This window comes from Pelagibacterium limicola (assembly GCF_015694405.1).
Classification (GTDB): Bacteria; Pseudomonadota; Alphaproteobacteria; order Rhizobiales; family Devosiaceae; genus Pelagibacterium; species Pelagibacterium limicola.
Genome location: NZ_JADQDB010000005.1, coordinates 1 through 115,343 on the forward strand (window position 1 = coordinate 1; position 115,343 = coordinate 115,343).

The following is a 115,343-nucleotide window of genomic DNA, read 5'->3' on the forward strand; positions in this document are numbered from 1 at the left end:
GAATGGGAACGCTTCTACAACTTCGCAAGGCCTCACGGCGCGTTCAACGGAAAAACCCCTTACGAGGTGCTGCGCGAAAAACTATAATCTCAAAAGAAGATGTCCCGAAAGCACCTGCAGCTTACACGGCAGGGGAAGAAAGTTGGACGCGGCTGTTGCGCCATAGGCGATCGAGGCGTCAGCCGCCCTTCGGCCAGATCAGGCCATTTGAAGAGGCCGTGTGGAGCGGTCTTGGCACGGCCAGACAACGGAGAACATGGCGGCCATCTCTCCCACCGGCAAACCGTTGCGGCACGCTCACCGGCTTCATGCACTCTCGCTAGGCCCACTGCTGCATCGTGGCCATCGCAGCCTTCGGGACGAACGCCATGTACAGGGTAGTGCATGCCGCCGAGATACAGCCTTGCCACGCAAACACTCGGACCGGGCAGCGCTTCCCGTGCCGCCGCGTTCGATCGGCGCGGCATACGCCATCGCAGTCGCGTGGGACGATGTGAAGCGGTCGCTACTGTTGGTCAGGTCCTTCAAGCAGCGATGACGAAGACCGGGGTCGCGCGGGACGCCGGTCGGACCGTCTGGTGCCATCCCCCAAACCCGCATGAACGCGGTTATGCCCACGGCGACCTTGCCGGTGACTGCGATCCGCCATGCCGGTCGACGGGATGCCTCACGACAAAACGGAAGCAGCCATTGTCGATTTTCGATGTAGCGGATCGCCGCGGCAGTCAGCTACTGGTTATGAGACCCTATTTCTGCTGATCTTACGACATGATTCCAGCCACCCGATTCCACACACGCACTTCGGTCCGCGACGATTTGAAGAACCTCGGCGTTCAGGCCGGCGACATGGTCATGGTCCACGCGGCTGTCAGCCAGCTTGGACGACTGCTCTATGGTCCGGACGCGCTTATCGGCGCTCTTCTTGACGCGGTTGGATCGGCGGGCACGATCCTGGCCTACACGGATTGGGACGGCGCTTACGACGAGCTGCTGGACGAAGGCGGACGGGTCCTGGCCGAATGGCGCGTCCACATTCCGGCGTTCGATCCTGCCAGCTCCCGCGCCAACCGCGACAACGGCGTCCTCCCCGAATTTATTCGCACGACGCCGGGCGCGCGACGCAGCGGCAACCCAGGCGCCTCGGTGGCGGCGATTGGCGCCCGGGCCGAGTGGCTAGTGGCTGATCATCCGCTCGATTACGGCTATGGTGAAGGCTCTCCATTCGCAAAGCTTGTGGAGGTCGGAGGCAAGGTTCTGATGGTCGGCGCCCCGCTCGACACGATGACACTTCTTCATCATGCTGAGCATTTGGCTCAGATTCCGAACAAGCGCCTGCGCCGCTATGAGGTGCCGTTTTCGGTATCCGGGGGCGTGGAATGGCGGTTCATCAATGAGTTTGATACGTCGGACCCGATCGTGCCTACCCTTGACGAGGACTACTTCGGCGTGATTGTGCAGGAGTTCCTGGCGAGTGGGCGAGGCAAGGAGGGCCAGGTTGGCGAAGCACGGTCGGTGCTCGTCGATGCTGCCCCGGTCTGCGCGTTCGCTACCGTCTGGTTGGAACGTCATGTCGGAGGCACGGGCGTTGAACCGGAATATGAGACCTCACCCTAAAGGCGACCTGTCATGGACATCACCTCTCTGCTCATCTTCGCCGGTGCGTTGCTCGTCGCCGCCGGATCGCCGGGTCCCTCGGTAGCCGCTCTAGTGGCCCGCGTGATCTCGAAGGGTTTTCGCGACGTGTTTCCGTTCCTGCTCGCCATGTGGATCGGCGAAGGCATCTGGCTGTCGCTGGCGGTGTTTGGACTGGCGGTCGTGGCGCAGACTTTTCACCTCGCCTTCGTCGTCGTGAAGTGGCTGGGTGTTGTCTATCTGCTCTATCTGGCCTGGAAGATGTGGTTCGCGCCGGTGAAGCTACGCGACGGCGAGATACCGCGTGAGGATTCGCCGATAAAGCTCTTCATTGCGGGCATGGCCGTCACGCTTGGCAACCCGAAGATCATGATGTTCTACATGGCGCTTCTGCCGACAATCGTTGACCTCGCGGCAGTTACGGTCGTCGGCTGGCTGGAACTGACGCTTACAATGGCGATCGTGCTCATCGGGATCGACATCGCCTGGGTGTTTGCAGCCGCGCAGGCACGTAAGTTCCTGAAGAGCGAACGGGCCATGCGCGCCGCTAACCGTATCAGTGCCGGTATGATGGGCGGTGCGGCGGCCGCCATCGCCGCGCGGACTTGAGCTAGTCAGGTTCCTCGCGCAACAGCCGGATATTCGCCCTTCGGCCGCGTATCAAACGAGGCGGCGACCCGTAAGAAAGCGGTGATGCCGACCGCGATAGCGCCGATAATGGAAAATATGACCTGCCATGCATCGGAAGGCATGACGTGCTTCACGATCCCATAGGTCGCATAGAAGCCGGCGATCGCCGCTGGAGCGACGAAAGCGGCGGCCACAATCAACTTGAGCCACATCTGCCTGGCGAAGGTTATCAGCAGACGTCCGGCAGCCAGCGTGATGGCAGCGGCGAAGGCGCCAACCAGAATGGCGCCGGGAATGCCAGCACCGGTGCCGTGCGCCCAGACGCCCACGGTCACACCGACGAATGCCGGCACCGCGAAGACGGCCAACGTGAAAAGCAACCAGCAAAGCAAGCCGATCGCCGCGAGGGACGCAAGCATAGCGAGGACGATCATGGCGGTGGTCTCCGTTCGGACAAGGTCTGACGGTCGCGCCTTCCACCACCACCGCGGCGCGCTGAAAATGTAGCGTATAACGAGCCGCGTCGGGAGCGGAAATCTGGGGCCATCTCCGTTCGGCCCGAGCGGCTCGCTGTTCTCAGGAGGCGAAGGGGTCGATCTCGCGGATGATCGCGGCGCTGTCGCCATCATACTCGCTGGCAAGCATCACCGAGAGGGTGCCGTCTCCGGCTTGAAGGATGATAATGGTCGTCATCAGCGTGGTGGCGAGGCTGAAGGCGAAGGCGTGAGCGTCGTTGAGGGACATCGATCCGGCTCCTGTTCCGAGCGGAGGATCATCCCCCGCTGACAGGCGCCCGATGTGTCGGACTGAACGCTGCGATCACCGCGCAGGCTGAGCCGCAGCGGCGGCATGCTCGCATAGCCGACCCTTTACGGGTTGATGGCGTCAAGCGATCAGTCGGACCAAGGATCAGCGCAGACAGGCGGGGTGGTGCTCCTGTGCCGGAGCTGGAGCGGGATGCCGAAGCGTCGAAGGGGCTTGTTGCGACCCCGTCACCGACGTTCAGCAGCAATTCCAGTCGGACGAGAAGCGGGTGTTCAACCGGAGGACGACGCGGACGCTGGATGGACCTACAGCTGCCGGCGGTCGTTCACTCGCACCACCTCCAGGGCTAGGCGGTCCCGAACATCACATGGCGGCCATCTGGATCAATGACGGTGACCACGACATCGTCAACGGCACTCGGTGCGATTCCGAGCTGATCGAGATGCGCGAGGAACGCTTTCTGTTCCGTAATCTGGAAGTACAGGTGCGTGAGGTTAGATTCTCGCAGCGCGGGATGCGTATACGATGCAAAGGCCTGTGCGTCGTGGATCGACAATTGCACGCCATCGAGATCAAGGCGCCAATAGACATAAGTCTCAGGTGTTCCGACGGCATCGATCGGGAGCGCGGCGACTTGCTGGTAGAATTTTGCTGCCTTTTCGGGGTTCTCGCTCGTTAGAAAGACCCCCCGCAACTTGGTTTCCATTTGTTCCTCCTACAATGTTGCAACGAAGCGATGCTAATCGGCATCGATTGGGATATAAACGGCAAGCCACTCATTGAACTCGATCTGGCGACCGTGTGATGGGCGGCGCTCAAGCGCCGCCAAACCTCCAGACCGGGATGCCGAGCTTCCTGGCCTTGTCAGCAAGGTTGTCATTGATGCCCGTGCCCGGGAAGTGCATCACGCCCCTCGGCACAATCTCGAGCATCTGGTCGTTGCGCTTAAAGGGCGCGGCTCGGCCGTGCTTCGTCCAGTCGGGTGCGAAGCCGATCTGCGGAACGTTGCGGTTCCTCGCCCAAAGTGAGGCGATCTTCTCGGCGCCCTTCGGCGACTTGCCGTGAACCAGCACCATGTCGGGGTGCTTCGCATGCGCCAGGTCGAGCTTAGCCCAGATCAACTGGTGGTCGTTGAAGTCGAGCCCGCCGGTGACGACGATCTTCGGGCCGGGAGGCAGCAGCACTTGCTGTTCCGCGCGTTTCTTCGCCATCAGGAAATCGCGGCTGTCGATCATCGCCGAGGTGAGATTGCGGTGGTTGACCTTTGATCCGCTGCGCGGGAGCCAAGGCTTGCCGACGTGGCGCTCGTAGTGTTCGGCAGCCTGGTCGCGCATCAGCTCGAAGGCGTTCTGGCGCTCGATCAGCGTTATGCCCTCAGCGATCAGGCGCTCGAGTTCGACCGACTTCACCTCGCTGCCGTCCTGTTCCCGTTGCGAGCGCTTCTGTGCCTGCTCGTTGTCGTCCAGCTGGCGAGCAATCCGCTCGGTCGCGCGCTGGAAGACGTTGGCCATCGACCAGAGGAGATCGTCGAGGTCGGGTTCGAGGCGCGTGTCCTCCAGCGTAACGATCAGCGCGTCGAAGATGTCTGCGACGGCGCCCGCTACCGCGTTGCCATCCGGGAGGAGTCGCTGGTCGGGTTCGTCGGCGAAGGGCCGGTAGCCGTGGAGTTGGAGTTCATTGAGCACATGGTCGGTGGGTGAGGATTCGTGGTGCGGTTCGTCGTCGTGCTCGCGCATGGGGGGCTCCGTCGATTGGACCGCGACCATCGCGGCCTTCATGGCGACGAATCCCACAGGCCGGTCGGCCGGGCACCCGGAGCACAGCGCAGGGCCTGATGGCTAAGGCCGGCTATTTTGCCTCGCGATGGAAAGTGGCCTTCAGGCCGCGCCGGAAAATAGTCGGCCGCCGCCATTGCCGGCTGGCCGGCTTGTGGGCCGATCGCCCTCTCGAAGGCCGAGGCGCGGTCCTCCCAGACGGAATGACGCATCCCGAGGGGCACGATGGCGCCCGCCGCCACGTTCCTCGTGCCGGCTAGGCCGCCAGCGTCATGAAGCGTTGGACGTCCTGCGGCCCGATCTGCATCCGGGTTCGGCTGCGCAGAGCTTCAAGGCCGAGGGTGCGCAGATCCTCGTTGAAGTCGCCCAGTTGAGGCGAGATGACGATCGCCTCTATCCCGGCTTCGTTTGCCCGTGCGACCAGACTGTCCCGTGCGACATCGCCGGCCGGATCGTCGTCGCGCAGGATGTAGAGCCGGCGCAGCGTGTCCGGGAACAGGACGGCAGCGAGATGCGCTGCCGAGAGCGCCGCCATCATCGGCATGTCGGGCAAGACCTGGCGGACCGACAAGACGGTCTCGATGCCTTCGCCGGCCGCCATGACCTCGCCGCCGATGCTGAAGCGGACCGCATTTCCGAGAAGGTCGCCCATTGCCCGACGCGGCGTGTCGAGTGGCGCCTTGTCTCGTCGTCCCGGATCGAGCCAGGTTCGATGCGCTCCGGTGATTCTGCCGTCGACGCCGGTGACCGCGGCGATCATGGCCGGCCAGGTCTCGGTCGGCGAATGCTCGTCCGGCCGATAGTAGCAGCGCGGGTGGAAACGCAGATTTCCGGTTCCGCGCAAATCCGTAATCCCGCGTTTGCGGAGATACGATTCTACGAGCGTGCCCGTGATCGGCCGCGCCATGGCGAACAGGCGGCGGGCGGCCTCGGGTGAGCCATGCGGCGCCGGGGCCTCACGCATAGCGGTCGGTCTCGGCTCGGGTGGCGGCATGCTGAGGAAGGATCGGGCCTCGTCGGCAACGTCCTTGAAGTCGGCGAGACCACAGCTTTGCCGGATGACGTCGAGCAGATCGCCGTGCTCTCCGGTGGCGGCGTCGGTCCACTTGCCAGCAGACCCTTTCGGCGAGTCCTTGAGCCGGACAAACATCGAGCGGCCCGACGTGTTACGCACGTCCCCTACAAGCCAGTAGCTTCCGTGGCGGCGACCGTTCGACAGATAGTGGCGGCAAACCGCCTCGGCTCGGTCGGCGAGGCGGCGTGAGAGGCTGTGCGGCGAGTCCGCCATGATGTGCTCCTCAAAAAAGAAGGCCCGCCGTTGCCGGCGGGCCCAGTCATACAAGTCGTTGACGTTCACTCGGCCGCGATCGCGTGGGGTGCGTCGTCGGCAGGGTCATTCTCCTCCGTCGGCTCCTCATCGGCCATGGCCGTTTCGCCGCCGTCGCCCGCCGTTTCTTCGCCGGTTGGCTCGGCCTCGGCACCATCAGCGTCGAGCGTCTCATTCAACGCTGGCCCGGGCGTGTGCAGCGGTTCGGGAAGCCAGCCGCTACCAACCAGCAGGCGCTCGGCTTCGGTCGCCATGTCGCCCTTCTTGAGATGGGCGATGCGGTCGGCGGCATCCTGACCCTTCGCCTCCGCAACGGCATGGAGGATGCGCGCTTTGGTGACGCGGCCGAGGAAGGCATCCACGGTTGGCGTCCAACCCGCGGCGGCCATGTCGAGGCCGACCGCTCCGGCCAGACGATCCGCATGAGCGAGCGCGCGGGGCCGCCTGTTCCACGGTTCGTGCACGGCGTTCACCGAGAGGCCGACGACGTGAGCGAACAGATCCGCCTGGCTCTGCCCATCGAGGCGCTGGAGAGCATCCCACAGGTCAGCGGAATCCTTGGGCAGGCGCTTGCCCCAGCGCTCGTGCCGGGCGGTGATCGCCAATGCGGACGCGCTGTCGTTCAGCCCCGGCGCCTGCGCGCTGAAGCCCACGCTCTTGAGATCAAGCTCGAGGCAGCTGTCCGAGCCATAGTGATAGAAGACCTTAAGCGTCAGAGCGTGAAGCGCTGCAACGAACGCGACATCGGGTCGCTCGCCAAGCGCCTTACGCAGGCCCAGGGTACGATGCGCGGTCAGCTCCGTCAGGAGGCGGTCCGAGATCGGCCCCAGGCCATCGTCCTCATCCGGATCGGCCGGAGCCTCGGACGCGGCGCTCGTCTCGCCGCCGTCCATATCATCGTTCGCTGCATGGACCGGCTCCTCGGATCCGTCGGCCGAGGCGGCGTCCGGGACGACGGGCTCCTCGTCCTCCGGGCGGACATGCCCTCGCTCCACGCGGAGCCGGCCGTCATGTCCGATGCTGACGAAAGCACCCGCGCGTGCGATCTCGGCCGGATCGAAGGTCAGCGGCCTCGCCTCGAAAGCTTCGAGCGCGGTTTCGAGCTCGCCGAAGCGCTCATCGATTGCCTCCGGCAGTTCGTCGGCGTCGGCGTATTCCTCGGTCAGGCGGTCAAACTCCGCCTGCAAGGCTTTGCGGGCCTCCTCCTCCTCGACCGAGAGCGGCGCGGGTTCACCGCGGAGCTGGCGAAGTCCGAAAGTATGGCCATAGGCGAAATCGGGGGCGACCTCGATCCACTTCCAGCCTTCGGCGGCGATCGCCTGCGATTCCTCGCGCAGCTTCTCGGCGACCATCATGTCGACGAGCGCGACGTCCTGCAGCCAGCCCCCGTCGTCGCCCTGGAAAAGGTCACGCAGGATCGTGCCGCCTGCCTCGACATAGGCGTCGATGCCGATGAACTGCGCCCGCTTGTCGGAGGCGCGCACGGCGCCCTCGGTGAGCATGCGCCGGATGACATAGGGCTGCTTGTCGTAGGACTGCTGCAGCCGCTCGAACACCTGCTCCTGCCGCTCGTGATCGCCCGAGACGGTGAAGGCCATCAACTGGTCAAGCGTCATGCCGTCCTCGGCATAGAGATCGAGCAGCTTGGGAGAGACCGAGGCGAGCTTCAGCCGCTGCTTGACGACATTGACCGAGACGAAGAAGGCGGCCGCGATCTCCTCCTCGGACTGGCCTTTCTCCTTGAGCGCAAGGAAGGCGCGGAACTGGTCGAGCGGATGGAGCGGCGCGCGCTGGACGTTCTCTGCGAGCGAGTCCTCCTCGGCGATGCCGCCCTCGCGCACGACGCAAGGCACGGGCGCGGTCTTCGCCAGCCGCTTCTGCTTAACCAGCAGTTCCAGCGCGCGGTAGCGACGTCCGCCCGCCGGAATCTCGAACATACCGGTCTCAGCGCCGGCTTCGTCCACGACAGGCCGGACGCTGAGGCCCTGGAGCAGGCCCCGACAGGCAATGTCCTCGGCGAGTTCCTCGATCGAGACGCCGGCCTTCACGCGCCGGACATTCGACTGGCTGAGAACGAGCCTGTTGAAGGGAATGTCGCGCGAGGGCGACAGGGTGATCTTCTTCGCAGCAGTAGCCATGACGATGTACTCCGCGACGGGCCGCCGAAAGCCTCTCTCTCGGCCTCCAACCCGTCACGAAGCGCAGCGCCGCCCTCTCACTCTGGGGGACGGCGCCGCAGAACCGATGATCAGGAAAAGCGTAAGGTCGCCGAGCCGGAGAGCCGTGAATCCGGTTCTCCGGCTTTCCGGAGTTCAGGCGACCGCCCATTCGACGGGAGCTTCGGTACCTTCTCCGGGATGGTGCTCCGGCAGGAAGCCGAGCAGATAGTCGGCGGCCTTGCTCGCCTGCGAGGCCGCGCGGACGATCGCGCGATTGTCATCCCGCAGGAGCTGGAGCCAGGAAGCGATATAGTCGGCGTGCCGCACCGTCGGCACGATGCCGAGCGAGGCGCAGCAGAAGGCGGCGTTCATCTCCGCAACCAGTTCCTCGAAGGCGTATTTCTTGGAGCCGAAGGAACCGGTGAGGTCGCGATCGAGGCGCGATCTATGCCCGGTCGCATGCCCGAGCTCGTGCAGCGCCGTGCGATGCCAGTTGATGGGCTCGAAATAGGCCTGCGGCGGCGGGACCTGCACGTAGTCCTGCCCCGGCGCATAGAAGGCGTGATTGCCGCCGATGCGAAAGTCGATGCCGGTCGACTCGATCAGCGCTTCGACCCTGGGCTCAATCAGGTCTGGCGGCGGTGGTGGCGCTGTCGCCGTAATGCTCTCCGGCAGGTTTTCGCACTGCGCGGTATTGAATACGGTGAAGCGTTTGAGGAACGGAATCGCCTAGGCTTCCTCGCCAACCTCGCGAGCGCGCCTCTTCTCCTCGTCGGGAATGAACCTGTCGGCGTAAACGACGGTCGTGCCGCGCTCGCCTTTGCGGACGTTGCCACCGAGGGAAAGGGCCTGGCGGAAGGTTAGCCAGCTCTGGCCGGGAAAGCCATGCTCGATGACGGCGCCCCAGAGGATTAGGACGTTGATCCCGGAATATTGGCGCCCTGTCGCCGCGTTCCCGGGCATCGCGAGCGGCGCCTTCGCCCCGGCGGTCCCCCATGGCTGGACCCAGGGGACGGAGCCCCTCTCGAGCTCGGAGATGATCCTGTTCGTGATTTCGTCATAGAGGCCGGCCCTCTCGGAGCCATGCCGGACGCGTGCGCCTTTCGTGGCCATCGCGGTTCTCCGCGACGGGCGCCGAAGGCCTCTCCTCCAGCTCTCAACCCGTCACGGCAAGCCGGGTCCGCACTCTCACTCTTTAGGGGCGTTGCGGGGTGTCCCCGCAGAAGGGGTCGGCCGAGACATATAGCTCGGCCGCAGGGGAAGGCCTTCCCCACTCTGGTTCATTTTGCGATTACGGCTCTGCAATAGCCGATCTGCAGACTGCCGATTTCCAGCTGTCAAGTGTCGCGCCTGCAGCGTGCGGGGGCGGCGCCAATCGGCGGTCGCTTCCGATATAAAGGCATATTGGGGACACAGGCTGGCCAGCGCCACATTTCATGTCCGAAGTATGCGACTTATTTCGGACGTGGGTCAGGCGACTTCGACTATCTGAACCCCGGCACCGAGAAGTAGCTGATACAGCGTTGCGATGGCCTGCCGAGCGCCTCGGCGGGCGCAATAGGTGAAAAGTACGCGCTGCTTGGCCCGAGTGAAGGCCACGAAGAACCCTGCGGTCGCTTCGACCTGATCCTCAACGAAGCTGCGGCGCCACGCATCATCATCGAGGCCAACGAAGATGACAGTGTGGTATTCTAAGCCCTTGCTCTTGTGGATCGTCATCAGCGGAACTGCGTGGACGCCTTCATAGGCGTCGAGTGCGGCGGACCAGTCGGCGGCACCCGCGGCAGAAGCAGTCAGGTGAAGCACGGCGGCTTCTAGGATCTTGCCAAGCCAATTGCCTTGGGCATAGGCGGGATGAGCGGCGAGCAGGCGGTCGCGGCCAATAAATCGCACCGCCTCGCGGACCACAGCAACCGTTTGGGCCCGATCGGTAGTGGGTGCTGGATGACGCTTAGCGAGGCCTAACGCAAATTCGTCGAGCTCGCGGGCGAAACGCCCCTGCGCGCTTGCGTCATCGGGACCAATTCCCCGAAGCACGGATAGTGCTTCCTGGCATTCTGACCAGTAGCGTCCGGCGCGTGGGCTCGTGGCCAGGCGAAGTAGGCCGATGATAAGCCGTGACGCCTCATCTGGCAAAAGGTCTTGTAGCGCGACAGCGCCGATCATGCTCGCCTCGTTGCGGAGCGAGAGCCCGGCAGCTTGAAAGGCTGGTTCTAGCACTGCAGCATAGCGGTCAGCACGCTGACGGATGAGCAGGACAAAATCGCGCGGACTGAGCTCGAATGCCTTCATATCTGCCGCAATGAAGGCTGCGAGCCGCGCGGCTTCGACTTGGGGCGTCGAGAAATCCCAGATCGCGCAACTCGCGCCGTCAATCGTGGGTTTAGCCTTCGACACCGGCTCGGCCGCCATGGGATCGAGCGCTTGGGCGAGGACGTGCTGGATGCGGACGAGTTCGGGGGAGGAGCGATAATTGTTGAAAAGTGGCGTGCGGACTGCGCCGAAGTCGGCGTCGAACGCAGCGAACGGATCGTCCATCGCCATCGCCCAGCGCATGATCTGCTGCTTGTTGTCGCCGACCGCCGTGATGACGGTCCCGCTCCCGAGAAAGATGGTCTTGACGAGATCGTACTGGACTTGGGTGGTGTCCTGAAACTCGTCCATGAACAGATGCGAGTAGGTCAGGCGCAGCGCTTGGCGAGCCATCGGGTTCAATCGAAGGAGGAGTTCGACAAGCCGTCCGATCATCGGGAAGGAGAGCCGAGTCTTGGCTCCCTCGTGAAGCGAGGACTGCCAGAAGCGATCAGCGGCCCATTGCGCGGGTGCGGGCCGCCACCCCTCGACCGGGAGCGGGTGCCCGACGAGATGGTGTCGCTCGAAAGCCTTGACGCCGATCGCCTGAATGTCAGCCATGGTGCCGATTTCAGGTGGCGGCGCGCCGACTTGTTGGTGCAGGAAGCCCCGGAACAGGTCGTCGTTGGTCCACATGATTTCGTAGTCAGGGCGCGGCCGCCAGCGTTCGGGTAGGACTTGGCCAAATCGGTCGAGTAGCCCCTTGGCGAAGGCGTCGAAGGTCATCGAATCAAAACGTGCAGCATGGCTGCGATGGCAGCGCTGGCGCACGCGCGTCGCGAGATTGGTTGCGGCGTCACGCTTGTAGCTGATTGCTAGTATGCGCTGCGGCGCGGGGGTCGCGCCGGTCTGGAGGAGGAAGGCGGCGCGCTGGGCGAGCAGCTCGGTCTTGCCCGCTCCGGGGCCGGCAATCACCGAGCGATGGTCATCGGACTTTGCGACGATCAGGGCATTGGCTTCGAGCGCCTCAACCCCCATCGGTGTCCAGTCATCAGGGCGGATGCGGCGCGCGAGCACTGCCATGGTCAATCGCGCCTCAGGCTTTTCGCGATGTGGGCGAGCAACTCGGCTAATACTGGCGGCATGTCGGCCTTGAGAGCGCCATTCTTGATGTGGGTTAGCGCGGCAAGGTGCGTCGCCGGCTTGCTGTGCGTGAGGAAGTGGTAGCGGTAATCGGGGAAGAGAGGCGGATGGTCTTTATAGGGACCGGTGTAAAGAGTCAGGCCGGGGCCTTTGGCCCCCAGAACGGCCTTGGCCGCGTCATCGGGTTCCATACGCGGGCCGCCGCCGGCGGGGATCGTCGCTTCATAGGCAGCCGGGAATGCTGCAAGCATCGCGAGGTCCAGATCTAGCGGTTCGGAGAAGTAGACCCCGTATTTCTTCAGGCAGTTGATCCAGCCGCGGAGAATCTTGCGGTCTTCCTCATCCTGCCAGGTGTGCATCTTGGCGAAGTCGGCGTCGGACAGGACACCCTTGTCGAGCTTGAGCAGTTCCTGCTTTGGCGCGCCGAACTCGACGAGATTCTCGATAGCCGTTTTGATGCGGCCGAACCCCCCTCCTGCCCGGCCTAGATCGAGGTCGATTAGGGTGGCGTAGGGGATTTCAAGCTGAGCGAGCAGCCGCCAAAAGTGCTGCACATGGCGCCCGCCAAGCGGAACAATCGCGACAAAGGCCGGATCGATCAAGAGATCGAGCGCCTCGGCCAGGCGCGGCAGCACCACACGTTCGGAGTCGCCTTCGACCAGAAGAACGAAGCGCGCGAAATAGAGCTCGGGGAATGCGAGCATCCCGCCGCGGACGAACTTCGCCTCCTCACCGATGCCCTTCGGCAACTTGATCTTCTTGATCGTAGAGATACGCGTGGTGGGATTGCTGCGGCAATAGCGCACCTCGCGCGGCTCGACCCGGCTGAGTACCGCGGGCGAGTGGCTTGTCACGAGCGCCTGGGCGCCTCCATCTTCGGTTAGCGATCGAACCTGATTCAAGATGCGCGCGAGGAAATACGGCGACAGGTGATTTTCCGGCTCTTCCAGAGCGAAGATCGACAGGGCCGGGATTCGCAGCTGATCTTTGTGAAAGCCTTCGACTTTGCCGGTGACCACCTGGCGTTCCATGTCGAATACGGCGGCGGCAAGTGCGAAATAGAAGAGCGACTGCTGGCCGTCACTGAGACCGTCGAGTCCCCGCTCTTGCCCGTCGGGTCCCTGCTCAAAGATGACCGCAATCCTGCTGACTACTTCCTCGAAGCGGCGGCCAACCAAGCTGAGGCGGGGCTTAGTGTCGACAACCTCGTCATGGAGGGACGACCAGCGTGCCTGGAGCGCCTTGCCGATCGCCGCAATCGCCCTCTCGCCCTCGAAGGCTTCGGTCAACGCCTCCGCTGCCTCGTCGACGCTGTCGCGAGCATTGTCGGACCATTCAATTGCGCGCAGAAGGCGAGCGGCAAGCGCGCCGGTTGTCGCGCGCACCTGCGCGCTCGCGTCTCGGCTCGCCGGCGTATAATAGAGCTGGATGAGCCCGCGGTCCGCGGGCGGCACCGGGTGCTTTTTGGCGTCCGCCGGCGAGTCGTCGAGCGTATCAACCCAATAAAGGTCTTGGGACACTTCGCCTTCGACCGTGCTGTCGTCTTCCCAGCGCGCCTCCAGCCGCATGCGGCACACCGGCGGCTTGTCTTCGCGGGCGATGAGCATGTGCCGAAAGGATGGTGCGACGGTCTCAGGCGTGGCGGTTCCATCGGCCAGTTCGGGTAGCGCGATCAGCACGTCGATGACCAGATCCTTCGCCAAGCGGTCATCTGGATCAGCGTCCGCAGCCAAATGAAAATCGGAGCGATGGATCGTGCGCTCGGCGCGGCTAACGCCAAAGACCTTGGAGAGCGCCTTGAGTAGAGCTGTCTTGCCGGCCGCGTTGGAGCCGACGATGGCGGTGACCTCGGGGCTGAAGGGAACCTTGAGCGGGTCGGGACCGAAGCAGCGGAAGCCGGAGATGGTGACGCTTTCGAGACGCAAGTAGTGGACTTTCGATTAGCGGTGATCAGGTGGCTGGGAGCGGATCGGTGCCTTCGCTGAGGATGGCGAGATAGCGGCGATACCCAAAGACGCGGCCGCGGCGCCGGCCAGTCACTTCATCGACGATGCCGAGGCGCTGCAAGTCAGTGAGAGCGGCGTTCACCGTAGGTGCCGACAGCCCGGTCCGCTCGACGAGCTGATTGCTGGTTACGTAGGGGTTTTGCTGCATCAGGTCGTGTATGCGTAGAGCCGAGCCGGCGCGCTCGCTCTCGGCGGTGATGCGTTCGCGATCTTGCTTGAATAGATTTACGATACGGGTCGCGGCGTCGAAGGCCTGGTTGGCGGTCTCCGCGACTCCATCGAGGAAAAATTCCAGCCAGGCCTCCCAAGAACCATGCTCGCGGACTTCCTGGAGGAGCCGGTAGTAGTCTGCGCGGCGCGTTTTCAGATAGAGGCTGAGGTAGAGTAGCGGCTTGCGCAGCACGCCATGGACGCAAAGGTAAAGAGTTACCAGCAGTCGCCCGATGCGTCCGTTACCGTCAAGAAACGGGTGAATCGTCTCGAACTGGACGTGAAGGAGCCCCGCCTTGATGAGCGCCGGCAGCCTTGAGTGGTCCTCGTGCATGAAGGCTTCCAGAGCACCGAGGCTCGCGTCGAGCTCAGTGACAGGTGGCGGGACGAATAGGGCGTTTCCCGGTCGGCTGCCGCCGATCCAGTTCTGAGAGCGCCGGAATTCCCCTGGGTGCTTGGTACCGCCGCGCCCACTCTGCAGGAGCCGGGCGTGCATCTCCCGGATGAGGCGGAGCGATAGCGGCAGCTCGTTGAGGCGTTCGAGCCCGAACATCATCGCGTCGACGTAGTTCGAGACCTCGCGGATGTCGTCGATCGGCTCACCGGCCTGAGCCTCGGTTTCGAAACGGAGGAGATCGGAGAGAGTCGATTGGGTGCCCTCGATCTGGGACGAGAGGACCGCCTCCTTGCGAACGTACATGTAGAGGAACAGCTCCTGGCGGGGCAGGAGCATGGTGATGCCGTCGAGGCGTCCCAACGCGCGCTCGGCGACGCTTAGGCGGTCGAGCAGCGAGAGAACATCGATTGGTGGAACGGGCGGGAGCGGGGGCGGCACAAAGGCGCGGACGATCTCGCCCGCGACGGGAGTCTCGATAAAGCGGCCAAGACGGCTATCGTTGGTTGAAGTGTCAGCCATGTCATTATCATGGCCGAAATGAGCTATTTAAGCAAACGCCTCTTGGCTTAAATAGCTAGATTGCTAAGGTAAGTGGCCTTAAATAAGGAGGCTGCTGAGTGTCCGGCTATACACAAAGGGTTCGGGACAGCATTCTGCCGCGCTCGGTCGCCGGCACCCTCCCGGCTGCCTTTGCGGAGTGGACGTTCACCGAGAATACGATCGACCATGAAGCGACGATCGAGATCTGCGAACTCTGCGGCCAGCAAGATCTTCGATATCATTTCGAGATTGCGAACCGTTACACAAAAGCGACGCTATGGGTAGGATCCCACTGCATTCTCCAGTTCGGCGTCGCGGTACTCGAAGATGGCCGGCAGCTGTCATCGGATGAGGCCAGGCGCCGGCTTGCGAAGCTGACGCAGCAGATGCAACTCCAGGGCTGCGTCAAGGCCTTGGAGCGCCTCGCTGCCGCCGAGGCCAACCCCATCCTGACCGGCGCGCTCGACTACTACCGACGCAACAAGAAGCTCACGCCGAAATATGCTGCGGTCGTGTTCTGGAAACTCCAGAGCTTCGGCATTGATCATCATCCCTCCTTCTTCCAGGTCGAGTTGCGGCGCGCGCAACACATTGAGGACCTGCGTCAGATGCCCACCGGCCGGGTGCATCGGTTCTGGGGCGCGCTCAGCCCGGCTCAGCGCCGCAAAGCTATTGAGCTTGGTCATCGCCCCCCAGCTCGCAGGAGCACGGCATGATCAATCTCCACGAACGATTGTCGGAGTTTTCCTATGGCTATGGCGTCACGCGCGAGATGGAGCGTCGGCTCGCCACTGCCGGTGTTCGCGCGACACCGTTCCTGCCGAGTCTGCTGCATGAAGCGAGTTTGGGCTTTGATGTCGCCTTCTCTGGCCCTGGCCAGGTCGTCATGTTGCAATTCAAGTTGGGGCAGCAGTTGTCGCGGTTTCGGCGTCTCAGCCCGGCCGAGAGCATCCCGGTACTGCAGAAGCCATTCTGGCGCTACCACGTCGATCTTGATGAACACCAGTTCCAGCGTCTGGAGGAGTTTGAGCAAGAGGGCGCGGACGTGTTCTATGTTGCGCCACGCTTCTCCAACTGGGCCGGTTACGAGAGGGCATTCCACGCGAGCGAAGTCCTGCGACGATCGTTGTTGCTTCGGCCTTCGCAGATTCGGCTAGGGGCGGCTGGCGCGCCGGGCGAGCATCGCATTGTCTATGATAGGGTGAGCCGATACGTCTGTTCCGACCCTCGTGCCATTGACGAGGTGCGGCCGGAAGACGCGGTCGAAAAGACGGCCGCAAGAGCACGCGAGCCCGGTCCACCTCTTGCAGCTCAACTGGAGAGGCTTGTTACGCGAGAGAGAACCCGCGATCTACCGCGGTTGTCGCGACCTCGTCAGCGCGATCTTCGGTCACGGGCTCGCACCCCTGCGGATGCCACGGCGGCTGAGATCGGGCTGGAGGCTTGGCTACAAGGAGCACAGGTCCTGTTCGTCACGCCCGTTGACTGATTTCTTGATACTGCCGTCTTCGACAAAACTGTTGGCGCGGCTCATCAGCAGACGACTGAAAGTTGGAAAGGTGCCGCTCTATCCAAAGAGCGGTTCCCCGAGGGCGAAGGTAAAGGCTTACTCAGCAGAGTTACGGACACCGAATTTGCTCGAGTGAGGATGCCGCGCATGCTATGTTCTCACGACGATATCGCCCTCTGTCGACGACCGGACCAGTTCATATGTATTTGAAATCGATCCTCGACGTAGAAGCTCCTCCGCCTGGAGTTGAGGTTGATGCACGGTGCGTACCAACAGGATCGTCACCAGAACAGTTAACGGTAGCTGGGCTGTTCGCGGGAATTGGCGGACTTGAGCAAGGATTTCATAATGAGGGCCATCGCAGCGTACTGCTCTGCGATGCTGATCCGCGCGCCCGCGACGTGCTCGCGCTACGCTTTCCGAGAGCCGCATTGTCGGAGGATGTTCGGGCGTTGAAAGCGCTGCCGGCTTGCGACGTCCTCACCGCAGGATTCCCCTGCCAAGATCTGAGCCAGGTCGGGCGTCGAAAGGGCATCTCGGGACCGAACTCCGGTCTCATCGACGTTGTACTCGACCTTCTCGCCAAGGCGAGACCCGGGCCGACCTGGCTCGTCCTTGAAAACGTTCCTTTCATGCTGAGCCTTGATGGTGGCCGCGCGATCGATCGGATCGTCACCTCACTTGAGGAGATGGGGTTCGCCTGGGCCTATCGGACTGTCGATGCGCGGGCGTTCGGGCTCCCGCAACGTCGCCGTCGCGTTGTAATCCTGGCATCACGAGCAAAGGATCCTCGCCCCGCGCTGCTCGGCGTCGATGCCGCTGCGCCGAAGCCGACAAAGCGCGGGGTCCACGCTTGCGGCTTCTATTGGACGGAAGGCAATACCGGCCTTGGGTGGGCGATCGATGCGACGCCACCCCTTAAAGGCGGATCGGCGCTGCACATTCCCTCGCCACCCGCAATCTGGTTTCCCCAACGGCGACTTATCGGTGTGCCGTCGATCGAGGATGCCGAGCGCTTGCAAGGATTCGAGGCCGGCTGGACGCACATCCCGGGCGAAGATGTCCGCCAGACTCGCCAACGTTGGCGGCTGGTCGGCAACGCGGTCAGCGTACCATTCGCTAGCTGGATCGCCCGGCGGCTGACGGCCGACGCGGACTATGACGGCGACGGTGATCCGGATATCGTCGCAGGAGCCCGATGGCCGAGCGCCGCCTGGGGCATGGATGGCCGCAGAGGCCTTGCCTCGGTGTCGGAATGGCCCGAGGTGGCTGTGCAACAGCATCTGGCGACATTCCTTACGCGTAGCGTGATGCCATTGTCCCGCAAGGCGACCGCCGGGTTCCTTTCCCGCCTTGAGCAGAGCACGTTGCGATACGAGGAGGCTTTTCGCCTCGATTTGCGGCACCATATCGAGATGCATGACGCGGCCGACACGCCCTGATCCGATCGCCGCTACGACCACCAAACGAATGGCGGCAACGACGGGACGCGATAATCCGCGTGAACGGGCGCTGCGATCCGCGCTGCACTGTCGTGGCCTGCGGTTCAGGCTGCATCGACGGCTGCTGACCAATTCGCGGCGAACGGTCGATATCGTCTTCCCGCGCGCCCGGCTCGCCGTCTTCCTCGACGGCTGCTTTTGGCATGGATGCCCGTCGCACGGCACTTGGCCCAAGAACAACGCCGAGTGGTGGCGGGAGAAGATCGAGACCAATGTCGCGCGCGATCGCGACACGGATCGTCGTCTGGAGGCGCTGGGCTGGACGGTGATGCGTATCTGGGAACACGAGCCGATCGAGGACGCCGCCGATCGGCTCGGGCATTGGCTGCGCCGCATTCAAACCGAGAACACTCGCGCCTGATCCTTGAGCGAGGTCCAGATGCGGCGGTGCGCTTCGAAACCGGACCATGTGCCGTCCTCCGCGCCGGCGGCGACCGTGTCGCAGCCATGGACGTAATCGGCGATAACACCGCGAACCGCCTCGCGTGCGACGACCACGCAGCCGATCTGATGGCGGGACAGCGACACGCACCACCGGCCTGCTTCGAGATCGAAGGCGACCGGTCGCTCCGGGAGCGAGAGCGGGTGACGAACAACCGAGATCGGCAGCTGGAGGCCCTGCCATCGTTCGACCGTGTCGACGCGCAGCCCGCCGCGCCCGCGCTGCCGCAGGCGATCGGCGATGGCACCGCCCGACACGACGTGGGGATCGATGCAGCCGACGTCGTCCTCGCGCAGCGCGCGCTCCCCGATCCATTCGCCCTGCCGGACCAGCACGCGATCGGCGACGTGCGCAATGAGCTCGGCCAACTCGAGATCGGCCTCCTGATGGGCGGGCGCACGGCCTGGTAAGGTCAGGGCTACGAGACTCCGCCCCGCAGCGATCGCATCGAGCGCATCGTCGATGCCGCGCTCGAGCCCGGAGACGGCGAAGCGCAACCGACGCTTGTTGGGGTCGACGACCGAGTCGAACGGCAGGTCGGGATAGAAAGATGCCTGAACGAGGGCAGCGGTGTCCGGTAGCAAGCGGCGCGTCACGGGAAGCCCGAACACGGGCGTGCCGGGGAAGCGATCCAAGACATAGGCAGGGGCCGACCAGTGGATCTTGTGCGGCGCGGCCTCAAGGTTGGTCGTGTCGGCCGAGGTAACCGGATCGAGCTGCCCTGGATCGCCGACCATCAGCACGCGAGTGGCGAGGCTCGCGATCGGCATGAAGTCGGAAGCGGCCAATTGATAGGCTTCGTCCACGATCATCAGGTCGAATGTCCCGATCGGGAGCTGGTGCAGATAGGCGGCAAGGAGGTGGGCGTTGGTGACGATCACGCCTGGGCCGATGTTCAGGCCGGGCGCCCATCCGCTCGACGCCGTGATGCGGCCGATGAGGTCGACCGGCAGGACTCGATGCTTGGCATGAGCGAGTTCGGTGCGCGGAAAGCGATAGTCCAGCAAGCGGCGCGCCACGTCATAGAGCTGCGATACGCCTGGGGTGACGATGACCACGCGCATGGCGGGACGCGCCACAGCAACCGCCGTGGCGCACTCGACGAGGAAGGTTTTGCCGGCACCGGGCGGCGACTTCACGATGGTGAGCGGCGCGGTGCCGAAGAGAGCATGATCGATCGCGGCATCGAGCACGCGGTCCGCGTCGTCTTGGCGCTGCCGAATGGCCGTGGTCATGGTCATCGCCTCGCTGCGCGCGCAATCGCGAGCGCCGATTGGCCGGTCGAGGGGCGGGGTGGAATCGCAGGGGCCGCATCTCCGTAGAAGATCCAAGGCTGCCGATTCCTCGTCTCCTTCAGAGCCTTGTGATTCACGAAGGCATAGGCGTCGCGCAGCAGTTCGACGCGCGCGCCCACGGTGAGCACTCCGGTCTGGCGGACGCCTTCGGTGATCTCTATCGAGATGCGCGTGCCGCCGGCGGCGGTCGCGCCGAGCGCCCTCACGACGCCTTTCACCCCGCAGCCAACGATCTTGATCTTGTCGTCGAGCCGGAAGCGGATGACGTTCTGGTCCGACTCCACGTCGATGTCGCAGGGCTTGAAGTTGCGGCGGGGTTGGCTGACGTTCGTGACCGTGCCAATCACGACACCGCCCGCTCGTATGGCCTGTTCGCGCAGTGCCGGGTCATTCTCTAGGGCCGCGAGCTCCGCTTTGTCACGGCCGGCCTCGAGCGTGCCCAGCTCGGCGGCGAGCCGATGGGGCGCGCGGGCCGGGTAGAAACCGTTCTGCAGGTCGTATTCGACGCGCTTGGCCGAATCCTCGACCAGGCTGCCGAGGCCCGTCGCCGGCAATCCCAGGGCCAGGAAGGCGCCGCGCCCTTCGACCAACAGGTGCCATTCCCGAACAATCCAATGCCGCAATGTATCGGCGATCTGCGCTTGCAGCGCGTGCCGGCGTGCGCCTGCCGCGTTCTTGGCCTCCTTGCGCAGACGATCGATCCGGTCATCGATGGGTTGGTCCGGCGTGTTCGGGAGAATGCCCGACGCGGGCAGTCGGATGCGTTCGCGCGATTCGGTCAGGGGATCAGTCACGGTGGCATCGAACCAAGCCAGGATGGCGTCGAGGTGGCCCGCCTCGATCGGGGCCATGCCCGTGACGCAATGGTCCTGCAGCAGGGCCGCCGCATCGGCAACGAGCTGCTGGCCCGGGACCATCGCTTCGCGCGCTATGATTCGACAGGTCTCGCCCATGCGCCGGATCTCATCGGGCGCATTCTCGTTGCGCCAATAACGATGGCCGAGCACGTCGAGCGCTTCGAGCGTGACGCCATGGGGAATCCAGACGCGCATCGCACTGGCGGTCGCAAGCGCCCGATCGACCGTCGCGTTGAGGAAATCGGCGAACGGGCACAGATCCCCCACGTCGCGGCCGATCGGGTCGAGCCGCACGACGATTTGAGGATCGCGATCCAAGGTGCCGAACGCGATCGCCTGAATGTGCTCCTCGGTGACGATCTTGATCGTGGCAATGCCGATGGTGATCGCCGGATCGGGCGAGAGGCCACTCGACGTGCGCGTCGCGAGTGCGCGGCCGGTATACCGGGCGACCACGCGATTGATGGTATCCTCGAACGCGTTCATGCCGCTCTCCCCACTTCATGCTGGTCAGCGAGGGTCCGAAGCCGTTCGGCGACGATCCGTTCGTGCTCATCGGCCGGCGCTACAGCGCCCGTCAGGAGGCCGATGACCCGATCCATCGCTATGTCACCGAGCACCTCGCCGGCGACATCACCCATGTCGGCGGCGCGCCCTGCCACGCGTTCGCGGCACCATTGCGCCATGACGCAGCTGGCCAGGCACGCATCCTGGAAATTGGGTTCGAGATCGGTGGCCACGGTATAAGGCGCCGCGCCGGCGCGCAGCATGTTGATACGTTCGCGATGACGCAGGAACGCCGCGATACCGATGCGAATGGCCTCGACCGCCCCGCCGAGATCCTCGATGCGCGGTGCATGGGGGCGCAGGCCGTTGGGCCGGGAGAAAATCAGCAAGCCCTTTGGGGCGACCAACATCGCTGGGTCGAGGCGATGATATTCGTGGCGAAGCGCCAGAACCTGCGCCCCGAGCTGGAGGCGGACGCGCGCAAGATCTCCCCGGGGGACCTCATTTTCGCGAACGATGAACGATTTGAGATCGCCGGGCAGATAACAGCCCAGTTCCACCGACCAGACCAGCAGATCGGGCGCGATGAAGAAATAAGGCCGCGGGCCCGGGCTAGTCGGAATGAGCAGCTGCGGCTGGACGATGATGTGCGGTGCGGTCCCGCCACGGATGCTGTCGGTGAGGATCGCGCGCGTGATATTGAGCCGTGCGATCCTCGCATCGTCCTTGCTGCCGGGGTGGTCGTCGGTGAGATTGCGCACCCGGACGTCGTCGGGATCGAGCCCGATAAGCGGGCTCAGCGTCTCGCGCAGCAGGCGAGCATCGCCGGCATACGCGTTGCTCTCGAACTGAGCGCCGCGGCGCTTGGATGATTGGCGTTCACCGAACTCGCGATCGTAGCGCTCGCCCACGACCTGCTCGTAGAAGCGCTTCTCCGAGCCCTCCTGCATGACCATGGCCCCGAGGATCTCGCATGTCGGGTTGCCAGCGAGACGGACTAGGGCGGTGCTGCCCTTAACGCTCATCGGCGCTCACCCAGCCCGGCTTCGAGCCCGGCAGCGACACCAGCGGCGCCCGGGCTCCGAACAGAAGATCGCGTTCGGACAGGCGCGTGGCGAGCGTCTCGGCCGCTTCGATGCGGGTCCTCTCGTCCTCAGCACGATGGCGCCCGATCAGTTCCGCGATCGCCTTCAGCCATTCGTCATAGGGGAACATGCCGCGCTGCACTTGCAGGCCGGCGTCGCGCGCCTGGTCGGCCGCGACATAGTTCAAAGTCTCCGGGTTGGCGGCGACCAGCTCCTTGCGGTGCGCGGCACGCGCCAGGCGGATTGTCCAGGCTGCGCCCTCGAGAAAGAGCAGCCGCCCAGACATCGGCCCGATGATGCGGTTCTGGAGCGGCCAGTCCGACCGCGCCCAGAAGCGCTTCACCGCCTGCCCCTGATCATGGGTCAGGCAATGGCAGAGATAGACTGGCTTGGCCCGGGACGAGTCGAAGGACTTGGCCTCATCGTTGGAGAGCGTTCCGAAGCGGGTCGAAGGGATCGTGCGGTCCTGGAGTGGGCGCAGCACGTTCGCGATCAGAAGCGAGTTGAGCGGCACCATGGCATCGCCCAGCAAGTCGAGGACGATCTCGCGGAGCGGCCGCCCGCCATCCGGCGTCCGCGGCCGGCTGCGTCGTTCGAGACGGGCACGATGCTCGCGCACCTCAAGGAGGCGGCGTTCGAGTTCAGCTTCCTCTGCGCGGAGACGGTCGAGATCGGTCGTATGTGCGTTCATGAGTCGTATCCTATAGAACTCTATCGGACTTGTCTATAGGAAACTATCGGGAAACTCCATCAGGGAATGTAGACCGCACTGCGGTGGTGGTGGAAATAGGCTCTGCTCTCGTCCCGGAGTGGCCGTGGTGGCGGTCTCTGGACGGTGTGCATCCCGAGCTTGACCGCGTCCGTCTCCTGTAATTGGGAGGAAAAGAGCGCTCGACCATCGTCTTCGAACCCGATCAGCCCCCGATCGAACAGGAAATCGGCGTGCGGCGCGAGCATCAGGCCATTGAACCCATCGAGACGTTCCGCGGCCGTGCCGCAAGCGCGCCATGGCTTGATATGGCTCGCGATCAGCAGATTGGGCTTGTCGATCCCCGTGATCCGGCAAATGGGCTCGACGTCGAGGACACGTTTGCGGAAGAGGCCCTGACCGCGCCGTGCACGGGTCAGCTGCTCGCGGACCGTTCGATCGATGGACGTGTCCTCAAGAATGCTTCGCTCGACGAGATCGTCCAGCGTCGTCGCGAAATCGGAGATCGTCTTGGCCGGCGCCACGAGGAGATCGGCACGAGGCAACCTCGCGGCCTCAAGGACGAGATCGACGAGGGCGCGGTCGACCTCCGCCAGATAAGCCTTTTGATTGCCGTTCCCGGTCGTGGGTTGGATCGGCGAGTGCGTAGCGGGTAGGAGTGGCGCCAGCCGTGCGAGCATATCTTTGGGCCGGACGGCCAGGGCGGCGTCGAGCCACTCGACTGGGAGTAGCCATCCGACGGCATTCCAATAGGCACCGATCGAACCGAACTCCTCGGGCTTGGGAGCGCTGATCGCGAAGTCGGCGACGATCCCAATCCGACCCACTCTACCCTCGGCATAGGAGAGAACCAGATCGCCGGGTGCGGCAAGACGCATGTTGTCATAGAATCTGCTGCGGGCGCCGTTGGCCTCGGTCACGGGAGACCAGAGATAGCCGCCGGCGATTTCCTGGCGCATCGTCTGCGCATGATTGACCCACCAATATCGCACAAAGCGATGATGATCTCATCGATCCGGATTTTACAAGCCGAGAGGAGAGAGCGTCAGCGCCAACAACGAGTTAATCTCATCAGGCGTAGCCACTGCGGTGGTGCGCGAGAGACGGGGACAGCCCGGCGGTTTTGGCGCACCCGACAGGATTCGAACCTGTGGCCTTCGCCTTCGGAGGGCGACGCTCTATCCAGCTGAGCTACGGGTGCTTATCGGTCGCAACTGCTTACGCAGTGCTTACGTGAACTTTTTGCGAGTTAAAAGCCAAGAACGAGGACCTCGCAAATCCTTGTTCTCACTGTCTATTTTCGTCTCCTTCCTTGCCCAAACCGACTTGACCTCTGCCTTCGGAGGGCAGCGCTCTATCCAGCTGAGCTACGGGTGCTTCGGGCGGTGGGCCGCACGCGAACTGGCCGGAACCTACTTTAAGGTCGAACGAAGCGCAACCACTAGATTGGGCCGGGAGACAGCAGCGTCGACAGCGTTCCGGACATGAAAGGCAAGCGTATTCAAAAAGGAACGGGGGCGTGGAAATCGACGCTTTCACCGGTCGCTGGGTGGATGAAGCCGAGATGGGCGGCGTGCAGGTTCAAGCGGTCGGCGGCGGCAAGGGCTTCGCCCGTTGCGTAAAATTCGTCGCCAATGATCGGATGGCCGATTTCCCGCATGTGCACTCTCAGCTGGTGGGTACGCCCGGTGAGCGGGGTAAGCTGCACACGCGTCACCTGACTTTCACGGGCAACGACCTGCCAGCGGGTCTGGGCGGGTCGTCCGCGTGCGTGATCCACCTGTTGGCGGGGCTTGTTTTCCCAATCGGTCGCAAGCGGAAGATCGACGAATCCTTCCTCGTCGGCAGGCGAGCCCCATATGCGGGCGAAATAGGTCTTTCGCGTCACGCGTTTTTCGAACTGGATACCGAGCCGTCCGTGAGTCCACTTGTCCTTGGCCATCACCACGACGCCGGACGTATCCTTGTCGAGCCGATGCACCGTGCCAACCCCGGGCCAGCGATCGAGCACACGGGACTGGAGGCTGTCGTTAAGGGTGGGATCCTTGCCCGGGACGCTCAGCAATCCCGAGGGCTTGTCAAAGACGAGGATGTGGTCGTCCTCATGGATCAACGACAGCCAAGGCTCCCGGGGCGGATCATAAACGAATGTCTTGGGCATTGGGTTGAGCATAGGGCGCAAATAGATCATTTTTCCCGCAAAGGGAAATTGCCCTTATATTGCCGCGAATTTGCCACACCTGTTCCCATTATGGGCGGAGATGTGATAGCTGCATCTGATACTGTTGCCTTTTGACGCTGCTGGGAGATGAACGAGGGATGCCGGCAAGAAAGCTGCTCGCGCTTGTTGTTGCTTTTCTCATCGGCTGTTCGGTCGTGCCCGCCAAAGCGGACGAACGCGCCTATATCGAACTGCTCATCCAGTATTATGCCCAACATTATGAGGTGCCGGTCGAGCTCGTGAGGCGCGTGGTCAACCGGGAATCGACGTTCAATCCCCGCGCCCGTAATGGGCCATATTGGGGCTTGATGCAGATTTTGCCGGCCACGGCCCGTACGATGGGCTTTACGGGCAAGCCGGAAGACCTGCTCGATCCGGAAACCAATCTTATCTATGGGGTAAAATACCTGCGCGGCGCCTATCTCGTTGCCGAAGGCAACCATGATCGGGCGGTTCAGCATTATGCGCGCGGCTACTATTATGCGGCGCGCGACAAGGGACTTCTCGAGCTTACCGGTCTGAGGCCGGGCCCTTCTTCACCCGCCGCGCCCCCGCCGCCGGCGCAAACCGCCATAGTGCCGACCCCGCCGGTCCCTCCCGAACGCATACCGCAATTCGAGCCGCCCGTCGTTGCGGCGGTGCTTCCTTCCCCCGCTGTCGAGCCCCCAGCGGCCAGCGCTGCTGCCGCGGAGGCGCCGATGGTCGTTGCGCTCGGTTTCCTGCCGCCGTCGCGGCCGATCGGATTGATCGAAGAGGCCGCGTCGAGCCCCGCCCTGGCCGCGATCGAGGCTGCCGACGCAACCGCGCCTCAACCTGCGCGGCCAGATCCCCATGATTCCCTCAACGCTTCGATCCTCATGGCTTCCGCCTATATGGCCAGCAATCCCGATCTTGGTCTCAGGCCCTCGGTCGACATCTTCGAAGGTACGTTCCTGATGCTCGAGGCCATTGGTGGCGTGCAGCCGGGCGAGGTGTTGCGCTGATGCATCGCCACACCTCATTTGGCCTTCTCCGGGTATTGAGTTAACTGCCCATGTGCTAGGCTTTTGCCTCAATTGCGAGCCGGTATCCCCTTGGCGCGCAAATCGACGGAATGGATTGAATTGATCGCGTACCAGCCGTGAAGCCATTTTTTGCCCATAAAGTTGCGGCGCTTGCCCTTCTCGCCGGTTTCCTTGCGCAGCCGGCGCTCGGGTTCGAATTGTTCGGCATACGCTTTTTCGGAGGCGATGAAGGTGCCGATGCGGAGGCCGTCATCGCCGACCCGCGCACCTATGTCCTGAGTTTTGAAACGGGAGCGGATGCCGAACTGGACTCTGCCCTGCGCGCCGCGTCGAGCCTCTGGGCCGATCAGGAGCGTCCCGCCTCGGGCGTGCCCGGTCTTTTGGCCAAGGCAAGGGGCGACTATGCCCGGCTCACCGCCGCGCTTTACAACCATGGATATTATGGCGGCGCTATCTCCATCCTTGTCGACGGACGCGAGGCCAGCGCCATCCCGCCCGATGCGCGAATTGGCGAACCTGCGACGATCTCGGTAAGGATCAATCCCGGGCGCCAGTTCATCTTTGGCCGGCTGGAGACCGCCAATCGCGCGCCGCTCGCCACCGACCCGGACGATTTTGTCGACGTGCCCGAAGAGCAAGGTTTTGCCCCCGGCCAGATCGCCAGGGCAACCGCCATTGCCCGTGCCGAACAATTGCTGGTTCAGGCTTGGCGGCAGCAGGGCTATCCCATGGCTGAGATCGGCGCGCGCAATGTGGTTGCCGATCATGCAACGGGCACTGTCGACGTCCGCATCAGCGTGGCCCCCGGGGGATATGCAACGATCGGACCCGTTTCGGTGCAGGGCACCGAAAACATGAACCCCGATTTCGTGGTGCGCCAGACCGGTCTGGTGCCGGGCGCCGAATACGACCCGGACGACATCGCCCTGGCGCGCGAGCGGTTGTCGCGGCTCGACGTTTTTCGTTCGTTGCGGATCGAAGCGGCCAGCGCCATCAACCCCGATACCTCCCTGCCCTTTACCGTGATCGTCCAGGAGCAACCCCTGCGCCGCTTCGGTGTCGGTGCGACGCTCTCCACCATCGATGGCCTTGGCGTTGAGGGGTTCTGGCTGCACCGAAACCTTTTCGGCGAGGCCGAACGCCTCAGGCTCGACGCAAGGATCGCGGGAATCGGCTGGCCGGTTGATACGGCAGAGTTCGACTATGCCTTTGGGGGGACGTTCACAAAGCCCGGCATCCTGACGCCCGACACGGACTTCATCGGGACGATGGCCGCTCAACGCCTTGTCCTGCCTCTCTATACCGAAACCTCCGTCAGTGGACGGATCGGGCTCAACCACCTTTTTACCGATACGATCAGCGCCGAGGGCGGATTGCAGGTCAAGCACTCGTTGTTCGAGGACGATCTGACCTTCGGGAACCGCAACTTTACAATGGTTGGCGCCTATGGCGCGGCCACGTTCGACAACCGCGACTCCCAGCTCGATCCAACCGGCGGCTTTTATCTCGCGGGGACGCTCGACCCGGTTTACGAGTTCGAATATCAAAACGCCATTATCCGCGCGACGGCCGAGGCGCGCACCTATCTGGCGTTTGGGCCGGAGTCCAATTTCGTCTTGGCGGGACGTGTCCGCGCCGGAGCGCTGGGCGGGCCCTCGCTTGCGGAAATCCCACCCGACATGCTGTTCTTTGCTGGCGGCGGGGGGTCGGTGCGCGGCTACGGCTTCCGGTCCATTGGTGTGGATGACGGCATGGGCGGCGTCACCGGAGGCCGCTACCTTCTCGAAGCATCGATCGAGGGGCGAGTACGGTTCAACGAGGAATGGGGGGCGGTCGGGTTTGTCGATGGCGGCTATGTCGCCGCGGATACCTTCCCTGGCCTCGATCAGCTCAGGCTGGGTGCAGGCGTCGGCGTCCGGTATTATACCGTACTCGGCCCGCTCCGGCTCGATGTCGCCATACCGCTCAACAAGCGGCCCGGCGATCCCGATTACGCGCTTTACGTTGGCATAGGACAGGCGTTTTGAAACAGCTCGCTGCCCTTTGCTGCGCTGGCACCCTGATGCTGGCCCCCACGCCGGCCTTGACGCAAGTGACCGGCGAGACGCTTATGGAAACGCTTGCGCGTGCGGCAGCCCTCGATGAGGAGGAGCAGCGCTCGGGGCTTGTCTCTTTTGTCGAGAACCAGATTTCGACGCCCGACCGCCAGATCAGGCTGACCAATATCGAGGGTGCGCTGTCCTCGGACGCTTCCATCGGGCAGATCACCATCTCGGATACCGAAGGGATCTGGCTCATCGTCGAGAATGCGGCGATCAGCTGGAATCAGGGTGCGCTCCTGTTCGGGCGGCTCGAAATCCGCTCGCTTTCCGCCGACTCCATCACCTATGTGCGCAATCCGGTTGTTACCGAAGAGCCGGGGCTCCCCACCCCCGAAGCGGGTGGATTTGCCGTGCCGGAGTTTCCGGTGGCCGTCATTCTCGAAAGCCTTTCAGTACCGCAGGTGATATTCGGAGAGCAGGTTTTCGGGCTGGGGTCGGAAATCTCCATCGCGGGGTCGATGACACTGGTGGATGGGGCAATCGATGCCGACCTCGACATCGTGCGTCTTGACGGGCCTGGGGGCACGCTGAACCTCGATCTCAACTATTCGAACGAGACGCGCGAGATTGATCTTACCCTCGAACTGGTCGAACCCGAAAACGGTATCGTCGCCAATCTGCTCAATATCGAGGGCAGGCCCGAGATCGCCCTCGGGATCTCGGGCTCGGGCAGCATCGACAACCTCAACGTAGCCCTTTCGCTCGACGCCGATAGTCGGCGGATTCTCACAGGATCGGGCTTTTTGAACCAGGGCGCGGAGGGTCTCCGCGTTCAGGCCGATCTCCAGGGGCCGATTGCCGATATCCTGCCCGCGGCCTATCGCGACTTTTTCGGAGAGCGCTCGGCACTTTCATTCGATGCCCTGTTGAGGGACGAAGGCGGGCTCCAACTTTCCCAGCTAAGCCTTTCGGGCGGGCAGCTTTCCCTGCTTGCCAGCGGCGAAACCACCCGGGACTGGTTCCTGCGGCGTCTCGATGTGACCGGCGAGATAGGGGCTGCTGACGGAACCGCGGTCATTCTTCCCGTGCCCGGCGCTTCCACGCGCATCGACCGGGCGCGGTTCGAGGTGGACTACGGAGAGAACGGTACGACCGACTGGACCGGGACGTTGCAGGTGCTTGGCCTGACAACACCCGATTTCGCGGCACAGCATTTCTCGCTTAACGCCGAAGGGGTTGCTGCAAATCTCGATGATGCCGGATCGCGCCGCGTCACGTTCAATATAGACGGGCTGGCAGAGGGCATCACCGCGCGTTCAGAGGAGATCGCCGAGGTTCTAGGACCGCGCCTCGGCTTCGGTGCGGCGGGGCTTTGGCAGGCTGGCGACCCGATAACGCTTGCGCAGTTGCGGTTGACCGGCCGGGCCTTGCTGCTCGAGATGGCAGGGATTATCGACGACGGGGTGTTCGAAGGCGACATCGCACTCAACGCCGAGTCTCTCTCGCCTTTTTCCGGGTTGGCCGGGCGTGATCTCTCCGGAGCCATTTCCCTAAACGCGACCGGCTCCATTTCTCCGACCATCGGCGGTTTCGACCTGGTGCTGGATGGCACGGCGACGGACCTTTCCCTTGACGATCCGATTGCCGATGCGCTGATCGCTGGTCAGGCGCAGATTTCGGGCAGGGTCGCGCGGACGGAAGCGGGCATAGAGGCGCAAGGGTTTTCGCTCGTGACGCCAGAAGTGTCTGTCACGGCCGATGGCACCTTCGCCAGCCTTGCCGCCGATTTCCGGTTCGAGGCCGTTCTTGATGACCTGGCAAGCCTCGCGCCTGATGCCAGGGGTCGGTTGAGCGTTAGCGGTACTGCACGGGGCGAAGATGGGCTTCTCGATCTCGAGCTCGTGGCCACGGTACCGGAAGGCTCGCTAGCGGGCCGGACGTTGCGCGACGGGCGGCTGGGCTTTGAAGGGACCAGTGTCGATGGCCGACTGGCCGGACGTCTTAGTGGAACGGCCTTCCTCGATGGATTCCGCGTGAGCCTCGCCTCCGGCATCGACTCCAACGCCGAGCGGCTGATCGTTTCCGATCTCGTTTTCACCGCACCCGGTGCCGAGATTGCCGGGGATCTCACACGGCTCGCTTCCGGCCTGCTTGAGGGCCGCTTGCAACTCGATGCAACCAATATCGAAACGGCCGCCGCGCTGGCCACCGTCCGGGCACAGGGCGCGGCTCAGGCCGATATCCGACTGACGCATAATGAAGGTGTCCAGTCTGCAGTCGCCAGCGCCCAACTCGAGAACTTCGTTTTTGACGACATCTCGGTGCGGTCGGGACAGCTCCAGGCGACAATCCTAGATCTCTTCGGTGTGCCCACGATCGAAGGCAATCTGGAGGCTCAGGACGCCTCTGTGGCGGAGATCGATATCGAATCCATTCAGCTCACTGCCGATGCTGTCGGGCGGAACACGCAGTTTTCCGGTACCGCGCGACTGGCGGGCAATACCGATGTTGCGCTGGCCGGTTCCCTCGCGCCGGTTGACGATGGATATCGTGTCGCTCTCGACACGTTTTCCATCTCGCAGGCCCAGCTCTCCGCACGTCTCGCCGCTCCGACCGAGCTTGTCGTTTCAGGCGATGTGGTACAGTTTTCCGGCGTCGACTTGGCGGTAGGGTCGGGACGCATAGTGGCAACGGGCAGTGCAGGTCAGGCTCTCGACATAGCGCTGACGATTTCCGCCTTGCCGCTCGACATCGCCAACACCATAGCGCCTGAACTGGGACTGTCGGGGACGCTCGATGGGACCGCACAGATATCGGGGACGCCGAGCGATCCGCGCGCGACCTTCAGCCTTGCCGGAAGCGGGCTGCGCGCCGCCGCAATCGCCGATTTCGGTATCGCGCCATTGAGCCTTTCGGCGGAAGGCAGTTTCGCCAACAATCAGGTCACGCTTTCTGCCGCCCGCGTGACGGGTGCGCAAGGATTGGGCGCCACGTTGCAGGGGAACATTCCGCTCGATGGCAACGGGCTCGATGTCGCCCTCAATGGATCGATCCCACTTTCCCTGCTCAACCCCTTCGTTGCCGAGACCGGTGCACAGGCCATCGGGACGGCCAATCTCGACGCCCGCATAACCGGCAGCCTGGATGCCCCGCAATTTGCCGGTTCGCTGTCAATTGCCGGTGCGGAATATATCGATCCTGGGCTCGCCCTGAGGCTTCAGAACATTGCGGTAAATGCTTCGCTTTCGGCCAATGCCATCACCATCAATTCCGCTTCCGCCCAGCTCGCCACCGGTGGCGCGGTTTCCGCAACGGGAACGGTTGGACTGGATGCGAACTTCACGTCCAATGTCCAGATATCGCTCGATAATGCGCGTTATGCCGACGGGAATCTCGTTGTCGCGACGCTCAACGGCAATCTCAACTTTTCGGGGCCGCTCATCAATGGAGGCCTGCTTTCGGGCAATGTCGCGGTGGCGCGCGCCGATATCACCATTCCCGAAGGGATGCGCCCCGACAGCCCGCTCATTGCCGTCGACCACCGCAACGCACCACCTCACGTGTTGCAGACGCTTGCACGCGCTCGGGTCGACGAGCGCGCCGTGGGCGGCGTGGCCGCGCCAGTTCCCCTGGCCCTCGACGTCACGATTTCTGCACCAAATCAGGTATTCCTGCGCGGGCGCGGACTCGATGCCGAAGTCGGCGGCCAGGTGAGGGTGACGGGCAACGTCAATGCCATCGAGCCGGTGGGCGGATTCGAGCTGATCAGGGGCCGGCTGACGATCCTGGGCCAGCGTATCGATTTCGAAAGCGGCATGGTTACACTCATGGGGGACCTCGACCCCTTCATCGATCTGGTTGCGCGCACCGAAGGCGAAGGGATCACGGTATTTGTCACCGTCTCGGGCCGTGCTTCCGCGCCTGAGATTTCCTTTACCTCCCAGCCGATGCTGCCCGAGGACGAGGTTCTGGCGCGGCTTCTCTTCAATCGCAGCGTAGGCCAACTCACCCCGCTACAACTGGCAAGACTGGCTGCCACAGCCGCAGAGCTTGCAGGTGTCGGCGGCAACACATCTCTGCTTGACGGCTTGCGTCAGGCGGCGGGTCTCGACGATCTCGACATCATTACCGACGCCGAAGGTCAGGCAGGGATACGCGCGGGCCGCTATCTCGACGACAATATCTATCTCGGCGTCGAGACGGGTGCAGGGGGTCAGAGCCGTGTGACGATCGACCTCGATATCACCGATTCTCTTCGCGCGCGCGGAGCCACGGGCACGGATGGAGACTCCTCGATCGGCATCTTCTACGAGCAGGATTACTGACGCGACGGGAACAATTCGTTTCCGACGAACTTACTCTCCCAGGTCATCAACCGCCGCGCACTGCCTTGGAAACAGGGGCATCTCGGCCAATAAAGGGAGTTAATTCCTCATGTTCCGTGGACTTTTGCTCTGGATGATCGGAATTCCGATCCCCATCATCATTCTGCTCTGGATCTTCTTCTTCTGATCGCCTGCGATCAAAGCTTCAGGAGCTTGCGCGCATTGTCCTTGAGGATAAGCGGGCGTACTTCATCCTTGATCTCGATATTGGCAAAATCGGCAAGCCAGCGGTCCGGCGTGATCGCTGGCCAGTCCGACCCGAACAGCATCTTGTGCTTCAAAATCGAATTGGCGTAGCGCACGAGGATGGGCGGGAAGTATTTCGGGGACCAGCCGGACATGTCGATATAGATGTTGGGTTTGTGGGTCGCCACGGACAACGCCTCGTCCTGCCAGGGGAAAGACGGGTGGGCGAGAATGATGGGCATGTCCGGAAAGTCGACGGCGACATCGTCGAGATACATGGGGTTTGAATATTTGAGCTTCATACCCATGCCGCCATGCATGCCCGCACCGACCCCGGTCTGCCCGGTGTGGAACAGGGCAATCGCCCCTTCTTCGGCGATTGCCTCGTAAAGCACGTAAGCCGAACGGTCGTTGGGGTAAAAGCCCTGCATGGTAGGGTGGAACTTGAAGCCCTTTACACCAAACTCACGCACCAGCCGCCGCGCCTCACGTGCCCCGAGCCTGCCCTTGGCTGGATCGATGGACGCGAAAGGGATCATGATGTCGGCGTTCCGCGCCGCGATCTCTGCGACTTCCTCGTTCTTGTAACGGCGGAAGCCGGTCTCGCGCTCGGCATCGACCGGAAAAATCACACAGCCGATCTTGCGTTCGCGGTAGTAATCGGCGGTCTGCTGCACGGACGGCAACATACCCTCCGCGCCACCCGGATTTTTGAAATACTTTGCCATGCCGGCCTGGAAGACGTCGTAGCCATCGTCACGCGTTCCGCAGCAGGGCTCCTCGGCATGGGTATGGATGTCGATGGCAATGAGGTCATCGATGTTCATTGCAGAATCTCCCGGGTTTATGGGCGCCGTCAGGCGAGTCCCAGAAACTTGCGCAGAAGCGCGTTCAATTGCTCAACTTCCATCGCGGTGAGCGGGTTGCCGATCCGACTTTCGAAATCGAAGAACCACGCCTCGGCAGTCCTGATCTGCTTTTCAGCATCCACCGACAGCGTCAATTCCACAGCGCGGCGATCGTCTTCGGGAATGCGACGCGTGACCAGACCACGATCCTCCAGCGATCGTACGAGCTTGGTCATATGCGCACGCTTGATCATCAACTGTTGGCCCAGCGCGCTCTGGCGAATGCCGGGATTGTGCAGGATAACCCATAGCACGGTGAACTCGCCGGGCTTGAACTGTCCGGCTCCGCTTTCCTCGAAGAACCGCGCCTGGGTCTTGAGTTGGGCGAGGCGCAGCAGAAAACCGAGCGCGCTGTCGAGCCGCCCCAGATCAACCGCTGCGTGCGGACGGGTTCCCATCGGTGCAATGGCGCCTTATGCCGAACCAGGCGCCTTGAGGCGCGCAGCACGTTTTTCCAGGAACGCATTGAGGCGTTCTTCGGCCTCCGGGCTCGTAGCGGTGAACGAGGCGATAAAGGATTCCACGAACAGTCCGTCCTCCTTGGCCATGTCCTGGATGCGCGGCAGGGCGTTTATGACCGCATAATTAGAGATCTCGGCATTGCTGGCGGCGGCTTCAGCAAGCGCGTGAGCTTTGCTCAGCGCACTTCCTTTTTCGACGACATATTGCACGACGTTCCAACGTTCGCCTTCCTCGGCCGAGGCCACGCGTCCGGTGAGCATCATGTCGGTCATGCGCGCAACGCCCACCAGCCGGGCAACGCGCACCGAACCACCACCGCCCACGAAGATACCGCGCTGGCCTTCGGGCAGCGCGAAGAATGCGGTCTTGTCGGCGACACGGATATGGGTGGATGCGGCAAGCTCCAGACCGCCGCCGACGACGGCGCCGTGCAGAGCGGAAATCCAGGGTATGGTGCCGTGCTCGATGTTTGAGAACACCGCGTGCCAGCGCCGCGAACCATGGACGCCCTCGATGGGGGATTTCTTGACATGCTCGGCAAGGTCGAGCCCGGCGCAGAAATGATCGCCATGGCCGAAGAGCACGGCAGCCTTGGCTTCCGCCTGTGCCCGCGCGACCACGACGGCAATTTCCTCGACGAACCGGTCGCTGATCGCATTGCGCTTCTGGGGCCGGTTCAGTCCGATATGTGCAACGTTTCCCTTGAGTTCGTAGGTGACGAATTCGGCCGCGTTATCGCCCGCCATATCGTGGTTCTCCTCACCGATAGTTTTTGATCGTTTACATGTAGATTGTTTCCTTGTAAACGAAATTCGGGATTATGTGGTGGAGGAACTCGTGACCCAGAAGCCGATGCGCGATGTGAAACTCTGGTCTCCTTTGGTGCTCTGGGAGAACCGTGCCAATGGCGAAATCATCGTTTGGCGCGAGGACCCGCTCGGTCCTTATCCCGCAAAGCTCAACGAGCGTTTTGTCCACTGGGCCAATGCGGCGCCGGAGCGGGTCTGGATTGCAGATCGCCGTGATACTGGCCCCTGGCGGGAAGTGACCTATGCCGAAGGGCTCGCCAAGGTGCGCGCCATCGGCCAGTTCCTGCTCAGTCTTGGCCTGTCGCCGGAACGGCCGCTGGTCATCCTTTCGGAAAACTCGATCGAACATGCCTTGATGGCGCTCGGCGCCCAACATGTGGGTATTCCATCTGCTGCCCTTGCTCCGGCCTATTCAACGGTCTCGACGGACTTTTCCAAGCTTCGCGATATCGCGGGGCAGATTACCCCCGGCTTGGTCTTTGCAGATGATGGCAATGCATTCCGCAACGCGGTTGATTCCGGCTTTGGTGCCGAGGTCCCCTTCGCGGTGCTCGACAACGCGCCCTCCGGCCGCGCCAATACGTTCCGCTTCGCCGATATCGTCGCGACCGAACCGACCGAAGACGTAGACAAGGCATTTGCAACGGTCGGGCCAGATACGGTCGCCAAATTCCTCTTTACCTCTGGCACCACGGGCTCGCCCAAGGCGGTAATCCAGACCCAGCGCATGCTATGCGCCAACCAGGAAATGGTGGCCGATTGCTACGCCTATTTTCGTGACGAACCCCCCGTCCTTGTCGACTGGTCGCCCTGGAACCATACGGCGAGCGGCAACAAGGTGTTCAACATCGCCATCTATAATGGGGGCTCCTATTATATCGACCGGGGCAAGCCCACCCCAGCACTGATCGGCCGGACGCTGGCCGCGCTGCGGGAAATCTCGCCCACCTGGTATTTCAATGTTCCCGCGGGCTACGAGATGCTCGTCAATGCCATGCGCGAGGACGACACGCTGCGCGAGACGTTCTTTAAAAACCTCAAGATGATGATATATGCAGGGGCTGGCATGGCCCAGCACACATGGGATGCGCTCAACGAACTGGCGGTCGAGACGACAGGCGGACGCGTTCCGATGGGTACGGGGCTCGGCTCGACGGAAACCGGTCCCTTTGCCCTTTTCTGCACCGAGCCTCAAGAACAGGCGGGCAATGTCGGCATCCCGGCGCAAGGGGTGACGCTCAAGCTCGTACCGGCCGATGGGAAATACGAGTTGCGGCTCAAGGGCCCCAATATCACCCCCGGCTACTGGCGTAACGAGAAACTGACGACGGAAGCCTTCGATGAGGAAGGCTTTTACCGGATCGGGGATGCCGTCAAATTCGCCGTTCCGGGCGATCCTTCCAAGGGCTTTTATTTCGATGGCCGCACGGCCGAGAACTTCAAGCTCCAGACCGGAACCTGGGTTGCCGTAGGCGACCTCCGCGCAAAGCTCGTCAACCAGTTCGGCGGGCTTATCCGCGATGCAGTCATTACCGGCGAAAATCAGGCCGAACTCGGCGCTCTCGTCGTGCCCGTTCTCCCGGCACTCAAAGCGCTCGTTCCCGATGGCGGCAACCTTTCGGAGGCCGAGATTTTTGACCACGTGAACGTCCGGGCAGCGTTGGCGGAAAAACTCGCCGCACACCAGGCACAGGCGACCGGCTCGGCCTCGCGCATCAAGCGCCTGATGATCCTTGCCGATCCGCTGCGTTTCGAAAAAGGCGAGGTTACCGACAAGGGCTCGATCAACCAGCGCGCCGTGTTGCGGCATCGCGGCGATCTGGTCGATGCACTTTATGGCGGCGATCCCCGCGTCATCACCGCACTGAAAAAGTGGTGAAACCCATGAAGATCGAAGGCTCGAGCGCATTGGTGACCGGCGGCGGATCGGGGCTTGGCGAAGCCACCGCGACACTACTCGCCGAACGCGGCGCGATCGTTCACGTCTTTGACCGTAACGCCGAAGCGGCCCAGAGGGTCGCCGCAGAAATTGGTGGGGTTGCCGTTTCCGGCGACGTGACCAGCGAAGCCGATGCGGCGGCGGCGCTCGATAGGGCGAACGAGGCAGGCGACGGCTTGCGCATCCTCGTCAATTGCGCCGGGATCGGGACGGCAGGACGCATTCTCGGGCGCGAGGGCCCGATGCCCCTTTCGACGTTCGAAATGGTGATCCGTGTCAATCTCATCGGCACGTTCAACATGATGCGGCTGGCCGCCGAGCGCATGGCGGCGCTTCCCGAACGGGAGGACAAGGCGCGCGGGGTGATTGTCAACACCGCGTCGGTCGCCGCCTTCGAGGGGCAGATCGGACAGGCCGCCTATTCAGCCTCCAAGGGCGGCATCGTTTCCATGGCCCTGCCGGCGGCGCGTGAATTCTCGCGCTCTGGAATCCGCGTCAACACCATCGCACCCGGCATCTTCTTTACCCCCCTTCTGCATACCTTGCCCCAGGAGGCGCAGGAGAGCCTAGCCGCGGCCATCCCCTACCCTTCACGGCTGGGCGATCCGGCTGAATTTGCCGACGCTGTGCGGTTTGCCATCGAGAACCGGTATCTCAATGGCGAGGTGATCCGGCTCGATGGCGCCATTCGTATGCAGCCCAAATAGCCGATGTCCTATAAAGACCAAGTCGCGCGCACGCTCGTTATCCTCGCCCGCACACCCGGCTGGCAGACGCTCAAATCGCTCAGCCCCGATTGCGACGATGAAACGGTGCAGGCGATCCTCGAGGCGGCAGCCGACTTTGCCGAAGGTGTGCTGGCGCCCCTCGATCCCGTCGGCGACAAGATCGGCGCGCACTATGCCGATGGGCGGGTGTCGCTTCCCGAGGGTTTTGCCGAAGCTTTCAAACAGTTCGCAGAATCGGGCTGGCTCGGTATGGATGTTATCGGGACATACGGGGGACAAGCCCTGCCCCTGACGGTACAAGCCGCGGCTTTCCCGCTCTTTGACCGCGCCTGCACTTCGCTGATGATGGCGGCAACCTCAACGCGCGCCGCTGCGCATCTTCTCTCCGAAGCGGCCGACCCGGCAACAGCGTCTGAATGGGTTCCCAACCTCGTTTCAGGACAGTGGGCGGCCAACATCTGCATTTCCGAACCCGACGCCGGTTCGGATGTCGGGCGGTTGCGCACGCGGGCTGAGGCGCGCGGGGACGAATGGATCGTTAACGGCAACAAGATCTGGATTTCGTTCGGCGATCACGATCTTGCCGAGCGCATCGGCCATTGCGTTCTCGCCCGCACTAACGAAAAACCGGGGACGCGCGGGATAAGCCTGTTCCTTGTGCCCAATATGATCGATGGCGCATCCAACGGAGTCGTCATCGAGCGGATCGAGGAAAAGCTCGGGCTGCACGCCTCGCCCACCTGCGCGATGCGGTTCGAGGAGGCGAAGGCGGTCCTTCTCGGCGAAGAAGGGCGCGGGTTGCCGGAGCTTTTCGCCATGATCGAGTTGATGCGGCTGGCGACCGGCTGCCAGGGGCTCGGGCTGGCCTCCGCTGCCGCAGATATCGCCGAAGCCTATGCTGCCGAGCGCCGACAGGGCGGCGCGCCGGACCAGCCGCCGGTTACCATTGACCAGCACCCGGATGTCAGGCGCCAACTTGATGAAATCCGCGCGAGCACCGAAATCCTGCGCGCGGCTGTACTCGAACTTGCCACGGCTATGGATATCGCACGGATTACGGGTGATGCAGCGTTGGCGGATTACACCGGCTGGATGCTGCCGCTCATCAAGAATTTTGGCGCAGAGGCAGGATTTGACGTACCCAACCGCGCGATACAGATTCTGGGTGGCGCGGGATATACGCAGGAATGGCCACTCGAGCGGCATCTGCGCGATGCGCGCGTGTTTTCAATCTACGAAGGCACTACGGGGATGCAGGCGCTCGACTTCCTGACCCGGCGCCTCTGGCGCGATGAGGGCAAGGGCCTGAGTGTGTTTATGGACCGCGCGCGCCAGGAAGCCGGAGAGTCGCCAGCCCTCCTTGCCCTGCTCGATGAGTTCGAGGCCCTGGGTACGCATATGCGCGCAATGCAAGCCGACACCGACGCCGCACTTTACCGTGCCGATGCCTATATGCGCGCTGCGTGGATGGCGGTGTCGGCAGCGCTCGCCTACCGCATTGGCGACACCGACGCCCTACCCCGGCTTTCGGCGCGCTTTGCCTATCACGCTGCCTGCTGCGCCTGAACCATCGCCCAGTCCCTGGGTTTCGGCATCGTATTCTCCCTTTTACTCCCCATCTCGTGCACGGGCCGTGACTCGACCGGCGCTCGCGAAGACGTGGGCACGGCGTGCGCGACCGTTTTTTGGCGCTTGACGCCGTGCGTCAGAGATAGTTTATTTTTGAACAATTCAGAAATGAACTAATAAGCCGGCATACCGGCCTGACGAGGGAGGAACGCACAGCCGATGGCTGGAGCACGCAAGCCTGCGGCACTTGAGGAACCCGGCCTGGAACAGGTCGGCCTTGGCGCGCTCGAACACTCGGCCGGCCTGATGCTGCGCATTGCCCAGCTCACCGCCTTCGAGCGCTTCTTTGCCTTGTTCGGGGAAAGCGAGATCAAGATCTCGGAGTTCACCGTCCTCATGGCTGTGGCCGAAAACCCCGGCATCCGCCAGGGCGTGCTCGCCGATGTGCTCAAGATCAAGTGGTCCAACATGACCAAGCTCGTGCGCACGCTTGAAGAACGTGGCCTAGTGGCGCGTCATGTGCCGCGCCATGACCGGCGTTCGGTCGTGCTGAGTCCCACCGACGAGGGCCGCCGCCAGATCGAAAAGTCGGGCGAGAAGATGTACCGGCTGGACCGCGAGGCGCTCTCGATGCTTACCGATGCCGAGCACGACCAACTCATCGCCCTTACCCGCAAGATCGCCGGCTGGCCGCCGATCAGCGAGCGTTGAGAGGTCACGATGATCAATTTCGACGACATCGTCGCCATCGATATTCATACCCACGCCGAGGAGCCGTGCGGAACCCATGCCGATGATGGTTATGACGATTTACAGGAGGCGATGGCCGACTATTTCCACTCGCCATTCAGGCACCCGCCCACCATACCCGAGACGGCAGCCTATTATCGCGAGCGCAAGATCGCGGCGGTGATCTTCCCCGTCGATGCCGAACGCGAGACCGGCTATCGGCGATATGCCAACGAGGAAATGGCGGAACTCGCTGCCGACCATTCCGATATCCTTATCCCTTTTGCCTCCATCGATCCGGCCAAGGGCAAGCTCGGCGCGCGCGAAGCACGGCGGCTGGTCGAGGATTTCGGTATCAGAGGGTTCAAGTTCCACCCCACCTATCAGGGCTTTTATCCCAATGACCGCGCGGCCTACGGGCTTTACGAGGTCATAGAGGAAGCCGGTGTGCCCGCCCTGTTCCACACCGGACAGACGGGGGTGGGCGCCGGAATGCATGGTGGGAACGGGATGCGACTCAAATATTCCAACCCGATGTATCTCGATGATGTGGCGGTGGATTTCCCAGATCTCAAGATCATCTTGGCCCATCCTTCCTTCCCATGGCAGGAGGAGGCGCTGGCCGTCGCGACCCACAAGCCCAACATCTATATCGACCTCTCCGGGTGGTCGCCGAAATACTTTCCGCCAATTCTCGTCCGCTACGCCAACAGCCTGCTCAAGGAGCGCGTGCTGTTCGGCTCGGACTGGCCCGCGATCATGCCCGACCGCTGGCTCGCCGATTTCGAAAAGCTAGACATCAAGCCTGAGGTCCGTTCGCTGATCCTCAAGGAAAACGCGATGAGGCTTCTCGGATCCTAACCAGAAGACCGCGGCAAGCGGCGATGGTTTCAATGTATCAGAAGCGGCCTGGATGGTCCAGGCCGCGGGAGGATGGAAATGAACACGTTTACCAAGCTTTTGGCCGCGGCCTCACTGGTCGCGCTCACCGTGGGCGCAGCCGAAGCGCGTACGCTGCGCCTCGCTTCCGGCGCACCCCCGGTGCACCCTGCAACGAGCCCGCTTTACGAGTCCTTTGCGGTGTTTCTGCCCGAGGAGACCAACGGCGAGCTTACGGGCGTGATGATCGGCCCCGAAGTCGTCTCGATCGGCGCGGTCAAAGACGCGCTGCAATCCTCGCTGGCCGAAGTTGGCAACCTTCTGCCGCTCTTTGTGCCTGCCGACATTCCCAACACCGCCTTGACGGGGGATCTGGCGTTTCTGGCCACGACACCCCACGCGATGGGCGCGGCGATGACCGAATATGTCGTCACCTGCGATGAGTGCCAGGCCGAATTCAAGGAGATGGGCGGGGTGTTCGTTGGCGCCGGTTCGTCGGATGTCTACGTGATCATCACCACCAAGCCGGTCAATTCTCTGGCCGACCTGCAGGGCCTGCGTCTGCGTTCAGGCGGCGCGCCCTATGCCCGCTGGGCCGAAACGCTCGGCGCTGCCCCGGCGCAGGTGCCGGTCAGCGACCAGTTCGAGGCCATGTCGCAAGGCGTGCTCGACGGCACGATGGCGTCGATTTCCGACCTCATTTCCTATCGGCTGGTTGACGTTGCCAAATATGTCATCGACGTGCCGCTCGGCACTTACCACACGACCTCGAACTTCACCGTGGCGAGCAACGTCTGGGCAGAACTGACGCCCGATCAGCGAGCCGGTTTTGCCCGCGCCGCCAACCGGGCCAGTGCACTCTTTACAGAGAACTGGGGTTATGAGCGGCCAGGCCAGGCGCGGCAGGTCGCGCTCGACAACGGGCTCGAGATCATCCCCGGACCGCAGGACATCATCGATGCGACCGAAGCGTTCCGTGCCGATGACATCGCGTCAGCGGTGCAAGTAGCCGAAACCCAGCTCGGGGTCAGCGATGCGGCGGCAAAGATCGCCCGCTTCCAGGAACTCGTCGACAAGTGGACGACCATTGTCGATGAGCTCGATGGCGATGTCGAAGCCATCACGGCCCGCGTCCAGGAAGAGATCTGGGACAAGGTGGACTGGAACACTTACGGTCTCTGAGCTAGCCGTCAGGCAGGGGGCCGGATAACGTCCGGCCCCCGCCGGTTCTTGCATGGGAGCGGCCATTTGCGACAAAGACTCGACAAGTTCATCTCGGCGATCGCCAGCGGCCTTGCATTGGTCGGCGCCGTGGCGATGATCGCCATGCTGCTGCACGTGACGGCCTATGTCGTTTCGCGGCACGTCCTGTCGCGACCGATTCCGGCGACCATCGAGATCGTTTCGAATTATTACATGCTCGGCCTCGCCTTCCTGCCCATCGCCTGGGCGGAGCGGCGCGGGGACATGATCCGCGTCGAAATCTTCGCCCACCTCTTTACCGGGCCGCTCGGCCGCATCAACCACGTCTTCGTGTCGTTGGTGACCTGCGCCGCCTATATCGCCCTCACCTACACCACATGGCTTGTGGCGATGCGCCATTTCGCGACCAAAAGCTTTGTCATTTCGCTTTCGATCGCGGTGCCGACTTGGCCGGCCTATTTCGTGCTGCCTGTTGGTTTTGCGCTTGCCGCGCTTGTCGCGCTTTATGGCGCCCTTTCTCCCCCGCTCGAAGGAAAGCCTGAATGAACCTGACCGTGGGTCTCGTTGGGCTCGGCGCCCTTTTTTTGCTGCTGGTGCTGCGGGTCCCCGTCGCCATTGCGATGATCGTCGTTTCGTTCGCGGGCGTCTGGTTCATGTTCGGCCTCCAGCCGGCCATCGGCATCATTGCCAATACACCGCATGAATTCATTGCGAGCTGGACGCTCTCTGCCGTCCCGATGTTCCTCTTGATGGGCTTTGTCGCCTATCATGGCGGGCTTACGACAGGCCTTTTCGATGCGGCAAAGATCGGGTTGCGCAAGGTGCCCGGCGGGCTTGGGGTCGCAGCGATTGTCGCCTGTTCGGGGTTTGCTTCGGTTTCGGGCTCATCGCTTGCCACAGCGGCTTCGCTGGGCCGCATTGCCATCCCCGAGATGGTCAAGGCCGGATACCGTCCAAGCTTCGCCACGGGTGCGCTTGCGGCCGGCGGCACCATCGGCGCGCTCATCCCGCCTTCGATCCTGATGATCATTTACGGCGTCTTTGCCGAAACCTCGGTGACGCGCGTCTTTGTGGCGGGGATATCGGTGGGGCTGCTGACGGCGCTGAGCTACATCATCGTGATCCTGCTGATCGCGACGTTCCGCAAGGACATCGTTCCCAGCCAGCCCATCGGTGTCGAGACACTCAAGGGGAGAGATGTTTTCCGCTCGGTCTGGCCATTGCTCGCCCTCATTGGTCTCGTGTTCGGTGGACTCTTTTCGGGCCAGTTCACGGCCACCGAAGCGGGAGCCATCGGAGCGGCGGGAGCCATCGTACTGGTCGCGATCACGGGAAAGCTTTCCTGGACCGTGTTCAGGCAGTCGGTCCTTGAAACGCTTTCGACCTGCGCTTCGCTGTTCATCATCGGGGTCGGCGCCGTGATGCTGACGCGATTCCTCGGTCTTTCGGGGGTCGCCGGGCTGATCAGCAGCGCGGTTGCAGGGTTCGAGCTCGGTTATTTCGAGCTCATGCTGATCATCGTTCTCATCTATCTGGTCCTCGGCATGTTCATGGAGCCGTTCGGCGCCATGCTGGTCACCCTTCCCGTCCTGCTGCCGGTGCTCAATGCACAGAATATCGACCTCATCTTCTTCGGCGTGTTTCTGGTCAAGCTGCTCGAGATCGGCATGATCACACCGCCGCTGGGCATGAACGTCTTCGTCATCAGGAACGTGGCGGGCAAATATGCGTCGCTTACAGACGTCTTCAAGGGCGTTACCATGTTCCTCGTTGCCGATCTGGTGCTTATTGCCATCTTGATCCTGTTCCCCGGCATCGCGCTCTTCCTGCCGAACCTGATGCGCTAGCGACCCTGTGCGGCGGTTCGCACCGCCGCCATCAGCGCGCCAGTCGAAAGATCGAATTCCGCGCCGGCCCGCGTGGTAATGCCGACGGCGCCGTGGCTGGCCGCCATATCCAGGGGAAGCGCTGCAAGATCGCCGCGTTCGAGATCGCCCGCGACGACCGATCGCGAGATGAACCAGACGGCATCGGTCAGGAGCGTATAGGCGCGCCCGAAAGAATTGGAGACCGTCTCGATTTCCTGGGGCAGCCGCCCCAGCCCCGATGCCACAAGCAGGGCCTCGACGGTTGGGCGGATGATCGCACCGCGCGGCGGCATAAGGGCGGGGAAACCACCGATCAGGCGCAGGTCGGGCTGGGAGGCCGACAGAAGGGGGTGGCCGGGTCGCACGACAAGTTGGAGCGTCTCGGAATAGAGATGCTCGAATACGAGCCCCGCCATGACGCCGGGATCGGGCATGCGTCCGACGACGAAATCGATGGCGCCGATGCGCAACAGGGCCAGCAGATGCGGACTCGGACCGCTTTCGATATGGACACGGCAGGCGAGCGGACCGGCCGAAAACGCCGCCACCGCCTGGGGGACGACCTCGACTTCAACGGTCGGCAATGCGCCGAGCCGGACGATAGCTTGGGTTCCCCGCGCAGGGCCGACAGCATCGATCCCCTGCCGCAGGGCGGAAATTGCAGCATTGGCATGGCGCAGGAACGTCTCGCCGAAACCGGTGAGCACGAGCTTGCGGCGCGCGCGGTCGAACAGCGCCACGCCAAGGATATCCTCAAGCTCGGCGAGCGATTTGGATATGGCCGGCTGGGTCAATCCAAGCGTCGCGGCGGCAGGAGCGACGCCATCCTGCCGGACGGTTTCGACGAAGGCAGCAAGATGGCGGAGCTTGATGCGCGGATCGATGATGGGCGACGACATCGGATGCCCCTGTTACATTCTATCTAGTTATGTTTCGGCGACCATTTATCATTTTACGCGGCAATCGTGCCAGTGATAAACACTCCCCAAGTTATATTTGATTGGGATACTGGACCATGAGCAAGGTGATGCCGCTCGACCAGGCGGTGCGCGAGAACCTCAGGAACGGCGATACCGTCGCCTTCGAGGGTTTTACCCATCTCATACCCCATGCGGCAGGCCACGAGGTCATCCGGCAGGGTTTCAGGGACTTGACGCTGATCCGCATGACGCCCGACATCATCTACGACCAGATGATCGGCATGGGGATCGCAAAAAAGGTCGTCTTCTCGTATGCGGGCAATCCAGGCGTCGGCCTGTTGCGCCGGATGCGCGACGCCATCGAAAACGGCCATCCGCGCACGATCGAAACGGTCGAGCATTCCCACGCGGCGATGGCCAATGCGTACGAAGCCGGAGCGTCCGGCCTGCCCTGCGCCGTGTTCCGGGGCTACAAAGGCGCGGACTTGCCCAAGGTCAACCCGGAAATCAAATCGATCACCTGCCCCTTCACCGGGGAGGAGCTTGCCGCCATTCCCGCGCACCGGCCCGACGTCACCTTCATCCACGCCCAGAAGGCCAACGAGAAGGGCGACGTGCTGATCGAGGGCATTGTGGGGGTGCAGAAGGAGGCTGCGCTGGCGGCCAAGAAGGTCGTCGTGACGGTCGAGGAGATTGTGCCAGACTTCAAGGGATTGCATCCGAACCTCACCATCCTTCCGCACTGGACGGTGACGGCCATCAGCGTCGTCAAGGGCGGCGCGCATCCCTCCTATACCCATGGCTATTATGCGCGCGATAACGCCGCCTATCTCGAATGGGACAAGATTTCCGCCGACCGGGAGCTGTTCACCCAATGGATGGAAACCAATGTTCTCAAAGCGACGCCCGAGGTGTTCGCCGAACGGATCAAGGGGCTTTGAGCGATGAGCGATTTCACACCCAATGAAATGATGACCATTGCCGCTTCGCGTGCGTTGACCTCGAAGGACGTGTGCTTTGTCGGCATCGGCGCTCCCTCGGCGGCCTGCAATGTGGCGCGCCTGACCCACGCGCCCGACATCACGCTGATCTATGAATCGGGCACCATCGGCACCGCACCCGACGTGCTGCCGCTTTCTATTGGCGATGGCGAGCTTTGCGAGACCGCCGTTTCAACCGTCGCGGTCCCCGAGATGTTCCGCTACTGGCTGCAGGGCGGGCGCATTTCCATCGGCTTTCTGGGCGCTGCCCAGATCGACAAATTCGGCAATATCAACACCACCGTCATCGGTGATTACCACAAGCCCAAGGTCCGCCTGCCGGGCGGTGGCGGCGCGCCGGAGATCGCGACGTCATGCGGCGAAATCTACATCACATTGAAGCAGGCGACCCGCTCGATGGTGGAAAAGATCGATTTCTTCACCTCGTTCGGCCATGGCGAGGGCGGCGATCATCGCAAGCGCCTCGGCATCACAACCAAAGGCCCGACGCTCTTGATCACCGATCTGGCGATCTGGAAGCCCGATCCTGTGACGAAAGAGTTCACAGTGGTTTCGCTCCATCCCGGCGTCACGCGCGAACAGGTTCAGGAGACATGCGGCTGGACGGTGAAATTCGCCGACGATCTCGAGGAAACGCCTGCACCGACCGAACTCGAACTCAAGACCCTGCGTGATCTTCAGGAACGCACCAAGCGCGCCCATGAGGGCGGAAAGGCAGCCTAGGATGACCGAGGCCTATATCTGCGATTACATCCGCACGCCTATCGGACGGTTTGGCGGCGCGCTGTCTGCGGTGCGCCCCGACGATCTGGGGGCAATCGTCTTGAGGGCGCTCGTGGAGCGCAACCGCTCGGTCGATTTCGAGGCGGTCGAGGATGTCATCTTCGGCAATGCCAATCAGGCGGGCGAGGACAACCGCAACGTGGCGCGCATGAGCCTGCTGCTTGCGGAATTTCCCGTTTCGGTGACCGGCACGACGATCAACCGGCTATGCGGGTCGGGGCTTGACGCGGTGCTCACCGCTGCCCGTGCCATCAAGGCGGGCGAGGCCGACCTTATGATCGCCGGCGGCACGGAATCGATGAGCCGGGCGCCCTTCGTCATGCCCAAGGCCGAAACCGCATTTTCGCGCAATGCCGAGATCTATGACACCACAATCGGCTGGCGCTTCGTCAACCCGATGATGAAAAAGCTCCATGGCGTCGATTCCATGCCCGAGACGGGCGAGAATGTCGCCGAGGACTATCACGTTTCTCGCGAAGATCAGGACGCCTTTGCCGTGAGGAGCCAGGGCAAGGCCGCGGCTGCGCAAGCGAGCGGGCGGTTTGCAAAGGAAATCGTCGCAGTCACCATCCCGCAGCGCAAGGGCGATCCGGTTGTGGTGGACAAGGACGAACACCCGCGCGCCACGACAATCGAGACACTGGCCAAGCTGCCGACGCCCTTCAAAAAGGAAGGCGGCACGGTGACGGCGGGCAATGCATCCGGCGTAAATGATGGCGCGGCTGCGCTCATCATCGCATCGGAAGCGGCGGTCAAGAAATACGGCCTCACCCCGCTCGCCCGCATCACGGGCGGCGCAACCGCTGGCGTGCCCCCGCGCGTCATGGGTATAGGCCCGCTGCCTGCGTCCGAGAAGCTAGCGGCGCGGCTCGGCATCAAGCCCAGCGATTTCGATCTTGTCGAACTCAACGAAGCCTTTGCGAGCCAGGGGATTGCCGTGCTGCGCGGGCTGGGGATCGCCGAGGACGCCGATTTCGTCAATCCCAATGGCGGCGCGATTGCGCTCGGACATCCCTTGGGGATGTCAGGCGCGCGTATCGCGGGCACGGCGGCGCTCGAAATGTCGCTGACGGGCAAGAAGCGCGCACTGGTCACCATGTGCATCGGCGTGGGCCAAGGGATCGCGGCGGCGCTGGAGGCGGTTTAGAATCGGCACAGCGTTCGCCCCCGCTATGGGGTTTGATGGGTGCGGTCCCCCGGCGACTCGGAGAGCGCTGTCGAGCGCGCTTCCGGGATTATCTGCCCGTTTCCCCAAGGGCATGCAGGCTTGCCAGAAGGCGCTTTGTGTCCGTTGGCTTGCCGAAGTTTTCCGACGCGGACAGCGCATCGTCCCCGCGGATGAAATCCTCATCAGCGCTGGTCAATACAAAGGGTATGCCCATGACATGCAACAAGCGGGCAACCGGGCTCACGCGCTCACCATACAGATTGACGTCGAGAATGGCGGCATCCGGTGACTGGGTTTTCAGGATTTCGAGAGCTTCCGACACCTTGCGGGCAGGGCCGATGACGCGATGACCGGCCTCCTGCAGGGTGCGTTTAAGATCAAAGCCGATCAGAAAATCGTCCTCTACGACGAGCAGGGTCAATTTCTTCTCGTCGTGAGGGCTCTCAGTCATTCTAGATTCCTGTCCAACGGGATTCTGATGCGCACGTTCACGCCGCTCTTGTCGTAGGCAATGTCGACTTCGCCATCCAGTGCGCCGGTGACACTATGGTTGATCAGTCCGGTCCCGAATCCTTCATGGTCCGGTTGATCGACCTCGGGCCCGTTTTCTTCAGTCCAAACCACCGACAGCACTTGCCGTTCCCCCTCATGCTCGACCTCCCAACTCAGGTTAATGCTTCCATCGGGAACCGACAGTGCGCCATATTTGACCGCATTGGTGGCCAGTTCATTTAGGCTCATGCCAAGTGGCTGCACCTGGGAATTGGCGAGTGGCGGATTTGCGCCCGGACGAAGGGCGATGCGGTCGGTATATGACTGCAATGTCTGTCGGACGAGCGTTTCAAAGTCCACACCATCCGCCTCGGCCATCGCAAGTTCTTGCGTGACTGCCAGACAATCCAGGCGTTCAAGAAAAGACTTGCGATACTGGAGGGCAGTTTCGCCTTCCGTTCGTGTCTGGTGTGCCAGTGCACGCACGACCGCCAACAGGTTTTTCATCCGATGTCTGGATTCATTGAGCAGAATATCCTTGGCCGCGCTGTCGATGCGTCGTTTCGTGATATCCGTGAAGACGATGAGAATTTGCTGACTGTTGCCGTCCGGGTGAGCGAGCTTGCGGGCGGTGATTAAAAAGGTGCGTTCGCCGATGTCGGGGAAGGCATGCGAAATCTCGTAGTCCACGATTGCCGCCGCGCGTGGAATGACGCTCGAAAGAAGCTGACGCAGGTCCGGAATGTCCCACTGGCCATTCCCGAGTTCAAAGAGAGCATGCCCCACAGTGTCGTCGCGCGAAGTCTTGAAGGCGCGCAAAAAAGCGGGGTTGGCCGTTACCACGCACATGCCTTGATCCAACACCAGCAACGGCACATCGAGTGTATCCAGCACACCCTGCGCCTGAACATGCCCGCTACGGAGCAGACGATAAAGGTCTTCAAGCGTCATGACTGGCGCCCCATTGATTGGTCCTTACTGCACACACATAGAAATTCCGCTTTTTATACAATAGATGGGCCCTATCTGGGTTGCAAAATTGACTTCGCGTTGCTGCAAAAAAAGGGACTTTGGTGCGTGCTGCTTGGGAAGAGGGGAACGCCGTTTAGCGCTTGCCCCAGGCGGGCAAGCTAATTCCATCCGGACTTGTATATCCCCCGGTGTGGGCGCGGGAGTGATTGTATTTCTATCCCCGCCCCATCAATCACCCCCATACTGCCCTCACGAACCCGCGCTGATGGACGCAAGCGCTACGAACGTTTGGGCGGGTTTGGTTCGGGTTCCATGCGGGTCGCCGCAGGGAAGGTCCAAAGCGGACAGATGGCCGGATGTGGATAACATGTGAGGGGTGCGGGCTAGAATAAACGGCCCCGCGTGACTCTCCCACGTCGCACCGGGGAAACCCGGAGGGGCAGCGGGAACATTGGAAACGATGCGCTCCCAACAATCCCCAGCCCGGGACGCCGCCATAAGCCCAAAATCCCGGATGCCTGGGGCGATGATCGCTTCATACTAAACAATATCAGTGCGGAGCGTTCATCGCCCCAAGCCGTCTTGAAATGTCTGGAACCACAGCGGGCATCGCGTGTGGCGTATCGGTGCGCGATTGCAGCGCGGATTTTGCCGAAATCCCGAAGCGTCTAGATTGCCAGTTCCTCGGCCACCGCGCGCACGGTCTGGCGGATGATGTCGAAAGCGGCGTTCCCGGCCGTATCTTCCCGAGTCGTGAGCCCAACAGCGCCGCGCGTTTCCGAGGTATCTACCGGCAGATAACGCAAGCGCCCTTCAGCCGCATCGCGCGCGACGACGCCCTCAGAGATCACCCAGACGGCATCGGTTTCCGCAACGAAGGCGCGGCCGAAGGCGTCAGAGACCGTCTCGATGGTTCGGGGCAACTCGGCCATGCCGTGCGCCAGAAGGTAGCGATCGACAAAGGGGCGGATTACCGATCCCGCAGTCGGCATCAGCACCGGAAAGGCACGGATGCGAGCGAAGTCGAAATTGGCGTCGTGCAAAAGCGGATGGCTGGCGCGCACGACGAACCGGACCTGTTCGGAATAAAGATATTCAAACGCCAGCCCCACCATCTGCTCGGGCGAGGCGAGGCGGCCGATCACGAGGTCGAGCGTGCCGGCCCGCAACTGATCGAGCAGAACGTGGTTTTCGCCCGTTACAATCCGGACCGGATCGTTGGTATCCTCTGCCAGAAACTGGCGCATCACCGCCGGCATGATACGGGCCGAAACCGTAGGCAGGGCGCCGATGCGGATCAGGGTGCCTGTATTCACCCGCGAAAGACTGTCGATCCCCTGCTGCACGGCGGCGACAGAGGCGCCCGCGTGCTTCAGGAATACCTCGCCATAGCGCGTGATCCGCACACCGCGACCTTCCTTTTCAAGGAGCTTTTTCTCAAGGATTTCTTCGAGTTCACGGATCGTCTTGGTGACGGCCGGCTGGGTCACGCCGAGGATATCGGCGGCGCGGCCCACCGATTTCTGGCGCGTGACCTCTATGAAGGTCCTGAGATGACGAAACCGGACGCGTGCTTGCGGCATTGCGTGAAACCTATAACCTAGAGGATATCCATACCGGCAAAAAATTCATTTTACAAAACCAAAGCTGCAATCCAGTGTATACATGGGAGGCTATCCATGCAGAGCGCGCAGATCGGCGACATTGCGATCCACTACCGCTACAGGCCGGGCCCTGCGGGCGCACCGGTGATCGTGTTCATCAATTCGCTCGGCACCGATTTCCGCATCTGGGACGATGTTGTCGCCGGGATCGAGAGCCGCTTCGGCACGCTCAATTACGACAAGCGCGGGCACGGACTTTCCGGCATCGGGAAGACACCCTATTCCATCGTCGACCACGCGGTCGATCTCGCCGGGCTGATGGATCATCTCGGGGTCTCGAATGCCATTATCTGCGGGCTGTCGGTCGGCGGGCTGATCGCGCAGGAGCTTTATTTCACGCGGCCCGATCTGGTTGGCGGGCTTCTGATTTCCGGGTCGGCGGCCAAGATCGGGGAGGCCGATTTCTGGCGCCAGCGCATCGCGCTGATTGCCGAAAAGGGCCTCGCTGCGACGACCGACGGGATCATGGAACGCTGGTTTTCCGCGAAATTCCGTCGCCCCGACAACGCAGCCTATCTTTTGGCGCGTGCGATGTTCGAACGCCAGCCGGTCGAAGGTTATCTTGCGACGTGCGAAGCCATCGCCGCGTTCGACCGCCGCGCGGACACCGAAAAAATCGCCGTTCCGGCCAAGGTGATCGTCGGCTCGGAAGATGGTGCGACACCGCCTGACGTGGTCCGGAGTTTTGCCGCCGCCATTCCGGGCGCCGATTTTGAACTCATCGAAGGCGCGGGTCATATTCCATGCGTCGAGGCCCCTGCCCCGGTCATGGAAGCGATTGCCGCGCTGGCCGGACGCATCCCGACAAGGAGAATACATTGAGCGAAAAGAACAAGCCTTCGGCGCGCTACGAACAGGGCATGGCGACCCGGCGCGAGGTGCTGGGGGACGATTACGTCAATGCCCGCGTTTCCGGGACGAACACATTCAACGAACCCTTCCAGCACCTCATCACTGAGGCGGCGTGGGGACATGTCTGGTCTCGGGAGAACTGGAGCAAGCGCGAACGCTCGATGGTGACCATCGCGCTGCTTGCCGCGCTTGGGCACTACGACGAGATGGTCATGCACATCAAGGCGACGCCGAACACCGGCGCGACTGAAGACGATATCCGCGAGGCACTGCTGCATGTGGCGATCTATGCCGGCGTGCCTGCCGCCAACCACGCCATCAAGCTGGCGTCGGAGGCTCTCAAATCCATGAAGGAGGCATAAGATGAGCGCCACACTACCCAACCGTGTCGAGGAGGCGCCGGGCTTTGTTGCACGCGACCGCGCCCAGCATCCTGCGGCGTTCACGCCGGGCTACAAGTCGACTTTCCTTCGCGCCCCCAAGCAGGCTCTCCTGAGCTTCGATGCAACGCTTTCCGAGCGGACCGGCCCGGCCTTCGGGCACAACATGCTGGGCGAGCTGGATAACGACCTGATCGTCAATTACGCCAAGCCCGGCGAGCAGGCCCTGGGGCCGCGCATCGTCGTTCACGGGCACATCATCGACGAGAACGCCCGCCCGGTCCCCAATGTACTGGTAGAGTTCTGGCAGGCCAACGCGTCGGGGCGCTACCGCCACAAGAAGGAAGGCTATCAGGCGCCGCTGGACCCAAATTTCGGCGGGTTCGGACGCACCATCACCGACGAGAATGGCTACTACTGGTTCCGCACCATCCAGCCCGGGCCCTATCCATGGCCCAACGGCGTCAACGACTGGCGGCCGGCCCATATCCACTTCTCGATCTTCGGCACCGGCTTTGCGCAACGGCTGATCTCGCAGATGTATTTCGAGGGCGACCCGATGGTCCAAATCTGCCCTATCGTCAACACGATCAGCGATCCTGACGCCATAGACCGGCTGGTGGCGCGGCTCGACATGAACAATACGATCCCGATGGACCTGCGTGCTTACCGTTTCGATATGGTTCTGCGTGGACGCCGTTCGACATTCTTCGAGAACAAGAAGGAGGGCAACTGATGGCCATGCTCCCGAGCTATCTTGCCGAACTCAAGGAAACCCCTTCGCAAACCGCAGGGCCTTACGTGCATATCGGGATGACGCCCAACTGGAGCGGGATCACCGGGGTCTACCCCGAGGACCCCGGGCTCGAGGTCATCAAGGACGGCGTCAAGGGTGAGCGGATCACGGTCAATGTCCGGGTCATCGATGGCGGGAACAACCCGGTCGCCGATTGCGTGGTCGAGATCTGGCAGGCCGATGCGAACGGGATTTACAACAGCCCGGCCGAGCATCGCGGCAAGGCCGACCCCAATTTCATCGGGTGGGGCCGCTTTCCCGCCGACGAGGATGGGCGGTTGAGCTTTGAAACGATCAAGCCCGGAGCGGTCCCCGGCCCCAAGGGCGCGATGATGGCGCCGCACATCAGCATGTGGATCGTTGCACGCGGCATCAATGTCGGCCTCTTGACGCGGATGTATTTCTCCGATGAAGCGGATGCCAACGCAAAGGACGGGGTGCTGGCCAAGGCCCGTATGTCCGGACGAGACAAGACAATGATCGGCAAGCGCGAGGGGGATACGGTCACCTTCGACATCTATCTTCAAGGCGAAAACGAAACCGCGTTCCTGGATGTTTAACGGCGCCACCGACGTTCGGGCGCCCATCGCTTTCCGGCCAGTTCGGTAATCCCGAATTGGCCGGATTGTCTCTTCAAAGCATCGCGTCAATTTCACGCCGGTGGGCATGGAGCTTGAGGAACACGGCGTAATCGCGATCGTAGTGCGCCTTGCGGGAAAGGTCGGGCTGACGCGGCGTGGACGTGTGCTGCATGGCAGCGCAGGCCTGAGGGAGTTCGGCATAGAGCCCGGCCGCCGTCGCCGCGACCATTGCGGTGCCGAGCAACATGGCGTCAGCGCCGGTCAACTCGCGCGCAACGCAGCCCGTGGCATCGGCGTAAAGCTCCATGAGAAGCGGGTTGCGCGTATGGCCCCCGGCGACGTGCAGCGTATCTATGGCGTAACCGCGCCGGTTCAGCGTTTCAAGAATCTGGCGCACGCCGAGCGCGATGGAAACGGCGGTACGCCAGTAGAGCCGGCAAAGGCCGTCGAACGACGCATCCAGGCTCAGTCCAGAGATGACGCCCAACGCCAGCGGATCGGCGAAGGGGGAGCGGTTACCGTGGAAGTCGGGCAGAACATGCAGGCGCGGGGCGATGTCCGGGCCGTCCTGCTTGCGCAATTCCATGACGCGGCCAATGATCCGGGCGTGGGTTTCCGGACCGGGGATCATGCCTTGCGCATTGATGCGGATGATATGGTCGAGCGCGGCGCCCGAAGCCGATTGTCCACCCTCGTTGAGCCATACGCCGGGTAGTACGGCCCCATAATAGGGGCCCCAGAGTCCGGCGGCCGGCCGCGGTTCGGCGGAGAGCGCCGTCACGGCGCTTGAGGTACCGGCGATGAGGCCGAGATGGCGGTGGATATTGGATGCGTCCTGCGCGGCGGCGCCGAGAACGCCGAGCGCCCCGGCATGGGCATCGACCATGCCCATGCCCACGACACACCCCGTGGTCAGCCCGAGCGCTGCTGCAGCGTCGGGTGTCAGCGGACCGACGCGCGCTCCGATGGGCGTGGCGTAAGCGGGCAGGCCCGCTTTTTCCACCATATCTTCGAGTCCGACCCGGGCAAGGAAATCGCGCTGCCAGCCGTCCTTCTCGTGTGCAAGGAACGTCCATTTGCTGGTCAATGTCGATTGCGAGCGCGCGAGCGACCCCGTCGCCTTCCACACAAGGAAATCGGAGAGATCGAAGATATGGCCCGCCGCTTCCCAGGTCTGTGGCATGTTCCGCTTGAGCCACATGAGCTTGGGGATTTCCATTTCCGGCGAAATCGCACCGCCTGAGAAGGCGAGGACGCGATGGCCGGTGCCGTTGACCTCCTCGGCTTCCTCCTGCGCACGGTGATCGAGCCATACCACCGTGTCCCACTTGGCGTCGCAACCGGGGGACACGGCGAGCGGTTGACCCGCACGACCCCGCACGACGAGCGAGCAGGTGCCATCGAATGCCAGCCCCACAATCTGTGCCGGACCGACGTCGGCCATTTCGACCGCCGCCCGGACGGCTTTGCAGACCGCCTGCCAGATGTCTTCGGACTGATGCTCGGCGAAATCGGCACCGCGTCGCTGGATTTCAATTGGCTGTTCGGCGCGGGAAAGCATTTCGCCCGCCATATCGGACACGCCGGCGCGGGCGCTGCTCGTTCCCACATCGACAGCCACTACGTACATTTCCCTTTGCCACCTCCCAAGGACACCAGACTGGTTTAGTCCATTTCCGGTGATGACCGAAAGATATTACGCCGGTAGCCGATTTTCGATGTAGGCAACGAGTGTTTCCCGCGCGCCGATCTCCCAGACGGTCCGCAGCGCGCTAGAGAACGCCTCGACATAGCGGGAATCGTCCGCCGCTGTCCCGAAAATATCGCGCATTTCGAGGAAGATGACCGGGTTCGATTTGGCCGCGAGGGCGGCGGTTTGCAGGCGGTCCCATGCGGGGTCGTTGGGCGCGATCGGTGCACCGGAATCGGTAGTTCCTGCGCAGTATCGGCACCAGAAGGCGGAGACGAGCGCGAGTCCGGTCACCGAGGCTCCAACCGCCACCCTGTCAACCACCGAGGGGAGGATGAACTTGGGCTGGCGGTTGGAACCATCAAGGCACAGGCGCCGGATCGTGTCGCGGATGCGCGGATTGGCAAAACGGGAGGCCGTCTGGTCCGCATAGGCGGCAAGATCGGTGCCGGGAACCGGAGGAACGACGGGGATTATCTCTTCGGTCGTCAGTTTCGCCAGATAGCGCCCGATCAGCGGTTCGGCCATCGCCTCGTGGACGAATTCGATATCCATGAGCGCAGAGGGATAGGCAATCGCCGCGTGCCCGCCATTGAGGATACGGATCTTCATCAACTCCCAGGGCGAAACGTCGTCGACAAAGGTCACACCCACCTTTTCCAGCGCGGGACGTCCCGCCGGGAAATGGTCCTCGAGCACCCATTGGCGGAAGGTTTCGCAAAAGACCGGCCACTTGTCGGCAATGCCGAATTCGTTTTCGACGAGTTCCCGCTCGCGCTGGGACGTCGCGGGGGTGATGCGGTCCACCATGCCGTTGGGAAAGGCGACGCTTCGGTATACCCAATTCGCAAATTCTGGATTGTAGAGCCGCGCCAGACCCATCAAAGCGTTCCTGGTCACCCTGCCGTTATGGGGAATGTTGTCGCAGCTCATCACGGTGAATGGCGGGATTCCCGAGGCACGACGTTTTTGAAGTCCGGCAAGGATCAACCCAAATACGGTTCGCGGATCGTCGGGCGCAGCGGCATCGGCGACGATATCGGCGTGCGCGGAATTGAACTTGCCGTCCGCGTCCAGATAGTAGCCACCTTCGGTTATGGTCATGGAAACGATGCGGATTTTCGGATCCGCCAAAGTGGCGATTACGCGCGCCCGATCAGCGGGCGAGACGAAATCGACCATGGGTGCGGCGATGCGAGCCGAAGTGCCCGACGCCTCCTGCTCGACAATAACGGACATGAAATCCTGCGCAGCCAGTATCTCGCGGATTTCCTCGTCTGCTTGGCGCACGCCCGCGCCAACGATTGCCCACTCGTGCCCTTCGCCGAGATTGAACAGATCATCGAGATAGATCGCCTGGTGCGCGCGGTGGAAGTTTCCGACGCCAAAATGCACGATCCCCGGCGTCAGTGCCGAACGGTCATAGCGCGGGCAGGCGATGCGCGCCGGCAGATTACCAAGTGTTGTGGCAGATAATCTGGTGCTCATCGCGTCCGATACCCTAACGACTCATCCGGCAATCGCATGACCCTGCGCGTCGAACCGGTAGACTCGCCCGTCCATCGGTGTCAGGTGCACGGTCTCGCCGCTGCGGACTGGAATTTCCCCCGACGTTCGTACCGTAAGCTGGTCTCCGCTTTCGGATTTGACATACAGGAAGGTGTCGGAACCCAGATGCTCGGCGACGCCCACGACGCCCTTCCACGAGCCAGCCTCCTGGGAGACCGTAAAGTGTTCGGGGCGGACGCCGATGGCGTGGGCTCCAAATCGCGCCGCTTCCGCGCCTTCGATGAAGTTCATCTTGGGCGAGCCGATGAACCCCGCGACGAAGCGGTTTGCCGGCTTGGAATAGAGTTCGAGGGGCGTGCCGTATTGCTCGATGCGGCCAGCGTTCAGTACGACGATCTTGTCGGCCATGGTCATGGCTTCCACCTGATCGTGCGTAACGTAGATCATCGTGGTGCCGAGTTTCTTGTGAAGTTCGGAAATCTCGAGCCGCATCGCAACGCGCAAGGCAGCATCGAGGTTCGATAGCGGTTCATCAAAGAGGAATGCCTTGGGCTGGCGCACGATGGCCCGGCCGATGGCGACGCGCTGGCGTTGGCCGCCGGAAAGCTGGCGGGGCTTGCGATCGAGATAATCGGTGAGATTGAGGATGGCGGCGGCGTTGCCGACGGCCTCGTCGATCTTTTCCTTGCTCGCCCCTTCCATCTTCAGGGGGAAGGCGATGTTGCCGCGCACGCTCATATGCGGATAAAGCGCATAGGACTGGAAGACCATCGACAGTTTTCGCTGAGCCGGGTGGGCGTTGGTCACGTCCGCTCCGTCGATCATAATCTTGCCGCCCGATACATCTTCGAGGCCGGCGATCAGGCGCAGAAGCGTGGATTTTCCGCAGCCCGAGGGGCCAACGAAGACGACAAATTCGCCGTCCCTGATATCGAGGCTGATATCGGGAATTATGGTGACGGCGCCGAAGCTCTTGGTCACGTGATCGAGCGTTATCGAACCCATTTTATGCCCCTCTATTTAACGGCGCCGAATGTCAGGCCGCGGACGAGCTGCTTCTGGCTGAACCAGCCCATGATGAGAATGGGCGCGATGGCCAGCGTCGACGCCGCGGAAAGCTTGGCCCAGAAGAGTCCTTCGGGCGAGGAATAGGAGGCTATGAACGCGGTCAGTGGTGCGGCGCGCGTCGTCGTCAAGTTAAGCGTCCAGAAGGCTTCGTTCCAGGCGAGGATGATGTTGAGCAGGAGCGTCGATGCGATCCCCGGTATGGCCATCGGGGTCAGCACATGAACAATTTCCTGCCGCAAACCGGCCCCGTCCATGCGCGCCGCCTCGAGGATATCGACCGGGATTTCCTTGAAGTAGGTGTAGAGCATCCAGACGATGATCGGCAGGTTGATCATGGTCAGCACCGCGATCAGCCCGATATGGGTGTCGAGCAGGCGCAGGTCGCGGAAGATCAGGTAGATCGGGACGAGGACACCGACGGCGGGAAGCATCTTGGTCGAGAGCATCCACATCAGCACGTCCTTGGTGCGCTTGGTCGGCGAAAACGCCATCGCCCAAGCCGCCGGAATGGCGATGAGGAGCCCAATAATGGTCGATCCGACCGCGGTAATCACCGAATTGGAGAAGTGCCGGAAATAGTTGGAGCGCTCCTGCACCGTCACATAGTTTTCCAGCGTCCACTCGAAGAACACGAACTTGGGCGGAATCTGGATCGCCGTCCCCTCGGTCTTGAAGCTGGTCAGGAACGTCCAGAGGATGGGAAAAAAGATCAGGAAAGCGACGAGCCAGGCGATTGCCGAGATGGCGATTTTGCGGCGGGTCGAGATTGCGCGGGCCATCTTGCTACGCCTCCAGATTCTTGCCCACGATGCGGAGCAGGAAGATTGCAACGATATTGGCGAGGATGACGGCAACGATACCGCCGGCGGACGCCAGTCCCACATCGAACTGAAGCAGGGACTGCATGTAGATGAGGAAGGTCAGGTTCGTCGTCGCGACGCCCGGTCCACCATTGGTGGTCACGAGAATTTCCGCAAAGATCGAGAGCAGGAAGATGGTCTGAATCAGGATGACGACGGTGATCGCACGGGCCAGGTGAGGCAGGATAATATAGAAGAACAACGGAAACGGTCCGGCCCCGTCCATCCCGGCAGCCTCCTTTTGTTCCTCGTCGAGCGACTGCAACGCGGTGAGGATGATGAGGGTCGCGAAAGGCAGCCACTGCCAGGCGACGATGACGATGATCGAGAACATCGGGGCCTGGGCGAACCAGTCGATGGGCTGGACAACAAAAACGCGCGCGATCCACGAAAAGAGCCCATTGACCGGGTGCATGAGCATGTTCTTCCAGACCAGCGCAGAGACGGTTGGCATCACGAAGAAAGGCGCAATGACCAGAAGTCTCACGATCCCCTGCCCGAAAATCGGCTGATCGAGCAGAAGCGCGAGCAGCGTTCCGCCGATTATTGTGATCGTCAGGACACCGCCGACGAGGATCAGCGTATTGGCAAGCGCCGACCAGAAATTGGGGTGGGACAGGAAATAACGGTAATTGTCGAAGCCGGTGAAGAACTCCTGACCGGGCATCAGCAGGTTGTAGCGTTGGAATGAGAACCACAGAGTCAGCGATAGGGGGATCAACATCCAGCCAAGGAGAAGCACAACCGCCGGCGCCATCATCAGGCGTGCCGCTGTCTGAGTCTGTGCCGTAGCCATCGCCCTTCCTCCGATTTTTGCCTCGCCCTATGTGCTTTTGAACGCGCTGCTCCATCTCACCAGGTCCTCCGCATCAAGAGGTCGGAGGATGGGGATTCGACGGCAGCCGAACCTTATGCAGTCAAGGGGTCCCGATCGACCGGCACGGAAAGTCCGTGCCGGTCACGCCCCGGGAGGTGGCGCTTAGCGGTAGTAGCCCCCGCGCTCCATTTCGGAGCGGGTTTGCTGCTGGGCGGTTTCGAGCGCCTGATCGACGCTGATCTGCCCGGCGAGCGCGGCCGAGAAGGTCTGGCCCACGGCGGTACCGATGCCTTGAAACTCGGGGATGGCCACGAATTGAACGCCCACATAGGGCACGGGATCGACAGCGGGGTTGGTCGGATCGGTCGCCTCGATGGATCCGAGTGTCATTTCGGCAAATGGAGCGGCCGAAAGATATTCGGGGTTCTCATAGAGCGAGAGGCGGGTCCCCGGAGGCACGTTGGCCCAGCCTTCCTCGGCGGCGACCAGTGCGAGGTATTCCTTGGAGGTTGCCCAGCCGACGAACTTTTCGGCCGCTTCGGCCTGTTGGGTACCGGCGGGAATGGCCAGCGACCATGCCCAGAGCCAGTTGCCGCGCTTACCCAGGCCGTTGTCGGGCGCCAGGGCGAACCCAACGCTGTCGGCGACCTGGCTCTCGGCCGGGTTGGTGACAAAGGACGCTGCGACCGTGGCATCGATCCACATGGCGCACTTGCCAGTCTGGAAGAGCGCGAGGTTTTCGTTGAACCCGTTGGAGGACGCGCCCGGAGGGCCGGCTTCGTTCATCAGGTCGACGTAGAATTGAAGCGTGTTCTTCCATTCCTCGCTGTCGAACTGAGGCTCCCAGTTCTCGTCAAACCAGCGGGCGCCGAATGAGTTGGCCGTCGCGGTGAGGAACGCCATGTTCTCACCCCATCCGGCCTTGCCGCGCAGGCAGATGCCGTAAATCTCGTTATCCTTGTCGGTGATGGTGCGGGCGGCATCGGCGATAAAGTCCCAGGTCGGGGCCTCGGGCATGTCGATCCCGGCGGCTTCAAACAGATCGGTACGGTACATCACCATCGAGCTTTCGCCGTAGAACGGGGCGGCATAGAGATTACCGTCGACCGTCAGTCCGCCCCGAATGGCCGGCAGCAGGTCATCCACGTCATAGGCAGGGTCGGACACCAGCCCGTCGAGCGCCACAAGCCAATCCTGCGCACCCCAGATGGGCACTTCATAGGTGCCGATGGTCATGACGTCATACTGGCCGCCCCGGGTCGCGATGTCGGTGGTCACGCGCTGGCGCAACACATTTTCTTCGAGCGTCACCCATTCGAGCGAGATACCGGGATTGGCGTCGATGAAATGGTGGGCCAACCGCTGCATGCGGATCATGTCGCCATTATTGACGGTCGCGATGGTCAGCGATTGCGCCTGCGCACCTGCCGCAAGGGCAAAAAGCGAGCACGACCCGATAGCAATCGAGCGTAGTCTCATGATTAATCCTCCCTCATGCTCGAGATTGAGCATTTGCTATTCGCATGGGCAATTACTCATATTGTAGCGCAGAGAGTCAAGTAACAATTGGGCGAATGACGTCAAACGCCAAGGCCACCGGCGGCGAGGCCAATGAAAGATGGGAGATCTGCGGGAAAACCCGGCGATCAGGCGAGCAGCGCCTGCGCGGTTTCTTCGTCGGTAATGAGCCCGTTGACGAGGCGGCGGCGCACTGCGGCGCGAATCGCATCCACCTTGTTGGCGCCTTTGGCGGCCGCGACCACGAGCGAAGTCTCCCGGCTTGGGAAAGGCGGGGAGGCGACACGGTCGTTGATCATACCCTGGATCAACACCCCGTCGGCATTGAAGGTCCAGCCCAGCATCTCGCCGACAGCCCCGGCCTTCTGAGCGAGCTTCAATTCATCCTGGGTAATGAACCCATCCATATAGAGAGGCGCCTTTGGGCCAAGATCGCCAATACCGACAAAACTCACGCTGGCCTGGGCGGCAAGCGCGAGCGTTCTCTCGATGCCAACCTGCTGATGGAGCAATTCACGCTCGGAGGCGCTGGAGGCGAGGACGGGCATGGGCATGGGGAAGCTTGGCGCGCTCACCTTGTCGGCGATCGAGAAAATGACGTTATAGAACGCGGCCGAACCGTCCGGCGCAATGTTCCCCGTCAGCGAAACAATCTTGTGTTGCGGGCAGTCGATCGGGCTCATCGCTTCCACCGCCGCCTTGAGCGTGCGCCCCGTCCCGACCCCGATGATGCGGGGCTCGGGCGCGGAAAGCAGGCGTTCGAGTTCAGCGGCGACCGCATCGGCAACGCCAAGCGTCGTATCGGGATTTCCGGGATCGGAGGGCACGACCTCGACAAGGTCGAGCGCAAAGCGGGACCGCAGTTCGCTGGCCAGTGCGAGGCAGCTGGCAATCGGATGGTCGAGCCGCACCTTGATAAGCTTTTCGCTCATCGCGAGCGAGACCAGCCGCTGGGCGGTCTGTCGGGAAACACCGAGCTTTGCCGCGATCTCGTCCTGGGTGTTACCGGCAACATAGTAGAGCCAGCCCGCCCTCGCGGCGTCATCGTGCTTATTTCGTGTCCCGTCCTGTCGCACTGGACGCTTCCCTTCTGGCCTGAACTATACCGTCTTACTAAGCCAGGTCCGGTTTTGCCAGAGAAACTCCATGCATTGTTTTACTCATTGGCCGGGCAAATACTCATCGCTTGGCTTCGGGAATAAGGGCAAGGAGGTCCTCATAGAGCTTGCGGGGAATACTCACGTGACCGGCGGCCAGCGTGCGTGCGCGGGCCTCGTGGCGCCGCTGCCCGGGCAGGCGCGCGCCCTGTCCGGCGGTCGCATCGAGCAGCGCTTCGGCGCGTGCGAGATGGGACGCGGAGTCGCCGCCGGTAAAGCGTGCCGGGTCGATGGCGATCAGCAATTGGCCATGCAGGGGCGCAGCCTCGGCGCCTTCGTCGTATTGCATCGATTCAAGGCTGGTGAGGTCGCCGATCAGCGGTCCGGCGAGCAATTCGATCATCAGGGAAAGCGCCGATCCCTTGTGCCCCCCGAAGGGCAGCATCGCTCCGTCCAGCACGGCGAGCGGATCTGTGGTGGGGTTCCCCCTTGCATCGATCCCCGTACCCGGCGGCAGAGGCTTGCCCTCGCGCCTATGCAGTTCGATATCGCCTCGGGCCATGGCACTGGTTGCAAAGTCGAACGCAAAGGGAGGCCCATCCTTGCGCGGCCAGGCAAATGCAAAAGGATTGGTGCCAAGGATCGGCGTGGTGCCTCCTGCGGGAGCAACCCAGGCATGGCTCGGGTTCATCGCCAGCCCGACCAGCCCATGTTCCGCCAGCCGCTCCACTTCAGGCCACAGGGCGGAAAAATGAAAACAGTTCTGGATGGCGAGCGCGGCAATCCCGCTGGCCCGCGCCTTTTCGACAAGCAACGGCAATCCGGCGTCCAATGCCAGTAGCGAGAAGCCGCGTTTGGCATCGACGCGGACAACACCTGGCGCGTGGTCGAAAACTTCGGGCGTGGCGTCAGTCACGACCATGCCCGCCCGCAGCGTCCTGACGCACATGATGAGCCGGTAGAGCCCGTGAGACTGGCACTCGTCACGTTGGCAGTCGCGCATGACGGCGGCATTGGCGCGGGCGTGAGGCTCGGACAATCCATTGGCTGTCATGACCCTCACTGCAAAATCAAAGACCTGGTCGAGGGTGAGCGAAGCCGTATCGGTCATGGCACCTACAATCCCCAGGTATCGCCGACCCGGTAGCCGCCCGGCCAGGGATCGGACGGATCGAGCATAAGTTGCTTTATTTCTGTGACCCAGCCGCGGCCTGCGATCGAGGGAACGATTGCTGGGGTTCCGGCGAGATCGGTCACCGATTCTACGCGGCAATCAAAGCGGCTTCCGATGATGGAAATGCCAGCAAACGGCTCTCCTACCGCCAGTTCGCCACGTGCGTGGAGTACCGCCATGCGGGCTGAACATCCCGTCCCCGTCGGTGAGCGATCGAGCTTGCCCGGTTCGATCGCGACCGTGTTGCGGCCAGTCTTGACGCCATCGATCACCTCCACAGGCGCGGTGAACTGACAAAAGGAAATATGTTTCCAGTCGGGATTGGTCGGGTGGGAAAAGCCGATCTGTTCTGACGCGGCCCTGGTCAGTTTCATCCCGGTCGCCGCGAGGTCGCGGGCTTCGTCCGGGGTCAGTGAAAAGCCGAGGCTCCCGGCATCGACCAGCACAAAGCTGTCGCCGCCATAGGCCGTGTCAACAATGACGGTTCCCAAACCCTCGACTTCCAGTGGCAGCCCAAGTTTTGCAGTAAAACTCGGATGGTTGGTAACGCGGATGGAAATGGCCTTGCCATCCCTGCAGGTGGCGACGACGTCGATCAATCCACCGGGCGCTTCGAGCGTAAAGCGGGTTTCGGGTTCCGTCATCGGTATGATGCCGGTGTCGAGCAGGACCGTCGAAACGCAGATCGAATTGGACCCAGACATCGGCGGGGTGTGGACCGGCTCCATGATGATCCAACCCATTGCGGCGCGTGGGTCCTTGGGTGGCACCAGCAGATTGACGTGGCGGAAGACGCCACCGCGCGGCTCGTTAAGGACGAAGTTGCGCAAGCGGTTGTCCTGTGCGATCCATCTCGATTGCTCCCAGATAGTCTCGCCCGGCGGCGGCGCGACGCCACCGACGATCACGTCCCCCACCTCGCCCTCGGCGTGGCAACCGACGACATGGATGATCTTTGAGGATCGCATCTAGACCACCAGCACCGGATCGCCCAGGGCCTCCATGATCGGAACGACGCCCAGGCCCGGTGCGTCCGAGGCCTTCATTTTCCCGTCCACACGCCTCGGCGCGCCACTTGCGATATCCTTGGTTCCATAAGAATTGAAATCGGTCGCCGAGAAGGTGAACTCCTCAGGCGTCGACTGCGCCAGATGCGCGATTGTGGCGGTTACAATGTCGCCGCCCCACGTATCCTCGATGGTCATGGGGATGCCTGCGGCAATGCAGGTGTCGCGGATCAAATTCGCCTTGGTCAGTCCGCCGACCTTCGAAATTTTCAGATTGATGACATCCATGGCGCCATCGGCAAGCCCCCGCTGGAGCGTGCCCAAACCGTCGATGACTTCATCGAGGACGAAGGGAAGCGACGTGCGCCGGCGGGTGACGAGGCATTCTTCATATGTCGGGCAGGGCTGCTCGATATAGACGTCGACATCGCGCACCGCATTCACGACGCGTGCGGCTTCGTGCATGGTCCAGCCGGTATTGGCGTCGGCCACGAGGATGTCGCCCGGCCGCATTTCCTTTGCGCAGAGACGAATGCGCTCGATATCGCTGTCAGCGTCGGCGCCGACCTTCAATTGGAACTTGGTGTAGCCCTCGTCTCGATAGCCCGCCACGTTCGCTGCCATGGCCTTTGGTTCGATCTGCGAGATGGCGCGGTAGAGCTTGACCTCCTCCTGCGCCTTGCCGCCCAGAAGCTGGTAAACTGGAAGGCCGGTCGACTTGCCCAGAATATCCCAGCACGCGACATCGATCGCGGCCTTGATATAGGGATGGCCGCGAAGCACGGCGTCCATGTGGCGGTTGATGACGTTCACATCGCGCGGATCGAGCCCGATGACTTTCGGCGCGATTTCGGCCAGTCCCGACCGGACGCCCAGCGCATAAGATGGAAGATAGGCAGAACCGAGCGGACAGCATTCGCCATAGCCGGTGATCCTGGCATCGGTCTCGACTTCAACCACGGTTGCATCGAACACCTCGACATAGTTGCCGTTCGACCAGCTGTAGCGGCCCTCCTTGAGGGGGAGATCGACCTGATAGGCCTTGATGCCGGTGATCTTCACTAAAGCCTCCTCCTATTTGACGATGAACCCGTGTTTGAACGGATCACGATCGTCGATGAAAATGGTGTTGAGCCCGGTCACCCGCGCCCAGCCGGCGATGGAGGGGATGATGGCGGGCTTGCCGCCGACGCTCACTTCGTCCTCTACGTGCCCCTTGAACATCGAGCCGATGATGGATTCGTGAATGAACTCATCGCCCTTGCCGAGCCTGCCCTTGGCGGCCCATTGCGCCATGCGCGCCGAAGTGCCTGTGCCACAGGGCGAACGGTCGATGGCCTTGTCGCCGTAAAAGACTGCATTGCGCGCGGTTGCCTGACGTTGTGTGGGCGCCCCGGTCCAGAGGATGTGCGAAAGCCCTTTGATGTCAGGCTTTTCAGGATGGACGAATTCATGTTTCTCATTGAGCGCGCGGCGCAGTTCGGGGCTCCAACGCAGAATATCGCCGGCGCTGACATCGGCCATATCGCGGAAGGCGGGCTGTGGATCGACAATGGCGTAGAAATTCCCGCCATAGGCGACATCGACAGTCACCTCCCCCAGTCCTTGGACATGCGCGGTCAAACCCTCTGAGTGAAGAAAAGCGGGAACATTGGTCAGCCGCACCTCCTCAACATATTCGCCTTCCTGCCGGTACTCGGCAACGACCAGCCCGGCGGGCGTATCGAGCCGCACCACACCCGGCGTTTTCGGCGTCACCAAGCCGTGCTCGATCATGAAGGTCACGGTGCCGATGGTGCCATGCCCACACATGGGCAGGCAGCCGGAGGTTTCGATAAAGAGGATCGCGATGTCGCAATCCTCGCGCGTCGGAGGATAAAGGATCGAGCCCGACATCATGTCGTGCCCGCGCGGCTCGAACATAAGTCCGAGCCTTATCCAGTCGAACTCGGCCAGGAAATGAGCGCGCTTTTCCATCATCGTCGCGCCCTCGAGGCGCGGTCCGCCACCCGCGACGAGCCTGACCGGATTGCCGCAGGTGTGACCATCGATACAGAAAAAGGAATGACGCGCCATCTTATGAGAACCGTTGCGAACGATAAGGGTTGAGGTCGATTGCCGGTGCATCACCCAGGATAAGGTCGCGAACCACGCGGGCGGTCGCTGCCGATTGGGTGAGCCCGAGATGCCCGTGGCCGAAAGCATAGACCACGCGATTGGCGCGGGGCGAACGACCGATCACGGGCAGGCTGTCGGGGAGCGATGGACGGAAACCCATCCATTGTTTCCCGTCCGTTGTCTTGAGACCGGGGAGGATGCGCCTGGTCTTTTCGACCATGATTTCCGCACGCCGGAAATCGGGCGCGCGTTCGAGACCCGCCAGCTCCACCGCGCCGCCTATGCGCAGACCCGTATCGAGCGGCGTGATGACGAAACCATCGCCCGGGATAACCAACTGGCGCTTGAGGTCGAATGCATCCTTGGGGAAGGTCGTGTTGTACCCGCGCTCGGTTTCGAGCGGGATAGTGTCGCCCAGCCTTTGGGCGAGCCGGTGCGACCAGGCGCCAGAAGCGATAACCGCCTCGAAAGCGGTGACCTCGGTTCCATCGGCAAGCGCCAGCCTGACGCCCTCGTCATCCTGCTCGATGCCGCTGACTTCGGCGATCCGCAGATAGGCGCCGCGCTCGATTGCCGCCTGCCCGATCCCCGTCGTTATATCGAGGGGGTCGGAAACGGTCAGCCATTGTGGGACGAAGGTTGCGTGGGTGAACGATGCGCCGAGACCCGGCTGCAATTCTGCCAGTTGCTCGCCGGCCACGTGCGCGAACTCTATTCCATGCGCCTGCCGCGCTTCCCACATAGGCAGCGATGCTTTCCACGCGCGTTCCCCCTCATAGAGATAAAGCGCGCCCTCGCGCCGCAGCAGCGGGGCGACGCCGGCGGCAAGAAAGAGACTTTCAGTTTCAGCGCGTGCGAGGTCCATCAGCGCGGTCTGCGCCCTGGTGCTTTCCGCGATCCGATCGGGAAGCGAGGCGCGGAAGAAGCGGATGAGCCAGGGCAGTATCTGCGGCACATAGCTAGGGGGGAGGGAAAGCGGGCCCAGGGGATCGAACAGCCATCTGGGGGCTTTGAGCATAATGCCGGGCGAGGCCAGCGGCTCGATATCGGCAAAGGCAAGTGCCCCCGCGTTACCGGCGCTGGTTTCAGCCGCCATGCCCTTGCGGTCGACGATCAGGACAGTCCTGCCCGCCTCGGTAAGCCGGAAAGCAATGGAGAGGCCGATAATACCGGCTCCGACGACGCAGACATCGTATTGGGGTTGCCCCACTTTGTGACTCCGAAACACGCAAATCAGGGCGGGAACAATGTCCCGCCCTCGTGGCGGCAATCAGGCTGCCAACCTGGAAAGATCGGGCAATTCGGGCCGCGCGGCGAGCGCAGACTTGATCGTTTGTTCGACCTCACTGCGCAGGGCACCCGAAAGCGGCGTGCGCGGCAGGCGGACGCGTTCGTTCGATCCCAGCGCCAGGGCTTCGGCGAGCTTGATGTTCTGAACGAGATAGGTCGAAACATCTAGATCGAGCAGCGGGCGGAACCACTGGTAAATCTTCAGCGCCTCGGCGTGCCGCCCGGCCTTGACCAGCCGATAGACGGCGACGGTTTCCGCCGGGAACGCAACAACCAGACCGGCCACCCAGCCCACCGCGCCCACGCACAGCGCCTCGTAGCCGAGATTGTCGACGCCGGTGAATACGTCCATCTTGCCCGCGAGCAGTTTGACCGCATCGGTAGTGCGCCGGATATCGTCCGAACTTTCCTTGACGGCGACGAACCTTTTGTCGGTTTCGGCCAGTTCGAGCAGCATGTCGTTGGTGACATCCACGCGATAAGCGATGCGGTTGGAATAGATCATCACGGGCAGGTCGGCGGCTTCCGCAATGGCCCGGAGGTTGGCGAGCGTTTCCTCGCGATTGGTGTGATAGATCGTCGAGGGCACGACCATCAGGCCCGAAGCACCCTCCCTCGCGGCGCGCTCGGCCAGCCGGCAGGCGTCGCGGGTCGCAGCCTCGGCAATGGTCAGAAGCGCGGGCTTGCCCTTTGTCGATTGCTGGATGGTCTTGAGTACATCGATGCGCTCATCGTGCGAAAGAAACGGTCCTTCGCCCAGCGAGCCGCAGGCGATCAGCCCATCGCACCCGGCATCCATCTGGATGTCGAAGCAGCGTGCCATCTCCTTGAAGTCGAGCTTGTCGTCTTCGGTGAACTTGGTTGTGACGGCCGGAATGATGCCCTGCCACATAGGTCTTCTCCCACTAAGTAAGACTAGAGAACGGATTTGAGGAAAGCCGCGGTTTCAGGGCGTTCCGGTGACTCGAAAATCTGCTTGGGGCTGCCGATCTCGTGAATCAGCCCGTCGCGGAAGAATGCAACGCGGTTGGAGACTTCTCGCGCGAAAGCCATTTCATGGGTGACGACGATCATCGTCATGCCTTCGGAAGCCAGAAGCCGCATGGTGTCGAGCACTTCTCCCACAAGCTGGGGATCGAGCGCTGACGTCACCTCGTCGAACAGCATGTATTTGGGGCTCATGGCGAGCGCGCGGGCGATGGCCATGCGCTGCTGCTGGCCGCCCGAGAGCCTGGATGGGTATACCTTGAGCTTGTCGCCCAGCCCTACATGCTTGAGTTGCTTGATGGCGATCTCGTCGGCTTCGCTCCGCGACTTGCCCAGCACCTTGCGCAAGGCAATGGTGGTGTTTTCGAGCACGGTGAGATGGGGGAAGGCGTTCCATTGCTGGAAGACGATGCCGATATTGCGGCGCAGCTTGTTGAGGTCGGTGCCCTTGGCGTGTACCTCGGTGCCATCGACGAGGATGCGGCCGGAATCGATTGGTTCGAGCCCGTTGATGCACATGAGCATGGTGGACTTGCCCGATCCGGATCCACCAATCACCGACACCACCTCGCCCTTTTCCACCGTCATTGAAATGCCCTTGAGCACTTCGAGATTGCCGAACGACTTCTTGACGTTTTCGATCTCAATCATTTTCGCGCCATTTCTTTTCAAGGTGTGCGCCCAGGCGTGAAACGGGGAAGCTCACGAGGAAGTAGATGAGACCCGCAATGGCCAGGATGACCAGAGCCTCATGGGGCTTGCGGGTGATGATGATTTGCGAGGAGCGCAGGAGTTCGATGACGCCGATGGCATAAACGAGCGCTGTGTCCTTCATGACGCCCAGGGTCAGGCCGATCCAGGATGGCAGCATGACGCGGGTACCCAAGGGTAGCACGATATAGCGCATATCCTGCCAGTAGCTCATGCCCAGCGAACGCGCAGCCTTGCGGGTGGTCACCGGGACGGCCCCTATGCCGCCGCGCACGATCTCGGTGCAATATGCCGAGGTGTAGGCCGCCAGCACGACGCAGCCGACGACAAAGGGGTTCATGTTGAGCCCCGCGATCGACTGGAAGGAATTGAAGAGGATGAACTGGATCAGCAGCGGCACCGAGCGCAGCACGTCAAGCAGCGCGCCCATGGGGTAATTGACGTACCAGGGGGACTGCGCGCGGATGAGCCCGAAAACCATGCCGGCGAGCGTGCCACCCAGCATCGCCCAGAAGGTGATGGCCAGCGTCAGGCCCGCGCCGGTCATCATGAAGGTGATATCGCCCCAGGTAATGGAGGTTCCGAACATCGTTCCCCTCCCCCCTAGTACCTGAACAGCCGCCAGGCGATCAGCCGGGCGCCGCCCGTGACGATCTTGGCGATCACGTAATAGATAGCTGCCGCGAGCGCGAAGAATTCGAAGGTGCGGAAGGTGCGCGCATTGAGTTCCTGGGTGACGCCCGTAAGGTCGATATTGAGTCCCACGAAAATGCCGACCGACGTCATCAGGATGGCCCACACCATCTGGTTGGTCATGGGATGGAAGACGGCGCGAAACATCTGTGGAAGGACGATCAGGCGGAAGGAGTCGACCGCGTTAAACCCAAGGGAGCGTGCGGCGCGCGTCTGGGTGGGCGGTACTGCGCGCAGGCCGCCGCGGAAGGTCTCGGCGAGATAGCCGGCGTTGTTGAAGGCAATGCCGACAAGAACCGCCCAGTAGGAATCGAGATAGAAGATGTTGATGCCCAAGGCACGGAAGTTGACGCCAAATACGCCCGCCACCAGCTGAAGCACGGCAGGAATGCCGAAATAGATCATGTAGACCTGAAAAAGCGCGGGCGTGTTGCGCGCCACCTCGATCCAGATGTTGGCAAACCAGCGCAGGGCCGCAACTCTCGAATCCTTGGCCAGCGCCAGCAATACGCCGATGACGATACCGATGACCATCGAGAGCACGGCGATCTGGAGCGTAACGAGCGCGCCTTCCAGCATCTGGGGCAAGGCCCGGAATGCCTGGTTCCAGTGAAAGGTGTAGTTGATGTTGAACATGCGCGTCTTCTCCGGCTGCGCGTGCTACCCCTCGGGCCAAGGCCCCGTAGCGCTCCAGAACGACGGAAAGCCGAGGCGGCGGACCGCCCCGGCTCATGAAGATCAGTAGTAGATGCCGTTCAACGCAAGGGAGGGCGGCTGTGCACCACCGCCGACCCACTTCTCGAACAACTCTTCATAACGTCCGGTCCGATACTGCTGATGGACGAAGAGGTTGAGATAATTAAGCAGGCCGTATTCCTGGCGCAGCGCGATCAGGGATACATAATCGACGAGGTAAGGCGCTTCGCCGGCAATTTTGAACCCCGAGAAGTTGCCCGATTCAATCGTGGCTGCGGCCACCGTGCCGGTGACGACCGTTGCATCGATCTGCCCCTGGTTGAGCGCAAGGAACACATCGGCCTGGCTCTGGAAGGTGCGGAAGGAGCCACCAGCATCCCATTCGTTGTGGTCTTCCTCGAGCGCAATGGCCTCAAAGACGCCGGCGACCGAACCAAGGTTCTTGCCGGCAAGATCTTCGTAGCTCTCGATGCCGGTATCGTCGCGCGTCAGAACCACGTTGTTGAACGCAAAATAGGGGATGGAAAACCCGATGGTCTTGGCACGCTCGAGCGTATCGGAAGTGGACGCCACGCCCACATCCGCGCGACCGGAAACGAGCGCAGGGATACGGTCGGGGAACGGGGTTTCCACAATCTCGTAATCGACGCCGAGCGCGGCAGCAAGATCAGCGCAGGTGTCGACGTCAAACCCGATCGGCTCGTTATTGTCGTCTCGCGATCCCATGGGTGGGAAGTCGAGCACGACCGCGCAACGCAGTACCCCCGATGCGATAATGTCATCGAGCTTGTCGGCAAATACCGGGGTGACGATCAGGCTGGCCGCCATCGCTGCCGCCCCGAACATGACGGGAAGTTTCATGATGTCCCTCTCTTTGAGCAGTTGATTTCAAAGCCTCCACCGGCCAACTGCGCAGCCGGATTAACATTACGTTTGCATAATTGTATCCAATCTACAATATACTAAATTGACGGGGGTGCGACGCGCTGTTTCCCCCGCCGGGACGAGGGAGTATCACTGCTCACGTGCCGGGCGGGGCAAGGGGATTCGGTTTTGGCCAACGGCTTGAAATTAAAGGCGTCAGATCTTTCCAAGCAGGCTTCGTCTGCCGACGTGATCTATGATGCGTTGCGCGACGCGATCATCCGGGGAGAGATCGAGGGCGGGGAGGCCTTGCGCCAGGATACGATCGCGCAGATGTTCCGCGTGTCGCGCATCCCGGTGCGCGAGGCCATGCAACGGCTCGAGGCTCAGGGGCTGGTGGTGTCAGAGCGCCACAAGGGAGCGGTGGTCGCCTCGCTTTCGGCCGATCAGATTACAGAGATCTTCCAGTTCCGCGCCCTGATCGAGCCCATTGTCATTGAGATGGCGGTTCCGCTGATGACCGAGGAAACACTCGCCGAAGCCCAGCGACAATGCGATGCGTTTGCCGCCGAGACAGACCCCATGCGCTGGGGCGATCTCAATCGGGCCTTCCATCGCGCGCTTTATAAGGATTCCGACAAGCCCTATTTTCTTTCGGTCGTCGACAAGACCAACGATCTGGTCGAACGCTATGTGCGGCTCGTGCTCTATTTCGTCCAAGGGATGCGCCACGCGGTGGCCGAGCACCAGGCGATCCTCGACGCGTGCAAGGCGCGCAATGCGAAACTGGCGGGCGAGCTTACGCGCAAGCACATTGAAACTGCAGGCGAAACGCTTGTTGCCTATCTCAGGAACCAGAAGCGATAATTGCCTAAACAGCCGCAAACCGGGTTAAGCTGATGGCGACCGCAATGCCAAGGAAGAGTCGCGAAAGATTGGCCCACCAATCTGACTTTTCGTTCAATTGGTCGCGCATCGCGTTGACGATGAGGCTGCGGGCAATGGTGATTTCGGGCCGCAAGTCCTTGGGCAGCATGATCCAGACTTCGGTTTCGTTGATCCGCCTGCGCACGTGGTAAAACCGTGCGTAGGTCGTCATAGCCACGGCAAGCACGGCAAGACCGAGGGCGCCATAAAGAAAGCTGGCCAATGGATCGAAGGCCAATGTCAGCATGACGAGAAGGATCGCGATGCCGGCATAGCCGGATGCGCGCAGAACCGAAAACCTGGCCAGCTTCGTGATTTCGTCCATTGTTGCCGCCTCGGAGAGCACAACCCGGTCAGGCTACCACAATCCGGCGCGCGATTCATGCACGATCGTGTCTGAGACGCTTCCGGGACGCGGCAGGCCCCGATCATCGCCTAATGCGCCAGAGGCGGATTCGGTTCAAAACGCCGAGGCAATGAGCAGATAAAGAACGATGAAGAGCGGCGGAATGCCAAGGAAACCGTCGCCGAACAGAAACAGTTTCAGAAAGAAGAACAGGAAGGCGACGTAAAGCGAGGCTGCAAAGGGCAACAGGAAGCGCGGTGTAATTGGCGCAAAGATCGCCAGCAGCGGGTCCGTGACGCGCCTCAGCGCTACAAAGAAGGCAATGTTGCGATCGACCCCGATCGCGAATTCCAGTACACCTCGGGAAAACATAAGGGCCGCAAGCGCGGTAAGCGCATAGGTTCCGCCCAGATAGATCGCGACAGTTTCGGGTACACCGGCAAAAAAAACGAAGGTGGCCACAGCCATCACATAAGTGAGGGCCATAATCCCGATCCCGAAAAGGGCAGACGACATAGAGGCTATTCCTTGTTTTAACGCGCGGAGCCGTTGGGCTCCGCGCGCATATTTAGCAGATTAGTGCGTCTGCACCATCATATTGCCGCCCTTGGGCGTACGGAGACGGTCGACGAACTCCTGCATTTCCTGGCTCGGTGCTGGCGTGAACAGCGAGACCACGATCGTCACGATGAAGGCAGCGGGAACACCGAAGATACCCGAGGAAATGGCAGCGATGCCAAACCAGGTAAATTCGTCGCCCGTACCCTTCTGGAAATCGAAGCCATACACGTTGCCGATGAGATAGAACATCGTAACGCCAAAGCCGGCGATCATCCCGAGGATGGCGCCCATATTGGTCGTACGCTTCCACCAGACACCAAGTACCAGCGGCGCAAACAGGCCAGCAGCAGCGATGGAGAAGGCCCATGCCACCATTGACAGAATGTCCGCAGGCTTGGTCTGCGCAAGGAGCGCAGCAGCAATCGCCACGATAACAAGAAGAACCTTGGCCACAGTCAGACGACGCTTAGTGTCTGCCTTGGGGTCGATCATCTTGTAGTAGACGTCGTGGCTGAGTGCGTTGGCGATAGCCAGCAGCAAGCCGTCAGCGGTCGAAAGCGCGGCAGCGAAACCACCGGCACCGACCAAACCCACAACCCAGATCGGCATGCCGGCAATCGACGGCGTCGAAAGCACGATCATGTCGTTGTTGAGGGTCAACTGCTGATAGGGGAAGCCGCCTTCAAAGCCCAGGCCTTCGCAGGCTGCCTGGATGGCCGCCACCGATTCCGCCTTCACGCCACAGATGGTGACGAGCTGGTGACCTTCGATAGAACCCCAGTTCAGCATCCACTGCGGAATGGCAGTGAAGGCCAGACGAAAGTCTTCGGCGTTGGCAAACAGACCCATCAGATTGTACTTGGAGAACGCTGCATAAGCAGGTGCCGTGAAGTACAGCAGGAAGATGAAGAACAGCGACCAGCCCACAGACTTGCGCGCTTCACGAACCGTCGGGGTCGTGAAGAAACGCATCAGGATGTGAGGCAGGGATGCCGTCCCGACCATCAGGCAGAAGATAAGCGTGAAGTAGTTGAGCGGCGTCATGGCCTGGAACGGCACGACGTGCGCACGGGCGACTTCAAGCATCTGCTCATACTCAGCGATGGCGCTGAGCGTGCCACCATAGGTCAGCTGCGGGATGGGAATGCCGAACTGAACCGTCGACATCCAGACCGCAGGCAGCAGATAGGCAACGATCAGGACGATGTACTGGGCCACCTGGGTCCAGGTCACCGCCTTCATGCCGCCCAGCATCGAGCACACCAGAATGCCAGCAAGGCCTGCAAACACCGCATAGTTGAAGTCGATGCCGAGGAACTGCGAGGCAATGATGCCCGAAGCGTAAACCTGCGCCGTGATATAGGTGAACGAGCAGGCGAACAGCACCACGATGCCCACAAGACGCGCCGCGTTGCCGCCATAACGGGTCCCGAGGAAGTCAGGCACGGTGTAGGCGCCGAACTTGCGCAGATAGGGTGCGAGCAGAACCGCAACGAGCACGTAGCCGCCGGTCCAGCCCAGAACGTAGGACAGGCCGTCATAGCCGAGCACGAAGAGTGTGCCGGCCATACCCACGAAGCTCGCGCCGCTCATCCAGTCCGCGCCGGTTGCCATGCCGTTGTAGACGGCAGGGACAGAACGGCCCGCGACGTAGTATTCGGACACGACCGCGGTGCGCGACATGATGCCGATAAAGGCGTAGATGCCGATCGTTGCGGCCATATAAGCCCAGAGGATGAACTGGTCGGGAACCCCAACCATCGAGGCGAGCGCCATAAGAATGACGAAGCCGGCAAAACCGCCGACATAAATGCCGTAGATCTTGCCGAGGTTGTCGGTGAAATCACCTTTCATTGACAGTGCCATGTGATCCCCCTCAATCCTCGGCCACGCCGAATTCCTCGTCGATCTTGTTCTGCCGGTTGGCGAACCAGAAGATCAAAACGACGAAGACAATGAGGGAGCCCTGCGCGGCCATATAAAAGCCGAGCGGGAAGCCCGCGATGACGATGTTGTTCAACGGAACAACAAAGAAGTGAATGAAGAAGCTGAAAAAGGCCCATATCAAGAGCGCGGTAATCATCAGACTACGCGTCTTGTTCCAGTGAGCCTCCGCCACTTCTGGTGGCAGTTTCTCAGACAAAGCTAGTCCTCCCTTCCGGACAGCAGGGAGAGACCATCAGTCCCGTATTCAGAGCGGGTAAGCAACTGGTGAACTCCCCCCATAGGGTTCCAATTGCTCACAACATTCGACGCCATCTCGATGGCCTCGAATTACCCCCTCCTCAAAGGATAATTACGATTATCGGATAGTTGCAAGACGACGTATTATTTGCGCAACATAGGTGAAACGTCAAATGGATTAATCGGACCGAGCGCCCCAAGAGGCGGTTAACAGTGGAAAATCGGGCCGGAAACCGGGAGGAAACGGGTGCTAGAGAGTTTGATCGGCGTATTGAATCCGCGCAAGAAAGGGTCCGACTGGCCGGCGCTTGTCGAGTCCATAAGGGCCGGCGCGGCCTATCTCGGACAGGGAATCAGTTATTCCTATCTGCGCGCCAGAACACTTCTTGCCGGTCCAAAGCTCTTCAGTGATGCCGACTTCGGCTTTGCATTGACGATCTGCAAGTGGGAGGCATTCGGGGTCGCGGCGCAGGATCTGATCCTGATGATCGAAGCCGACCATCGCGATGGTCTCAACCCCGACCCCGCCCGGCGCGCCAGCGTGCTTCTCGAACTCTACAAGGATGTCCTTGCGAGCGAGCCTGTACCAGAGCACAGGCAGGACAAGGGCTGGAGCGACCTCGTCGCGGCGTTCGAAACGCGCCTCGAATCCTATATGAACAAGCCTCCGCTCGGCCCGGACGGGATTTCGATCGCCACGGCAATGGCGGTGCTCGACAACGCGCCAATCGAAAGCGCCGTGCGCGATGCCGATCAGATGATGGTGGTCAATAACACTGCCTTCCGCTTCATCGAATACCAGGCCAAAATGCGCAAGGCGCTCGATATTCCCGCCATAATGGCCGAGCTCGACGCACGCATGTCGGCCTGAGCCCCGATGCCCTCAAGGCAAAGCGCAGGCGCGGTTGCAGCAACGCCACTCATCGACATGGACGCGGTGGTACTCGATACCGAGACGACCGGTCTCGACGTTCGCAAGGACCGCATCATACAGATCGGCGCAGTCAGGCTCCATGGGCCCGATCTCCTCGATGACAAAAAGCTCGACATCATTGTCAATCCCGGCCTTCCCATCCCCCCTTCCTCGAGCCGCATCCACGGCCTGACCGACGCCCATGTTGCCGAAAAACCAGGCTTTGCGGCGGCAGCTCCGGTCGCTTCGGCCTATATCGGGCAGGCGGTGGTCATCGGACATTCCATCAATTTCGACATGGCGGTTTTCCGCTTCGAGGCGGCCCGCCATGGGATCGGCTGGCCGCAACTGCGCGTGCTCGACGTCGCCCTGCTTGCCGCCGGGCTCGACAGGGGGCTTGTCGATACCTCGCTGGATAGCCTTGCCCTGAGCCTGGGCATTCCCATCGAGGGGCGGCATACCGCGCTCGGGGATGCGCTCGTGACGGCGGGGATCTACCGGGCGCTTGTCCCCAAGCTCCTCGCTGCCGGTGTCCGCACATTGGGCGAAGCCGAATTGCTCAGCCGCCGCCCGGCCAACCTCATCGCCCAGCAGGAACAGGCCGGCTGGTTCGCCCGCCCCGACGATCGGCCCGATTTTGCCGGCGCAGCCATCCGCTCGGGCGGCCGAAGGGCGGTCGATAGCTATCTCTACCGCCAGCGGCTCGGCGATGTGATGCAAAGGGAGATCGTATCGACCACGCCCGACGCCTCGCTGCACGACGCGGCTAGGCTGATGAATGAACTCGGCATCGGCTGCCTTTTCGTCGCAGCGGGAGAAGAAACGGGCATCGTCACCGAGCGCGATATCCTGCGTGCTGTCGCCGAGCACGGCCCCGGCGGCCCCGCCAAGCGCGTCGGGGATGTGATGAGTGTCCCGGTCATTTCGGCGCCTTCGGATACTTTCCTTTATCGCGCGCTTGGGCTCATGGCGCGACGCAATCTGCGCTACCTCGGGGTTGCCGGTGCCGATGGTCAAATCGTCGGGCTCTTCACTCTGCGCACTTTGCTGCGCGAGCGGGCGCTGGCAACCATGAGCGTCACCGATGAGATCGCGGCCGCAAACCGCCCGAGGGAACTGGCGCGCGTGCAAGCCGCGCTGCCCGGGCTCGCAGCCGGGCTTTTGGCCGATGGTCTCGAGGCGCGTGCCGCGGCGGCCGTTATTGCGGCAGAAAGCCGTGCCATGACGGCGCGCGCAGCCGAAATCGCCGAAGCCGAAATGCTCGCCGAAGGCAGCGGTCCTCCGCCGGCGGACTATGCCCTGCTTGTTCTGGGTTCGGGTGGCCGCGGAGAAAGCCTGCTGGCGCCCGACCAGGACAATGCGCTGGTCATCGCCACTGACTATGAACGCGATCTCGACGCCGAAACCGACTGGTTTGCCCGCTTCGCAACCAGGGTCAACGAAATCCTCGACCGCGCTGGCATCCCCTATTGCAAGGGCGGCGTGATGGCCAAGAACCGTGCCTGGCGAAAACGCCTTTCCGAGTGGACGAGCGAGATCGAAGGTTGGGTGCGCAATCCATCGCCCGAGACCCTGCTCAACGTCGACATATTCTACGACTTCACCGCCGCCCACTATTCCAGAACGAGTGGCGCGCGACTGGCCGATCTGTTACGGCGACGCGCCATGGAAACGGCTGCGGATGCGCATGGTCTGTTGCGAGCACTGGGGGAAGCGACGGGCGGGCATGGCGCACCTCTGGGCCTCTTCGGGCGCTTAAAGACCGACGCCGACGGCCGGATAGACCTCAAGGCCGGCGGCCTGCTGCCGATCACGGCCGGCGCGCGGGTGATCGCGTTGCGTCACGGGATTGAAGCGCTGTCGACGCCGCGCCGGCTCAGGGAAACAGCGGCGAAAGCGGGCCACGGGCAGACCGATGCCGATATCCTGGCCGATATCCACGGGTTTTTGCTCAGCCTGATCCTCACCCAGCAGATCGCCGATATCGAGGCCGGAATCAGCCCCACGAACCGCGTCGCGATCAATTCGCTCTCAAGCCAGGACCAGCATCACCTGCGTGATGCGCTCGGGCGCGTGGAACTGATCCAGACCATGGTCCGCGACCTGCTGGGGTCGGGCTAGATCGTCAAGAAACGCGAAATTGCCCGCGCGAGCAGGGGGCTGTCGGAAGGCTTCGCCATCGAAACATGGGCGGCGTCGAGTACGGTGTCGGGCGCCTGGCCATGCCGTAAATCGATCAGCGCAGAGGTGTAGGAGTCCTCGAACTCGGGATGCGGCTGGAATGTGAGCGTGGTCCCGTTGCCGTAGAGAAGTCCGGCATTCGGGGTGAAATCCGACGACAAAAGCAACCGGGCTTCCGCGGGCGGCGCAATCACCTGGTCCTGATGCGAACAGGCGATGGAAACGCTTGCGCGCGGCAGATCGAAAAAGCGCGGCCGGGCCTCGATCCGATACGTATGCCGGCCCAGCCCCCATCCCTTTTCGGATTTTTGCACCACCCCGCCCAGCGCGTCGGCGATGATCTGGTGACCGAAACAGATCCCCACCAACTTAAGGCGTCGCGCATAGGCCTTGCGCACGAAGTCGCGTACCGGGTCGAGCCATGGGAGGTTATCGTAAACGCCTGCCGGCGATCCCGTGACAAGGACTGCCTCGAGGTCCGCGGGATCGGGAAGCGGGGGCCCGCCAGGAACGTCGATCACCTCGAAGTCAAATCGGGCGCCGTCGCGTTCGAACATGGCGCGGAACATGTCGGTATAGGCGGGAAAACGCCCGGCAAGGACCGAAGGCACCTCCCCGGTCTTCAGTATCGTCAGTTTCATCGCTCTTGTCGCGCCCATCAGGCCTTCGGAACCGGCGCTTTTAATATCCCGATTGTGGCAATTTTCAACGCAGCCTTCAGCACCAGAAAAAGGTCAGGCAGGCTTGAAGGCGAGCGCCACGCCGTTGATGCAATGGCGTTTGCCGGTCGGCTCGGGTCCATCGTCAAAGATGTGGCCCAGATGGCCCCCGCAATTGGCACAGTGGCACTCGATGCGCACCATAAGCAGGGACGTATCGACCGTCGTGCCGATGGCGGTCGGCAGACTCTCCCAAAAGCTCGGCCAGCCGGTATAGCTGTTGAATTTGGTTTCCGAGGAATAAAGCGGGTGGTCGCACCCTGCGCAATGATAGGTGCCCGGTTCATAAAAGCTATCGAGCGGGGAGGTGAAGGCGCGCTCGGTGCCGTGGCGGCGCAACACGTAGTACTCCATTTCCGAAAGGCGCGCCCGCCATTCCTCGTCGGAAAGCTGGAATGGAAAATCCTCCCCTGCCGCTAAGGCTGGTTGGCCGAAGCCTACCCCCGCCCCTGTTGCGGCAGACGCGGCCAAGCTGATGAAATGCCTGCGGTTGACCATGGCTTTTCTCCCTCGGCCCGATCTCATTCCAACCGAAGGCCCCATGCAAGTCAAAGGCTCGTGAAAGGAATCTGCCCTGATTGCCAATGGTGTTTTGCCCTTTCTTTTCTCTTGCGCTAGACAAAGGACAATACCGACGAGGAGTCCCCTGCCCCCATGCCCCAAGGACTTGAAAACGCCTATGACGCCGAGGTGCTGTCCAAGGCGCTTCCCTTCATGCAGCGCTATGAGAACAAGACCGTGGTCATCAAATATGGCGGCCACGCGATGGGCGATCCCGAGCTCGGCAGAGCGTTCGCGCGCGATGTGGCGCTCCTGAAGCAATCGGGGGTCAACCCCATCGTCGTCCATGGCGGCGGGCCGCAGATCGGCGAGATGCTGAAAAAGCTCGGCATCGAATCGAAATTCGAAGGCGGTTTGCGCGTCACCGACAAGAAGACGGTCGAGATCGTGGAGATGGTTCTGGCCGGCTCGATCAACAAGGAGATCGTCGCGCTCATCAATGCAGAGGGCGAATGGGCGATCGGGCTGTGCGGCAAAGACGGCAACATGGTCTTTGCCGAAAAGGCCAAGAAAAAATATATCGATCCCGAATCCAACATCGAGAAAATCCTCGACCTCGGCTTCGTAGGGGAACCCGTCGAAGTCGATCGGACGCTGCTCGATCTCCTGGCGCGTTCGGAGATGATTCCCGTCATCGCGCCGGTGGCACCTGGGCGGGATGGCGAAACCTACAACATCAATGCCGATACCTTTGCAGGCGCCATTGCCGGGGCGCTTTTTGCCAAGCGCCTGTTGTTCCTGACCGACGTGCCCGGGGTGCTCGATAAATCGGGCAAGCTCATCCCGGAACTTTCGGTGCGTGAGGCCCAGCAGCTTATTGCCGACGGGACGATCTCGGGCGGCATGATCCCCAAGGTCGAGACGTGCATCGAGGCACTCGACCGGGGCGTCGAGGGCGTGGTGATCGTCAACGGCAAGACCGCGCATTCGGTTTTGCTCGAGCTTTTCACCGAGCATGGGGCGGGCACGCTGATCGTGCGCTAGGCGCGCTGGTCAGCCTTCCAGCCGGTTTTCCAAAATCGTGCCGAGTGCGGCGCATTCGGTCGCGATCTCGCGCGCGAAGTCGCGGACCATGTCGCGTTCGAGGGCCGATTTCGAGAGCGCCACAAGCGCGATGTCGCGATGGAGAGGAGCAAAATCGCGCGGGGTCACCTCGACGAGATCGCCGCGCTCCAGTTCCTCGCGTATCGCCGAGCGCACGAAAAAACCCAACCCCTCCCCGGCCAGCGCCAGCCGCCTCGCGGGACCGGTGGGGATCTCGATGCTGGTTTCGGCACGGCGCACAAGCGCCGTTGCGCCCTCGGGATCGACCTGCCACCAGCGTAAGGAGATAACACGGGGCGTAAGCGCAAGAATGTCGGCAAGCGAGGGATCGGGTGGCAGCTTGGCCGCCAGATGGGGAGCCAGGACCAGCGGCACGGGTTCGCGCATGACGATGAAGGGATAGATCTCGGGGACGAGCGGGTCGAGATTGGGCCAGGTGATGATGCCCAGTTCAGCGGTGCGGTCATGGAGCATGGCGGTGATATGTTCGTGGCGCCCCTCCTTGACGATCACATCCACCCCGCCATGCCGTTCCTGAAAGCGCAACAGGCTTTCCGAAAGCAGGGGCGTGACCATTGTGAACAGGGAAGCGAGCGTGATGCGCCCGCGCTCGACGCGACGCAGCGCCTCTCGACCCTCCTGGACCGTATTGAGCACCCGGCGGGCATAGGGGAGGAAGGTCATTCCTTGATCGGTCAATGCGATCTTGCGTCCGCGGGTGAATAGCTGGACGCCCAGCGCATCCTCAAGTACGCGCATGCGCATGGATACCGTGGCCTGCGTCACGTTGAGGCGCGCGGCAGCGCGGGTGAAACTCAGGTCGCGGGCGATGCGATCGAAGGTGCGAAGCTGATCTATATCCATAGAAATTCTTTATGTGATGGATAGATATTTATTGGTAAATCCAGATTAGCATTGAGACCGTCTATAATAAAGGTGCAAACAACAATGAATATCCGCCTCGCGACCGAAGCCGACCTTCCCGGCATTCTCGATATCCATAACGACGCCATCCGCCGGCTCGATGCCATATGGACGGAGGCCGAAGAAACGCTGGAAGACCGACGCGCTTGGCTCCAGGACCGGGAGAATAATGGCTTTGCGGTATTTGTGGCCGAAAAGGACGGCGAAATCCTCGGCCATGGCAGCTACGGCACCTATCGCTCGCGCTCGGGCTATAACAAGACCGTGGAGCATTCGATCTATCTGCGCGAGGACGCCCAGGGCCAGGGCATCGGCACGGCACTGATGGAAGCGATCATTGCCGATGCGAAAGCGAAGGGCTTTCACCTGTTGGTGGCAGTGATCGATTCCAAAAACACCGGCTCGATCGTCTTTCACGAGCGCTTCGGGTTCGTGAATATGGGCACGCTTCCCCAGGCCGGGCACAAATTCGGGCGCTGGCTCGACCAGGTCAACATGTACCTGATCCTCAATGACGACCCGGCTCCATAAGCGCTTAATTGAACGAATTGGACGAATTTCGTTCAATTCGTTCAATAATAATGTGCGTTGGCCATCGCTGCCATCGAACACTCCCCGAATGCCGGACTAATCCCCAGTACTGCAGGACAATGATACGCTCAGGGGTTGGACCGGGCATAAACCGCGGGACGGAGATCAGGCAGACGCCTTGTTGCGTTTCCGGTCTGCGTCGCGCCTTGCCTTGGCCTTGAGGCGGCGCGCTTCGGCGACAGCTTTTGCGTCCTCGCCGATATGGCTTTCTCCGCGCTCGGCGGCCAGCGCGATCTGGCGCTGGCGCTCGGCTGCAGCTTGCCGCTTCGCATCATCGAGCGTATCGGCGCAATGGTGGCACTGGACGCCTTCGACAAAATCGGGACGAGCGCGGCCGGCAGGTGTCAGGGGCTGGCGGCAGGCACGACAGAGTTGGGCATCGCCCACTTTCAGCCCATGCCCCACCGAAACACGTTCGTCGAAGACGAAACACTCACCATTCCAGAGGCTTTTGTCCTCGGGGACGGTTTCGAGATATTTCAGGATGCCGCCCTTGAGGTGAAACACCTCCTCGAACCCCTGGGACAGCATATAAGCGGACGCCTTCTCGCAACGGATGCCACCGGTGCAGAACATCGCCACCTTCTTGTGCCTTTGCGGGTCGAGATGTTCGGCCACATAGTCCTTGAACTGGGTGAAGGTCTGCGTCTTGGGATCGCGTGCATTCGCGAAGGTGCCGAGCGCAACCTCATAATCGTTACGGGTGTCGAGGACGACGATGTCGTCCTGGGCGATGACCGCATTCCAGTCCTCGGGCTCGACATAGGAGCCGACCTGTTTCCCGGGATTGGCCTCGGGTGCGCGCAGCGTAACGATCTCCTGTTTCAACCGCACCTTCATGCGATGAAAAGGCTGACTTTCAGCAAAGGAATACTTGATCTCGGCGCCCTTGAAGCGCCCGCCGAAAATGTTGCCGCCCTCGAGCCAATCGACCAGCTGATCGATGGCTTCGTGGCTACCCGCCACGGTGCCGTTAATGCCCTCGGGCGCCAGCAGCAAGGTGCCCCTGATGCCGCACGCACAGCAGAACTCGGCCAGCGGCGCCTTGAGCGATTCAAAATCGGGCTGGTCGGTGAACTTGTAGAGCGCGACGATCTTGATGGGCTGGCGGTCAGTCATGGCCGGCTCTTACACCCGCCCATGCCTTAAGGGCAAGCGCGGCGGACTTGCGCGAAGCGTCGCAGGCTGGCTAGTATCGCGCGAGTCCCTATCCGCCGTGCCATCTGTGCGGAACCAATCGTCGTCAGGAGAGAGAAATGACCTATCGTGCGAACCAGGCGCGCTACGAGAGCATGGAATATCGCCCTTCGGGGCGCTCGGGGCTCAAGCTCCCCGTGGTTTCCCTGGGACTTTGGCAGAATTTCGGAGGGAGCCGGGATTATCCCTCCGCGTTCGAAATACTCGGCTACGCGTTCGACCAGGGCATTACCCATTTCGACCTTGCCAATAATTACGGCCCGCCTCCGGGTTCGTCCGAAGAGCTGTTCGGGCAGGTGCTGGCGCGCGATTTCCGGCCCTATCGGGACGAGATGATCATTTCGACCAAGGCGGGTTACCTGATGTGGCCGGGACCCTATGGTGAATTCGGGTCGAAAAAATACCTCATCTCGAGCCTTGACCAGTCGCTCAAGCGCATGGCTCTCGATTATGTCGACATCTTCTATTCCCATCGCTTCGACCCCGAGACCCCGCTCGAGGAGACGATGGGGGCTCTTGCGCAGGTGGTAAAGCAGGGCAAGGCGCTCTATGTGGGCATTTCTTCCTACCCCGAAAAGGAAACGCGCGAAGCGCACCGCATTCTCAAGGATATGGGCGTTCCGCTGACCATCCATCAGCCCTCCTATTCGATCCTCAACCGCTGGATCGAAGACGACAGGACGATCGACGCCTGTGGCGACCTCGGCATCGGCATCATTGCCTTTTCGCCGCTGACGCAGGGCGTGCTTTCGGGAAAATATAGCGCCGGAGTCGCGGGCAACACCCGGGCGGAAAACCCCGGTGGGTCGTTGCGGCCCAGCCATCTCGAACCACGGGTTGTCGAGGCGGTCGACAAGCTCCGCCCCATTGCCGAGGCGCGCGGACAATCGATGGTGCAGCTTGCCCTCTCCTGGGTCCTGCGCCGTAAGGAAATGACCTCGGCTCTGATCGGCGTGCGGACGCTCGATCAGCTCAAGGACAATCTCGGGGTGCTCGGCAACCTGGCGCTCTCGGACGAGGAAATCGCCGCAATCGACAAGGCGACCGAGGGCGGACGGATCGAACTGCATCCCAGACCGAGCGGGTGGCTGCGCTAGCCAGACCTTCCGTCCTTTGTAGGAGGTACGTCCCGGCAGTAGCCGATGGCGATCGCGGCCAGCGTAACGTAAAGGGTCGTGTGATATTCGAACCCGAAGAGGAGATAGGTGAGCCCGAAAATCCCATATCCGGTGGAGAGCATGGCACAGACCGTCATCCGAACGTGATATTGGCTGTCGCGCGGGGAAAACGCCGCGCCCAGCAAAGGGGCCAGCAGCATCAATAGATGCGCGAGGAGTCCTACGCTGCCATTGGCTACGGCCACATCGACAGGATCGCTATGGAGATGCCGGTGCTCGCGCCTCAGGACTCTGGAGTCTGGGTCGAGGTAGGGCGTAATGGCGGGGAACTTGCGCTCCCAGCCATGCCCGAATACCGGCGCATCCAGGAAGGCACGCCACGCAGCCGTATACATATCTACCCTCTGACCTGCCGAATTCTCCAGCACGTCGCCGGTTTTTGCTAGCTGGGAAACATTTTTTGAGATCGTGGCGACCCGGTCGAACGTTTTCGGGGCCAGAACCAAAACCGCGCCGAGACTCCCCAAGGCCAAGATGGCCGCTAGACTGATACTTACCCACGGCCGGCGTGTCCAAGCGACGAGCAGGATAACGCAAAGCACCGGGACCGCGAGCAGGGGCCCGCGCGAAGTTGTCATCAGCGCGACGATTGTACCCAGCGCCGGCCCAAGCAGGAAGGCCAAACGCCAGCGTGATGCCCTATGGAATATCCCGGTCCCTGCAATGAACCCGGTAATGATGGCGGTGTGAGCGAACGCGATGGTGTCGATCTCGATTCCTTCGGGCCGTCTGACACCGAAACCGAACTTCTGAACGATGGCCCAGCACGCCAGCACCGCAGTCCCAAACAGGGCGATGGTACACAACCTCACGTGGTTGCGTTCCCCCGCACCGCCGGCAAGGATGACCGAGAGAGGCGCATAGAGCACAAGGGGTAAGTAATTTAAAACATAAATGAGATCGCCAACGACAACGGCGGAACCGGCAAACGAAACCCCGAAAAGCACGAAGGCGACAGCGAGCAGGCGTGCAGCGAGATCGCCCTTCAACCATGGACGTTGCCGGGTGGCAACAAGTGCAAGCGCACCACAGACCAGGCCGATTAGGAGAACGTAGATGGTCAAGGCGCCAAACAATCCCGCAAGAATGCAGGCAGCAGCGAGGACGAAATATCGATAGGCCACTGGCCAGGACATCGTCATGAATTCCGGCTCCTCGACAGGACAGCATCGAGGATGGCGTCTTTGTCGATATGTGCCGCCAACCTGGCATTCATCGCCGAATCGAATTCCATAAAGCTCTCGTCGGGCTGCACCGGCGCCGCTCGCTCAACCTTCCAGTTTGTATTTATTCCCTTGAAATGCCAGAAGAAAACGTCTGCGGACTGGTGTTTGCTGCCGTGCGGCCGGTTTTCGATCCAGTGCATATAGGGGTGCACTTCTAAGTTGCCGAACCAGTTGCGGCGCGGATCAATGACCCATTTGCGCGCCTTGCAGATCCTAGCCGGTGCGTCCTTGAGACGGTAGGGGAAGTCTCCGTGTAGATAGGGCGGACGCGCGTGGGGGGCAACCGCGGGCTCCACCCATCGGCCTTGCATGGTGACCAGCCCGAAGGCGCTACGCGCCGCAATCGAGTAAATGCTTTCGCCGGTCGGGGTTTCGATCAATTCGTCAATATCGGCGTTGAGCATTCCCTCCGCAGCCCCGGCAATCCGGCGCAGCACCAGTCCCATGGCCGAAACCTGCAGGAACTGCGTCCAGTAGGGGTTGAAGATCACTGCCCGATCGATCGCGCCATAGACGTAGGGCCAGCGAAAAATGACGAAGTCATCTATCCCTTCGATTTCCGAGAGGGTGCGTGCGATATGATCCGGCTCATAGGTCGATCCATTGTCGAAAAACACGATCGCATCCGTACCGTGACGCCGCGCATGATACTGCGCCCAAGCCGCGATCCATTCGACGGGATTGTCCTTGCTCATGGTGAACAGCAGACGGCGACCCCGGAACCGTTCCACGAGGCTGGGCTGCACCGGCATCTCGAAGGCGATGCCGGCGAAATCAACCGCTATGGCATCCGTGCCCGCTGGAACATCATCGAGCGCGGTGATCATGGTGGAAAGGGACGGAAAGAAGCGTGCATATAGAGGCGTATTGCTCGGCTTTGCCCAAAATCGCGCGGAGCGGAAATGACGGCCGAGATTGAGCGGGGGCGGGCCGACCAGCAGCACACGGCGAGGCTCGGCCGCAAAAAATGCGTCGTAGAATAAAATTCTGTCCTCGAACCGTTCTGCGAAGCTGTCGGGGCGCTGCCGCCATCCCCAACGTGGTTTGCGTCGCAATTGGCCATCTTGAGGAAGCGAGGCCGGCGAGCTTTCTGGGAATATGTCGGATACGGACATGCCGCTCGCCTTCATCCCTTATTGCTCCCGGCGCAAAATCTCGCAATCTCGGCATCGAGATCGACAAGCCGTCTATGCCTTGTCGGGTCTAGAAGTTCGGTGCGCCGACGGCTGGATTTCCAGTTGGTATTGATGGCCTTGAAGTGCCAGAAAGGGAGCTTGGGCGCTCGGCGTCCCCACGATTTCGGGATGCCATATAGTCTGTGCACGCTCGGCATTACCTGCATATCCGCGCACCAATCGCGGGAGGGATCGAGGGCCCATTTGCTGGCGCAAACGGCCTTGAGCGCGTTTTTATCCCGGTAGCGATAAGCCAAGTGCCCCGTATCGCCATCTTCAGTCGCTCCAACCACACATTCAACCCAGGTCCCCTTGCATGTGACCAAGCCGTTGGGGCTGGATAAGGCCCGGTCGTAGGCGCTGGCGCCACCCTCGTTGCCGATCAGTTCGTCGATGTCGCAATTGACGATGGCGGCGGCGCGCCGCGCCAGACGGCGAAACAGCATGGTATAGCTCGAGACCTGCAGGAAATTCGCCCAATAACGATGGAAAACGACCGCCGGGTCGTGGGGTCCATAACGATAGGGCCAACTGACGACACAAACCAAGTCGATCCCATCTATCTCCGAGATGAGGTCTTCGAGCGCCTGCGTATCATAGACCGTGGAACCGTTGTCGAAGATCACGATTGCGTTGGTGCCATGCATAGCGGCGTACCACCGCGCCCAGGTGGAAATCCATCCCAGATCATTGTCCTTGTTCATCGTGAACAGCAGACGCCGCCCGGCAAATACATCGCAGTGATTTGGCTGTACGGTCAGGACGTGCCGTTGCCCCGCAATCGTGAACTCCAGCGATTGTGTGCCAGCGGGTGCTCCGGACACTATGGTTACCATCGTGGATCGAGCCGGTCGAAGTGACAGCGAAACGCGTTTCCCCGATGGTATAGCCCGAACGATTGCCCTCCTATATTCTTTGAGCAGATTCCGTGGGGGTGGGCTTACGAGAACAATGTCCTGCCCATCCTCGTGCCAAAAACAATCATAGAATAGCGCACGGTCCTCGAATTGGGCCCAGTACTCGGGTGGCCGCTTGCGCTTGGGTGCTCGCGGGAGACGGCGCAACTCGCCTTCCTCCGACAGGAAAGCCGAAGAATGGTCGAGTCTGACCACCCGTGCCCTTTGCGCTTCCCGGGTATCACCCACGCAAGACACCCCCGGTGGCCTTCTCGACCGCCGCGACGACCTTTCCGCCAACCGCCTCGATCTCCTCGTCGGTCAGCGTTTTATCGCGGGGCTGGAGAGTCACTTCGATGGCCACCGATTTCTTGCCCTCCCCGACATGGGCGCCGGTGAAGACATCGAAAATCGTCACGTCACCGATAAGCGTCTTGTCGGCCCCGCGTGCAGCCCGGAGGATCGCGGCGGCTTCGACGCTCTCGTCGACCACGAAGGCAAAATCGCGGCTGACCGCCATAAGCTGCGAAATTTCCAGCGCCGGCTTCGAGCGCGTGGGCTTTTTTCTGGGCTCGGGCAGCGCATCGAGATCGAGCTCGAACGCCACGACTGGACCATCGAGATCAAATTTCGAAATGAGCGAAGGATGAAGTTCTCCGAACCATCCAAGGATGACCTTAGGCCCGAGCTGGATACGGCCGCCGCGGCCCGGGTGGCTCCAGGAAGCAGGTTCGGCAACGATTTGCAGCTTTTCAATGTCGGCGCCCAGCGCATCGAGCACGGCGGCAAGATCGGCCTTGGCATCGAAAACCGAGACCGGCTGGGGCTTTTCCTGCCAATGGCGACCAGCGCCGTTAATCCCGGCAGTTGCCGTGCGGATGCCAGTTGCGTAGGTGCGCTGACCCTCCGGCAAATCGGAAAGGAAAACCTGCCCCACCTCGAACAGCGCGACATCGGCATGACCCCGGTTCTGGTTGCGCATCGCGCCCGAGAGCAGGCCGGGCAGCAACGAGGGGCGCATGTCGGTCATATCGGAAGCGATGGCATTGGCGAGCTTTAGTTCCGGCTTGCCGCCGCCGAAGCTCTCGGCCAGATCGGCAGAAATGAACGACCAGGTGATGGCCTCGCCCAGCCCTCGCGCGGCAAGCGCGCGGCGTGCAAGGCGGCGGCGGTTCTGAATGGTGGTGAGAATGCGAGGGGCCACATGAGCCAGTCGCGGAAGTGGCTCGACCGGCACGTTGTCGATGCCGACCATGCGCATGACTTCCTCGACGAGATCGGCCTTTTGCGTCACGTCGGGTCGCCACGAAGGCACCTTGACGTGGCGGGTTGCGCCCGTGCCGGTCATTTCGAAGCCGAGGCGCGCAAGGATTTCGCCGATGCGTTCGGCCGAAACGTCAAGACCCGTGAGGCGCCTGGTTTCCGACAGCGGAAACTCGATTTTCGTATCGGGGAAGACGTCCTCGCCTGAAATGGCGGGCTCCATCGGCTCGCCGCCGCAAAGCTCGAGGACGAGGCGGGTGGCGAGTTCCATGCCGGGCTCGGTCAGCGCAGGATCGACGGAGCGCTCGAGGCGATAGCGCGCGTCCGAAATAATGCCGGTCTTGCGGCCTGTCTGGGCGATGAGATCGGGGTCCCAGCTCGCGCATTCCATGAAGACGTTGATGGTTTCATCGGTGACGCCAGACCGGATGCCGCCCATGACGCCACCCAGGCACAGCGGTCCCTTGTCGTCGGCAATGACGGTCATCGACTCGTCGAGCGTATAGATCCTGTTGTCGAGCGCATCGAAGGTTTCACCATGCGCGTTGCGCAGCACCATTTCGCCTTCGACCTTGTCGGCGTCATAGGCATGGAGCGGCCGGCCCCATCCCAACGAAACGAGATTGGTGATGTCGACGACGGTATTGATGGGTCGCAGGCCGACCGCGCGCAGGCGTTGCTGCAACCAATCGGGAGAGGGACCATTTCCGATACCCTTGATATAGCGCCCGGCGAACTTGCGGATCGCCTTTGGTTCACCTTCGGCAAACCGGTGCGGGAGCGGGGGAATAGGGCTCGGGCCTTTGGACGGCACCGGCGAAAAATCGGTCTGCTTGAGTGTACCAAGTCCGAAGGCGGCAAGATCGCGCGCGATGCCGTAAACCCCGGTTGCATCACCTCGGTTGGGGGTGATGGACACATCGATCACCACTTCGTCTATGCCCGCATAATCGGGATAGGAGACGCCGATGGGAGCATCGTCGGGCAATTCGATGATGCCTTCGTGATCGTTAGAGATTTCGAGCTCGGCGGCCGAACACAGCATCCCGTTCGACACCTGACCCCGGATATTGCCCTTGCCGATGGTGATATCCTTGCCCGGAATATACGTCCCGGCAAAGGCAAAGACCGATTTCAATCCCGTACGCGCATTGGGCGCGCCGCAGACGACATCGATCAACTCGCCCGTGCCCGCATCGACCTTGCAGACGCGGAGCTTGTCGGCATTGGGGTGCTGCTCGGCGGAAACCACGTGAGCGGTGACGAAGCTCTTTAGTCGCGCCGCTGCATCGGCAACGCCTTCGACCTCGAGCCCGATCATGGTGAGCGTTTCGACGACTTCGTCGACGCTCGCAGCGGTTTCGAGATGTTCCTTGAGCCAGGAGAACGTGAATTTCATTGTGTTCGGTACCCTTTTGTCTGGCTCAACGCATCAACTCGACAGACCGCCGAACAAGGTCGGCAGATCGAAGGGGCGGAAGCCGTAGTGGTCGATCCAGCGCTTGTCGGCGTCAAAGAACGCCCGCAAATCCGGCATGCCGTATTTGAGCATGGCGATGCGGTCGATCCCCATGCCCCAGGCAAAGCCCTGATAGACGTCGGGGTCGAGCCCCGCATTGCGGATGACATTGGGATGGACCATGCCGCAGCCCAGAATCTCGAGCCAGTCGCTCCCCTGTCCGATCTTGACCTCATTGCCCGAGCGGTCGCACTGGACGTCGACTTCCATCGAGGGCTCGGTGAAGGGGAAGAAGGAGGGGCGGAAGCGCAGCTTGACGCTTTCGACTTCGAAGAAGGCCTTCAAGAACTCCTCGAGCACCCAGCGGAGCTGGCCTATATGGCTCGACTTGTCGATGACCAGCCCCTCGACCTGATGGAACATCGGCGTGTGGGTCTGGTCACTGTCGTTGCGATAGGTGCGGCCCGGCATGACGACACGGATGGGAGGATCGATGGGCGCGGTGAGATATGCCGCGCTCGGCGGCTCATTGGTCTTCTGCATCACCCTGATCTGGACAGGGGAGGTGTGCGTACGCAGGAGCTTGCGCGTCCCGTCTGCGCCAGGGCTGAAGAAGAAGGTGTCATGCATTTCCCGCGCAGGATGGCCTTCGGGAAAGTTCAGCGCGGTGAAATTGTAATAGTCTGTCTCGATGTCCGGGCCTTCTGCTATCGCAAACCCCATATCCGAGAAGATGGCGGTGATTTCGTCGATCACCTGACTGACCGGATGAATACGGCCGGCGGCCGCAGGTGCGGGGCGCAAGGGGAGCGTAATATCGACCTTCTCGGCGGCGAGGCGCTTTTCGAGGGCATAGGCTTCAAGCTCGGCGCGCCGGGCTTCGATCAGGACGGTGATCTCGTTCTTGAGCCCATTGATCGCTGGGCCCTTTTCCTTGCGCTCCTCGGGGGACATCTGCCCCAGGGTCGCCAGCAGCGCGGAAATCGAACCCTTTTTGCCCAGCGCGGAAACCCGTACGGCTTCGAGGGCCGCCTGAGTATCGGCATCGGCAATCGCCTTTTTGAGCGAAGCGGACATTGGAGCAAGGTCGGTCATTGGGTGAACCTGGAATCTCGGTGGTATTCGGTGCGAAGCGGTAACAAACGAAAAAGCCCCGCGCCACCCCTAAACGTGGGATGGTGCAAGGCTTTATGTTCCGGCCTCAGCTAAAGCTGGGAGCGTTAAGCGGAGACCCGCTGACGGGTCGTTGCTTCGATATCGCCCAGATAGGCGAGCGCACCCTTGGCCTTGGCAACGAGCGCCTCGAAAGCGGCAGGCTCGTGCACAGCCAGATCGGCAAGGACCTTACGGTCCACCGCGACCTCAGCCTTGCCGAGGCCGTCGATAAATCGGCCATAGGTCAGCCCGTGCTGGCGGACGGCGGCGTTGATGCGCTGGATCCAGAGCGCACGGAAATTGCGCTTCTTGGTCTTACGGTCGCGATAGGCGTACTGTGCGGCCTTCTCGACCGACTGCACCGCGGCGCGATAAGTCGTCGAGCGGCGGCCATAGTAACCCTTGGCGGCCTTGATAACCTTCTTGTGGCGGGCGTGGGCGGTGACGCCTCTTTTTACACGTGACATGTCATGGCTTCCTTATCAGCGGTCGTAGGGCATGTACTTCTTGACAATCTTGGCGTCCTGGTCCGAGAGGACCGAGGTGCCGCGATTGGAGCGGATGTACTTTGCATTGTGGCTGATGAGGCGGTGACGCTTGCCGGCCGCGCCAACGAGAACCTTGCCCGTCGCGGTGACCTTGAAACGCTTCTTGGCGCCCGATTTGGTCTTCATCTTCGGCATTTTGCTTTTCCTTGTTTATTCGGACCCGCAAGGCAAGCTCGGGGTCTTTTTCGCATTCTGGAACCGCCACGGCATGCCTTTTGGCCGGGCGGCCCGTTCAAGAACGCCGCGTTATAGGGGGGAGAAGGGAGAATGGCAAGAGGCTTGGGGCGGATCGCCCCACGTGTCAAGCTGCAGCCCTTCCCTCTTCGGCATCGGCATGGAGCTCGAGGATGAAGGTATCGGCGATGCGGTCGATTTCGCTGGCCTGACTTTCGGTCTGCTCGATTGCCGCGTTCGTTTCTTCGACCAGAGCGGCATTGTGCTGTGTCATCTCGTCGAGCTGGCGGACGGCCGCAGAAACCTCTTCGATTGCCGATGCTTGCTCACGGGAGGCCATCGAGATGGTTTTCATAAGTTCGGTATTCTCGGTTACGGCCTTGCGGATATCGAGCAGCGCAGTGGCGGCCTGGGCCACCAGTTTCGTGCCACTGCCGACCTCGTTGGCCGATTGTTCGATCAGCAACTTGACCTCGTTGGAAGCCTGCGCTGCTGACTGCGCCAGGCGCCGCACCTCAATGGCGACGACGGCAAAGCCCTTGCCCGCCTCCCCGGCTCGCGCCGCTTCCACCGACGCATTGAGGGCCAGAAGATTGGTCTGGAAAGCGATATCGTCGATCAACTTGATGATATCGGAGACCTTGGCCGAGGATGCGGTGATCTTTTCCATCGCAGCATTGGCCTCGCTCATCACCGCGCCGCCCTTGTCTGCAAGTTCGGCGGCAGCCCGGGTCTTGCCGAGGGCATCGCCGGCTGCCTCGGCATTGGCGAGAACCGTGCGAGAGAACTGTTCCATCGCGGCTGAAGTTTCTTCGATGGTTGCCGCCTGACGCGTGGTGCGGTCGGCAAGATCGTTGGAGCCGTGCAGAATTTCACTCGTTGCGGTCTTGAGGGCACGCGACGTTACCTGCAATTGCCCCACGATCGCGGCAAAGGTGTCGGCCATTGCGTTGGCATCCGACTTGAGCTTGGCAAAAGCGCCTTGATAATCCCCTTTCATGCGCCGGGTGAGATCAGCCCTTGCCATTGCTGCCAGAACTTCGCCGGTCTCCGAAACGCCGTTGTCGACAGTCTGCATCAAGGTGTCGACGCTGTCGGCCAGGTTCTGAAGCTCGGGATCGTCGTAATTGGCCGCAATGCGCACCGAAAAATCGCCGGCGACAGCCGAAGTGACCACCGCGCCCACGCGGGACTGGAGGTCGGCGCGCAAAGCGTTTTCCCTTGCATCGCGTTCGGCGGAAGCAGTTCTTTCGGCGTCCAGATCGCGCATGGCCTTCCCATTGTTGCGGAAGACGGCCAGAGCCTCGAGCATCGTGCCGATCTCATGGCCATAGCCGTCATCGAGCTCAAGGTCGAGGTCGCCCTGGGCGAGCCGGCGCATATGGTTGGCAATCGACTTGACGGCAGAAGACAGGCCGCGTCCGATGAGAAGGGCCAATCCGAACCCCGCGACCAGCGCAAGGAGGCCCGCGCCGAGCACGGTCCAGACGGTCGCGTCAGCGAGCGCTGCCCCTTCGGGCCCGAGCCGATCCTGCCGCTCGCGGATTGTCTGGAGCATTGCCCCGAACGCAACCTGCATTTGCGGGCCGAGAACATCGAGTTCCCCAGTCATGATACGGTTGCGCGCAAACATGGCCTCCGCCACATCTTCGGCCAGGGCCATATAGGTGTCGAGGTCGGCAATCATGCGATTGGCAGTAGCCTTCTGGGAATTGCCCAGCACTGCGTCGTGCAGCGAGCGGAGATTATCCTGCGCGGTGGCGCGATTGGCATGGGCGCTTTCGAGGACAGCGGGATCTGCCGTCAGAAGGAACCGCTCGACATCGAACTGGGTGAGGATGGTCGCCTGAACGGCGAAACCGGCTGCGCCCGTGGCGTTGAAGTTTCCGCTCACGGCGCGCAGGGCCGCGTTGGCATCAGCGCGCAACTTTTCCCCGATTGTCCGAAGCTCGACAATCTTTTCATCGACCTGGGTCTGTAACCCGGTCATCGCGACAAAAGCGGTTTGATAAGCGCTGGCCGAGGCGGAAAACTGTTCGAGCGCCGCAAGCCCTTGGGCATCATTTTCAAAGAGCGCCAGCACTTCGGGATCGCGCAGCATCAGCGTCTCGATACGGCTCGCCAGTTCGCTCGCTTTGCCGGCCGAGGTTTCCAGCCGGTAGTCGAGATCGGCGAGCCGCGTCGCGGACAGTGCTTCCACAAATTCCGAAACGGCCAAGGTTTGCCGCGCCGCCTGCCTGTAGTCGTTGAAGGTCTGCGAGATACCGTTCACGCCCAAATAGGCAAATACGACAATCGCCGCGAGGAGAGCCATCAAGGCGCCGAACCCCGCATAGATGCGCTGAGCGATACTGAGTCTCGAAAACATGGTCGTCCGGCCCCACAAACAGTTCGATCTCTCCCCGGCGTCATCAAAGGCGCGCGGCCGTTAAAGAACCCTCAATTTGGAGGCTGGCGGTGACGATTTTTGCCCATTGAATCGCCGACGAACGGAAGTGTTCAAATTTTGGGCAGTATCTAGAACATTCGGTAGGCAACCAAAAGGGGCGCTGAACGTCCTGGATGGCTCAATTGTCGATTTGCCCGCTTGTAAGGCGCAGGACGAAGTCTAGTCTCTGCTCCATGATTCTGACATTCGACATCGGCGGCAGTGCAATCAAATGGAGCTATGCTGAAACGCTGGCTGCAATTACGCCTACTGAGCGCGTGCCCACGCCCCGCACCGACTTCGAGGCCTTTTGCGCCGTGCTCGAAGGGGCACTCGCCGCCGCGTCCGACGCCGTACGCGGCATCGCGATTTCGGTCACCGGCATCACGACCGATGGGCGCATGATCTGCGCCAATGTTCCCGCCATCGATGGACGCGATCTTGCCGGCGATCTTGAATCCCGCCTCCATGTTCCGGTCGTCGTTGCCAACGACGCCGACTGTTTTGCTCTGGCGGAAGCCCGGCTTGGCGCGGGGCGTGGCCACGATACCGTCTTCGGAATCATTCTTGGCACAGGCGTTGGAGGGGGGCTTGTTGCGGGCGGGAAATTGATCAATCCCAGGGGGGGTTATGCGGGCGAATGGGGACATGGCGCGATCGTTCCGACCCTTGTCGCGAACGAACCGGAACCGATACCTCATTTTTCCTGTGGCTGCGGGCAGTCGGGCTGCGTCGATACGGTCGGGGGCGCGCGCGGCCTTGAAAGACTGCACGCTCACCTGGCGGGCCAATCGCTCGACAGCATGGGGATACTGGCCCGCTGGCGGCAGGGGGATAAAACCGCCAGCCGCACTGTAGGTGCCTGGCTTGCGCTTGTGGCACCACCACTTGCCCTTGCCATCAATATAACCGGCGCCAGCATCGTTCCGGTTGGTGGCGGGTTGGGACATGACACGGCCCTCGTCGCCGAGCTTGACCTGGCTGTGCGCGAAAGAATTCTCGCACGCACGACAGCGCCGCTTGTCGTTCCCGCAAAATCGGGACCCGATGCAGGCCTCATCGGTGCCGCCGCAATGGGGCTTGATTTCTGGATGGGCGACCGATGAGCGTGCTCGAAGTCTGCGTCGACGATCCCGAAGGGCTGGCCACCGCGATTGAAGGCGGGGCGGACCGTATCGAGCTATGCGCCGCGCTCGCGCTCGGCGGATTGACGCCTTCACCAGGCCTTTTGGCCGCGGCGCGTTCCGCCCCGGTCCCCGTTTACGTCATGATCCGGCCGCGGGCGGGCGATTTCGTTTTCGCCGCTGCCGAGATCAATGCAATGATCGCCGAGATCGATCATGTGCGCGCGCTGGGATTCGCGGGCGTGGTATTGGGCGCCAGCCGCCCCGACGGGCGCCTCGATACCGGAACGCTCGCAGCGCTCTGCGGACGTGCCAGGGGGCTCGGCACCACCTTGCATCGCGCGTTCGACCTCGTACCCGATTTTGCAGAAGCCATCGAACTTGCCGTCGCCCTGGGCTTTGAGCGCATCCTCACGGCGGGCGGCGCAGAAAATGTCGATAAGGGCCTGAAAGCGCTGACGGACATTACACGTTTGGCCGGAAATAGAATCTCGATCATGCCGGGCTCCGGCGTCACCGTTACCAACGCGCCCGAATTGATTGCGCGCCTTGGTGTCAGGGAACTTCACGCCTCGGGATCACGCCGTAGGGCGGCGGATGGCGGGCCGGCCGGAGCGCTGGGTTTCGAACTGCCGGGCCGCAAGATTACCGATGCGGATACCATCCGCGCGCTCAAGTCGGCGATGATCGCCGCGCAGTAACGGCTACCGCGGCAACGCATCAGACGCCCGCTTCAAAAGCTCAGTTGGGGTTTGGGTGATTTCTGAGTCTCGCTAGAGACCGGTCGCTTGCAGATTCGCGTTTTGGGGCACTTGCCTTGGGGAGCCAAAACCGCAAGAGAGGGGCAATGACCGAGTCCCGCGACGCGCTTCCCATCGACGATACCCTCCCGGCGCTCAAATCGGCGCTGGAGAACGGCACGCGCGCGGTGCTGGTCGCCCCGCCCGGCGCGGGCAAGACGACCCGCGTTCCCTTGGCCCTGCTCGATACGGCGTGGCGCGGCGAGGGCAAGATCGTCATGCTCGAACCCCGCCGCCTCGCTGCCCGTGCCGCTGCGCGCTACATGGCGGCAATGCTGGGGGAGGCCGTGGGCGAGACTGTCGGTTATCGCGTGCGGCTCGATACCAGGGTGTCCGGCCGAACCCGGATCGAGGTCGTTACCGAAGGTGTCTTTACGCGCATGCTCCTCGACGACCCCGAACTCACGGGCATCGCGGCGGTGCTGTTCGACGAATTTCACGAACGAAGCCTGGACGGCGATCTGGGGCTGGCGCTAACACTCGATGCCACCGCCTTGCGCGAAGATTTGCGCATTGTCGTCATGTCGGCGACGCTCGACAGCGCAAACGTTGCAGCACTGTTGGGCGAGGCGCCAATCATTGAAAGCAAGGGCCGGTCATTTCCGATCGAGACCCGACACATCGCACCCATGCCCAATACGCCAATCGTTGATAGCGTGGTCTCTGCCACGCTCGCAGCATTGCGCGAGGAAACGGGCTCGCTGCTGGTCTTCCTTCCCGGTCAGGCTGAAATCCGCCGCGTTGCCGAGGCGCTGAACGGGCGGGTAGGGCACGATACCGATATTGCCCCGCTTTTCGGACAGCTTTCGGGGGCCGAACAGGATCGCGCGATCCAACCCGCGCCGCCCGGACGACGCAAGATCGTTCTGGCAACGGCCGTCGCGCAAACCTCGCTGACCATCGAAGGGGTTCGGGTCGTTATCGACAGTGGACTGTCGCGCCTTCCGGTCTACGAACCCGATACCGGACTTACCCATCTCCAGACCCGCCGTGTCTCCCGCGCCGCCGCCGACCAGCGCCGGGGCCGTGCCGGACGCACCGAGCCCGGAATCTGCTACCGGCTCTGGCACGAAGGCCAGACGGCTGGGCTTGTCCCTTTCGATCCGCCCGAAATTACGGAAGCCGATCTTTCCGGGCTGGTGCTCGATCTGGCCAATTGGGGTGTGTCCGACCCTGCGGCCCTCAGCTTCCCCGATCAGCCACCGGCCCCTGCTTGGGCTGAAGCCGTCACCCTTCTAAAAATCATCGACGCGCTCGATGAGGAAGGTCGCATCACTGCACACGGCAGATTGCTTGCAAAGTTGCCGCTTCATCCCCGCCTGGGGCACATGGTGGCGCTGGCATCGCAGGAGGGAGCGGCGTTGGATGCCGCCCTTGTCGGTGTTGTCTTGGGCGAGCAAGGTCTAGGCGGCAGCGACACCGATCTTGCCATTCGGGTGCAACGCGTTCGCAGCGACAGCTCGAAACGCGCCGCAGAAGCGCGCCGCCTCGCACAAAACTGGGCTCGCCTCGTCGGCGGGGGAACCGGGACCGGCCAATCTGAAATCGGCCATCATCTCTCCCGCGCCTTTCCCGATCGAATCGCGCAGGCATCGGGCGCCCGCGGGACCTTCCGCCTCGCCAATGGGCGCCAAGGCCGGATCGATGAGACGGACGCGCTGGCGCGCGAAGCCTTCATTGTCGTCGCCGACATGACGGGCAAGGCGGTCAACGCCAAGATCCGCTCTGCCGCAGCTATCGACCGCCAGACCATCGAGGATGTCTTTGCGGGAAAGATTGTCGAGAAAACAACACTTGCCTTCGACCGTACGGCAAAGGCCGTCCGCGCCAGAAAACAGCGGATGCTCGGCGCGGTAAGGCTCGATGACGCGCCCGTACCGATCAAAGACAAGGCGGCCGCAGCCACCCTTCTTGCCGAGGGGATCGCGGAGATCGGTGTCCAGGCGTTACCCTGGTCCAAGGACCAGGTCGCACTGCGTGAACGCGCAAGCTTCCTCTTTCAGCATCTCGGAGAGAACTGGCCCGATCTCTCCGATGACGCGCTGGCCAAAGACGGAGCAGCCTGGATCGTTGCTCACATTAAGGGGCTCTCCCGTCTCGACGAGATCACTGCCGAACATCTGTCGGCGGCGCTTTACGACTTCCTCCCTTGGGACAGGCGTGGCGCGATGGACAGGCTCCTGCCCTCGCATTTCGATGCCCCCTCGGGCAGCCGTGTGCCAATCGACTACGGCGCCGAAAACGGCCCCGTGCTGGCCATCCGGGTGCAGGAACTTTTCGGGCTCGATACGCATCCCGCAATCGCCGGCGGCAAGGTCAAACTGCTTCTTTCGCTACTTTCACCAGCCCATCGCCCCATCCAGACGACCCGCGATCTCCGCGGTTTCTGGCGCGGGAGTTGGAAGGACGTGGCCAAGGACCTGAAAGGCCGCTACCCCAAGCATTACTGGCCCGACGACCCGCTCACCGCGTCTCCAACCAACCGGGCAAAGCCGAGGGTTTAGCACTCACCGCGCCAGGCTGCTGATTTCCCATATCCTGGTTCGAGCGCTATCATCTTGTTTGCAAAAAACAAAAGGCGTCAGCGAGAAGGGAAAGGCCCGCAGCATTCAGTGCGGAAAGGCGCAAGTATGGATAAGGACTTTCTTCGTCAGATCAGCGGCTACGGGCTCACCACGGCCGAAATTCACTATCACATGCCCGACCAGCCCTCGCTGCTCCAGCTTTTCATCTGGCAGCACCACGACCTGGCCCCGGACTTCCCCTCCTTGAGGAAATTTCTAGATTTCTGGCAGCGCGAGATCGAGGGCCCGCTCCACTCGATCCGCATCGCGCACCAGCGCCTGATCCGGCCGGCCGAATTCCAGGCTGTGGATGGCATCATCACGGTGCATTGAGCGAGCGGCAGGGCGCGACAAAAGAGAGGCTATTATTGTGCCGTGGCGGCGTTATGGTCCTGCGCCTTAGTTTGCCGTTGGACCCGCCATGACCGACACCCTCATTCCGGCGCTCTGCGCCATCACCGGCCCGCGTCACGTGCTCGTAGGGGATCGCGCCACGCGGCGTTTCCGCAAGGGATACCGGTTCGGCGATGGAGAGGTGCTGGCCGTTGTCAGGCCCGGAACGCTACTCGAGCAGTGGCGCGCTTTGAAAGCCTGCGTCGAGGCCGGGGTCATCGTCATCATCCAGGCCGCCAATACCGGCCTGACCGGGGGTTCGACGCCTTTTGGCGACGGTTATGACCGCCCCATCGTCATCATCAATACCATGCGCATAAAGCGCATCGATCTGATCGACGGCGGCAAGCAGGTCATCGCCCTGCCCGGCGCGACGCTCGACGCGCTCGAAAAAACGCTGCGGGCCATTGGCCGCGAACCGCATTCGGTGATCGGTTCGTCTTGCATCGGCGCTTCGGTCACCGGAGGCGTCTGCAACAATTCTGGCGGCTCGCTCATCCAGCGCGGACCAGCCTACACACAGTTCGCGCTCTTTGCCCAACTGGGCGCGGATGGGCAGTTGCGGCTGGTCAATCATCTGGGCGTCGAACTCGGTGAGAGCGCAGAAACGATTCTCGCGCGCCTCGACAGCGGCCAATATGCCGAAAGCGATATCACATACGACACCAATCAGTGGGCGTCAGACCATCAATACTGCGATCATGTTCGGGATATCGATGCATCGACCCCCGCACGGTTCAATGCCGATCCCCGCCGGCTTTATGAAGCGTCCGGCAGCGCTGGGCGGCTCGCGGTATTCGCCCTGCGGCTCGATACCTTCGAAGCCGATAAGGAGAGCCAGGTTTTCTATATCGGCACCAATGACCCGGCTGAACTGGTTGCCATCCGTCGCCATATGCTGGGCAACTTCGCCAACCTGCCCATCCAGGGCGAGTATTTCGACCGCGATGCCTATGGCACCACGCGCAAATACGGCAAAGACGTGTTCCTCCTGATCAAGTATCTGGGCACCGACCGCGTACCCCAGGCGTTCATGGTCAAGAGCTGGTTCGACGGGCTAAGCGAAAAGCTGGGGCTCGGCGGGGCCGTCACAGATCGAATCCTGCAGGCGCTCGTCAACCTCCTGCCCGAACATCTGCCCGAGCGGATGAACGATTATCATCGGCGCTACAGCCACTACCTCATGATCAAAATGGGCGGCGAAGGGATTGCCGAAGCGCGGCACTACCTTTCTTCGATCTTTCCATCGCAGAACGGGGACTTTTTCGAGTGTTCGCCCGGCGAGGGCGCCGACGCCTTCCTCCACCGCTTTGCCTTTGGTGGGGCAGGCGGGCGCTATCGTGCCGTGCATCCAGATACTGTCGAGGACATTCTTGCGCTCGACGTCGCCCTGCCCCGAAACGCCACGCAATTCGTTCCCCAATTGCCACCGGAACTCGATGCGGAAATGGTCCACAAGGGCGCCTGCGGGCACTTTTTCTGCCATGTGCTCCATCTGGACTACATGGTGAGAAAGGGCGGGGACGTCGAGGCGATCAAGAAAAAACTGCTCGGGCTATTTGACGCCAGCGGCGTCGAATACCCCGCCGAGCATAATGTGGGGCACTTGTACCCGGCGAAGCCTGCCCTGGAAGACTTCTACAAATCGCTCGACCCTACCAACAGCTTCAATCCCGGCATCGGCAAGACGTCGAAACTCAGGAACTGGTCCTGAGCGACAGCCCTGAGGATAGCGCGATGAGCTCTTCGCGGGCGCCGGGCGCTGCCGCAAGGATCGCGTCGCCCTTCGAAAGCTCGCCGTCAGGGCAATAAGGCGCCACATAGCCTCCCGCTTCCTCGACCATCAAGATCGCCGCAAGGCAATCCCAGGCATTGATGTGCGGCTCGAAATAGCCCGCCAGACGGCCTGCGGCCACATAGGCGATCATCAAGGCGCCCGATCCGTTGCGATAGAACATGCCGCCGGCGTCGAGCAGGCGTTCGGCGAAAGTGGTGATATAGGAGCGCGGAATCCGGTAGTTGGCGCCCATGCCAATTAGGCCCGATTGCACAGTGCGCGCGGGATCGACGGCAAGGCGTCGCCCGTTGAGCCATGCCCCACCGCCCTTGACCGCGTGATAGAGATCGTCCACCCGCGGGGCAAAAATAGCGCTGGCAACCACCTCGTTACCATCGTGAACGGCAATCGAAACGCACCAGTCCGGCATCCCCATGACGAAGGGGGAAGTGCCATCGATCGGATCGATCACCCAGGTCAGCCCCGAGCGCGTCGGCACCGGATCGTGTTCCTCGCCCATGATCCCGTCCTCGGGGAATTGGGCGGCGATCTTCTCGCGGATAAGGGTTTCCACATTGCGGTCGGCGATCGAGACCACATCCTGGGGTCCTGCCTTGGCCTCGATCACCAGCGTTTCACGGTTGAGGAAATAGTCGAGCGCCACAGCGCCGGCGGCTTTGGCAATTTCCTGCACCGCCACGTGGCGGCTCTGATGGTCGGGATTAACGCTCATTTGTCCTGTCCGTACGAAAAAATTCGAAATAAAAACTTGTAGACCGCCCCTGCCTGCGCGCCTTGATCTCATACCGCGTCGGCACCCAGCCTGGATAGGGCGTATGCCATGCGCCGGGGGCCGAGATCGGCCAGACGAATTCCGGTGTTCTGAGGACATGAGCCAGCGTCCAGTTGGCATAGTCCTCGATATCGGTCGCAAACCGGAACGTTCCGCCGGGCTGGAGCACCCTGGCGAATTCGGCGAGCACCGGAAACTGGATCAGCCGTCTCTTGTGGTGGCGCGGCTTGGGCCAGGGGTCGGGATAAAGAACGTAGAGGAGGTCGATGGATGCATCCGGCATCACGGCAAGCAGCTTGATCACGTCATCGGGAAAGAGCGCTATATTGCGCAGGCCCTCGGTGTCGATAGTTTCGAGCAGCTTGCCGATCCCGCCCGTAAAGACCTCGCAGCCGATGAAGCCGTCACCCGGATTTTCCCGCGCCATCCGTGCCAGATGCTCGCCCCCGCCATAGCCGATCTCAAGATGGATGTGTTTGGCGTCCGGGAACAGGGCGCGCGGATCGAAGGGGGCGGAAATATCGAGGGAAAGCTCAGGCAACAGCGTCTCGAAGAGCGCTTGCTGGCCTTTGTGCAGCTTCTTGCCGGCCCGCCGCCCGAAAAAGGCACGCGGCCCGCGCGGATCCTGAGGAATGGGTTTGAGTGTCATGGTTGAGACGCTCTAGGCGAAAACAAAAGGCGCGGCAAGCGCCGCGCCCTCGGGATTGATCCATCGCGTTGGCGATCAGGTCAACTCCGCCGCGATCGCTTCGGCGAGATCGGTCTTTTCCCATGAGAACCCGCCATCGGCATCCGGCGTACGCCCGAAATGCCCGTAAGCGGCGGTGCGTTCATAGATGGGCTTGTTGAGACCGAGATGCTCGCGGATGCCGCGAGGGGAGAGGTCCATCACCTTCTGGAGCACCGGTTCGAGCTTGTCATCCTCCACCTTGCCCGTGCCGTATGTATCGATAAAGATCGAAAGCGGCTTGGAAATGCCGATGGCATAGGAGAGCTGGATAACGCATTTGTCCGCCAATCCGGCAGCCACGATGTTCTTGGCAAGATAACGCGCGGCATAGGCAGCCGAGCGGTCGACCTTGGTGGGGTCCTTGCCCGAAAACGCGCCACCCCCGTGCGGAGCGGCCCCACCATAGGTATCCACGATGATCTTGCGCCCGGTAAGCCCAGCGTCCCCATCCGGTCCTCCGATGACGAAGGCGCCAGTCGGGTTGACGTAGAATTCGTCTTCCGGCGGCATCCAGCCTCTGGGCAGGGTGGACTCAACGAAAGGGCGCACCAGTTCGCGCACTTCGTCCTGGCTGGTATTTTCGGTGTGCTGGGTAGAAACGACCACCGAGGTTGCCCCAACCGGGCGGCCATTTTCATAGCGCAGTGTCACCTGGCTCTTGGCGTCCGGCCCGAACGCCGAGACCTCGCCCTTATGGCGCGCTTCGGCCATTCTGCGCAGGATGGTGTGCGCAAACATGATCGGCGCGGGCATCAATTCGGGCGTCTCGTTGACGGCAAAGCCGAACATGATGCCCTGATCGCCTGCGCCCTCGTCCTTGTTGCCCGACGCATCGACGCCCTGCGCAATATGGGGGGATTGCTCATGGACATGGCAGGCGACATCGAGGGTCTTCCAGTTGAAGCCCTCCTGCTCGTAACCAATCCGCCGCACAACCGTGCGCGCGATTTCTTCCATTTTCTGCGCATCGATTTGCTTGGGCCCGCGCACTTCACCCGCCAGAACGACGCGGTTGGTGGTCGCCAGCGTTTCGAGCGCGACGCGCGAATAGGGATCTATGGCAAAAAACGCATCGACAATCGCGTCGGAAATCTGATCACAGACCTTGTCGGGATGCCCCTCGGAAACCGATTCCGAGGTGAATAGGTAGTTCGTACTGGCCACGTTAAACCTCTTGGCGTGTGGGCGGAGGGCGCACGATGGGATGCGCGTGCGCGGGCCGTTCCCGCGCACTTTCAATCGCGCTTTTCGCAGGTTGGTGTGCTGAAATCAAGAGTAGATATAAAGAGTTCCTTATATCCTTTTTCGCCTGCCGACCCAAAGACCCGCGGCAGGAAGCAGCAAGCCTGCGAGGATGAATCCGAAAAACGGGATGTTGCGCACCTGGGCAAAGAACGTAGCCTCGACAGGCCGGGCCGGCACACCTTTGAGCACGCCGACTTCCTCTTGCCCCAGCATACCTCCGATGCGCCCAAGCGGATCGACAAAGGCTGAAATACCCGAATTGGCCGCCCGAACCATGCTCTTGCCTTCTTCCACGGCGCGCAGGCGTGCGTGGTGGAAGTGCTGGGCCGGGCCGATCGATCCGTCGAACCATGCATCATTGGTTACAACAAGGATGAAGGCTGCGTCCGCGACCAGGGCGCCCAATCCGCCGGAATAGACGATCTCATAGCAGATGAGGGGCAGAACGGCCGGCAAGCCGGGCAATTCGATCAGCCGGCGCGCTTCCCCCGCTGCCCAGCCGTCCGACCCGTAGACAAACTGGCCGATACCAAAGCGCGAGAAAAAGCTTTGAAAGGGGAGGTATTCTCCGAAGGGGACAAGATGGGTCTTGTCATAGCTTGTGACCACCTCGCCATCCGCATTGATCGCAAGGATGGCGTTGTAGGGTTGTGCGCCCGGTATGATCGTTCCATCCGGGCCGTAGGGCTCTCGCGGCGCTCCGGTCAAAAGAACGGTGCCTTCAGGCAGCATCCGCGCAATCTGGGCGAGATATTGCGGCTCCTGGGACAAAAAGAACGGTAGAGCGGCTTCAGGCCAGAGAAGAATATCCACATCCTCGAGCCCCCTATCATCAGGGCCGGTGCGCATGGTGGACAGATCGATCAGCCGCGTCACGATCTCCTCACGGGCAAAGACCTGCCATTTATCGTCCTGTGGCACTGCCGGCTGGACGAGGCGGATGACGGTATCATCATAATATTCGATCGTGGTATTGGCGAGTCGCTGATATCCCCAGCCCAATTGGAGCGCGATAAGCCCGAACCCCCCGAACAGCGGCAGCAATCGGCTGACAATTGATCTGTCCGCGCCGGGCCACACCAGCGCCGGCGTCGCCGCAACAAGGATGGCGGCAAAGGTGAGGCCATAAATGCCAACGAGGCTGGCGGCCTGCATCATCTCGGCATTGGCCGTTAATGCATAGCCCAGGAGGTTGAAGGGAAAGCCGGTGAAAAGTGTACCCCGTGCGAGTTCCGCCAGCGAAAGGCAGGCGGTCAGCGCGAAGATGCGGGTGGCGCCTGCCGCCCATAACAAATGCGCAACGGCCGTTCCCAAGCCCCAGAAGATCGAAAGGATCGCCGCCAGCCCGGCAATCGCGAGCGGCATCGCCCCGATCAGCCAACCGCCATCGACGAAAAAGGCAAAACCGAGCCAGTGAAGCGAAGCGGTGAAGTATCCCAACCCGAACCAGAATCCGATCCGGAATGCCGGGCCAAAAATCCTGCCGAAAATCCCTTTGCGCCGCTCGGCACCGTCCAGCGTCCAGACCAGTAGCGGCAGCCCGATGAACAGCGCGGGCAGTATAAAAAGCGGCGCCACCGAAAGCGCTGCTATTGCACCGGCCAAAATCATTAGAAGCGCGCGTCGCCAGCCGTGGCTGAGCATGGCGAATTCGGCCAGTGCGGTCATCGAGGCTTCCTGCAAAAACGGCGAATCAATCGATTTTGAACGGTGAACGCGGCAGGGGGTGGGCGTCAATCGATCCGTAACCTGTCCGGCGAGACATTTCGGGACAAAGAAATGCCCCGTACGCCTCGCGAACGTACGGGGCTGTGAGATTGTGGTGCAAACAACCTCTGCCGGAGGACATCCGGCATCGCCAATCTACTGGAGTCGACTGCACTTGTCATGGCGCAAATGCCCGATTCTTGTGCATTCTTTGGCGCCATTGTGAAATAGCTGCTCGTTTTTTGAGCACGACCCCGATTATCCGCCGACGGCCTTGGAGCCAGCGGGGCACCGCGGACGCTGATACGCACTCCATCGGGCAGCCTGCTCTACCTAAAGTCCTTTATTTATAATTTGTTAACCCAATGCTTGAGCCGAAACGTTCAGGCCTTGGCACGCTTCTTGCGATTCCTTGCGGCGGTGTAATCAGCAACTGTCGGAGGGACAAATGACAGACTGGACCAAATATAGGAACTTGACGCTGGCGGGGCTTATGGGCGCGAGCCTTCTTTCCATGCCGGTAGCAGCACAAGAAGGCGAGCCGATCAAGGTCGGCATTCTTCACTCGCTATCGGGCACGATGGCGATTTCTGAAACTACGCTCAAGGACACGATCCTGTTCATGATCGAACAGCAGAACGCCGCCGGTGGTGTTTTGGGCCGTCCGCTCGAAGTCGTGACCGTCGACATCGCATCCGACTGGCCTCTGGCCGCCGAACTCGCACGGCGCCTGATCGAAGTCGATGAAGTCGACGTCGTCTTTGGCTGCTGGACATCGGTCTGCCGCAAGTCGGTTCTGCCGGTATTCGAAGAGCTCAACGGGCTGCTCTTCTACCCCGTCCAGTACGAGGGTGAAGAATCCCAGCGCAATGTGTTCTACACCGGCGCATCCCCCAACCAGCAGGCTATCCCTGCCGTCGACTACCTCATGAACGAGGAAGGCGTCGAACGCTGGGTGCTTGCCGGCACCGACTATGTCTACCCCCAGACCACCAACCTCATCCTCGAGCAATATCTCAAGGATGCCGGTGTTGCTGCCGAAGACATCATGATCAACTACACCCCGTTCGGGCATTCGGACTGGCAGACGATCGTTTCCGACATCGTCGCTTTCGGTTCGGAAGGCAAGAAGACGGCAGTGGTCTCGACCATCAATGGCGACGCTAACGTGCCGTTCTACCGCGAACTGGGCAATCAGGGCGTGGCCGCTGAAGACATCCCGGTCGTTGCGTTCTCTGTGGGTGAAGAAGAGCTTTCGGGCTTCGACACCACCCCGCTGGTCGGCCACCTTGCCGCCTGGAACTACTTCATGAGCGTCGATACGCCTGAAAACGCGGAATTCATCGCCGCTTGGCATGACTTCATCGGCGATGACAGCCGCGTCACCAACGACCCGATGGAAGCCCACTATATCGGCTTCAACCTCTGGGTTAAGGCCGTGGAAGCTGCCGGCACGACCGATGCCGATGCCGTGATCGACTCCATCGTCGGCCAGGAAACACCGAACCTGACCGGTGGCATCGCGACCATGCTGCCCAACCACCACATCACCAAGCCTGTCCTGATCGGCGAAATCCAGGAAGACGGACAGTTCTTTGTGGTCTGGGAAACAGACGGTCTGGTCGAAGGCGACGCATGGTCCGACTTCCTGCCCGGCTCGATGGACCTGATTGCCGATTGGACCGATCCGATCAACTGCGGCAACTACAACACCGTCACCGAAACCTGCGGCGGCAGCTAAGCCATCGCTCTGACGATCACGAACGCGAAAGGGCGGCACGCCGCCCTTTCCTCAACGACCCTCCCCGACCGAAAAACGGATTGCTTTCCGACAATGCGCACAGCCCATCCGTTCAGGCTTTTTCTTGTTACAATCCTTGTGGCGATCCTTGCCGGGCTTTCTTCCGGCGCGCGCGCCCAGACGGTTTCAGAGATCGTCCCGACAATGGCCGACACCAATCTGCGCGGCCTAGCCGCTGCGGTCGAGGCCCTTGCTGCAACAGGTGAACCGCAGGCGGTTGCCGTTCTTGAGGCGCTTGGTGCGGGCAATCTTTACGAGACAGCTGACGGCGGCATCTATATCCGCGCCGGGTCCGGCCCCATCAGGGACGCCGCCACCGGCGAAACCGCCGAGGGCGTTGCGCCCGGCGATCTCAAACTCATTCGCATCAACAATTCCCTGCGCCGCGACATCCGCGCCGCCATCGGCAATCTGACGCTCCTGAGCGACGATGCCAATGTGCGCCTGCGCGCCGCGCGCGAAATGTTCGGCACTGCCGATCCGGCCAATATCGAGCTGCTCGATGAGGCGCTTGCCGAGGAAACCAATCCCAGTGTCCGCACGGTGATGGAGCAGGCCCGCGCGGCCGCCATCCTCAAGACCGATGTCAGCGAGGAAGAGTTTGCCGCAGCCGTCGCGGTTATCGCAGCGCGTGGCGACCGGCAGGCGCTCGGCATTCTCAACTCCAACCTTGCCAATGCCTCGGAGATCGAACGCGTCAATATCGAGGCCGGTATCGCCCGCATCAACCAGGCGCTCGCGCTGCAGGGGATCGGGCAGAATGTCTGGTATGGCATATCATTGGGCTCGGTGCTGCTCTTGGCGGCCATCGGGCTGGCCATCACCTTCGGGGTCATGGGCGTCATCAACATGGCGCACGGCGAGATGGTGATGATCGGGGCTTATGTGACTTTTGTGGTGCAGGAAATCATCCGCACGACGAATCCGGGCCTGTTCGATTATTCCCTCGCCATTGCCGTGCCTGCGGCGTTCCTCATAACCGGATTGATCGGTGTCGGGATCGAGCGCGGCATCATCCGCTGGCTTTATGGGCGTCCGCTTGAAACTCTGCTTGCGACCTGGGGGCTTTCGCTGGTCATCCAGCAGGGCGTGCGCACCATATTCGGTGCCACCAACCGCGATGTGGGCAATCCCAGCTATATGTCCGGCGCCTTCGAGTTCTTTGGCATCGCCCTGACCTGGAACCGGTTCTGGATCGTCATTTTCGCGCTGGTCGTCTTTGCGCTGCTACTGCTTGTTCTCAACAAGACACCGCTGGGCCTCCAGATGCGGGCGGTGACCCAGAACCGGCGCATGGCTTCGGCCATGGGGATCAGGACGCCCTGGATCGATGCCATGACCTTCGGGCTTGGCTCTGGCGTTGCGGGACTGGCGGGTGTGGCGCTCAGCCAGATCGACAATGTGTCGCCAAATCTTGGCCAGGGCTATATCATCGACAGCTTCATGGTGGTGGTGTTCGGCGGGGTGGGCAATCTCTGGGGCACGCTGGTCGGCGCCATGACACTGGGCATCGCCAACAAATTCCTTGAGCCCTATGCCGGGGCGGTGCTCGCCAAGATCGTCATTCTGGTGCTCATCATCCTCTTTATCCAGCGCAGGCCGCGCGGCCTGTTCGCGCTCAAGGGACGGGCGGTGGAGCAATGATTACGGCTGCAATCCTACGCGCACTCGACAAGAAGGCCATCTGGGTCATCTCGATCCTCTTGCTGGCAGCGATCCTAGTGCCGCTCTCCAATCTGATGCTGCCCGTCGGCCATCCCTTGCGCGTGCCCAACTATCTCGTGCCGCTGATGGGCAAATATCTGTCCTATGCGATGCTCGCGCTCGCGCTCGATCTCATCTGGGGCTATTGCGGCATTCTTTCGCTCGGCCACGGCGCATTTTTTGCGCTGGGCGGCTATGCCATGGGCGTCTATCTCATGCGCCAGATCGGCACGCGCGGGGTCTATGCCCATCCCGAATTGCCCGATTTCATGGTGTTTCTCGGCTGGCCTGAACTGCCCTGGTACTGGCTGGGCATGGACCAGTTCTGGTTTGCCGCCATCATGGTCATGCTGGTGCCGGGCATCCTTGCCTTTGTCTTTGGCTGGTTTGCCTTCAGAAGCCGGGTGACGGGCGTTTATCTCTCGATTATCACCCAGGCCATGACCTTTGCGCTCATGCTCGCCTTCTTCCGCAACGATATGGGCTTTGGCGGCAATAACGGGCTGACCGATTTCCGTGACATCCTCGGCACGCCGATTGCGGCGCCAACGACGCGGGCGATCCTCTTTGCCGCAACAGCAATTGCACTGGCTCTGTCCTTCCTTGTGTGCTCGATGATCGTCAAGTCCAAGCTGGGCAAGGTGATGGTTGCGGTACGTGACGCAGAAAGCCGGACGCGGTTCATTGGCTACAGGGTCGAAAACGTAAAACTGTTGGCCTTTACCGTCTCGGCGGTCATCGCCGGTATTGCCGGTGCGCTGTACGTACCTCAGGTCGGTATCATCAACCCCGGCGAGTTTGCTCCGGCCAACTCCATCGAGGTTGTCATCTGGGCGGCAGTGGGCGGTCGCGGCACGCTGATCGGCCCGATTATCGGGGCCATCATCGTCAATGTCGGCAAGTCCTATTTCACCGCGGCACTGCCCGATTTCTGGCTCTTTGCGCTGGGTGGGCTGTTCATCTTCGTGACGCTTTTCCTCCCCAAGGGCGTGGTCGGATTGTTCACGTCGGTCTGGAATGCCATTCAGGCGCGACGTGCCTCATCGAGCGCCCAGAAGGGCGTCGGGCCCGCACCCGGCCCTGAAACCGACTTTCCGATAACGACGGAATCGGACGCAGGGAATGCGCAACCCAAAACAAATCCGGCGGAGTAACGGACAATGGTCGACACCCTGCGCACCGACTCCCTGCTTTACCTCGATGGCGTCACGGTCTCGTTCGACGGCTTTCGCGCGCTTAATTCCCTCTCGCTGATCGTCCAGCGCAATGAATTGCAGGCCATTATCGGGCCGAATGGCGCAGGCAAGACGACGATGATGGACATTATCACCGGCAAGACAAAGCCCGATACGGGCGAGGTCTATTTCGAGGGCTCGGTCGATCTCACCAAAAAGGACGAGACCGAAATCGCCAATATGGGCATCGGACGCAAATTCCAGAAGCCGACGGTGTTTGAAAGCCATACGGTCTGGGACAATGTCGAATTGGCGCTCAAAAAGCCGCGCGGCGTCTTTTCGGGGCTGTTCTATACCCGCGACACCGCCGATACCGACAGGATCGCGGAAATCCTCGATATCGTACGCCTCACCCATCGCAAGAATGAGTATGCGGCCAATCTCTCGCACGGCCAGAAGCAATGGCTCGAGATCGGCATGCTGCTCGCCCAGGATCCCAAGCTGATGCTGGTCGATGAGCCGGTGGCCGGGATGACCGATGCCGAGACGATCGAAACCTCCAAATTGCTGGCCGATATTGCCAAGACCCGTTCGGTCGTCGTCGTCGAGCACGACATGAGCTTTGTCCGCGATCTCGATTGCCGCGTCACCTGCCTTGCCGAAGGCGCGGTGCTGGCGCAGGGCTCGCTCGAACATGTTTCCGCTGATCCGCTGGTCATCGAACGCTATCTGGGACGCTGAAAAATGGCGCAACTGACCGTATCCGAAATCGATCTCCATTATGGCGCAGCCCAAGCGCTCAAGAAAATCTCGATCGAGGCCAGACCCAATGCGATCACCTCGGTGCTGGGCCGGAATGGGGTTGGCAAATCCTCGCTGCTGCGCGCCATAACCGGCATTCAGCCGATCAGCGCGGGCAGCATTTCCTTTGATGGCACCGATCTCAAGAAATCCGCGCCCTATAACCGTGCCCGTGCCGGTATCGGCTATGTCCCGCAGGGGCGCGAAATCTTTCCGCTCCTGACGGTCAAGGAAAACCTCCAGACCGGCTATGCGCCTTTAAAGGCAAAAGATCGCAATATCCCCGAGACGATCTTTGAGCTTTTCCCAGTGCTCAAATCCATGCTTTCGCGGCGCGGCGGAGACCTCTCGGGCGGCCAGCAGCAGCAACTCGCAATCGGTCGCGCGCTGGTCACCCGACCCAGATTGCTGGTGCTTGACGAGCCAACCGAAGGCATCCAGCCCTCGATCATCAAGGAGATCGGGCGCGCCTTGCAGTTTTTGCGCGATGAAATGGGGATGACGATTCTTCTGGTCGAACAATATCTCGATTTCTGCCGCGAATTGTCAGACCATATCTACGTCATGGATCGCGGTGAAGTCATGCATTCGGGGCCCGCCAGCGATCTCGACGATCCACAGGTGAAACGGCATTTGATGGTCTGATGCTCGACACAATCGCCCAAGAGACACTCCGGCCTCCGCGCCTCCAACGCGCGCGGGGAGTAGGCCGCATCACGGCCAAAGCGCGGGACGGACGGAGCGTCATCGATACACTCTACCAGGAGGGCTGCGCCAAGATTCGCGTGCCCAAGCCGCAGGGAACCTGGCTCGATGCCGTACTCATCAATTCCTCCGGCGGCCTGACCGGCGGTGACGGCGTGCTGTGGTCCGCCGAAGCCTCCCAGCATACCCATCTCGTCGTAACCACCCAGGCCTGCGAGCGAGTCTATCGCTCGGTCGGAGGCTCAGCCCGGGTTTCCTCGAAACTCACCATCGACAAGGGCGCGCGCCTCGACTGGCTGCCTCAGGAAACCATCCTTTTCGATGGCGCCGAGCTCGAACGGCGGCTTGACGTGGAAATGGCAGCGGATGCTACCTTCCTGGGGCTCGAAGCGGTAATTATGGGCCGCGAAGCCCGGGGCGAGGACGCGCTCTCGGCGCGGCTCAAGGACGATTGGCGCGTGCGCCGCGGTGGCGTGCTTGTGCATGCCGAAGCCAGCCGGCTCGATGCCAACTGCCTCGTCGCGCGCAACAATGTCGCCTTGCTCTATGGCGCGCGCGCCTACGCTACGCTCTGCTATGTTGCAGCCGATGCCGAACGCCAGATCGGTCCGGTCAAGGCATTGCTCGAAGGCGCGGAAAATGCCGGCGCATCCCGGATCGGCGAAAAGCTGGTCGTACGTATCTTGGCAGAATCGGGCTATCGCTTGCGCAAGATCATAATGCCCGTCATCGCGCAGTTCGCCGGTGCGGTGCCCAAACTCTGGACGCTATAAGGGGGAGAATATGAACCTTACACCGCGGGAGAAGGACAAGCTGCTCGTCTCGATGGCAGCCATGGTGGCGCGGCGCAGGCTCGAGCGCGGGGTCAAGCTCAATCATCCCGAAGCCATAGCGCTGATCACGGACTTCGTCGTCGAGGGCGCGCGCGATGGCAGGGCAGTGCCTGACCTGATGGAGGCCGGCGCTCATGTCATTACCCGAGAACAGGTGATGGAAGGGGTCGCGGAAATGATCCACGACATCCAGGTCGAGGCGACGTTCCCCGACGGCACCAAGCTCGTCACCGTCCATAACCCCATCCGTTAGGAAGAACCGATGATCCCCGGAGAAATCATCACCGCGCCCGGCGAAATCGAACTCAATGCGGGCCGGGGCACGGTAACCCTGACCGTCGCCAATACGGGCGACCGTCCCATCCAGGTGGGTAGCCACTATCATTTCTACGAGACCAACGAAGGCCTGCGCTTTGATCGCGAAAAGGCCCGGGGTTACAGGCTCGACATTGCTGCGGGTACCGCGGTTCGGTTCGAGCCCGGCCAAACGCGCGACGTTACTTTGGTCCCCTTGGCCGGAAGCCGTACGGTTTTCGGCTTCAACAACAAAGTTGCAGGCACGCTGTGACCGGTCTATCGGGGTCTTGCTTCTCGCCGTTGGGCGCAAAAAAAGAGCGGGTAGCAGATGCTACCCGCCCCATGGGCGCTATTCGTGGTGAGGGACTAGGCATCCACGAACAGCACGACGTCACCCGAACCATGCATCCAGACGGCAACGACGTCGTCCGCCGCATAACCTTCGGCTTCAAGCGCGGCGACGAGTTCGGTCTTGGCCGCGATGTCATCCTGCAGGGCCGAAATGTCGCCCTCGAACTGGGCGCGCGTGTCGGCAACTACGGAAGCATCGCCACCGTCATTGGCCGCAAGATCGGAAATTGCCACGACCTCGATATTGGCCGTACCGTTGATCACATCGAGGTTAAGCGCACCAGACGACTGAATGGCCGCCTCAAGGTCGGCATGGGTCAATTCGTCGACATTCACGCCGGCCTCTGCGCCGGCATCGATAGCTCCGTCGACCGTACCAGCGCCAACACCGGCATCCACGCCGATACCGGCATCGACCCCACTATTGTCGCCACCCAATTCGACGCCAACACCGCCGTCAAGACCAACCCCGAGGTCGGTATCCTGCGCATTGATAGCGATAGGGGCCGCAAGGGCCATGGCAGTGCCAAGTGCAAGAGCAGAGAGCTTCTTCATTGTTTGTCTCCATTGTTTCCAGAGGTTTTTGCCCCCCTCTCGATGAACAAACGTCGACGGTCCCGCAGCGTTGCAAGGTCATTTTGTGGCAAGCCGCCCACCTCTCGTCACATTCGCCCTCAACCCGGAGGAGTTGATCCATGCCTGCCAAAATAGCCCGAACGCTTTATGCCGACATGTACGGTCCGACCACCGGCGACAAGGTGCGCCTGGCCGATACCGAGCTTTTCATTGAGGTTGAGAAGGACTTCACCATCTACGGGGAAGAGGTGAAGTTCGGCGGCGGCAAGGTCATCCGCGACGGAATGGGACAATCCCAAGTGACGCGCGCCGATGGCGCCGTCGATACCGTCATCACCAATGCGCTGGTGCTTGACCATACCGGCATCTACAAGGCCGACATCGGCCTGAAGGATGGACTGATCGCTGGTATCGGCAAGGCCGGCAATCCAGACACGCAGCCCGGCGTCAGCATCATCGTGGGGCCCGGAACCGAAGCGATCGCAGGCGAGGGCAAGATCCTGACCGCCGGTGGATTCGATGCTCATATCCACTTCATCTGCCCACAGCAGATTGAGGAAGCGTTGATGAGCGGGCTCACCACCATGCTCGGCGGCGGCACCGGCCCTGCACATGGAACGCTGGCCACGACCTGCACGCCCGGCGCCTGGCATATCGGAAAGATGATCCAGAGCTTTGACGCCTTCCCCATGAACATTGCGCTTGCCGGCAAGGGCAATTCCTCCAGGCCCGAAGCGCTCGTTGAAATGATCCTGGGCGGCGCGGCGGCACTCAAGCTCCACGAAGATTGGGGGACGACACCGGCGGCAATCGACAATTGCCTGTCGGTGGCCGACGATTACGACGTTCAGGTGATGATCCACACCGACACGCTCAATGAATCGGGATTCGTCG

General features: G+C 61.8%; 104 protein-coding genes, 1 tRNA gene and 2 pseudogenes (1 of these 107 running past the window's edge). 45 read left to right on the forward strand and 62 right to left on the reverse strand.

Annotation, left to right across the window (positions count from 1 at the left end; genetic code table 11):
* The 3 genes and pseudogenes from I2G20_RS10880 to I2G20_RS10890 form a co-directional block, all read left to right on the forward strand.
* Positions 1 to 87, forward strand: a pseudogene (locus I2G20_RS10880) (IS481 family transposase); the annotation flags it as partial.
* 681 nt (positions 88 to 768) lie between these two features.
* Positions 769 to 1,614 carry an aminoglycoside 3-N-acetyltransferase gene (gene aac(3), locus I2G20_RS10885; protein WP_196259751.1) on the forward strand — a complete coding sequence of 282 codons (846 nt, stop codon included), beginning with the start codon at positions 769 to 771 and terminating at the stop codon, positions 1,612 to 1,614.
* Between the two features lie 12 nt (positions 1,615 to 1,626).
* Complete coding sequence (locus I2G20_RS10890; protein ID WP_196259752.1) at positions 1,627 to 2,241, forward strand: LysE family translocator; 615 nt, start codon at positions 1,627 to 1,629, stop codon at positions 2,239 to 2,241.
* A gap of 5 nt (positions 2,242 to 2,246) precedes the next feature.
* Here the strand turns inward: I2G20_RS10890 and I2G20_RS10895 are convergent, their stop codons facing one another.
* The 10 genes and pseudogenes from I2G20_RS10895 to I2G20_RS10940 all read right to left on the reverse strand — a co-directional run bounded on the left by I2G20_RS10895 (position 2,247) and on the right by I2G20_RS10940 (position 14,855).
* Complete coding sequence (locus I2G20_RS10895) at positions 2,247 to 2,696, reverse strand: hypothetical protein (RefSeq protein ID WP_196259753.1); 450 nt, start codon at positions 2,694 to 2,696, stop codon at positions 2,247 to 2,249.
* 142 nt (positions 2,697 to 2,838) lie between these two features.
* Positions 2,839 to 3,006: a hypothetical protein gene (locus I2G20_RS10900; protein ID WP_196259754.1), complete on the reverse strand. Its 168-nt coding sequence runs from the start codon at positions 3,004 to 3,006 to the stop codon at positions 2,839 to 2,841.
* 367 nt (positions 3,007 to 3,373) lie between these two features.
* Positions 3,374 to 3,733 carry a VOC family protein gene (locus I2G20_RS10905; RefSeq protein WP_196259755.1) on the reverse strand — a complete coding sequence of 120 codons (360 nt, stop codon included), beginning with the start codon at positions 3,731 to 3,733 and terminating at the stop codon, positions 3,374 to 3,376.
* A gap of 109 nt (positions 3,734 to 3,842) precedes the next feature.
* Positions 3,843 to 4,763 carry a DUF2493 domain-containing protein gene (locus I2G20_RS10910; RefSeq protein WP_196259756.1) on the reverse strand — a complete coding sequence of 307 codons (921 nt, stop codon included), beginning with the start codon at positions 4,761 to 4,763 and terminating at the stop codon, positions 3,843 to 3,845.
* Positions 4,764 to 5,058: 295 nt separating this feature from the next.
* On the reverse strand, positions 5,059 to 6,090 hold the full coding sequence (locus tag I2G20_RS10915; protein ID WP_196260081.1) for a DUF7146 domain-containing protein: 1,032 nt from the start codon (positions 6,088 to 6,090) through the stop codon (positions 5,059 to 5,061).
* Between the two features lie 65 nt (positions 6,091 to 6,155).
* A complete protein-coding gene (locus I2G20_RS10920) occupies positions 6,156 to 8,267 on the reverse strand; it encodes a ParB/RepB/Spo0J family partition protein (RefSeq protein WP_196259757.1) in 2,112 nt (703 codons plus the stop codon).
* 174 nt (positions 8,268 to 8,441) lie between these two features.
* Positions 8,442 to 9,401: pseudogene (locus I2G20_RS10925) on the reverse strand (ArdC family protein).
* 357 nt (positions 9,402 to 9,758) lie between these two features.
* Positions 9,759 to 11,663, reverse strand: coding sequence for a UvrD-helicase domain-containing protein (locus I2G20_RS10930; RefSeq protein ID WP_196259758.1), 1,905 nt, complete (start codon positions 11,661 to 11,663; stop codon positions 9,759 to 9,761).
* A gap of 2 nt (positions 11,664 to 11,665) precedes the next feature.
* Positions 11,666 to 13,648 (reverse strand): ATP-dependent nuclease, encoded by a 1,983-nt coding sequence (locus tag I2G20_RS10935; protein WP_196259759.1) that lies wholly within the window; start codon positions 13,646 to 13,648, stop codon positions 11,666 to 11,668.
* Between the two features lie 25 nt (positions 13,649 to 13,673).
* Positions 13,674 to 14,855, reverse strand: a complete 1,182-nt coding sequence (locus tag I2G20_RS10940) for a Fic family protein (protein WP_196259760.1) — start codon at positions 14,853 to 14,855, stop codon at positions 13,674 to 13,676.
* A gap of 98 nt (positions 14,856 to 14,953) precedes the next feature.
* On the opposite strand from I2G20_RS10940, the gene I2G20_RS10945 reads away from it, so the two are divergent.
* From I2G20_RS10945 to vsr, 4 genes are all read left to right on the forward strand, one after another.
* Complete coding sequence (locus I2G20_RS10945; RefSeq protein ID WP_196259761.1) at positions 14,954 to 15,592, forward strand: hypothetical protein; 639 nt, start codon at positions 14,954 to 14,956, stop codon at positions 15,590 to 15,592.
* On the forward strand, positions 15,589 to 16,365 hold the full coding sequence (locus tag I2G20_RS10950; RefSeq protein WP_196259762.1) for a hypothetical protein: 777 nt from the start codon (positions 15,589 to 15,591) through the stop codon (positions 16,363 to 16,365). The genes I2G20_RS10945 and I2G20_RS10950 overlap by 4 nt, the downstream gene beginning before the upstream one ends.
* A 221-nt stretch (positions 16,366 to 16,586) precedes the next feature.
* Positions 16,587 to 17,828, forward strand: coding sequence for a DNA cytosine methyltransferase (locus I2G20_RS10955; protein ID WP_196259763.1), 1,242 nt, complete (start codon positions 16,587 to 16,589; stop codon positions 17,826 to 17,828).
* On the forward strand, positions 17,806 to 18,249 hold the full coding sequence (gene vsr / locus I2G20_RS10960; protein WP_196259764.1) for a DNA mismatch endonuclease Vsr: 444 nt from the start codon (positions 17,806 to 17,808) through the stop codon (positions 18,247 to 18,249). The genes I2G20_RS10955 and vsr overlap by 23 nt, the downstream gene beginning before the upstream one ends.
* On the opposite strand, the gene I2G20_RS10965 is transcribed toward vsr, so the two are convergent.
* From I2G20_RS10965 to I2G20_RS10995, 7 genes are all read right to left on the reverse strand, one after another.
* On the reverse strand, positions 18,225 to 19,565 hold the full coding sequence (locus tag I2G20_RS10965) for an AAA domain-containing protein (protein ID WP_196259765.1): 1,341 nt from the start codon (positions 19,563 to 19,565) through the stop codon (positions 18,225 to 18,227). The genes vsr and I2G20_RS10965 overlap by 25 nt on opposite strands.
* 2 nt (positions 19,566 to 19,567) lie before the next feature.
* A complete protein-coding gene (locus I2G20_RS10970; protein ID WP_196259766.1) occupies positions 19,568 to 20,968 on the reverse strand; it encodes a hypothetical protein in 1,401 nt (466 codons plus the stop codon).
* Positions 20,965 to 22,014, reverse strand: coding sequence for a hypothetical protein (locus tag I2G20_RS10975; protein WP_196259767.1), 1,050 nt, complete (start codon positions 22,012 to 22,014; stop codon positions 20,965 to 20,967). The genes I2G20_RS10970 and I2G20_RS10975 overlap by 4 nt, the downstream gene beginning before the upstream one ends.
* A complete protein-coding gene (locus tag I2G20_RS10980; RefSeq protein ID WP_196259768.1) occupies positions 22,004 to 22,765 on the reverse strand; it encodes a hypothetical protein in 762 nt (253 codons plus the stop codon). Before I2G20_RS10980 ends, I2G20_RS10975 begins: the two co-directional genes overlap by 11 nt.
* Before the next feature lie 59 nt (positions 22,766 to 22,824).
* Positions 22,825 to 23,742, reverse strand: a complete 918-nt coding sequence (locus I2G20_RS10985) for an HNH endonuclease (RefSeq protein WP_246473037.1) — start codon at positions 23,740 to 23,742, stop codon at positions 22,825 to 22,827.
* A gap of 165 nt (positions 23,743 to 23,907) precedes the next feature.
* Positions 23,908 to 23,984 (reverse strand) — tRNA-Arg (locus I2G20_RS10990).
* A gap of 300 nt (positions 23,985 to 24,284) precedes the next feature.
* On the reverse strand, positions 24,285 to 24,944 hold the full coding sequence (locus I2G20_RS10995; protein ID WP_246473038.1) for an RluA family pseudouridine synthase: 660 nt from the start codon (positions 24,942 to 24,944) through the stop codon (positions 24,285 to 24,287).
* Positions 24,945 to 25,102: 158 nt separating this feature from the next.
* Between I2G20_RS10995 and I2G20_RS17535 the strand changes: the two genes are divergently transcribed.
* From I2G20_RS17535 to I2G20_RS11010, 3 genes are all read left to right on the forward strand, one after another.
* Complete coding sequence (locus I2G20_RS17535; RefSeq protein WP_196259769.1) at positions 25,103 to 25,987, forward strand: transglycosylase SLT domain-containing protein; 885 nt, start codon at positions 25,103 to 25,105, stop codon at positions 25,985 to 25,987.
* Positions 25,988 to 26,124: 137 nt separating this feature from the next.
* Positions 26,125 to 28,035, forward strand: a complete 1,911-nt coding sequence (locus tag I2G20_RS11005; protein ID WP_196259770.1) for an autotransporter assembly complex protein TamA — start codon at positions 26,125 to 26,127, stop codon at positions 28,033 to 28,035.
* Positions 28,032 to 32,375 carry a translocation/assembly module TamB domain-containing protein gene (locus tag I2G20_RS11010; RefSeq protein ID WP_196259771.1) on the forward strand — a complete coding sequence of 1,448 codons (4,344 nt, stop codon included), beginning with the start codon at positions 28,032 to 28,034 and terminating at the stop codon, positions 32,373 to 32,375. Before I2G20_RS11005 ends, I2G20_RS11010 begins: the two co-directional genes overlap by 4 nt.
* A gap of 197 nt (positions 32,376 to 32,572) precedes the next feature.
* Here I2G20_RS11010 and I2G20_RS11015 read toward each other — a convergent pair whose 3' ends face one another.
* The 3 genes from I2G20_RS11015 to I2G20_RS11025 are packed head-to-tail and all read right to left on the reverse strand — an operon-like array spanning position 32,573 to position 34,737.
* The gene (locus I2G20_RS11015; protein WP_196259772.1) at positions 32,573 to 33,448 is read right to left on the reverse strand and encodes an amidohydrolase family protein; all 876 of its coding nucleotides are present in this window, start codon (positions 33,446 to 33,448) and stop codon (positions 32,573 to 32,575) included.
* Positions 33,449 to 33,477: 29 nt separating this feature from the next.
* Positions 33,478 to 33,927, reverse strand: a complete 450-nt coding sequence (locus tag I2G20_RS11020) for a MarR family winged helix-turn-helix transcriptional regulator (RefSeq protein ID WP_196259773.1) — start codon at positions 33,925 to 33,927, stop codon at positions 33,478 to 33,480.
* Positions 33,928 to 33,942: 15 nt separating this feature from the next.
* Positions 33,943 to 34,737 carry a crotonase/enoyl-CoA hydratase family protein gene (locus tag I2G20_RS11025; protein ID WP_196259774.1) on the reverse strand — a complete coding sequence of 265 codons (795 nt, stop codon included), beginning with the start codon at positions 34,735 to 34,737 and terminating at the stop codon, positions 33,943 to 33,945.
* Positions 34,738 to 34,828: 91 nt separating this feature from the next.
* Here I2G20_RS11025 and I2G20_RS11030 point away from each other — a divergent pair, with 91 nt between their 5' ends.
* The 8 genes from I2G20_RS11030 to I2G20_RS11065 all read left to right on the forward strand — a co-directional run bounded on the left by I2G20_RS11030 (position 34,829) and on the right by I2G20_RS11065 (position 43,694).
* Positions 34,829 to 36,679 (forward strand): feruloyl-CoA synthase, encoded by a 1,851-nt coding sequence (locus tag I2G20_RS11030; RefSeq protein WP_343070332.1) that lies wholly within the window; start codon positions 34,829 to 34,831, stop codon positions 36,677 to 36,679.
* Positions 36,680 to 36,684: 5 nt separating this feature from the next.
* Positions 36,685 to 37,446 carry an SDR family NAD(P)-dependent oxidoreductase gene (locus I2G20_RS11035; protein ID WP_196259775.1) on the forward strand — a complete coding sequence of 254 codons (762 nt, stop codon included), beginning with the start codon at positions 36,685 to 36,687 and terminating at the stop codon, positions 37,444 to 37,446.
* Positions 37,447 to 37,449: 3 nt separating this feature from the next.
* Positions 37,450 to 39,033: an acyl-CoA dehydrogenase family protein gene (locus I2G20_RS11040; protein WP_196259776.1), complete on the forward strand. Its 1,584-nt coding sequence runs from the start codon at positions 37,450 to 37,452 to the stop codon at positions 39,031 to 39,033.
* 222 nt (positions 39,034 to 39,255) lie between these two features.
* Complete coding sequence (locus tag I2G20_RS11045; protein ID WP_196259777.1) at positions 39,256 to 39,747, forward strand: MarR family winged helix-turn-helix transcriptional regulator; 492 nt, start codon at positions 39,256 to 39,258, stop codon at positions 39,745 to 39,747.
* A 9-nt stretch (positions 39,748 to 39,756) separates the two neighbouring features.
* Entirely contained in the window at positions 39,757 to 40,626 is an 870-nt protein-coding gene (locus I2G20_RS11050) for an amidohydrolase family protein (protein ID WP_196259778.1), read from the forward strand.
* A 78-nt stretch (positions 40,627 to 40,704) separates the two neighbouring features.
* A complete protein-coding gene (locus I2G20_RS11055) occupies positions 40,705 to 41,826 on the forward strand; it encodes a C4-dicarboxylate TRAP transporter substrate-binding protein (RefSeq protein ID WP_196259779.1) in 1,122 nt (373 codons plus the stop codon).
* Positions 41,827 to 41,892: 66 nt separating this feature from the next.
* A complete protein-coding gene (locus I2G20_RS11060; protein WP_196259780.1) occupies positions 41,893 to 42,393 on the forward strand; it encodes a TRAP transporter small permease in 501 nt (166 codons plus the stop codon).
* Positions 42,390 to 43,694, forward strand: a complete 1,305-nt coding sequence (locus I2G20_RS11065; protein WP_196259781.1) for a TRAP transporter large permease — start codon at positions 42,390 to 42,392, stop codon at positions 43,692 to 43,694. Before I2G20_RS11060 ends, I2G20_RS11065 begins: the two co-directional genes overlap by 4 nt.
* Here the strand turns inward: I2G20_RS11065 and pcaQ (I2G20_RS11070) are convergent.
* Entirely contained in the window at positions 43,691 to 44,614 is a 924-nt protein-coding gene (pcaQ, locus tag I2G20_RS11070; protein WP_196259782.1) for a pca operon transcription factor PcaQ, read from the reverse strand. The two genes, I2G20_RS11065 and pcaQ (I2G20_RS11070), sit on opposite strands and share 4 nt — an antisense overlap.
* Positions 44,615 to 44,730: 116 nt before the next feature.
* Between pcaQ (I2G20_RS11070) and I2G20_RS11075 the strand changes: the two genes are divergently transcribed.
* Genes I2G20_RS11075 through pcaF form a run of 3 tightly spaced genes read left to right on the forward strand, consistent with a single transcriptional unit; the run spans position 44,731 to position 47,566 of the window.
* Positions 44,731 to 45,576, forward strand: a complete 846-nt coding sequence (locus I2G20_RS11075) for a CoA transferase subunit A (protein WP_196259783.1) — start codon at positions 44,731 to 44,733, stop codon at positions 45,574 to 45,576.
* Between the two features lie 3 nt (positions 45,577 to 45,579).
* Positions 45,580 to 46,359, forward strand: a complete 780-nt coding sequence (locus I2G20_RS11080) for a CoA-transferase subunit beta (protein WP_196259784.1) — start codon at positions 45,580 to 45,582, stop codon at positions 46,357 to 46,359.
* A 1-nt stretch (position 46,360) separates the two neighbouring features.
* Positions 46,361 to 47,566: a 3-oxoadipyl-CoA thiolase gene (gene pcaF, locus I2G20_RS11085; protein WP_196259785.1), complete on the forward strand. Its 1,206-nt coding sequence runs from the start codon at positions 46,361 to 46,363 to the stop codon at positions 47,564 to 47,566.
* Positions 47,567 to 47,654: 88 nt separating this feature from the next.
* On the opposite strand, the gene I2G20_RS11090 is transcribed toward pcaF, so the two are convergent.
* The 3 genes from I2G20_RS11090 to pcaQ (I2G20_RS11100) form a co-directional block, all read right to left on the reverse strand.
* Complete coding sequence (locus I2G20_RS11090) at positions 47,655 to 48,038, reverse strand: response regulator (protein WP_196259786.1); 384 nt, start codon at positions 48,036 to 48,038, stop codon at positions 47,655 to 47,657.
* A complete protein-coding gene (locus I2G20_RS11095; protein WP_196259787.1) occupies positions 48,035 to 49,030 on the reverse strand; it encodes a PAS domain-containing sensor histidine kinase in 996 nt (331 codons plus the stop codon). The genes I2G20_RS11090 and I2G20_RS11095 overlap by 4 nt, the downstream gene beginning before the upstream one ends.
* Positions 49,031 to 49,719: 689 nt before the next feature.
* Positions 49,720 to 50,634: a pca operon transcription factor PcaQ gene (gene pcaQ, locus I2G20_RS11100; RefSeq protein WP_196259788.1), complete on the reverse strand. Its 915-nt coding sequence runs from the start codon at positions 50,632 to 50,634 to the stop codon at positions 49,720 to 49,722.
* A gap of 96 nt (positions 50,635 to 50,730) precedes the next feature.
* On the opposite strand from pcaQ (I2G20_RS11100), the gene pcaD reads away from it, so the two are divergent.
* The 4 genes from pcaD to pcaG are packed head-to-tail and all read left to right on the forward strand — an operon-like array spanning position 50,731 to position 53,303.
* A complete protein-coding gene (gene pcaD / locus I2G20_RS11105) occupies positions 50,731 to 51,537 on the forward strand; it encodes a 3-oxoadipate enol-lactonase (RefSeq protein ID WP_196259789.1) in 807 nt (268 codons plus the stop codon).
* A complete protein-coding gene (pcaC, locus tag I2G20_RS11110; RefSeq protein WP_196259790.1) occupies positions 51,534 to 51,929 on the forward strand; it encodes a 4-carboxymuconolactone decarboxylase in 396 nt (131 codons plus the stop codon). The genes pcaD and pcaC overlap by 4 nt, the downstream gene beginning before the upstream one ends.
* A 1-nt stretch (position 51,930) precedes the next feature.
* Complete coding sequence (gene pcaH, locus I2G20_RS11115) at positions 51,931 to 52,683, forward strand: protocatechuate 3,4-dioxygenase subunit beta (RefSeq protein WP_196259791.1); 753 nt, start codon at positions 51,931 to 51,933, stop codon at positions 52,681 to 52,683.
* A 5-nt stretch (positions 52,684 to 52,688) separates the two neighbouring features.
* On the forward strand, positions 52,689 to 53,303 hold the full coding sequence (gene pcaG, locus I2G20_RS11120; protein WP_196260085.1) for a protocatechuate 3,4-dioxygenase subunit alpha: 615 nt from the start codon (positions 52,689 to 52,691) through the stop codon (positions 53,301 to 53,303).
* A gap of 73 nt (positions 53,304 to 53,376) precedes the next feature.
* On the opposite strand, the gene I2G20_RS11125 is transcribed toward pcaG, so the two are convergent.
* From I2G20_RS11125 to I2G20_RS11205, 17 genes are all read right to left on the reverse strand, one after another.
* On the reverse strand, positions 53,377 to 54,954 hold the full coding sequence (locus I2G20_RS11125) for an FGGY-family carbohydrate kinase (RefSeq protein ID WP_196259792.1): 1,578 nt from the start codon (positions 54,952 to 54,954) through the stop codon (positions 53,377 to 53,379).
* Positions 54,955 to 55,020: 66 nt separating this feature from the next.
* Positions 55,021 to 56,502, reverse strand: a complete 1,482-nt coding sequence (locus I2G20_RS11130) for a mannitol dehydrogenase family protein (protein WP_196259793.1) — start codon at positions 56,500 to 56,502, stop codon at positions 55,021 to 55,023.
* Between the two features lie 21 nt (positions 56,503 to 56,523).
* Positions 56,524 to 57,528 (reverse strand): ABC transporter ATP-binding protein, encoded by a 1,005-nt coding sequence (locus tag I2G20_RS11135; RefSeq protein ID WP_196259794.1) that lies wholly within the window; start codon positions 57,526 to 57,528, stop codon positions 56,524 to 56,526.
* A gap of 11 nt (positions 57,529 to 57,539) precedes the next feature.
* Positions 57,540 to 58,370: a carbohydrate ABC transporter permease gene (locus I2G20_RS11140; protein WP_196259795.1), complete on the reverse strand. Its 831-nt coding sequence runs from the start codon at positions 58,368 to 58,370 to the stop codon at positions 57,540 to 57,542.
* A 4-nt stretch (positions 58,371 to 58,374) separates the two neighbouring features.
* Positions 58,375 to 59,247 (reverse strand): carbohydrate ABC transporter permease, encoded by an 873-nt coding sequence (locus I2G20_RS11145; RefSeq protein ID WP_196259796.1) that lies wholly within the window; start codon positions 59,245 to 59,247, stop codon positions 58,375 to 58,377.
* 183 nt (positions 59,248 to 59,430) lie between these two features.
* Positions 59,431 to 60,747 carry an ABC transporter substrate-binding protein gene (locus tag I2G20_RS11150; protein WP_196259797.1) on the reverse strand — a complete coding sequence of 439 codons (1,317 nt, stop codon included), beginning with the start codon at positions 60,745 to 60,747 and terminating at the stop codon, positions 59,431 to 59,433.
* Between the two features lie 167 nt (positions 60,748 to 60,914).
* On the reverse strand, positions 60,915 to 61,862 hold the full coding sequence (locus tag I2G20_RS11155) for a sugar-binding domain-containing protein (RefSeq protein ID WP_196259798.1): 948 nt from the start codon (positions 61,860 to 61,862) through the stop codon (positions 60,915 to 60,917).
* 103 nt (positions 61,863 to 61,965) lie between these two features.
* On the reverse strand, positions 61,966 to 62,994 hold the full coding sequence (locus tag I2G20_RS11160; protein ID WP_196259799.1) for an Ldh family oxidoreductase: 1,029 nt from the start codon (positions 62,992 to 62,994) through the stop codon (positions 61,966 to 61,968).
* Positions 62,995 to 62,999: 5 nt separating this feature from the next.
* Positions 63,000 to 64,025 (reverse strand): trans-3-hydroxy-L-proline dehydratase, encoded by a 1,026-nt coding sequence (locus tag I2G20_RS11165; protein WP_196259800.1) that lies wholly within the window; start codon positions 64,023 to 64,025, stop codon positions 63,000 to 63,002.
* Positions 64,026 to 65,126, reverse strand: coding sequence for a cis-3-hydroxy-L-proline dehydratase (locus I2G20_RS11170; RefSeq protein WP_196259801.1), 1,101 nt, complete (start codon positions 65,124 to 65,126; stop codon positions 64,026 to 64,028).
* Between the two features lie 12 nt (positions 65,127 to 65,138).
* Positions 65,139 to 66,140 carry a 4-hydroxyproline epimerase gene (locus I2G20_RS11175; RefSeq protein WP_196259802.1) on the reverse strand — a complete coding sequence of 334 codons (1,002 nt, stop codon included), beginning with the start codon at positions 66,138 to 66,140 and terminating at the stop codon, positions 65,139 to 65,141.
* A gap of 1 nt (position 66,141) precedes the next feature.
* Positions 66,142 to 67,392 carry an FAD-dependent oxidoreductase gene (locus I2G20_RS11180; protein ID WP_196259803.1) on the reverse strand — a complete coding sequence of 417 codons (1,251 nt, stop codon included), beginning with the start codon at positions 67,390 to 67,392 and terminating at the stop codon, positions 66,142 to 66,144.
* 60 nt (positions 67,393 to 67,452) lie between these two features.
* On the reverse strand, positions 67,453 to 68,364 hold the full coding sequence (locus tag I2G20_RS11185; protein WP_196259804.1) for a dihydrodipicolinate synthase family protein: 912 nt from the start codon (positions 68,362 to 68,364) through the stop codon (positions 67,453 to 67,455).
* A 23-nt stretch (positions 68,365 to 68,387) separates the two neighbouring features.
* Positions 68,388 to 69,110, reverse strand: coding sequence for an amino acid ABC transporter ATP-binding protein (locus I2G20_RS11190; RefSeq protein WP_196259805.1), 723 nt, complete (start codon positions 69,108 to 69,110; stop codon positions 68,388 to 68,390).
* The gene (locus I2G20_RS11195) at positions 69,103 to 69,759 is read right to left on the reverse strand and encodes an amino acid ABC transporter permease (protein WP_196259806.1); all 657 of its coding nucleotides are present in this window, start codon (positions 69,757 to 69,759) and stop codon (positions 69,103 to 69,105) included. The genes I2G20_RS11190 and I2G20_RS11195 overlap by 8 nt, the downstream gene beginning before the upstream one ends.
* A 14-nt stretch (positions 69,760 to 69,773) precedes the next feature.
* Positions 69,774 to 70,499 carry an amino acid ABC transporter permease gene (locus I2G20_RS11200; protein ID WP_196259807.1) on the reverse strand — a complete coding sequence of 242 codons (726 nt, stop codon included), beginning with the start codon at positions 70,497 to 70,499 and terminating at the stop codon, positions 69,774 to 69,776.
* 102 nt (positions 70,500 to 70,601) lie between these two features.
* Positions 70,602 to 71,420: an ABC transporter substrate-binding protein gene (locus I2G20_RS11205; RefSeq protein WP_196259808.1), complete on the reverse strand. Its 819-nt coding sequence runs from the start codon at positions 71,418 to 71,420 to the stop codon at positions 70,602 to 70,604.
* Positions 71,421 to 71,612: 192 nt separating this feature from the next.
* On the opposite strand from I2G20_RS11205, the gene I2G20_RS11210 reads away from it, so the two are divergent.
* Positions 71,613 to 72,290, forward strand: coding sequence for a GntR family transcriptional regulator (locus tag I2G20_RS11210; protein ID WP_246473039.1), 678 nt, complete (start codon positions 71,613 to 71,615; stop codon positions 72,288 to 72,290).
* A 4-nt stretch (positions 72,291 to 72,294) separates the two neighbouring features.
* Here I2G20_RS11210 and I2G20_RS11215 read toward each other — a convergent pair whose 3' ends face one another.
* The 4 genes from I2G20_RS11215 to I2G20_RS11230 all read right to left on the reverse strand — a co-directional run bounded on the left by I2G20_RS11215 (position 72,295) and on the right by I2G20_RS11230 (position 75,400).
* Positions 72,295 to 72,675 carry a hypothetical protein gene (locus I2G20_RS11215; RefSeq protein ID WP_196259809.1) on the reverse strand — a complete coding sequence of 127 codons (381 nt, stop codon included), beginning with the start codon at positions 72,673 to 72,675 and terminating at the stop codon, positions 72,295 to 72,297.
* 135 nt (positions 72,676 to 72,810) lie between these two features.
* A complete protein-coding gene (locus I2G20_RS11220) occupies positions 72,811 to 73,212 on the reverse strand; it encodes a hypothetical protein (RefSeq protein ID WP_196259810.1) in 402 nt (133 codons plus the stop codon).
* Between the two features lie 60 nt (positions 73,213 to 73,272).
* Positions 73,273 to 75,123, reverse strand: coding sequence for a sodium:solute symporter family protein (locus tag I2G20_RS11225; RefSeq protein ID WP_196259811.1), 1,851 nt, complete (start codon positions 75,121 to 75,123; stop codon positions 73,273 to 73,275).
* A gap of 10 nt (positions 75,124 to 75,133) precedes the next feature.
* Complete coding sequence (locus I2G20_RS11230) at positions 75,134 to 75,400, reverse strand: DUF4212 domain-containing protein (protein WP_196259812.1); 267 nt, start codon at positions 75,398 to 75,400, stop codon at positions 75,134 to 75,136.
* Positions 75,401 to 75,688: 288 nt separating this feature from the next.
* Between I2G20_RS11230 and I2G20_RS11235 the strand changes: the two genes are divergently transcribed.
* Both I2G20_RS11235 and I2G20_RS11240 read left to right on the forward strand, forming a co-directional pair.
* Positions 75,689 to 76,312 (forward strand): esterase, encoded by a 624-nt coding sequence (locus tag I2G20_RS11235; RefSeq protein WP_196259813.1) that lies wholly within the window; start codon positions 75,689 to 75,691, stop codon positions 76,310 to 76,312.
* A gap of 6 nt (positions 76,313 to 76,318) precedes the next feature.
* Positions 76,319 to 78,475, forward strand: coding sequence for a DUF294 nucleotidyltransferase-like domain-containing protein (locus I2G20_RS11240; RefSeq protein WP_196259814.1), 2,157 nt, complete (start codon positions 76,319 to 76,321; stop codon positions 78,473 to 78,475).
* Here the strand turns inward: I2G20_RS11240 and I2G20_RS11245 are convergent.
* The gene (locus tag I2G20_RS11245; RefSeq protein ID WP_246473040.1) at positions 78,472 to 79,176 is read right to left on the reverse strand and encodes a glutamine amidotransferase-related protein; all 705 of its coding nucleotides are present in this window, start codon (positions 79,174 to 79,176) and stop codon (positions 78,472 to 78,474) included. The genes I2G20_RS11240 and I2G20_RS11245 overlap by 4 nt on opposite strands.
* A 93-nt stretch (positions 79,177 to 79,269) precedes the next feature.
* Positions 79,270 to 79,752, reverse strand: coding sequence for a peptide-methionine (R)-S-oxide reductase MsrB (msrB, locus tag I2G20_RS11250; protein ID WP_196259816.1), 483 nt, complete (start codon positions 79,750 to 79,752; stop codon positions 79,270 to 79,272).
* A gap of 156 nt (positions 79,753 to 79,908) precedes the next feature.
* Here msrB and argB point away from each other — a divergent pair, with 156 nt between their 5' ends.
* On the forward strand, positions 79,909 to 80,799 hold the full coding sequence (gene argB / locus I2G20_RS11255; protein ID WP_196259817.1) for an acetylglutamate kinase: 891 nt from the start codon (positions 79,909 to 79,911) through the stop codon (positions 80,797 to 80,799).
* Between the two features lie 9 nt (positions 80,800 to 80,808).
* On the opposite strand, the gene I2G20_RS11260 is transcribed toward argB, so the two are convergent.
* Positions 80,809 to 81,723 carry a LysR family transcriptional regulator gene (locus I2G20_RS11260; RefSeq protein WP_196259818.1) on the reverse strand — a complete coding sequence of 305 codons (915 nt, stop codon included), beginning with the start codon at positions 81,721 to 81,723 and terminating at the stop codon, positions 80,809 to 80,811.
* An 84-nt stretch (positions 81,724 to 81,807) separates the two neighbouring features.
* Here I2G20_RS11260 and I2G20_RS11265 point away from each other — a divergent pair, with 84 nt between their 5' ends.
* A complete protein-coding gene (locus I2G20_RS11265; protein WP_196259819.1) occupies positions 81,808 to 82,314 on the forward strand; it encodes a GNAT family N-acetyltransferase in 507 nt (168 codons plus the stop codon).
* A gap of 165 nt (positions 82,315 to 82,479) precedes the next feature.
* Here the strand turns inward: I2G20_RS11265 and trhO are convergent, their stop codons facing one another.
* Entirely contained in the window at positions 82,480 to 83,493 is a 1,014-nt protein-coding gene (trhO, locus tag I2G20_RS11270) for an oxygen-dependent tRNA uridine(34) hydroxylase TrhO (RefSeq protein ID WP_196259820.1), read from the reverse strand.
* A gap of 137 nt (positions 83,494 to 83,630) precedes the next feature.
* Here trhO and I2G20_RS11275 point away from each other — a divergent pair, with 137 nt between their 5' ends.
* A complete protein-coding gene (locus I2G20_RS11275; protein ID WP_196259821.1) occupies positions 83,631 to 84,668 on the forward strand; it encodes an aldo/keto reductase in 1,038 nt (345 codons plus the stop codon).
* On the opposite strand, the gene I2G20_RS11280 is transcribed toward I2G20_RS11275, so the two are convergent.
* The 8 genes from I2G20_RS11280 to I2G20_RS11315 all read right to left on the reverse strand — a co-directional run bounded on the left by I2G20_RS11280 (position 84,665) and on the right by I2G20_RS11315 (position 95,013).
* Entirely contained in the window at positions 84,665 to 85,891 is a 1,227-nt protein-coding gene (locus tag I2G20_RS11280; RefSeq protein WP_196259822.1) for an O-antigen ligase family protein, read from the reverse strand. The two genes, I2G20_RS11275 and I2G20_RS11280, sit on opposite strands and share 4 nt — an antisense overlap.
* Positions 85,888 to 87,090, reverse strand: a complete 1,203-nt coding sequence (locus tag I2G20_RS11285; RefSeq protein WP_196259823.1) for a hypothetical protein — start codon at positions 87,088 to 87,090, stop codon at positions 85,888 to 85,890. Before I2G20_RS11285 ends, I2G20_RS11280 begins: the two co-directional genes overlap by 4 nt.
* Before the next feature lie 11 nt (positions 87,091 to 87,101).
* Positions 87,102 to 87,974: a hypothetical protein gene (locus I2G20_RS11290; RefSeq protein WP_196259824.1), complete on the reverse strand. Its 873-nt coding sequence runs from the start codon at positions 87,972 to 87,974 to the stop codon at positions 87,102 to 87,104.
* Between the two features lie 313 nt (positions 87,975 to 88,287).
* The gene (pheT, locus tag I2G20_RS11295) at positions 88,288 to 90,708 is read right to left on the reverse strand and encodes a phenylalanine--tRNA ligase subunit beta (RefSeq protein WP_196259825.1); all 2,421 of its coding nucleotides are present in this window, start codon (positions 90,706 to 90,708) and stop codon (positions 88,288 to 88,290) included.
* A gap of 33 nt (positions 90,709 to 90,741) precedes the next feature.
* Positions 90,742 to 91,863, reverse strand: a complete 1,122-nt coding sequence (gene pheS, locus I2G20_RS11300) for a phenylalanine--tRNA ligase subunit alpha (RefSeq protein WP_196259826.1) — start codon at positions 91,861 to 91,863, stop codon at positions 90,742 to 90,744.
* A gap of 125 nt (positions 91,864 to 91,988) precedes the next feature.
* Positions 91,989 to 92,390, reverse strand: coding sequence for a 50S ribosomal protein L20 (gene rplT / locus I2G20_RS11305; protein ID WP_196259827.1), 402 nt, complete (start codon positions 92,388 to 92,390; stop codon positions 91,989 to 91,991).
* A 15-nt stretch (positions 92,391 to 92,405) separates the two neighbouring features.
* The gene (gene rpmI / locus I2G20_RS11310; protein WP_196259828.1) at positions 92,406 to 92,606 is read right to left on the reverse strand and encodes a 50S ribosomal protein L35; all 201 of its coding nucleotides are present in this window, start codon (positions 92,604 to 92,606) and stop codon (positions 92,406 to 92,408) included.
* Positions 92,607 to 92,772: 166 nt separating this feature from the next.
* Complete coding sequence (locus I2G20_RS11315; protein ID WP_246473041.1) at positions 92,773 to 95,013, reverse strand: methyl-accepting chemotaxis protein; 2,241 nt, start codon at positions 95,011 to 95,013, stop codon at positions 92,773 to 92,775.
* Between the two features lie 254 nt (positions 95,014 to 95,267).
* On the opposite strand from I2G20_RS11315, the gene I2G20_RS11320 reads away from it, so the two are divergent.
* From I2G20_RS11320 to dld, 5 genes are all read left to right on the forward strand, one after another.
* Positions 95,268 to 96,179 (forward strand): ROK family protein, encoded by a 912-nt coding sequence (locus I2G20_RS11320; protein ID WP_196259829.1) that lies wholly within the window; start codon positions 95,268 to 95,270, stop codon positions 96,177 to 96,179.
* Positions 96,176 to 96,898 carry a copper homeostasis protein CutC gene (locus I2G20_RS11325; RefSeq protein WP_196259830.1) on the forward strand — a complete coding sequence of 241 codons (723 nt, stop codon included), beginning with the start codon at positions 96,176 to 96,178 and terminating at the stop codon, positions 96,896 to 96,898. Before I2G20_RS11320 ends, I2G20_RS11325 begins: the two co-directional genes overlap by 4 nt.
* Before the next feature lie 146 nt (positions 96,899 to 97,044).
* On the forward strand, positions 97,045 to 99,501 hold the full coding sequence (hrpB, locus tag I2G20_RS11330) for an ATP-dependent helicase HrpB (protein ID WP_196259831.1): 2,457 nt from the start codon (positions 97,045 to 97,047) through the stop codon (positions 99,499 to 99,501).
* A gap of 126 nt (positions 99,502 to 99,627) precedes the next feature.
* The gene (locus I2G20_RS11335) at positions 99,628 to 99,894 is read left to right on the forward strand and encodes an usg protein (protein WP_196259832.1); all 267 of its coding nucleotides are present in this window, start codon (positions 99,628 to 99,630) and stop codon (positions 99,892 to 99,894) included.
* 88 nt (positions 99,895 to 99,982) lie between these two features.
* On the forward strand, positions 99,983 to 101,668 hold the full coding sequence (gene dld / locus I2G20_RS11340) for a D-lactate dehydrogenase (RefSeq protein WP_196259833.1): 1,686 nt from the start codon (positions 99,983 to 99,985) through the stop codon (positions 101,666 to 101,668).
* Here the strand turns inward: dld and I2G20_RS11345 are convergent.
* From I2G20_RS11345 to lnt, 4 genes are all read right to left on the reverse strand, one after another.
* Positions 101,652 to 102,464: an inositol monophosphatase family protein gene (locus tag I2G20_RS11345; protein WP_196259834.1), complete on the reverse strand. Its 813-nt coding sequence runs from the start codon at positions 102,462 to 102,464 to the stop codon at positions 101,652 to 101,654. The genes dld and I2G20_RS11345 overlap by 17 nt on opposite strands.
* A complete protein-coding gene (gene trmB, locus I2G20_RS11350) occupies positions 102,454 to 103,173 on the reverse strand; it encodes a tRNA (guanosine(46)-N7)-methyltransferase TrmB (protein WP_196259835.1) in 720 nt (239 codons plus the stop codon). The genes I2G20_RS11345 and trmB overlap by 11 nt, the downstream gene beginning before the upstream one ends.
* A 75-nt stretch (positions 103,174 to 103,248) precedes the next feature.
* Positions 103,249 to 104,418 (reverse strand): methionine adenosyltransferase, encoded by a 1,170-nt coding sequence (metK, locus tag I2G20_RS11355; RefSeq protein ID WP_196259836.1) that lies wholly within the window; start codon positions 104,416 to 104,418, stop codon positions 103,249 to 103,251.
* A 129-nt stretch (positions 104,419 to 104,547) separates the two neighbouring features.
* Positions 104,548 to 106,167: an apolipoprotein N-acyltransferase gene (lnt, locus tag I2G20_RS11360; RefSeq protein WP_196259837.1), complete on the reverse strand. Its 1,620-nt coding sequence runs from the start codon at positions 106,165 to 106,167 to the stop codon at positions 104,548 to 104,550.
* Positions 106,168 to 106,654: 487 nt separating this feature from the next.
* On the opposite strand from lnt, the gene urtA reads away from it, so the two are divergent.
* From urtA to I2G20_RS11400, 8 genes are all read left to right on the forward strand, one after another.
* Positions 106,655 to 107,947, forward strand: coding sequence for an urea ABC transporter substrate-binding protein (gene urtA / locus I2G20_RS11365; protein WP_196259838.1), 1,293 nt, complete (start codon positions 106,655 to 106,657; stop codon positions 107,945 to 107,947).
* A 93-nt stretch (positions 107,948 to 108,040) separates the two neighbouring features.
* The gene (urtB, locus tag I2G20_RS11370; RefSeq protein WP_196259839.1) at positions 108,041 to 109,651 is read left to right on the forward strand and encodes an urea ABC transporter permease subunit UrtB; all 1,611 of its coding nucleotides are present in this window, start codon (positions 108,041 to 108,043) and stop codon (positions 109,649 to 109,651) included.
* Complete coding sequence (urtC, locus tag I2G20_RS11375; RefSeq protein ID WP_196259840.1) at positions 109,648 to 110,865, forward strand: urea ABC transporter permease subunit UrtC; 1,218 nt, start codon at positions 109,648 to 109,650, stop codon at positions 110,863 to 110,865. The genes urtB and urtC overlap by 4 nt, the downstream gene beginning before the upstream one ends.
* A gap of 6 nt (positions 110,866 to 110,871) precedes the next feature.
* A complete protein-coding gene (urtD, locus tag I2G20_RS11380; protein WP_196259841.1) occupies positions 110,872 to 111,627 on the forward strand; it encodes an urea ABC transporter ATP-binding protein UrtD in 756 nt (251 codons plus the stop codon).
* Between the two features lie 3 nt (positions 111,628 to 111,630).
* The gene (gene urtE / locus I2G20_RS11385; protein WP_196259842.1) at positions 111,631 to 112,332 is read left to right on the forward strand and encodes an urea ABC transporter ATP-binding subunit UrtE; all 702 of its coding nucleotides are present in this window, start codon (positions 111,631 to 111,633) and stop codon (positions 112,330 to 112,332) included.
* Positions 112,332 to 113,165 carry an urease accessory protein UreD gene (locus tag I2G20_RS11390; protein WP_196259843.1) on the forward strand — a complete coding sequence of 278 codons (834 nt, stop codon included), beginning with the start codon at positions 112,332 to 112,334 and terminating at the stop codon, positions 113,163 to 113,165. Before urtE ends, I2G20_RS11390 begins: the two co-directional genes overlap by 1 nt.
* A 10-nt stretch (positions 113,166 to 113,175) precedes the next feature.
* On the forward strand, positions 113,176 to 113,478 hold the full coding sequence (locus I2G20_RS11395) for an urease subunit gamma (RefSeq protein ID WP_196259844.1): 303 nt from the start codon (positions 113,176 to 113,178) through the stop codon (positions 113,476 to 113,478).
* A gap of 9 nt (positions 113,479 to 113,487) precedes the next feature.
* Complete coding sequence (locus tag I2G20_RS11400) at positions 113,488 to 113,793, forward strand: urease subunit beta (RefSeq protein ID WP_196259845.1); 306 nt, start codon at positions 113,488 to 113,490, stop codon at positions 113,791 to 113,793.
* A 95-nt stretch (positions 113,794 to 113,888) separates the two neighbouring features.
* Here I2G20_RS11400 and I2G20_RS11405 read toward each other — a convergent pair whose 3' ends face one another.
* Positions 113,889 to 114,428, reverse strand: a complete 540-nt coding sequence (locus tag I2G20_RS11405; RefSeq protein WP_196259846.1) for a hypothetical protein — start codon at positions 114,426 to 114,428, stop codon at positions 113,889 to 113,891.
* Positions 114,429 to 114,568: 140 nt separating this feature from the next.
* Here I2G20_RS11405 and ureC point away from each other — a divergent pair, with 140 nt between their 5' ends.
* Positions 114,569 to 115,343 carry the start of an urease subunit alpha gene (ureC, locus tag I2G20_RS11410; RefSeq protein WP_196259847.1) on the forward strand. The gene runs 938 nt beyond the window's last position, so only the first 775 of its 1,713 coding nucleotides appear in the window; it begins with the start codon at positions 114,569 to 114,571; its stop codon lies beyond the right edge, outside the window.

Coding starts and splice junctions, on each gene's coding strand:
- I2G20_RS10890 (WP_196259752.1), top strand. CDS start 1,627: ATGGACATCACCTCTCTGCTCATCTTCGCCGGTGCGTTGCTCGTCGCC.
- I2G20_RS10895 (WP_196259753.1), bottom strand. CDS start 2,696: ATGATCGTCCTCGCTATGCTTGCGTCCCTCGCGGCGATCGGCTTGCTT.
- I2G20_RS10900 (WP_196259754.1), bottom strand. CDS start 3,006: ATGTCCCTCAACGACGCTCACGCCTTCGCCTTCAGCCTCGCCACCACG.
- I2G20_RS10905 (WP_196259755.1), bottom strand. CDS start 3,733: ATGGAAACCAAGTTGCGGGGGGTCTTTCTAACGAGCGAGAACCCCGAA.
- I2G20_RS10910 (WP_196259756.1), bottom strand. CDS start 4,763: ATGCGCGAGCACGACGACGAACCGCACCACGAATCCTCACCCACCGAC.
- I2G20_RS10915 (WP_196260081.1), bottom strand. CDS start 6,090: ATGGCGGACTCGCCGCACAGCCTCTCACGCCGCCTCGCCGACCGAGCC.
- I2G20_RS10920 (WP_196259757.1), bottom strand. CDS start 8,267: ATGGCTACTGCTGCGAAGAAGATCACCCTGTCGCCCTCGCGCGACATT.
- I2G20_RS10930 (WP_196259758.1), bottom strand. CDS start 11,663: ATGGCAGTGCTCGCGCGCCGCATCCGCCCTGATGACTGGACACCGATG.
- I2G20_RS10940 (WP_196259760.1), bottom strand. CDS start 14,855: ATGGCTGACACTTCAACCAACGATAGCCGTCTTGGCCGCTTTATCGAG.
- I2G20_RS10950 (WP_196259762.1), top strand. CDS start 15,589: ATGATCAATCTCCACGAACGATTGTCGGAGTTTTCCTATGGCTATGGC.
- I2G20_RS10955 (WP_196259763.1), top strand. CDS start 16,587: ATGTATTTGAAATCGATCCTCGACGTAGAAGCTCCTCCGCCTGGAGTT.
- vsr (WP_196259764.1), top strand. CDS start 17,806: ATGACGCGGCCGACACGCCCTGATCCGATCGCCGCTACGACCACCAAA.
- I2G20_RS10965 (WP_196259765.1), bottom strand. CDS start 19,565: ATGACCACGGCCATTCGGCAGCGCCAAGACGACGCGGACCGCGTGCTC.
- I2G20_RS10970 (WP_196259766.1), bottom strand. CDS start 20,968: ATGAACGCGTTCGAGGATACCATCAATCGCGTGGTCGCCCGGTATACC.
- I2G20_RS10975 (WP_196259767.1), bottom strand. CDS start 22,014: ATGAGCGTTAAGGGCAGCACCGCCCTAGTCCGTCTCGCTGGCAACCCG.
- I2G20_RS10980 (WP_196259768.1), bottom strand. CDS start 22,765: ATGAACGCACATACGACCGATCTCGACCGTCTCCGCGCAGAGGAAGCT.
- I2G20_RS10985 (WP_246473037.1), bottom strand. CDS start 23,742: ATGCGCCAGGAAATCGCCGGCGGCTATCTCTGGTCTCCCGTGACCGAG.
- I2G20_RS10995 (WP_246473038.1), bottom strand. CDS start 24,944: ATGCCCAAGACATTCGTTTATGATCCGCCCCGGGAGCCTTGGCTGTCG.
- I2G20_RS17535 (WP_196259769.1), top strand. CDS start 25,103: ATGCCGGCAAGAAAGCTGCTCGCGCTTGTTGTTGCTTTTCTCATCGGC.
- I2G20_RS11015 (WP_196259772.1), bottom strand. CDS start 33,448: ATGAACATCGATGACCTCATTGCCATCGACATCCATACCCATGCCGAG.
- I2G20_RS11020 (WP_196259773.1), bottom strand. CDS start 33,927: ATGGGAACCCGTCCGCACGCAGCGGTTGATCTGGGGCGGCTCGACAGC.
- I2G20_RS11025 (WP_196259774.1), bottom strand. CDS start 34,737: ATGGCGGGCGATAACGCGGCCGAATTCGTCACCTACGAACTCAAGGGA.
- I2G20_RS11035 (WP_196259775.1), top strand. CDS start 36,685: ATGAAGATCGAAGGCTCGAGCGCATTGGTGACCGGCGGCGGATCGGGG.
- I2G20_RS11040 (WP_196259776.1), top strand. CDS start 37,450: ATGTCCTATAAAGACCAAGTCGCGCGCACGCTCGTTATCCTCGCCCGC.
- I2G20_RS11045 (WP_196259777.1), top strand. CDS start 39,256: ATGGCTGGAGCACGCAAGCCTGCGGCACTTGAGGAACCCGGCCTGGAA.
- I2G20_RS11050 (WP_196259778.1), top strand. CDS start 39,757: ATGATCAATTTCGACGACATCGTCGCCATCGATATTCATACCCACGCC.
- I2G20_RS11055 (WP_196259779.1), top strand. CDS start 40,705: ATGAACACGTTTACCAAGCTTTTGGCCGCGGCCTCACTGGTCGCGCTC.
- I2G20_RS11065 (WP_196259781.1), top strand. CDS start 42,390: ATGAACCTGACCGTGGGTCTCGTTGGGCTCGGCGCCCTTTTTTTGCTG.
- pcaQ (WP_196259782.1), bottom strand. CDS start 44,614: ATGTCGTCGCCCATCATCGATCCGCGCATCAAGCTCCGCCATCTTGCT.
- I2G20_RS11075 (WP_196259783.1), top strand. CDS start 44,731: ATGAGCAAGGTGATGCCGCTCGACCAGGCGGTGCGCGAGAACCTCAGG.
- I2G20_RS11080 (WP_196259784.1), top strand. CDS start 45,580: ATGAGCGATTTCACACCCAATGAAATGATGACCATTGCCGCTTCGCGT.
- pcaF (WP_196259785.1), top strand. CDS start 46,361: ATGACCGAGGCCTATATCTGCGATTACATCCGCACGCCTATCGGACGG.
- I2G20_RS11090 (WP_196259786.1), bottom strand. CDS start 48,038: ATGACTGAGAGCCCTCACGACGAGAAGAAATTGACCCTGCTCGTCGTA.
- I2G20_RS11095 (WP_196259787.1), bottom strand. CDS start 49,030: ATGACGCTTGAAGACCTTTATCGTCTGCTCCGTAGCGGGCATGTTCAG.
- pcaQ (WP_196259788.1), bottom strand. CDS start 50,634: ATGCCGCAAGCACGCGTCCGGTTTCGTCATCTCAGGACCTTCATAGAG.
- pcaD (WP_196259789.1), top strand. CDS start 50,731: ATGCAGAGCGCGCAGATCGGCGACATTGCGATCCACTACCGCTACAGG.
- pcaH (WP_196259791.1), top strand. CDS start 51,931: ATGAGCGCCACACTACCCAACCGTGTCGAGGAGGCGCCGGGCTTTGTT.
- pcaG (WP_196260085.1), top strand. CDS start 52,689: ATGCTCCCGAGCTATCTTGCCGAACTCAAGGAAACCCCTTCGCAAACC.
- I2G20_RS11125 (WP_196259792.1), bottom strand. CDS start 54,954: ATGTACGTAGTGGCTGTCGATGTGGGAACGAGCAGCGCCCGCGCCGGC.
- I2G20_RS11130 (WP_196259793.1), bottom strand. CDS start 56,502: ATGAGCACCAGATTATCTGCCACAACACTTGGTAATCTGCCGGCGCGC.
- I2G20_RS11135 (WP_196259794.1), bottom strand. CDS start 57,528: ATGGGTTCGATAACGCTCGATCACGTGACCAAGAGCTTCGGCGCCGTC.
- I2G20_RS11140 (WP_196259795.1), bottom strand. CDS start 58,370: ATGGCCCGCGCAATCTCGACCCGCCGCAAAATCGCCATCTCGGCAATC.
- I2G20_RS11145 (WP_196259796.1), bottom strand. CDS start 59,247: ATGGCTACGGCACAGACTCAGACAGCGGCACGCCTGATGATGGCGCCG.
- I2G20_RS11150 (WP_196259797.1), bottom strand. CDS start 60,747: ATGAGACTACGCTCGATTGCTATCGGGTCGTGCTCGCTTTTTGCCCTT.
- I2G20_RS11160 (WP_196259799.1), bottom strand. CDS start 62,994: ATGACCGATACGGCTTCGCTCACCCTCGACCAGGTCTTTGATTTTGCA.
- I2G20_RS11165 (WP_196259800.1), bottom strand. CDS start 64,025: ATGCGATCCTCAAAGATCATCCATGTCGTCGGTTGCCACGCCGAGGGC.
- I2G20_RS11175 (WP_196259802.1), bottom strand. CDS start 66,140: ATGGCGCGTCATTCCTTTTTCTGTATCGATGGTCACACCTGCGGCAAT.
- I2G20_RS11185 (WP_196259804.1), bottom strand. CDS start 68,364: ATGTGGCAGGGCATCATTCCGGCCGTCACAACCAAGTTCACCGAAGAC.
- I2G20_RS11190 (WP_196259805.1), bottom strand. CDS start 69,110: ATGATTGAGATCGAAAACGTCAAGAAGTCGTTCGGCAATCTCGAAGTG.
- I2G20_RS11195 (WP_196259806.1), bottom strand. CDS start 69,759: ATGTTCGGAACCTCCATTACCTGGGGCGATATCACCTTCATGATGACC.
- I2G20_RS11200 (WP_196259807.1), bottom strand. CDS start 70,499: ATGTTCAACATCAACTACACCTTTCACTGGAACCAGGCATTCCGGGCC.
- I2G20_RS11205 (WP_196259808.1), bottom strand. CDS start 71,420: ATGAAACTTCCCGTCATGTTCGGGGCGGCAGCGATGGCGGCCAGCCTG.
- I2G20_RS11215 (WP_196259809.1), bottom strand. CDS start 72,675: ATGGACGAAATCACGAAGCTGGCCAGGTTTTCGGTTCTGCGCGCATCC.
- I2G20_RS11220 (WP_196259810.1), bottom strand. CDS start 73,212: ATGTCGTCTGCCCTTTTCGGGATCGGGATTATGGCCCTCACTTATGTG.
- I2G20_RS11225 (WP_196259811.1), bottom strand. CDS start 75,123: ATGGCACTGTCAATGAAAGGTGATTTCACCGACAACCTCGGCAAGATC.
- I2G20_RS11240 (WP_196259814.1), top strand. CDS start 76,319: ATGCCCTCAAGGCAAAGCGCAGGCGCGGTTGCAGCAACGCCACTCATC.
- I2G20_RS11245 (WP_246473040.1), bottom strand. CDS start 79,176: ATGAAACTGACGATACTGAAGACCGGGGAGGTGCCTTCGGTCCTTGCC.
- msrB (WP_196259816.1), bottom strand. CDS start 79,752: ATGGTCAACCGCAGGCATTTCATCAGCTTGGCCGCGTCTGCCGCAACA.
- argB (WP_196259817.1), top strand. CDS start 79,909: ATGCCCCAAGGACTTGAAAACGCCTATGACGCCGAGGTGCTGTCCAAG.
- I2G20_RS11260 (WP_196259818.1), bottom strand. CDS start 81,723: ATGGATATAGATCAGCTTCGCACCTTCGATCGCATCGCCCGCGACCTG.
- I2G20_RS11265 (WP_196259819.1), top strand. CDS start 81,808: ATGAATATCCGCCTCGCGACCGAAGCCGACCTTCCCGGCATTCTCGAT.
- trhO (WP_196259820.1), bottom strand. CDS start 83,493: ATGACTGACCGCCAGCCCATCAAGATCGTCGCGCTCTACAAGTTCACC.
- I2G20_RS11275 (WP_196259821.1), top strand. CDS start 83,631: ATGACCTATCGTGCGAACCAGGCGCGCTACGAGAGCATGGAATATCGC.
- I2G20_RS11280 (WP_196259822.1), bottom strand. CDS start 85,891: ATGACGATGTCCTGGCCAGTGGCCTATCGATATTTCGTCCTCGCTGCT.
- I2G20_RS11285 (WP_196259823.1), bottom strand. CDS start 87,090: ATGTCCGTATCCGACATATTCCCAGAAAGCTCGCCGGCCTCGCTTCCT.
- pheT (WP_196259825.1), bottom strand. CDS start 90,708: ATGAAATTCACGTTCTCCTGGCTCAAGGAACATCTCGAAACCGCTGCG.
- pheS (WP_196259826.1), bottom strand. CDS start 91,863: ATGACCGACCTTGCTCCAATGTCCGCTTCGCTCAAAAAGGCGATTGCC.
- rplT (WP_196259827.1), bottom strand. CDS start 92,390: ATGTCACGTGTAAAAAGAGGCGTCACCGCCCACGCCCGCCACAAGAAG.
- rpmI (WP_196259828.1), bottom strand. CDS start 92,606: ATGCCGAAGATGAAGACCAAATCGGGCGCCAAGAAGCGTTTCAAGGTC.
- I2G20_RS11315 (WP_246473041.1), bottom strand. CDS start 95,013: ATGTTTTCGAGACTCAGTATCGCTCAGCGCATCTATGCGGGGTTCGGC.
- I2G20_RS11320 (WP_196259829.1), top strand. CDS start 95,268: ATGATTCTGACATTCGACATCGGCGGCAGTGCAATCAAATGGAGCTAT.
- I2G20_RS11325 (WP_196259830.1), top strand. CDS start 96,176: ATGAGCGTGCTCGAAGTCTGCGTCGACGATCCCGAAGGGCTGGCCACC.
- hrpB (WP_196259831.1), top strand. CDS start 97,045: ATGACCGAGTCCCGCGACGCGCTTCCCATCGACGATACCCTCCCGGCG.
- I2G20_RS11335 (WP_196259832.1), top strand. CDS start 99,628: ATGGATAAGGACTTTCTTCGTCAGATCAGCGGCTACGGGCTCACCACG.
- dld (WP_196259833.1), top strand. CDS start 99,983: ATGACCGACACCCTCATTCCGGCGCTCTGCGCCATCACCGGCCCGCGT.
- I2G20_RS11345 (WP_196259834.1), bottom strand. CDS start 102,464: ATGAGCGTTAATCCCGACCATCAGAGCCGCCACGTGGCGGTGCAGGAA.
- trmB (WP_196259835.1), bottom strand. CDS start 103,173: ATGACACTCAAACCCATTCCTCAGGATCCGCGCGGGCCGCGTGCCTTT.
- lnt (WP_196259837.1), bottom strand. CDS start 106,167: ATGACCGCACTGGCCGAATTCGCCATGCTCAGCCACGGCTGGCGACGC.
- urtA (WP_196259838.1), top strand. CDS start 106,655: ATGACAGACTGGACCAAATATAGGAACTTGACGCTGGCGGGGCTTATG.
- urtB (WP_196259839.1), top strand. CDS start 108,041: ATGCGCACAGCCCATCCGTTCAGGCTTTTTCTTGTTACAATCCTTGTG.
- urtC (WP_196259840.1), top strand. CDS start 109,648: ATGATTACGGCTGCAATCCTACGCGCACTCGACAAGAAGGCCATCTGG.
- urtD (WP_196259841.1), top strand. CDS start 110,872: ATGGTCGACACCCTGCGCACCGACTCCCTGCTTTACCTCGATGGCGTC.
- urtE (WP_196259842.1), top strand. CDS start 111,631: ATGGCGCAACTGACCGTATCCGAAATCGATCTCCATTATGGCGCAGCC.
- I2G20_RS11390 (WP_196259843.1), top strand. CDS start 112,332: ATGCTCGACACAATCGCCCAAGAGACACTCCGGCCTCCGCGCCTCCAA.
- I2G20_RS11395 (WP_196259844.1), top strand. CDS start 113,176: ATGAACCTTACACCGCGGGAGAAGGACAAGCTGCTCGTCTCGATGGCA.
- I2G20_RS11400 (WP_196259845.1), top strand. CDS start 113,488: ATGATCCCCGGAGAAATCATCACCGCGCCCGGCGAAATCGAACTCAAT.
- I2G20_RS11405 (WP_196259846.1), bottom strand. CDS start 114,428: ATGAAGAAGCTCTCTGCTCTTGCACTTGGCACTGCCATGGCCCTTGCG.